The sequence below is a fragment of the Klebsiella sp. HMSC16C06 genome, from assembly GCF_001808325.1.
GTDB classification, from domain to species: domain Bacteria; phylum Pseudomonadota; class Gammaproteobacteria; order Enterobacterales; family Enterobacteriaceae; genus Klebsiella; species Klebsiella variicola.
The window spans coordinates 103,113-191,954 of sequence record NZ_KV793005.1; the positions used below are offsets into that span (position 1 = coordinate 103,113).

General features: G+C 58.0%; 87 protein-coding genes, 1 other RNA gene, 1 pseudogene and 1 other annotated feature. Of the genes and pseudogenes, 40 read left to right on the forward strand and 49 right to left on the reverse strand.

Annotated features, from left to right (window positions below; genetic code table 11):
- The first annotated feature begins 307 nt into the window (after positions 1 to 307).
- The 6 genes from HMPREF3142_RS15390 to HMPREF3142_RS15415 all read left to right on the forward strand — a co-directional run bounded on the left by HMPREF3142_RS15390 (position 308) and on the right by HMPREF3142_RS15415 (position 4,860).
- Positions 308 to 622 carry a BON domain-containing protein gene (locus tag HMPREF3142_RS15390; RefSeq protein WP_008806150.1) on the forward strand — a complete coding sequence of 105 codons (315 nt, stop codon included), beginning with the start codon at positions 308 to 310 and terminating at the stop codon, positions 620 to 622.
- A gap of 124 nt (positions 623 to 746) precedes the next feature.
- Positions 747 to 1,313, forward strand: a complete 567-nt coding sequence (gene yqaB, locus HMPREF3142_RS15395) for a fructose-1-phosphate/6-phosphogluconate phosphatase (RefSeq protein WP_004174701.1) — start codon at positions 747 to 749, stop codon at positions 1,311 to 1,313.
- Positions 1,310 to 1,738, forward strand: a complete 429-nt coding sequence (locus HMPREF3142_RS15400; protein WP_008806149.1) for a YqaA family protein — start codon at positions 1,310 to 1,312, stop codon at positions 1,736 to 1,738. The genes yqaB and HMPREF3142_RS15400 overlap by 4 nt, the downstream gene beginning before the upstream one ends.
- A gap of 66 nt (positions 1,739 to 1,804) precedes the next feature.
- Positions 1,805 to 3,361 (forward strand): glutamate--cysteine ligase, encoded by a 1,557-nt coding sequence (gene gshA, locus HMPREF3142_RS15405; protein ID WP_070612200.1) that lies wholly within the window; start codon positions 1,805 to 1,807, stop codon positions 3,359 to 3,361.
- A 163-nt stretch (positions 3,362 to 3,524) separates the two neighbouring features.
- Positions 3,525 to 4,040 carry an S-ribosylhomocysteine lyase gene (gene luxS / locus HMPREF3142_RS15410; RefSeq protein WP_002914351.1) on the forward strand — a complete coding sequence of 172 codons (516 nt, stop codon included), beginning with the start codon at positions 3,525 to 3,527 and terminating at the stop codon, positions 4,038 to 4,040.
- Positions 4,041 to 4,092: 52 nt separating this feature from the next.
- Positions 4,093 to 4,860: an AraC family transcriptional regulator gene (locus tag HMPREF3142_RS15415; RefSeq protein WP_070612201.1), complete on the forward strand. Its 768-nt coding sequence runs from the start codon at positions 4,093 to 4,095 to the stop codon at positions 4,858 to 4,860.
- On the opposite strand, the gene leuA is transcribed toward HMPREF3142_RS15415, so the two are convergent.
- The 14 genes from leuA to HMPREF3142_RS15485 form a co-directional block, all read right to left on the reverse strand.
- Positions 4,839 to 6,515 (reverse strand): 2-isopropylmalate synthase, encoded by a 1,677-nt coding sequence (gene leuA, locus HMPREF3142_RS15420; protein ID WP_012967376.1) that lies wholly within the window; start codon positions 6,513 to 6,515, stop codon positions 4,839 to 4,841. The genes HMPREF3142_RS15415 and leuA overlap by 22 nt on opposite strands.
- A gap of 136 nt (positions 6,516 to 6,651) precedes the next feature.
- Complete coding sequence (gene emrB, locus HMPREF3142_RS15425) at positions 6,652 to 8,190, reverse strand: multidrug efflux MFS transporter permease subunit EmrB (RefSeq protein WP_008806145.1); 1,539 nt, start codon at positions 8,188 to 8,190, stop codon at positions 6,652 to 6,654.
- Positions 8,191 to 8,205: 15 nt separating this feature from the next.
- The gene (gene emrA, locus HMPREF3142_RS15430; protein WP_008806144.1) at positions 8,206 to 9,378 is read right to left on the reverse strand and encodes a multidrug efflux MFS transporter periplasmic adaptor subunit EmrA; all 1,173 of its coding nucleotides are present in this window, start codon (positions 9,376 to 9,378) and stop codon (positions 8,206 to 8,208) included.
- Positions 9,379 to 9,503: 125 nt separating this feature from the next.
- The gene (gene mprA, locus HMPREF3142_RS15435) at positions 9,504 to 10,034 is read right to left on the reverse strand and encodes a transcriptional repressor MprA (protein WP_002914337.1); all 531 of its coding nucleotides are present in this window, start codon (positions 10,032 to 10,034) and stop codon (positions 9,504 to 9,506) included.
- Positions 10,035 to 10,124: 90 nt separating this feature from the next.
- Positions 10,125 to 10,460 carry an L-valine transporter subunit YgaH gene (ygaH, locus tag HMPREF3142_RS15440; protein ID WP_064171176.1) on the reverse strand — a complete coding sequence of 112 codons (336 nt, stop codon included), beginning with the start codon at positions 10,458 to 10,460 and terminating at the stop codon, positions 10,125 to 10,127.
- Complete coding sequence (locus HMPREF3142_RS15445) at positions 10,450 to 11,196, reverse strand: AzlC family ABC transporter permease (RefSeq protein ID WP_008806142.1); 747 nt, start codon at positions 11,194 to 11,196, stop codon at positions 10,450 to 10,452. The genes ygaH and HMPREF3142_RS15445 overlap by 11 nt, the downstream gene beginning before the upstream one ends.
- A gap of 183 nt (positions 11,197 to 11,379) precedes the next feature.
- Positions 11,380 to 12,378, reverse strand: coding sequence for a glycine betaine/L-proline ABC transporter substrate-binding protein ProX (proX, locus tag HMPREF3142_RS15450; RefSeq protein WP_008806141.1), 999 nt, complete (start codon positions 12,376 to 12,378; stop codon positions 11,380 to 11,382).
- Between the two features lie 78 nt (positions 12,379 to 12,456).
- A complete protein-coding gene (gene proW / locus HMPREF3142_RS15455) occupies positions 12,457 to 13,524 on the reverse strand; it encodes a glycine betaine/L-proline ABC transporter permease ProW (protein ID WP_008806140.1) in 1,068 nt (355 codons plus the stop codon).
- Positions 13,517 to 14,719 (reverse strand): glycine betaine/L-proline ABC transporter ATP-binding protein ProV, encoded by a 1,203-nt coding sequence (proV, locus tag HMPREF3142_RS15460; protein ID WP_008806139.1) that lies wholly within the window; start codon positions 14,717 to 14,719, stop codon positions 13,517 to 13,519. The genes proW and proV overlap by 8 nt, the downstream gene beginning before the upstream one ends.
- A 357-nt stretch (positions 14,720 to 15,076) precedes the next feature.
- A complete protein-coding gene (nrdF, locus tag HMPREF3142_RS15465; RefSeq protein ID WP_070612202.1) occupies positions 15,077 to 16,039 on the reverse strand; it encodes a class 1b ribonucleoside-diphosphate reductase subunit beta in 963 nt (320 codons plus the stop codon).
- A gap of 10 nt (positions 16,040 to 16,049) precedes the next feature.
- Positions 16,050 to 18,191, reverse strand: coding sequence for a class 1b ribonucleoside-diphosphate reductase subunit alpha (nrdE, locus tag HMPREF3142_RS15470; protein ID WP_070612203.1), 2,142 nt, complete (start codon positions 18,189 to 18,191; stop codon positions 16,050 to 16,052).
- Complete coding sequence (nrdI, locus tag HMPREF3142_RS15475; RefSeq protein WP_008806136.1) at positions 18,164 to 18,574, reverse strand: class Ib ribonucleoside-diphosphate reductase assembly flavoprotein NrdI; 411 nt, start codon at positions 18,572 to 18,574, stop codon at positions 18,164 to 18,166. Before nrdI ends, nrdE begins: the two co-directional genes overlap by 28 nt.
- Positions 18,571 to 18,816, reverse strand: a complete 246-nt coding sequence (nrdH, locus tag HMPREF3142_RS15480) for a glutaredoxin-like protein NrdH (protein WP_012540796.1) — start codon at positions 18,814 to 18,816, stop codon at positions 18,571 to 18,573. The genes nrdI and nrdH overlap by 4 nt, the downstream gene beginning before the upstream one ends.
- A gap of 183 nt (positions 18,817 to 18,999) precedes the next feature.
- Positions 19,000 to 19,431 carry a carboxymuconolactone decarboxylase family protein gene (locus HMPREF3142_RS15485; protein ID WP_012540797.1) on the reverse strand — a complete coding sequence of 144 codons (432 nt, stop codon included), beginning with the start codon at positions 19,429 to 19,431 and terminating at the stop codon, positions 19,000 to 19,002.
- 88 nt (positions 19,432 to 19,519) lie between these two features.
- Between HMPREF3142_RS15485 and HMPREF3142_RS15490 the strand changes: the two genes are divergently transcribed.
- Positions 19,520 to 20,881 carry a MocR-like pyridoxine biosynthesis transcription factor PdxR gene (locus HMPREF3142_RS15490; protein ID WP_049163156.1) on the forward strand — a complete coding sequence of 454 codons (1,362 nt, stop codon included), beginning with the start codon at positions 19,520 to 19,522 and terminating at the stop codon, positions 20,879 to 20,881.
- Positions 20,882 to 20,999: 118 nt separating this feature from the next.
- On the opposite strand, the gene HMPREF3142_RS15495 is transcribed toward HMPREF3142_RS15490, so the two are convergent.
- Entirely contained in the window at positions 21,000 to 21,347 is a 348-nt protein-coding gene (locus HMPREF3142_RS15495; RefSeq protein WP_002914293.1) for an ElaB/YgaM/YqjD family protein, read from the reverse strand.
- 149 nt (positions 21,348 to 21,496) lie between these two features.
- On the opposite strand from HMPREF3142_RS15495, the gene HMPREF3142_RS15500 reads away from it, so the two are divergent.
- Positions 21,497 to 21,859 carry a DUF2002 family protein gene (locus tag HMPREF3142_RS15500; protein ID WP_008806132.1) on the forward strand — a complete coding sequence of 121 codons (363 nt, stop codon included), beginning with the start codon at positions 21,497 to 21,499 and terminating at the stop codon, positions 21,857 to 21,859.
- 76 nt (positions 21,860 to 21,935) lie between these two features.
- Here HMPREF3142_RS15500 and alaE read toward each other — a convergent pair whose 3' ends face one another.
- Positions 21,936 to 22,385 (reverse strand): L-alanine exporter AlaE, encoded by a 450-nt coding sequence (alaE, locus tag HMPREF3142_RS15505; protein ID WP_008806131.1) that lies wholly within the window; start codon positions 22,383 to 22,385, stop codon positions 21,936 to 21,938.
- 728 nt (positions 22,386 to 23,113) lie between these two features.
- Here alaE and stpA point away from each other — a divergent pair.
- Positions 23,114 to 23,515 carry a DNA-binding protein StpA gene (gene stpA, locus HMPREF3142_RS15510; RefSeq protein ID WP_008806130.1) on the forward strand — a complete coding sequence of 134 codons (402 nt, stop codon included), beginning with the start codon at positions 23,114 to 23,116 and terminating at the stop codon, positions 23,513 to 23,515.
- Positions 23,516 to 23,593: 78 nt separating this feature from the next.
- Here the strand turns inward: stpA and HMPREF3142_RS15515 are convergent, their stop codons facing one another.
- The gene (locus tag HMPREF3142_RS15515) at positions 23,594 to 23,773 is read right to left on the reverse strand and encodes a YodC family protein (protein ID WP_012540801.1); all 180 of its coding nucleotides are present in this window, start codon (positions 23,771 to 23,773) and stop codon (positions 23,594 to 23,596) included.
- 205 nt (positions 23,774 to 23,978) lie between these two features.
- Between HMPREF3142_RS15515 and lpxO the strand changes: the two genes are divergently transcribed.
- Positions 23,979 to 24,881, forward strand: a complete 903-nt coding sequence (gene lpxO / locus HMPREF3142_RS15520) for a lipid A hydroxylase LpxO (protein ID WP_012540802.1) — start codon at positions 23,979 to 23,981, stop codon at positions 24,879 to 24,881.
- Here lpxO and HMPREF3142_RS15525 read toward each other — a convergent pair.
- The 3 genes and pseudogenes from HMPREF3142_RS15525 to HMPREF3142_RS15535 all read right to left on the reverse strand — a co-directional run bounded on the left by HMPREF3142_RS15525 (position 24,862) and on the right by HMPREF3142_RS15535 (position 26,397).
- Positions 24,862 to 25,408, reverse strand: a pseudogene (locus tag HMPREF3142_RS15525) (rhodanese family protein). The gene lpxO and the pseudogene HMPREF3142_RS15525 overlap by 20 nt on opposite strands.
- A 7-nt stretch (positions 25,409 to 25,415) precedes the next feature.
- Positions 25,416 to 25,715, reverse strand: a complete 300-nt coding sequence (locus HMPREF3142_RS15530; protein WP_012540804.1) for an ArsR/SmtB family transcription factor — start codon at positions 25,713 to 25,715, stop codon at positions 25,416 to 25,418.
- A 76-nt stretch (positions 25,716 to 25,791) separates the two neighbouring features.
- Positions 25,792 to 26,397 (reverse strand): FMN-dependent NADH-azoreductase, encoded by a 606-nt coding sequence (locus HMPREF3142_RS15535; RefSeq protein ID WP_070612204.1) that lies wholly within the window; start codon positions 26,395 to 26,397, stop codon positions 25,792 to 25,794.
- Between the two features lie 103 nt (positions 26,398 to 26,500).
- Between HMPREF3142_RS15535 and HMPREF3142_RS15540 the strand changes: the two genes are divergently transcribed.
- Together HMPREF3142_RS15540 and HMPREF3142_RS15545 are read left to right on the forward strand one after the other, a co-directional pair.
- On the forward strand, positions 26,501 to 27,418 hold the full coding sequence (locus tag HMPREF3142_RS15540) for a LysR family transcriptional regulator (RefSeq protein ID WP_039102456.1): 918 nt from the start codon (positions 26,501 to 26,503) through the stop codon (positions 27,416 to 27,418).
- 59 nt (positions 27,419 to 27,477) lie between these two features.
- Positions 27,478 to 28,074, forward strand: coding sequence for an undecaprenyl-diphosphatase (locus HMPREF3142_RS15545; protein WP_023298107.1), 597 nt, complete (start codon positions 27,478 to 27,480; stop codon positions 28,072 to 28,074).
- Between the two features lie 2 nt (positions 28,075 to 28,076).
- Here the strand turns inward: HMPREF3142_RS15545 and HMPREF3142_RS15550 are convergent, their stop codons facing one another.
- Positions 28,077 to 29,864, reverse strand: a complete 1,788-nt coding sequence (locus HMPREF3142_RS15550) for a sigma-54-dependent Fis family transcriptional regulator (protein WP_016161670.1) — start codon at positions 29,862 to 29,864, stop codon at positions 28,077 to 28,079.
- A gap of 263 nt (positions 29,865 to 30,127) precedes the next feature.
- Between HMPREF3142_RS15550 and HMPREF3142_RS15555 the strand changes: the two genes are divergently transcribed.
- The 5 genes from HMPREF3142_RS15555 (at position 30,128) to HMPREF3142_RS15575 (ending at position 37,483) form a co-directional block, all read left to right on the forward strand.
- Positions 30,128 to 31,648, forward strand: coding sequence for an acetaldehyde dehydrogenase ExaC (locus HMPREF3142_RS15555; RefSeq protein WP_070612205.1), 1,521 nt, complete (start codon positions 30,128 to 30,130; stop codon positions 31,646 to 31,648).
- 699 nt (positions 31,649 to 32,347) lie between these two features.
- Positions 32,348 to 32,932, forward strand: a complete 585-nt coding sequence (locus tag HMPREF3142_RS15560; protein WP_016161669.1) for a fimbrial protein — start codon at positions 32,348 to 32,350, stop codon at positions 32,930 to 32,932.
- A 194-nt stretch (positions 32,933 to 33,126) separates the two neighbouring features.
- Positions 33,127 to 33,789 (forward strand): fimbrial biogenesis chaperone, encoded by a 663-nt coding sequence (locus HMPREF3142_RS15565; protein ID WP_016161668.1) that lies wholly within the window; start codon positions 33,127 to 33,129, stop codon positions 33,787 to 33,789.
- A 78-nt stretch (positions 33,790 to 33,867) separates the two neighbouring features.
- On the forward strand, positions 33,868 to 36,381 hold the full coding sequence (locus HMPREF3142_RS15570) for a fimbria/pilus outer membrane usher protein (protein ID WP_077270045.1): 2,514 nt from the start codon (positions 33,868 to 33,870) through the stop codon (positions 36,379 to 36,381).
- A 7-nt stretch (positions 36,382 to 36,388) separates the two neighbouring features.
- On the forward strand, positions 36,389 to 37,483 hold the full coding sequence (locus HMPREF3142_RS15575) for a fimbrial protein (RefSeq protein ID WP_008806119.1): 1,095 nt from the start codon (positions 36,389 to 36,391) through the stop codon (positions 37,481 to 37,483).
- Here the strand turns inward: HMPREF3142_RS15575 and HMPREF3142_RS15580 are convergent.
- Entirely contained in the window at positions 37,480 to 38,169 is a 690-nt protein-coding gene (locus HMPREF3142_RS15580) for a fimbrial biogenesis chaperone (protein ID WP_070612207.1), read from the reverse strand. The two genes, HMPREF3142_RS15575 and HMPREF3142_RS15580, sit on opposite strands and share 4 nt — an antisense overlap.
- A 36-nt stretch (positions 38,170 to 38,205) precedes the next feature.
- Positions 38,206 to 38,757 carry a fimbrial protein gene (locus HMPREF3142_RS15585; protein WP_023298103.1) on the reverse strand — a complete coding sequence of 184 codons (552 nt, stop codon included), beginning with the start codon at positions 38,755 to 38,757 and terminating at the stop codon, positions 38,206 to 38,208.
- Between the two features lie 466 nt (positions 38,758 to 39,223).
- Between HMPREF3142_RS15585 and HMPREF3142_RS15595 the strand changes: the two genes are divergently transcribed.
- The gene (locus HMPREF3142_RS15595; RefSeq protein WP_012967386.1) at positions 39,224 to 40,060 is read left to right on the forward strand and encodes a transporter substrate-binding domain-containing protein; all 837 of its coding nucleotides are present in this window, start codon (positions 39,224 to 39,226) and stop codon (positions 40,058 to 40,060) included.
- A 54-nt stretch (positions 40,061 to 40,114) separates the two neighbouring features.
- Here the strand turns inward: HMPREF3142_RS15595 and HMPREF3142_RS15600 are convergent, their stop codons facing one another.
- From HMPREF3142_RS15600 to speB, 9 genes are all read right to left on the reverse strand, one after another.
- On the reverse strand, positions 40,115 to 40,735 hold the full coding sequence (locus HMPREF3142_RS15600; RefSeq protein ID WP_046622092.1) for a hypothetical protein: 621 nt from the start codon (positions 40,733 to 40,735) through the stop codon (positions 40,115 to 40,117).
- Positions 40,736 to 40,892: 157 nt separating this feature from the next.
- A complete protein-coding gene (locus HMPREF3142_RS15605; protein ID WP_070612208.1) occupies positions 40,893 to 41,687 on the reverse strand; it encodes an SDR family NAD(P)-dependent oxidoreductase in 795 nt (264 codons plus the stop codon).
- 60 nt (positions 41,688 to 41,747) lie between these two features.
- Entirely contained in the window at positions 41,748 to 42,680 is a 933-nt protein-coding gene (locus HMPREF3142_RS15610) for a 2-hydroxyacid dehydrogenase (protein ID WP_070612209.1), read from the reverse strand.
- A gap of 5 nt (positions 42,681 to 42,685) precedes the next feature.
- Positions 42,686 to 43,414, reverse strand: coding sequence for a class II aldolase/adducin family protein (locus HMPREF3142_RS15615; protein ID WP_004899997.1), 729 nt, complete (start codon positions 43,412 to 43,414; stop codon positions 42,686 to 42,688).
- A complete protein-coding gene (locus HMPREF3142_RS15620) occupies positions 43,415 to 44,935 on the reverse strand; it encodes an amino acid ABC transporter permease/ATP-binding protein (RefSeq protein WP_012967389.1) in 1,521 nt (506 codons plus the stop codon).
- Between the two features lie 30 nt (positions 44,936 to 44,965).
- Positions 44,966 to 45,769, reverse strand: a complete 804-nt coding sequence (locus tag HMPREF3142_RS15625) for an ABC transporter substrate-binding protein (RefSeq protein WP_004899993.1) — start codon at positions 45,767 to 45,769, stop codon at positions 44,966 to 44,968.
- A 19-nt stretch (positions 45,770 to 45,788) separates the two neighbouring features.
- A complete protein-coding gene (locus tag HMPREF3142_RS15630; protein ID WP_070612210.1) occupies positions 45,789 to 46,856 on the reverse strand; it encodes an isopenicillin N synthase family dioxygenase in 1,068 nt (355 codons plus the stop codon).
- Positions 46,853 to 47,716 carry a sugar phosphate isomerase/epimerase family protein gene (locus HMPREF3142_RS15635; protein ID WP_012540818.1) on the reverse strand — a complete coding sequence of 288 codons (864 nt, stop codon included), beginning with the start codon at positions 47,714 to 47,716 and terminating at the stop codon, positions 46,853 to 46,855. Before HMPREF3142_RS15635 ends, HMPREF3142_RS15630 begins: the two co-directional genes overlap by 4 nt.
- Before the next feature lie 10 nt (positions 47,717 to 47,726).
- Positions 47,727 to 48,677: an agmatinase gene (gene speB, locus HMPREF3142_RS15640; RefSeq protein WP_004145693.1), complete on the reverse strand. Its 951-nt coding sequence runs from the start codon at positions 48,675 to 48,677 to the stop codon at positions 47,727 to 47,729.
- A gap of 115 nt (positions 48,678 to 48,792) precedes the next feature.
- On the opposite strand from speB, the gene HMPREF3142_RS15645 reads away from it, so the two are divergent.
- The 3 genes from HMPREF3142_RS15645 (at position 48,793) to HMPREF3142_RS15655 (ending at position 53,909) form a co-directional block, all read left to right on the forward strand.
- Positions 48,793 to 49,704, forward strand: coding sequence for a LysR family transcriptional regulator (locus tag HMPREF3142_RS15645; protein ID WP_002914199.1), 912 nt, complete (start codon positions 48,793 to 48,795; stop codon positions 49,702 to 49,704).
- A 648-nt stretch (positions 49,705 to 50,352) separates the two neighbouring features.
- A complete protein-coding gene (locus tag HMPREF3142_RS15650) occupies positions 50,353 to 53,241 on the forward strand; it encodes a C1 family peptidase (RefSeq protein ID WP_070612211.1) in 2,889 nt (962 codons plus the stop codon).
- Between the two features lie 188 nt (positions 53,242 to 53,429).
- Positions 53,430 to 53,909: an RrF2 family transcriptional regulator gene (locus HMPREF3142_RS15655; protein WP_032736298.1), complete on the forward strand. Its 480-nt coding sequence runs from the start codon at positions 53,430 to 53,432 to the stop codon at positions 53,907 to 53,909.
- 66 nt (positions 53,910 to 53,975) lie between these two features.
- Here the strand turns inward: HMPREF3142_RS15655 and oqxB are convergent, their stop codons facing one another.
- The gene (gene oqxB, locus HMPREF3142_RS15660) at positions 53,976 to 57,128 is read right to left on the reverse strand and encodes a multidrug efflux RND transporter permease subunit OqxB (protein ID WP_023298090.1); all 3,153 of its coding nucleotides are present in this window, start codon (positions 57,126 to 57,128) and stop codon (positions 53,976 to 53,978) included.
- Positions 57,129 to 57,151: 23 nt separating this feature from the next.
- Positions 57,152 to 58,327, reverse strand: coding sequence for a multidrug efflux RND transporter periplasmic adaptor subunit OqxA (oqxA, locus tag HMPREF3142_RS15665; RefSeq protein WP_008806106.1), 1,176 nt, complete (start codon positions 58,325 to 58,327; stop codon positions 57,152 to 57,154).
- A gap of 333 nt (positions 58,328 to 58,660) precedes the next feature.
- Here oqxA and HMPREF3142_RS15670 point away from each other — a divergent pair, with 333 nt between their 5' ends.
- Positions 58,661 to 59,014, forward strand: a complete 354-nt coding sequence (locus HMPREF3142_RS15670) for a helix-turn-helix domain-containing protein (RefSeq protein ID WP_048268071.1) — start codon at positions 58,661 to 58,663, stop codon at positions 59,012 to 59,014.
- Between the two features lie 19 nt (positions 59,015 to 59,033).
- Here HMPREF3142_RS15670 and HMPREF3142_RS15675 read toward each other — a convergent pair whose 3' ends face one another.
- On the reverse strand, positions 59,034 to 59,606 hold the full coding sequence (locus tag HMPREF3142_RS15675) for a flavin reductase family protein (protein WP_012540824.1): 573 nt from the start codon (positions 59,604 to 59,606) through the stop codon (positions 59,034 to 59,036).
- A gap of 210 nt (positions 59,607 to 59,816) precedes the next feature.
- On the opposite strand from HMPREF3142_RS15675, the gene HMPREF3142_RS15680 reads away from it, so the two are divergent.
- Positions 59,817 to 60,701, forward strand: a complete 885-nt coding sequence (locus HMPREF3142_RS15680; protein ID WP_070612212.1) for a LysR family transcriptional regulator — start codon at positions 59,817 to 59,819, stop codon at positions 60,699 to 60,701.
- Between the two features lie 124 nt (positions 60,702 to 60,825).
- Positions 60,826 to 61,626, forward strand: a complete 801-nt coding sequence (locus HMPREF3142_RS15685; RefSeq protein WP_070612213.1) for a hypothetical protein — start codon at positions 60,826 to 60,828, stop codon at positions 61,624 to 61,626.
- Positions 61,627 to 61,905: 279 nt separating this feature from the next.
- Here the strand turns inward: HMPREF3142_RS15685 and ssrA are convergent.
- Positions 61,906 to 62,268, reverse strand: a transfer-messenger RNA (tmRNA) gene (gene ssrA / locus HMPREF3142_RS15690).
- A 143-nt stretch (positions 62,269 to 62,411) separates the two neighbouring features.
- Positions 62,412 to 62,894, reverse strand: a complete 483-nt coding sequence (gene smpB, locus HMPREF3142_RS15695; protein ID WP_002914164.1) for an SsrA-binding protein SmpB — start codon at positions 62,892 to 62,894, stop codon at positions 62,412 to 62,414.
- A 149-nt stretch (positions 62,895 to 63,043) separates the two neighbouring features.
- Here smpB and HMPREF3142_RS15700 point away from each other — a divergent pair, with 149 nt between their 5' ends.
- Together HMPREF3142_RS15700 and HMPREF3142_RS15705 are read left to right on the forward strand one after the other, a co-directional pair.
- On the forward strand, positions 63,044 to 63,481 hold the full coding sequence (locus tag HMPREF3142_RS15700; protein ID WP_008806099.1) for a type II toxin-antitoxin system RatA family toxin: 438 nt from the start codon (positions 63,044 to 63,046) through the stop codon (positions 63,479 to 63,481).
- Positions 63,471 to 63,761: an RnfH family protein gene (locus HMPREF3142_RS15705; RefSeq protein ID WP_004145682.1), complete on the forward strand. Its 291-nt coding sequence runs from the start codon at positions 63,471 to 63,473 to the stop codon at positions 63,759 to 63,761. The genes HMPREF3142_RS15700 and HMPREF3142_RS15705 overlap by 11 nt, the downstream gene beginning before the upstream one ends.
- A 69-nt stretch (positions 63,762 to 63,830) precedes the next feature.
- On the opposite strand, the gene bamE is transcribed toward HMPREF3142_RS15705, so the two are convergent.
- The 3 genes from bamE to nadK form a co-directional block, all read right to left on the reverse strand.
- Positions 63,831 to 64,172 carry an outer membrane protein assembly factor BamE gene (gene bamE, locus HMPREF3142_RS15710; RefSeq protein ID WP_008806098.1) on the reverse strand — a complete coding sequence of 114 codons (342 nt, stop codon included), beginning with the start codon at positions 64,170 to 64,172 and terminating at the stop codon, positions 63,831 to 63,833.
- A gap of 147 nt (positions 64,173 to 64,319) precedes the next feature.
- Complete coding sequence (gene recN, locus HMPREF3142_RS15715; RefSeq protein WP_012540837.1) at positions 64,320 to 65,981, reverse strand: DNA repair protein RecN; 1,662 nt, start codon at positions 65,979 to 65,981, stop codon at positions 64,320 to 64,322.
- Positions 65,982 to 66,067: 86 nt separating this feature from the next.
- The gene (gene nadK, locus HMPREF3142_RS15720) at positions 66,068 to 66,946 is read right to left on the reverse strand and encodes an NAD(+) kinase (RefSeq protein WP_002914158.1); all 879 of its coding nucleotides are present in this window, start codon (positions 66,944 to 66,946) and stop codon (positions 66,068 to 66,070) included.
- Positions 66,947 to 67,070: 124 nt separating this feature from the next.
- Between nadK and grpE the strand changes: the two genes are divergently transcribed.
- A complete protein-coding gene (grpE, locus tag HMPREF3142_RS15725; RefSeq protein WP_008806096.1) occupies positions 67,071 to 67,661 on the forward strand; it encodes a nucleotide exchange factor GrpE in 591 nt (196 codons plus the stop codon).
- A 120-nt stretch (positions 67,662 to 67,781) separates the two neighbouring features.
- On the opposite strand, the gene HMPREF3142_RS15730 is transcribed toward grpE, so the two are convergent.
- Together HMPREF3142_RS15730 and HMPREF3142_RS15735 are read right to left on the reverse strand one after the other, a co-directional pair.
- Positions 67,782 to 69,068 (reverse strand): HlyC/CorC family transporter, encoded by a 1,287-nt coding sequence (locus tag HMPREF3142_RS15730; protein WP_070612214.1) that lies wholly within the window; start codon positions 69,066 to 69,068, stop codon positions 67,782 to 67,784.
- A 19-nt stretch (positions 69,069 to 69,087) separates the two neighbouring features.
- Entirely contained in the window at positions 69,088 to 69,879 is a 792-nt protein-coding gene (locus tag HMPREF3142_RS15735) for a cytochrome C assembly family protein (RefSeq protein WP_002914153.1), read from the reverse strand.
- 163 nt (positions 69,880 to 70,042) lie between these two features.
- On the opposite strand from HMPREF3142_RS15735, the gene ffh reads away from it, so the two are divergent.
- The 7 genes from ffh to HMPREF3142_RS15770 all read left to right on the forward strand — a co-directional run bounded on the left by ffh (position 70,043) and on the right by HMPREF3142_RS15770 (position 75,669).
- Complete coding sequence (gene ffh / locus HMPREF3142_RS15740; protein ID WP_002914152.1) at positions 70,043 to 71,407, forward strand: signal recognition particle protein; 1,365 nt, start codon at positions 70,043 to 70,045, stop codon at positions 71,405 to 71,407.
- 259 nt (positions 71,408 to 71,666) lie between these two features.
- Entirely contained in the window at positions 71,667 to 71,915 is a 249-nt protein-coding gene (gene rpsP / locus HMPREF3142_RS15745) for a 30S ribosomal protein S16 (RefSeq protein ID WP_012540839.1), read from the forward strand.
- Positions 71,916 to 71,933: 18 nt separating this feature from the next.
- Positions 71,934 to 72,482 (forward strand): ribosome maturation factor RimM, encoded by a 549-nt coding sequence (rimM, locus tag HMPREF3142_RS15750; protein WP_008806093.1) that lies wholly within the window; start codon positions 71,934 to 71,936, stop codon positions 72,480 to 72,482.
- Between the two features lie 31 nt (positions 72,483 to 72,513).
- Complete coding sequence (gene trmD / locus HMPREF3142_RS15755; RefSeq protein WP_008806092.1) at positions 72,514 to 73,281, forward strand: tRNA (guanosine(37)-N1)-methyltransferase TrmD; 768 nt, start codon at positions 72,514 to 72,516, stop codon at positions 73,279 to 73,281.
- Positions 73,282 to 73,320: 39 nt separating this feature from the next.
- A complete protein-coding gene (gene rplS / locus HMPREF3142_RS15760; RefSeq protein WP_002914145.1) occupies positions 73,321 to 73,668 on the forward strand; it encodes a 50S ribosomal protein L19 in 348 nt (115 codons plus the stop codon).
- Between the two features lie 118 nt (positions 73,669 to 73,786).
- Complete coding sequence (locus tag HMPREF3142_RS15765) at positions 73,787 to 74,245, forward strand: DUF2946 domain-containing protein (RefSeq protein WP_043876178.1); 459 nt, start codon at positions 73,787 to 73,789, stop codon at positions 74,243 to 74,245.
- 56 nt (positions 74,246 to 74,301) lie between these two features.
- Entirely contained in the window at positions 74,302 to 75,669 is a 1,368-nt protein-coding gene (locus HMPREF3142_RS15770) for a PepSY-associated TM helix domain-containing protein (RefSeq protein WP_043876179.1), read from the forward strand.
- A gap of 8 nt (positions 75,670 to 75,677) precedes the next feature.
- Here HMPREF3142_RS15770 and HMPREF3142_RS15775 read toward each other — a convergent pair whose 3' ends face one another.
- The 3 genes from HMPREF3142_RS15775 to HMPREF3142_RS15785 are packed head-to-tail and all read right to left on the reverse strand — an operon-like array spanning position 75,678 to position 77,899.
- The gene (locus tag HMPREF3142_RS15775) at positions 75,678 to 76,160 is read right to left on the reverse strand and encodes an OmpA family protein (RefSeq protein WP_008806089.1); all 483 of its coding nucleotides are present in this window, start codon (positions 76,158 to 76,160) and stop codon (positions 75,678 to 75,680) included.
- A 13-nt stretch (positions 76,161 to 76,173) separates the two neighbouring features.
- Positions 76,174 to 77,397 (reverse strand): diguanylate cyclase DgcN/YfiN, encoded by a 1,224-nt coding sequence (gene dgcN, locus HMPREF3142_RS15780; protein ID WP_008806088.1) that lies wholly within the window; start codon positions 77,395 to 77,397, stop codon positions 76,174 to 76,176.
- Positions 77,390 to 77,899: a regulatory sequestration protein YfiR gene (locus tag HMPREF3142_RS15785; protein ID WP_012540842.1), complete on the reverse strand. Its 510-nt coding sequence runs from the start codon at positions 77,897 to 77,899 to the stop codon at positions 77,390 to 77,392. Before HMPREF3142_RS15785 ends, dgcN begins: the two co-directional genes overlap by 8 nt.
- A gap of 342 nt (positions 77,900 to 78,241) precedes the next feature.
- Between HMPREF3142_RS15785 and aroF the strand changes: the two genes are divergently transcribed.
- The 3 genes from aroF (at position 78,242) to HMPREF3142_RS15800 (ending at position 81,378) form a co-directional block, all read left to right on the forward strand.
- Positions 78,242 to 79,312 (forward strand): 3-deoxy-7-phosphoheptulonate synthase AroF, encoded by a 1,071-nt coding sequence (gene aroF, locus HMPREF3142_RS15790; RefSeq protein ID WP_008806086.1) that lies wholly within the window; start codon positions 78,242 to 78,244, stop codon positions 79,310 to 79,312.
- Positions 79,313 to 79,321: 9 nt separating this feature from the next.
- The gene (gene tyrA, locus HMPREF3142_RS15795; protein WP_048267971.1) at positions 79,322 to 80,443 is read left to right on the forward strand and encodes a bifunctional chorismate mutase/prephenate dehydrogenase; all 1,122 of its coding nucleotides are present in this window, start codon (positions 79,322 to 79,324) and stop codon (positions 80,441 to 80,443) included.
- Between the two features lie 62 nt (positions 80,444 to 80,505).
- On the forward strand, positions 80,506 to 81,378 hold the full coding sequence (locus HMPREF3142_RS15800) for an SMP-30/gluconolactonase/LRE family protein (RefSeq protein ID WP_012540844.1): 873 nt from the start codon (positions 80,506 to 80,508) through the stop codon (positions 81,376 to 81,378).
- Here HMPREF3142_RS15800 and pheA read toward each other — a convergent pair.
- The 4 genes from pheA to bamD form a co-directional block, all read right to left on the reverse strand.
- Complete coding sequence (pheA, locus tag HMPREF3142_RS15805) at positions 81,375 to 82,535, reverse strand: bifunctional chorismate mutase/prephenate dehydratase (protein ID WP_070612215.1); 1,161 nt, start codon at positions 82,533 to 82,535, stop codon at positions 81,375 to 81,377. The genes HMPREF3142_RS15800 and pheA overlap by 4 nt on opposite strands.
- 24 nt (positions 82,536 to 82,559) lie before the next feature.
- Positions 82,560 to 82,684: a sequence feature (Phe leader region), on the reverse strand.
- On the reverse strand, positions 82,636 to 82,683 hold the full coding sequence (pheL, locus tag HMPREF3142_RS29070; RefSeq protein WP_100632159.1) for a pheA operon leader peptide PheL: 48 nt from the start codon (positions 82,681 to 82,683) through the stop codon (positions 82,636 to 82,638). (Overlaps the previous feature by 48 nt.)
- 105 nt (positions 82,685 to 82,789) lie before the next feature.
- Entirely contained in the window at positions 82,790 to 83,125 is a 336-nt protein-coding gene (gene raiA, locus HMPREF3142_RS15810) for a ribosome-associated translation inhibitor RaiA (RefSeq protein WP_002914111.1), read from the reverse strand.
- 271 nt (positions 83,126 to 83,396) lie between these two features.
- Positions 83,397 to 84,134, reverse strand: a complete 738-nt coding sequence (gene bamD, locus HMPREF3142_RS15815; RefSeq protein WP_004145664.1) for an outer membrane protein assembly factor BamD — start codon at positions 84,132 to 84,134, stop codon at positions 83,397 to 83,399.
- Positions 84,135 to 84,265: 131 nt separating this feature from the next.
- Between bamD and rluD the strand changes: the two genes are divergently transcribed.
- The 3 genes from rluD to clpB all read left to right on the forward strand — a co-directional run bounded on the left by rluD (position 84,266) and on the right by clpB (position 88,677).
- Positions 84,266 to 85,246, forward strand: coding sequence for a 23S rRNA pseudouridine(1911/1915/1917) synthase RluD (gene rluD, locus HMPREF3142_RS15820; protein ID WP_012967426.1), 981 nt, complete (start codon positions 84,266 to 84,268; stop codon positions 85,244 to 85,246).
- Positions 85,243 to 85,974, forward strand: a complete 732-nt coding sequence (gene yfiH, locus HMPREF3142_RS15825; RefSeq protein ID WP_008806081.1) for a purine nucleoside phosphorylase YfiH — start codon at positions 85,243 to 85,245, stop codon at positions 85,972 to 85,974. Before rluD ends, yfiH begins: the two co-directional genes overlap by 4 nt.
- 129 nt (positions 85,975 to 86,103) lie before the next feature.
- Positions 86,104 to 88,677: an ATP-dependent chaperone ClpB gene (gene clpB / locus HMPREF3142_RS15830; RefSeq protein ID WP_070612216.1), complete on the forward strand. Its 2,574-nt coding sequence runs from the start codon at positions 86,104 to 86,106 to the stop codon at positions 88,675 to 88,677.
- Positions 88,678 to 88,842: the final 165 nt, after the last annotated feature.

Here is an 88,842-nt window from a genome sequence, read left to right on the forward strand (position 1 = left end):
GAATCCTCCCGGATGCACCATATTCTCCTTAGTAGCAGCGACGATGTTGTTGCATGGTCTGCGAAATTATCGTCAGCACCAGGAAGGATAACGTTGCGTAAGCAACGGCCCGAAGGGCGAGGCTTAGCCGAGTCATCCTCCCGGATGCACCATCTTCACTCTTTACTCTCTCCTCACCATCCCTATAACCTCGTTTTCCATCACCGGTTTCATACTGACTTTTTTATTGGCAAGCCGCGCTTTCCACTATAATTTATCCTTGTATATCAGCGTTATCAGGCTGAGTTAAATGCAAGGAGAGAAATCCATGAAATGGTTCAAAGCAATACCTGCTTTTTGCGCGACGCTGCTGGTGGCGACGGCCCTTACTGGCTGTGCCGGTTCGTCCACCAAAGAAAGCACCGGCGGTTACATTGACGATACCGTGGTGACCACTAAGGTGAAAACGGCGCTCTTTAACGATAAAGATATCAAGTCCTCAGAAATCAGCGTCCAGACCTTTAAAGGCCGCGTGCAGTTGAGCGGGTTTGTCTCCTCTGCGGAAAGCGCTAAACGTGCGGTGGAAGTCACCCGTCGGGTGCAGGGCGTGCGTATGGTCGAGAACGATCTGCGTATTAAATAAGACCCACTACCCGGTTTATGCCTGAAGGCGCCTGAGGGCGCCTTTGTCGTTTGAGCCGCTGGCCGCGACAACGACGGGCTTTTGCGATAGAGTAACTATTCATTAACCGGTTGGTGAGAAGACAATGTACGAAGGTTACGCAGGACTGATCTTTGATATGGATGGCACCATTCTCGATACCGAGCCGACCCATCGGCAGGCATGGAACGAGGTGTTGGGCCGCTACGGTATGCGTTTCGACGAACAGGCGATGGTCGCGCTCAATGGCTCACCAACCTGGCGGATTGCCCAGGCGATTATTGAACTCAACCAGGCGGATCTCGATCCACATCGCCTGGCGCAGGAAAAAACCCAGGCGGTTAAGGCGATGCTGCTGGACAGCGTACGCCCGTTGCCGCTAATTGAGGTGGTCAAGGCGTGGCATGGTCGTCGCCCGATGTCGGTGGGTACCGGCAGCGAAAGCGCCGTCGCCGAGGCGCTGCTGGCGCACCTGGGCCTGCGTCATTACTTCTCTGCGGTGGTGGCGGCCGATCATGTGGTCAACCATAAACCCGCGCCCGATACCTTCCTGCTGTGCGCCGAGCGCATGGGCGTCGCGCCGGAAAAATGCGTGGTCTTCGAAGATGCCGACTTTGGTCTGCAAGCGGCGAAGCGTGCAGGCATGGACGCTGTTGACGTGCGTTTGCTGTGAGCGACGCGCTGTCACTCACCTCGCTGTTTGCCAGTAGCTTTTTAAGCGCCACGCTGCTTCCCGGTAATTCGGAGGTTGTGCTGGTGGCTATGCTACTTGCAGGGGTCAGTCATCCATGGTGGTTAGTATTAATAGCAACAATCGGCAATAGCCTTGGAGGGGTAACTAACGTTATTCTGGGGCGCTTGTTTCCCCTGCGCAAAACCTCGCGCTGGCAGGAGCGGGCGGCTGGCTGGCTTAAGCGCTACGGCGCGGTCACGCTCTTACTGAGCTGGGCGCCGGTTGTCGGCGATTTACTGTGTTTGCTGGCGGGATGGATGCGCATTTCCTGGGGACCGGTACTCTTTTTCTTATGCCTTGGTAAGGCGCTGCGCTATATCGTTATTGCAGCAGCGACGCTTCAGGGTATGACGTGGTGGCACTAATTGGACTGATAGTTCATCCATTACAATTATGCTTATTCAAACGATTTCGACAGGCGGGAGGTCAAATTGATCCCGGACGTATCACAGGCGCTGGCCTGGCTGGAAAAACATCCGCAGGCTCTGCAGGGTATTCAACGTGGTCTGGAGCGGGAAACGCTGCGCGTGAACGCAGACGGCACCCTTGCAACGACCGGTCACCCTCTGGCGTTAGGCTCAGCGCTGACGCATAAATGGATTACCACCGATTTTGCCGAAGCTTTACTCGAGTTCATTACGCCGGTGGATGGCGATATTGAGCATATGCTGACCTTTATGCGCGATGTCCATCGCTATACCGCGCGTCAGCTGGGCGACGAGCGAATGTGGCCGCTGAGTATGCCATGCTATATCGCTCCCGGTCAGGATATTGAGCTGGCGCAGTACGGCACCTCAAACGTGGGGCGTCTGAAAACGCTGTATCGCGAGGGGCTGAAGAACCGCTATGGCGCGTTGATGCAGACTATCTCCGGCGTGCACTATAACTTCTCGCTGCCGATGGCGTTCTGGCAGGCGAAGTGTGGCGTGGAAGACGTCGAAAGCGGTAAAGAAGCTATCTCGGCGGGCTATTTCCGCTCGATTCGTAACTACTATCGTTTTGGCTGGGTGATCCCTTATCTGTTCGGCGCCTCGCCGGCGATTTGCTCCTCGTTCCTGCAAGGGAAACCGACGACGCTGCCTTTTGAGGAAGCGGGTAACGGTATGTACTACCTGCCGTACGCCACCTCGCTGCGCCTCAGCGACCTCGGTTATACCAATAAGTCGCAAAGCAATCTCGGAATTACGTTTAACGATCTGCATGAGTATGTGGCAGGATTGAAGCGGGCGATTAAAACGCCGTCGGAAGAGTACGCTAAAATCGGGCTGCAGAAAGACGGCAAGTATCTGCAGATCAACAGCAATATCCTGCAGATTGAAAACGAACTCTATGCGCCGATCCGTCCGAAACGCGTGACCCGTCGGGGCGAAACCCCGTCCGATGCGCTGCTGCGCGGCGGCATTGAGTACATTGAAGTGCGTTCGCTGGATATCAACCCGTTCTCGCCGATCGGCGTTGACGCCCAGCAGGTGCGTTTCCTCGATCTGTTTATGGTCTGGTGCGCGCTGGCCGACGCGCCGGAGATGAGCAGCGATGAGCTGCTGTGCACTCGCACCAACTGGAATCGGGTGATTCTGGAAGGGCGTAAGCCGGGCTTAACGCTGGGGATTGGCTGCGAAAGCGCGCAGTTCCCGCTGGCTCAGGTGGGCAAAGATCTGTTCCGCGATTTACGCCGCGTGGCGCAGACCCTTGACAGTATCCATGGTGGCCTGGCATATCAGCAGGTCTGCGACGAGCTGCTGGCCTGCTTTGACGATCCGGAATTAACCTTCTCAGCCCGCATTCTGCGTTCTATGATTGAAGAAGGGATTGGCGGCACTGGCCGTGAATTGGCGGATCGCTATCGGACGCAGCTGCGGGAAGAGCCGCTGGAGATCCTGAGCGAAGCCGATTTCATCGCCGAGCGCGAGGCATCGGTGGCGCGGCAGAAGAAAGTGGAAGCGGAAGACAGTGAGCCGTTCGAAGCGCTGCTGGCACGACACGCGTAGCCGCTGACGATACAAAAGAAAAAGGCCACATCAATGTGGCCAAACTTTCATCTCTGATTCAGGGATGATGATGATAATAAATGCGCGTCTTTCATATACTGAGACTCGCGGCTGAACAAAGAGTTCATTTTATTTTAAAAAAAATCACTCCCGGAGGTGACGAATGCCGTTGTTAGATAGTTTCACAGTCGACCATACCCGAATGGAAGCCCCAGCGGTGCGTGTCGCGAAGAAAATGAACACGCCGCATGGCGATGAAATCACCGTTTTCGATCTGCGCTTCTGCGTGCCGAACCAGGAAGTGATGCCGGAACGCGGTATCCACACCCTGGAGCACCTGTTCGCGGGCTTTATGCGCGATCACCTGAACGGGAATGGCGTGGAAATTATCGACATTTCGCCGATGGGCTGCCGCACCGGGTTCTACATGAGCCTGATTGGTACGCCAGATGAGCAGCGCGTCGCTGACGCCTGGAAAGCGGCGATGGCCGATGTGCTGAAGGTGAAAGATCAGAACCAGATCCCGGAGCTCAACGTCTACCAGTGCGGAACCTATACCATGCACTCGCTGGAAGAGGCCCAGGACATCGCTCGTCATATCATTGAGCGCGATGTGCGCATCAACAGCAACGACGAACTGGCGCTGCCGAAAGAAAAACTGCAGGAACTGCACATCTAGTGCTTCCGCCACGGCCCGACGCCTGTCGCCGGGCCGCTCTCCTGACGCCGCCATGACGACCACCACGACTTTCTCCTTTCAGCACCGCCCGCTGGTGCCTTTTGCCCATGATTATGCCCACGGTGACCAGGAAGACTGGCATCAGCATGACTGCGCCCAGTTGCTGCATATTTTAAGCGGCGTGGTGCGGGTCGCGACACCGGCAGGTTACTGGGTGGTGCCGCCCGGGCGCGGCGTCTGGCTGCCGGCGGGAACGCCGCACGCGCTGCGTATGACCGGCAACGTGGCGGCGCGCACCCTGTTTATCGATCCGCTGGCGCGCGCCGATCTTCCGGCGGGTTGCCAGATCGTACAGATCACGCCGCTGCTGCGGGAACTGATCGTCTCATCCCTGGGACTGGCCGAGTGCTATGCCCCCGCCAGCCGTGACGAACGGATTTATGAGCTGATCCTCGATGAGATCCGCGGGATGGCGATCCTGCCGTTTGGCCTGCCGGAACCGCAAAGTGACACACTGCGTCGGCTGTGCCAGCAGGTACGCGAGGCGCCGGGTGAAACCTGGAGCAGCGGCCAGGCGGCAAAGGTGTGCAACATGAGTGAGCGAACCCTTAACCGCCATTTTCAGCAGCAGACTAGCCTGACGTGGAGCGAGTGGGTGCGCCGGGCGAAGCTAATGGAAGCGCTGATTCGCCTGGCGCAGGGTCACTCCGTGCTGCGGGTGGCGCTGGAGCTGGGCTACGGCAGCCACAGCGCCTTCAGCGCCATGTTTCGTCGGGTGATGGGCGTTGCTCCCAGCGACTATTTTCGCCCTCCGACCTGATCGGCGACGCTGATCGCATTGCACAATGCCTGCAGCGAAGCGCGCGCCACGTCATTATCAATACCCACTCCCCAGTAGCTTTCACCTTGTGGAAAAACGCAGCGGATATAGGCGACCGACCGACTGTCGCTGCGCGCGCCAAGGGTATGCTCATGGTAGTCCTTGATCATAAACGGTTGTCTGAGCAGCGCGCTGAGGCCGCTGGCGGCGGCCGACAGCAGGCCGTTGCCCTGGCCCTGCAGGCGTCGGGTTTCGCCGTGGTGTCGCAGCGTCGCCTGCAGCGAAAGCTGGCCATCCTGTTGGCTGGCGCTCTGATAATCAAGCAGCGTCAGCGCGGGCTGCGCCAGCAGGCCGTAGCGCGTGCGGAACAGCTGCCACAGCGCGTGGTGGGTCATCTCTTTGCCGTCGCTATCGGTCACCTGCTGTACATGCTGACTGAAGTCCTGCTGCAGCCCGCGGGGCAGCTTGAGACCATGGTTTTGTTCGATAAGCCAGGCGCTGCCGCTTTTTCCCGACTGGCTGTTGACGCGGATCACCGCCTCATAGCTACAGCCAATATCCTGTGGGTCAATGGGCAGGTAGGGCATCTGCCACGGATCGCCTGGCTGACGGGCATCAAACCCTTTTTTGATGGCATCCTGATGGGAGCCGGAGAAGGCGGTATAAGCCAGACTTCCCGCCCACGGGTGGCGTGGGTGAACGGGGATCTGGTTGCAGTTTTCCACCACCTCCACCACCCGGTTCATCTGCTCGAAGCGAAGCTCAGGGTCGATGCCCTGGCTGTAGAGATTCATGGCCAGCGTCACCAGGCAGACGTTGCCGGTGCGTTCGCCATTGCCAAACAGGCAGCCTTCCACCCGATCGGCGCCGGCCATCACCGCCAGCTCGGCGCTGGCGACACCGGTCCCGCGGTCGTTGTGCGGGTGCACGCTGATGCAGACCTCGCCGCGGCGGGAGAAGTGGCGGCAAAAATACTCGATCTGATCGGCATAGACGTTGGGGGTGTTCACTTCCACCGTCGCCGGCAGATTGACGATCATCGGCCGTTCGGCGCAGGGCTGCCAGACGTCCGCCACCGCCTCGCAAATCTCAAGGGCAAACTCGGGTTCGGTAAAGCAGAAGGTCTCTGGTGAGTATTCGTATTGCCAGCGGGTCTCCGGCTGTTGTTCGCACTGCTGGCGGATAAGTCGGGTGGCGCGGGTCGCCAGGGCGATCACTTCGGCTTTATCCATCCCGAAGACCAGCTCGCGAAACAGCGGCGCGGTGGCATTGTAGAGGTGGACGGTGGCCTGGCGGGCGCCGCGCAGTGCCTCAAAGGTGCGCAGGATCAGCGGATCCCGCGCCTGGGTCAGCACCTGGATGGTGACATCTTCCGGGATGCGCTGCTCGTCGATCAGCTGGCGGACGAAGTTGAAATCGGTTTGCGAAGCGGAAGGGAAGGCGACCTCAATCTCTTTAAAACCGCACTCCAGCAGCAGATCCCAGAACTGCAGTTTGCGGGCGCTGTCCATGGGCTCCGCCAGCGCCTGGTTGCCGTCGCGCAGGTCGGTCGACAGCCAGCGCGGGGCGTGGCTGATTTGCCGGTCGGGCCAGCGGCGGTCGGGCAGGGCAATCGGCGGATAGGGACGGTACTTTTCAGCAGGATGGCTCAGCATAGTGTTCTCCTTAATGGTCAGCCTTTATCCTGCCCGAGCACCGGGTGGCGAGCTTTCGCAAACGAGACAGAAACTAGCGAGAATTGGACAATCTGACGCCATAAAAAAGGGACCCGCAGGTCCCTTAGTCTGATGCTTAGTGTGCGCCCCCGCCGCCGCCGCCGGCACTGAATGGCGGCCTGGCGAACCACACCAGGCTGAGCAGAAGAATAAAGATCCCCGCCGAAACCCAGAAGATTTCGTTGGCGGAGATAATCAACCCCTGGTTGGTTATCTGCTGCGCTATCCAGCCGGAAGCCTGCTGCTGGGTCATTCCCATGCCCTGCAGCTGATCGTACATCTGCTGGGCGTTGGGGTTGAACGGCGTCACCGACTCGGTGAGCTGCGCATGGTGCAGCGCCTCACGGTTGGTCCACATGGTGGTGGTGATCGAGGTCCCGATGGAGCCGGCCAGAGTTCGGGTAAAGTTTGACAAGCTCGACGCCGCCGCCAGCCGCTCCGGCGGCAGGCCGGAGAGGGTGATGGTGGTCAATGGCATGAAGAAACAAGCCACCGCGAAGCCCTGGATAAACTGCGGCCACGCCGATGCACCAAAGTCCATACCCGGTTCAAAGGTCCACGCGCGCCAGTAGAAGCAGACGGCATACATAATAAAGCTGAAGGTGACCAGCCGACGCATATCGAGCTTATGGGCAAAGCGGCCAATAATCGGCGACAGAATGACCGGGATCACCCCCACCGGCGCCGACGCCAAACCGGCCCAGGTAGCGGTGTAGCCGTAGACCTCCTGCAACAGCTGCGGCAGCAGCACGATAGCGCCGAAGTAGAGCATATAGGCCAGGCTGATACACAAACAGCCGATGGTGAAGTTGCGCGACTTAAACAGCGACAGGTCGACTATCGGGTTATCGTCAGTCAGCTCCCAGACAATCAGGAAGCTTATCGCCACCACCGCCACGATGGTCAGGATGATAATCTCGTTGGAAGCGAACCAGTCGAGCTCTTTACCGCGGTCGAGCATCACCTGCAGGCTACCGATACCGATAATCAGCAACGCCAGCCCGACGCCGTCGATACGTCGCTGTTCGGTACGGGTTTCGCGCCCGCGCAGGGTTTGCAGCGTCATGATCACCACTGCGATACCAATCGGCACGTTGATGAAGAAGATCCAGCCCCAGTGGTAGTTATCGCTGATATAGCCGCCGAGAATCGGGCCACAGATCGGCGCGACGATCACGGTCATTGACCACAGCGCCAGCGCAATAGAACGCTTCGCCGGTGGGTAGTTGCTGAGCAACAGGCTCTGCGACAGCGGGATCAGCGGACCGGCGACGATCCCCTGAATGACGCGGAAGAAAATCAGCATCGTCAGGCTGTTCGACACCCCACAGGCCCAGGAGGCGATAGCGAATGCCACCGTCGACCAGACGAAGAGCTTCACCTCGCCGACGCGCTTCGCCAGCCAGCCGGTAATGGGGATGGAGATGGCGTTGGCCACCCCGAACGAGGTGATGACCCACGTCCCCTGGCTCAGCGACGAGCCAAGGTTACCGGCAATGGTTGGGATCGCCACGTTGGCGATCGTGGAGTCCAGCACCTGCATGAACGTCGCCAGCGACAGCGCAATGGTCATAATGACCAGTTGCGCGCCTTCGAGCGGTTTTTGCTGTTGCATTACGCTCACCCCGAATTATCCGGCGTTGGCCTGAATGATCTCGTCGATCAGTTTATTAACCGGCTCAAGCGCGATTTCGCGGGCATTGCTCTCGTAAACCGGGGAGCTTCGCACCTGGCTGGCCAGCATTTCGCCATCGCGATCGGTGGTGTTGACCTCCACCAGCGTGGAGAGGCCGATGCGCAGCGGGTGTTCCGCCAGCTGTTTTTCATCCAGCTCGATACGGACCGGCAGGCGCTGTACCACTTTGATCCAGTTACCGGTGGCGTTCTGCGCCGGCAGCAGGGAGAAGGCGCTGCCGGTGCCCATATCCAGGCCGACCACTTTGCCGGTGTATTTCACGTCATCGCCATAGATGTCGCTGATCACGGTGGCCGGCTGGCCGATGCGCATGTGCGCCAGCTGGGTCTCTTTAAAGTTGGCGTCGATCCACAGGTTGGTCGCCGGGACCACCGCCATCAGCGGCGTGGTGGTGCCGATCTGCGCCCCAGGCTGTACCGAGCGACGGGAAACGTAGCCGCTAATCGGGCTGACGATTTGCGTACGCTGCAGGGCCAGCCAGGCGTTACGCACTTCGGTGGCCGCCTGCAGCACCGCCGGCTGCTGTTCCAGTTTGGTGCCCAGCACGATCGCCTGGTTGGCGTTGTATTGCTGGATTGCCACGTCGAGTTCGGCCTGCGCGCTGGCGACGGTATCGCGGGCGTGCTGCAACTCTTCGCGGCCGATCAGGTTCGCGGCGCCCAGCGGGATGCGGCGATTCAGGTCAGCCTGCGCCTGGGCGAGGGCGGTCTTTTTGACGTCAATATTCGCCTGCAACTGCTTGCTGTTGATCATCTGCTGACGGGTTTGACGCACGCTGGCGGCCAGCTGCGTTTTGGCTTTCTCAAACGCCTGCTGGGCATCGGTCTGATCGAGCGTCACCAGCGGATCGCCTTTCTGCACGTAGTCCGTGTTGTCAGCCCAGACTTTGGTCACGCTGCCTGAGACCTGGGCCATAATTTGTACCTGGTTCCCTGCCACGTAGGCATCGTCGGTCTCTTCGTAATGACGCAGTACCAGAAACCAGTAAATCCCATATGCCACGGCAATAATAATAAAGAGCAATGTCAGCAACAGGAGTGCGCCTTTGCGCTTTCCTTTTTTGCTGCCTGGTTGCTGCGGGGTTTGGCTCTCCGCATTTGCGCTCATGTTATTCTCCACGATCTTATTATTTCACATCGGCTGAGCCGACCTGTTTATCAGAAAGGCCAGCAGAGATCTGCTGGCCTGGCTGTTTTCCTTGCAACGTAAAAATGGGCTGAGCGACGCCGCCCTTAGCGTAGAGAGTCCGCCAGCACGCCTTCTTCTTCCATCTGGTCAAGGCGGCTCAGGAGTTTGCGGGTGATATGTTCGAGCTGATCTTTTTCGCTGGTGCTGAGTGAAGACCACAGCTGATGCAGGCAGTTATGCTGCGGTGGCAGGACTTCACGCAAAAACTGATGGCCCTTTTCGGTCAGTTGCAGATGCAGACAGCGGCGATCGTTATCGCTCTCGCGACGTTCAATCCAGCCGCGTTTTTCCAGTTCATCAGCGATACGGGTGGCGTTGGTACGCGACGAGCCCAGCGCGCAACTCAGCTCGGACGGCTGGATGCTGTGGTTTTCCTGTGACTCCAGCGTAATCAGCGCCATAAATAATGTCTCGTTAATTCCCTGCGCTTTGAGCATTTTATTGCGATTTTCCAGCAGCTTACCTTGCATATGCATGCAAAGACGAGTTAACAGGATCTCCTGGAACGGGAAATCTTCATGGCGGCTGGCGCGGAATTTGAGCATTTGCTCAATGGGAGTAAACGAACTATCCATTTGGGTATGACCTCATTAATTACAGCCGATATAATAACTATTGTGACAAATAAATCAAATGAATTATTGACTAAAATTGATACGTAAAGCTTAGAGTCCGCTGGTGATTTTCCATGCCAGACCGTAGGCCAACGCCGACAGCAGCGTCGGGACAATAATGCTGCGGGTTTTCCTGAAGGCGGCCCCCAGCACCAGGAAGCCGATCAGCGTCGGCGCCAGGCGATGGGCATCGGCGAGGATCTCCGGCACGCTGGAGACCACCAGCAGCGCGCAAATCGAGGCGATGCCGATGGTATCCAGCAGCACGCTGACCGGGCCACGGCGGGCAGGCCGGGCATGGCCGGCGCGCAGGCGCAGGGGAAGATAGCGAAACAGATAATTCACGCTGCCGACTATCACCCCGAGCAGAAGGACTTCACTGTTCATCCGGCATCCCCTTAAGCATGGCCTGGACCAGCGCCGTCAGACACCCGCAGACAATCCCGGCGAGGATCGCCGCCGGAATGGAAAATAACAAAATGCCACCCAGCGCGCCCGCCAGGGCTGCCGTGACGCAGAGTGACTGCTGGCGCTGGAATGAGGCCAGCAGGAAGCTCATAAACAGCGCCGGCAGCATAAAGCCGAGCGCGGCCTCCACCGCGGGATAATCCACCAGCAGGCCGTTACCGGACCAGGCGCCGGCCAGCGTGCCGCACACCCACGATGCCCAGGAAGTAAAAGCGAGACCGAGCATCCAGTTTTCGCTCCAGCGGCGGTTATCGCGAACCAGCCTGGCGGTGGCCGCGGCGAAAACCTCATCGGTCAGGCCGAAGGCCCAGAGGGCGGTTTTCTTTTTATCCAGCGCTGAGCGAATGCGGCTGCGCAATGAGGGACCATACAGCACGTGGCGGACATCCATCGCCATCACCGTCAGGGCGGCGACCCACAGCGAACTGCCGGCGGCCAGCATGGCGGTGATCACAAACTGGCTGGCGCCGGCGTAAATAATGCAGGAGAAAAACAGGCTTTCCAGCGGGGTGAATCCCAGCCGGGTGGCGTTCAGTCCGAAGGCGAAAGCCACCGGCAGGTAGCTGATAACGATGGGGAGACTGTCTTTGATGCCTTCGCCGACGGTGGCGACACGTTCAGGTAAGGCACAGGTTAAGGGCGCGGGGTTTTCCATATGAATAACTTATCGCTGGATCCATGTGAAGGTGACAAATTGACCGATGGGTCCACCTTAACAGAGCGCGACGCGCCTTAACACTATGGAAATTCCTGGAATCCGCTTTTCCATACTCTGTGCTGCGAGCAACGAGGGAAAGGGAGCCCGGATAAGACGGAGCGCCTTATCCGGGAGGCAGGGTTACTGCTGCGCGGCGAGCGCCGCTTTCACCCAGCTGTCGAACAGCGGCTGGTGGGCTTTGATCCAGCCATCGACATGACCGTTAATGTCGGCTTCGGAAGCATGGCCTTCGTGCATCATCGCATTCTCGGCGTTGATGTCGGCGATCGGCAGCTTCATGACGCTAAACAGGGTGGCGGCGGCCGGATTTTTCTCGGCCCAGGCTTTGTTGGCGACGATGTGCATCGTGTTCACCGGGAAGCCATAGTTGGCGCCGTTGGCCAGTTTGGTGTCGATGTTTTTCTGCTCGCCCGGCAGGGAGGAGAACGGCACCTGCAGCCAGACGACGTCTTTGCCAGGTTTCAGCACGTCGCTGACCCAGTACGGCGTCCAGGTGTAGTAGAGCACCGGTTTACCCTCTTTATAGCGGGCGATGGTGTCAGCCATCATCGCCGCGTAGTTGCCCTGGTTATGGGTGACGGTTTTGCTCAGGCCATAGGCGTCAATCTGGTGGTTAATCACCGCTTCGCAGCCCCAGCCTGGCGTACAGCCGGTGAGATCCGCTTTACCGTCGTTATTGGTATCAAACAGTTTGGCGATCTGCGGATCTTTAAGCTGATCGATGGAGGTGATGTGGTACTGCTCGGCGGTTTTTTTATCGATCAGATAGCCCTGGGCGGCACCTGAGACATACACCCCTTTACGATAGAATTTGTTATCACCGCCCGCCGCGGCGTACATGTCATCGTGCAGCGGCTGCCAGTTGGTGGCGATAAAGGTGGTATCCCCGGCGGCAATCGAGGTATAGGCAACGTTATAGTCCACTTCGCTCGGTTTCTCGACGGTGTAGCCAAGCTTCTCCAGCGCGCGACTGACCAGCAGGGTCTGGAAGGTCTCTTCCGAAATAGTGCTCTGGGCAGGCTTCACGGTAATCCCTTTGCCCGGCAGGTCGGCGGCGAAGGTGCTGGTGGCGATCAGGGTGGCAAAGGCGGCGGTGGCCATCATCGTACGATGTCGCATGGTGGTTCCTCTTATTGTTTAACGGGAAGAGCGACCCCCCGGCCTCGGCTGGTGCCGGGGAGCGGCGCTGTTATCGACTTATCGACAGAAAGGGCGAGTGATAAGCCCCAGTGGGCCGGTGGTGTACCAGCGGCGGTTGCCGCGACTGCGGGCGTCGCGACCGACGGCCTGGGTGAGGCGGTCAAGAATAATCGCGAGGATCACGATCCCTACGCCGCCGACGGTGGCGAGACCCATATCCAGGCGGCCGATGCCGCGCAGCACCATCTGGCCAAGACCGCCGACGGCAATCATCGAGGCGATCACCACCATCGACAGGGCCAGCATCAGCGTCTGGTTTACCCCGGCCATGATGGTGGGCATCGCCAGCGGCAGCTGAACCTTAAACAACAGCTGGCGCGGGCTGGCGCCAAACGAGCGCGACGCTTCGATCAGATCCGCGGGCACCTGGTTTATCCCGAGAATTGTCAGGCGGACGATCGGCGGCAAGGCGAAGATAATCGTCACTACCACGCCGGGCACGTTGCCGATGCCGAACAGCATCACGATCGGCACCAGGTAGACGAAGGCCGGCGTGGTCTGCATGGCATCGAGCAGCGGGCGGATAATTTTTGCCGCCCGCGGGCTGCGCGCCAGCCAAATACCCAGCGGCAGGCCGATAACCATGCAGAACAGCAGGGCGGTGAGGACCAGCGCCAGGGTGACCATCGCCTGCGACCAGGCGCCGATAGCGCCGATGGCAATCAGCGAAACCAGGGTGGCGACCCCCATGCCGAGGCTGGAGATCTGCCAGGCGATCAGCGCGAAGACGATAATCGCCACCGGCGCTGGCATCCCCAACAACAGCTGCTGGAAGGCGCTGAGGATGTAGTCGATCGGCACGCGGATCCCCTGGAATAGCGGACGGAAGTGCAGCACGATCCAGTCGATAGCGTGGGTGACCCAGCTGTCGAGCGGGATCAGCGTTTTATGGAACGGGTCCATGATGTTGAACGATTCCGGCTGCGGCGCGGGCGCGCTGTGCAGCCAGTCGGCGCCGCCGCCGTTGGCCGGCGCGGCAGTAGAGGCGCCACCCCAGGCATCGGCGGCCTGCGCAGCGCTGTCGGTTGCCGGGGCGCTGTCCCACGGATTAGTTTGATCAGCCATGATTCACCCCCTCGCGATCTAAAGCCTGGAGCAGCATTCGTTTGGAAATGATGCCAATGTATTGTTGTTCTTCATCCACCACCGGGACGGCGCACGGGGCGTGGCCGACGTGGGAGAGCAGATCGCTGAGCGGCGTTTGCGCCTCCACCGCCAGCGGGGCGTCAATCAGCGCCGCCTCGATCCCCTGGCCGACGCTGAGCGCGGTTTTCAGAGAATCGATCGAGACAATCCCGACAAAGCGATTTCCGCGTTCGATGACATAGCCATATTCCCGGTCTTCATCCTGTAATAATTTCAGCGCGGAGCGGGGGCCAAAACCTGGGGTTTTACGAATCAATCCAACCGGGCTGCGGCGGGCAATATCTTTGGCGCTGAAGACCTGGCTAATATCCACGCCGCGGAAGAAGGTGCGCACATAATCATTGGCCGGATTATTCAGTATTTCATCCGGCGTACCGACCTGGACCACTTCGCCATTTTGCATAATGGCAATGCGATCGCCAATTCGCATGGCTTCATCAAGGTCATGGGAAATAAAGACGATAGTGCGTTGATGCTTAGCCTGTAATTTGATGAGCTCATCCTGCATTTCGGTGCGAATGAGCGGGTCGAGCGCGGAGAAGGCTTCATCCATTAACAGAATATCGGGATTAATCGCCAGCGCGCGAGCTAAACCGACGCGCTGACGCATCCCGCCGGAGAGTTCATCCGGCCAGGCGTGGGCATAATTCTCCAGCCCCACCTGCCGCAGCGCCTCCCGCGCTTTTTGTTCTCGTTCGGCGGTCGGGACGCCGGCCAGCGCCATGCCAAACGCCGTGTTGTCGAGCACGCTCATGTGTGGCATCAGCGCAAAGGACTGAAATACCATCGCAATTTTCTTGCGACGCACCTCGCGCAGCTCGGCGTCCGACATTTTGGCGATATCGACTCCGTCAATCAGCACCTGGCCGCGGGTGGGTTCAATCAGGCGATTGAGAAGGCGAACCATGGTGGATTTCCCCGAGCCGGAGAGCCCCATGATGACGAATATCTCGCCTTCTTCAATGGCCAGACTGGCGTCTTTGACGCCAAGCGACAGCCCCGTTTTTTCCAGTATTTGCGCTTTGTTGAGTCCTTTCTCAATATATTTGAAAGCCCGGTTTGGGTGCTCGCCAAATATCTTATAAAGATTTTTAATTTCTAATTTAATTGCCATGCAATAGAGAAGTTCCTGTTATTTGTTTATTGCGATACGATACCCGATGGTGATTATGATCTTTTTACACCCTAACATACTCAGATTCTGTGACAACCCTCAATGGCAAACTCTCGGCAAAAGGGCGTGAGGGACAGAGCGGCGCAGCCCCCGTGATATAAGGGCTGAGCGTCAATTTGTTGTGGGTAATATTTTTTGATTATCTCTGGATAATTCGACTGAAATGGACCAGTTTTCTGTTAAATATGACGGAGTGATGACGGTTATGCGATGGAGAGAATATTTGGCAGATGAACCCACTTTTCTGCGAAATAGATCACCAGGAACCAGTCCGCCATATTCCTGGTGAAAGTACGGTTAAAAGTCCCAATCGTCGTCGGCGGTTTCTTCCGTTTTGCCTATCACGTACGAGGAGCCGGAGCCGGAGAAAAAGTCGTGGTTTTCATCGGCGTTAGGCGACAGCGCGGCGAGGATCGCCGGGTTAACCGCTGCCATCTCCGCCGGAAACAGCGCTTCATAACCGAGGTTCATCAGCGCTTTGTTGGCGTTGTAGCACAGGAAAGCGCTGACGTCGTCAAACCAGCCGCTCTCGCCGTACAGTTCCCGACTGTAGGCCAGCTCGTTGTTGTAAAGATCCATCAGCAGATCGAGGGCGAAATTTTTCAGTTCTTCGCGCTTTCCGGGGCTGACGATCTCCAGTCCTTTCTGATACTTGTAGCCAATGTAATAGCCATGTACCGCTTCATCGCGAATGATCAGACGGATCAGATCCGCGGTATTGGTCAGTTTTCCCCGGCTGGAGAAGTGCATTGGCAGCCAGAAGCCGGAGTAGAAGAGAAAGGATTCGAGGAACACGCTGGCGATTTTTTTCTTCAGCGGCTCGTCGGCCTGATAGTAGCCCAGCATCAGTTGCGCCTTGCGCTGCAGGGGTTCGCAGCTTTCACTCCAGGCGAAGGCGGCATCCACCTCTTTGCTGTGGCACAGCGTGGAAAAAATGGAGCTGTAAGAGCGGGCATGAACCGCTTCCATAAAGCTGATGTTCGACAGCACCGCCTCCTCATGCGGGGTCAGCGCGTCCGCCATCAGCGCCGGCGCGCCGACCGTGTTCTGAATGGTGTCGAGCAGCGTCAGCCCGGTGAAGACGCGAATGGTCAACTGCTGCTCCGCCGCGCTGAGGGTTTGCCAGGCGGGAATGTCGTTTGACAGCGGCACTTTCTCCGGTAGCCAGAAGTTGCTGGTGAGACGATTCCAGACCTCAAGATCTTTGTCGTCATCAATGCGGTTCCAGTTGATAGCGCTGATGCGCGTTAAATGGGTCATCCTGTTCTCCTTACAGTGCGCAGGACACGCAGCCTTCAATTTCAGTGCCTTCCAGCGCCAGCTGGCGCAGACGGATGTAGTAGAGGGTCTTAATGCCTTTCTTCCAGGCGTAGATTTGCGCCTTGTTGATATCGCGGGTGGTGGCGGTATCCGGGAAGAACAGCGTCAACGACAGCCCCTGATCGACGTGGCGCGTCGCCTCGGCGTAGGTGTCAATGATCTTCTGGGGCCCTATCTCGTACGCATCCTGATAAAGGGCCAGATTGTCGTTATTCATAAACGGCGCGGGGTAGTACACCCGCCCGGTCTTCCCCTCTTTGCGGATCTCAATCTTCGAGACGATCGGATGAATGCTGGAGGTGGCATGGTTGATGTACGAGATCGACCCGGTGGGCGGCACCGCCTGCAGATAACGGTTATAGATGCCATAGCGCATGACATCGTCGCGCAGCTGGCGCCAGCTTTCCCGGTCGGGCAGGGGGATACCGGCGCGGGCGAACAGTGCGCGCACCCGTTCGGTTTTCGGCTGCCACTCCTCCTGCAGATATTTGTCGAAGTACGCCCCGCTGGCGTAGCGTGACTGTTCGAAGCCAGCGAAGCGCTGGCCGCGCTCGCGGGCCAGCAGCATCGAGGTGTGCAGGGCATGCCAGGTCACGGTGTAAAAATAGATATTGGTGAAGTCCAGCCCCTCCGGACTGCCGTAGGCAATCCCTTCTCGCGCCAGGTAGCCGTGCAGATTCATCTGCCCCAGGCCGATGGCGTGGGAGGCCGCATTGCCGGCCGCCACCGAGGGAACCGACTGTATGTCGCTCATATCGGATACCGCGGTCAGGGCGCGCACCGCGGTGGCGATAGTGCGGGCAAAATCCGGCGAGTCCATGGTATGGGCGATGTTCAGCGAGCCGAGGTTGCAGGAGATATCCTCGCCGATATGGGCGTAACTGAGGTTCTCATCATAGGTGGATGGCGTACTGACCTGCAGAATTTCCGAACACAGATTGCTCATGGTGATCCGTCCGGCCACCGGATTGGCGCGATTGACGGTATCTTCAAACATGATGTACGGATAGCCGGACTCAAACTGGATCTCCGCCAGGCGCTGGAAAAGGTCGCGGGCGCGGATCCAGCGCTTGCGGACCCGTTCGTCGGCCACCAGCTGCGGATAGAGATCGCCGATGGCGCAGTCGGCGAAGGGTTTACCGTACAGCCGCTCGACGTCATACGGCGAGAACAGGGCCATCTGCGCGTCTTCTTTTGCCAGCTGGAAGGTGATATCGGGGATCACCACTCCCAGCGACAAGGTTTTGATGCGGATTTTCTCATCGGCATTCTCACGCCGGGTATCGAGGAAGCGCAAAATATCGGGATGGTGCGCATGCAGCCAGACCGCTCCCGCCCCCTGGCGGGCGCCAAGCTGGTTGGCATAGGAGAAGGCGTCCTCCAGCATCTTCATCACCGGCACCACCCCGGAGGACTGGTTTTCGATACGCTTGATCGGCGCCCCGGCCTCGCGCAGGTTGGAGAGTAAAAAGGCCACGCCGCCGCCGCGCTTCGACAGCTGCAGCGCCGAGTTAACCGCTCGGCCGATGGACTCCATATTATCTTCAATGCGCAACAGGAAGCAGGAGATCAGCTCCCCGCGCTGCTGCTTGCCGGCGTTGAGGAAGGTGGGGGTCGCGGGCTGGAAGCGGCCGCTGAGCATCTCTTCCATTAGCTGCCGCGCCTGCTGCTCATCCCTCTGGGCCAGCGTCAGCGCCACCATTACGCAGCGATCGGCAAAATCCTCGAGGTAGTGCTTGCCGTCAAAGGTCTTCAGCGCGTAGCTGGTATAGAACTTCCAGGCGCCGAGGAAGGTCTGAAAGCGAAACGCGGCGCGCCGGGCATGGGCGAACAACGCCAGCACAAACCCGCGGTCATAGCCGGCCAGCACCTGCGGATCGTAATAGCCCTCGCGGACGAGCCAGGTGAGTTTATCCTCCTGGCTGGCAAAGGTGAGGGTGTTGGGCTGTATCTGGGCGGTCATAAAGACCTCCACCGCCTGGCGATCTTTCTCAAACGGTATGCGACCCTCGCTGTCGTACAAATTCAGCATCGCGTTGAGGGCGTGAAAATCCGCCGCGGCGGTTATACGTTCTGCGGTTGTCGTTGCCAAAATTCGCTGACTCCTTTACGCACGTTGTCGATATCGTCGGGGGTTCCCATCAGCTCGAAGCGGTAGAGATAGGGCACGGCGCATTTTTGCGCGATGACCTCCCCGGCACGCCCCCAGGCGTCGCCAAAGTTGCGATTGCCAGCGGCAATCACCCCGCGGATCAGCTGGCGGTTATGCACGTCGTTTAAAAAGCGGATCGCCTGACGCGGTACCGCGCCGGCCGTACCGCCGCCGCCATAGCTGGGAACGATGAGAATATAGGGTTCGTCTACCTGGAGATGTTCGCGCTCGTTCAGCGGAATGCGCACCGCCGGCAGCCCCAGGCGCTGCACAAAGCGATGGGTATTCTCCGAACGGCTGGAGAAGTAGACGATGAGGCTCATGCGCTGGCCGCCGTGACGGAGGGGCGCAGGCGATTGATCATATCCGGGCGGAAGCCGCTCCAGCGTAGCTCACCGGCGATCACCACCGGCAGCTGGCGAAATCCCTGCTCGCGCAGGGTGTCAGCTGCATCCGGCTGCTGGTCGACGTTCACCATTTCAAAGGCCAGTCCTCGGCTCTCCATGGCTCGCCGTGTGGCATGGCACTGCACGCAGTCATTTCGAGTGTAAATAATAATGCGCATGATTCGTATTTCCATTTAAGATAACAGCACGGCGCTAAACGCAGCGTCGAACGTTGTGGGTTATTCGATAAGGAAATACTAGATGTAGTTGTTTGAAAGTTCAACCACTCAATATATAGCGTTTTTAGCAAGGAAATCCCCCGCCGGGACAATTCGGCGGAGGAGGGGGAAGGCTGTGCGGAACTACAGACGCATGGCGACGGCGAGTCGGTTGAAAGCGTTCATCAGGCTGATGGCTAAGGTCAGATCGCTTATCTGACGCGGGGTAAAATGTTCGCGCAGCGGCAGGTAAACGTCATCTTCCGCATGGCTGGCGGCAATGTCGGTGACCGACTCGGCCCACGCCAGCGCTGCGCGTTCGCCAGGTGTGAAGTGGGCGCTTACCCGCCAGCCCGCCAGGGCATCCAGTTTGCTTTGCGCCATACCGCCCTTGCGCAGCGCCTGGCTGTGCTTCTCAAGGCAGAAGGCGCAGCCGTTGATCTGCGAGACGCGTAAATAAACCAGCTCTACCAGGGCGCTGCCCAGCTCGCTTTTCTCCAGCGCGATGCTGGCCTGTACCAGCCCTTTATAGACTTCCGGGCTCAGTTCACTGAATGGCTGACGTAATTGGCTCATGGTGTTCTCCTCTCTAAGACGGCAGCCAAAATAGCACTATAATGGACTGCAAAAGATAGCCATATTGTGATGAAAAAAGCAGACCATAATGGAAGCGATCCACCTCCCTCTTTATCAGCGTATTGCCCGCCAGCTGAAATCGGCAATTGAACGGGGCGAACTGACCCCGGGCAGCCGTCTGCCCGCCAGCCGGGTGTTTGCCCAGGAGCAGGGTGTCTCCCGGGCGACTATCGAAAACGCCTGGGGTGAACTGGTCGCCCAGGGGTGGCTTGAGCGGCGTGGGCAGGCGGGGACCTTTGTCAGCGAGCGGCTCAGTCCGCGCCAGCTGGCGCCGGTAACGCCAGCGCAATCAGCCGCCTCGACGGACCCGTTGCCCTTTCAGATGGGGCTGCCGGCGCTGGATCTCTTTCCGCGCGGGCTGTGGGCGCGAGTGATGGGTCGTCGGCTGCGGACGCAGTCGCGGTTCGACCTTGCCCCCGGCGATCCCGGCGGCGACCCGCTTCTGCGCCAGGCGATCGTGGAGTATCTGCGCCTGTCGCGCAGTATTGACTGCCAGCCGGAGCAGGTGCTGATTACCGGCAACTATGCTACCTCCATGGATCTTATCCTGCGTACGCTGGCGCAGCCGGGGCAGCATATGTGGATGGAGGATCCGGGGTATCCCTTTATCCGCCCGGTCGTTGAGGCCAGGCAGCTGGTGGTGGATGCGATCCCGGTGGACGACGAAGGAATGGACGTTGGCTGGGGCTTGCGGCATCACCCTCAAGCGCGGTTTGCCCTGCTCACCCCGGCACACCAGAGCCCGCTGGGGGTCGCGCTGTCGCTGCCCCGGCGTCGCCAGCTGCTGGCGTGGGCGACAGCGCGCGACGCGTGGATTATTGAGGACGATTACGATAGTGAGTTTCGCTATCACGGCAAACCGCTGCCGCCAGTGAAAAGCCTCGATGCGCCGCAGCGGGTTATCTACGCCGGCACTTTCAGTAAGTCGATGTTTCCGGCGCTGCGCACCGCCTGGCTTGTGGTGCCGACCCCGCTGGCGGCGCGTTTTCATCAGACGGCGGAGCGCCAGCCCTGCACCGTTCCTACTCTGTGGCAGCAGACGCTGGCGGATTTTATCCAGCAGGGCCATTTCTGGCGTCATCTGAAAAAAATGCGCGCCAGCTATAGCCAGCGCCGACAGTGGCTGGAGTCGGCCCTGCAGGCGCAGGGCTTTCAGGTCACGCCGCAGCAGGGGGGCATTCAGCTGGTCATGCCGGTCAGCGGCAACGATCGCCTGCTGGCCCGGCAGGCGGTTGAGGCCGGGCTGGCGGTGCAGGCGCTGAGCGACTGGCGTCTTCGCCATGCAGGCGAGGGGGGATTACTGATGAGTTTTACCAATATTCGCTCAGCGGCGATGGCCGATGCGCTGGCCCGGCGGCTCAGAGAGGCGATCGAGAACGATGGCGCATAAAAAACCCCTGCGGCCAGAGGCGCGCAGGGGCTGACGCGTATTTGTTATCTTCATTAGATTCCGTGAAGCTCGCGGGCTTCCGCTCGCCAGGCGCGCGCGGAAGCTGACGCTGTCTCTATTATCGACGTAAATTGAGCAATACGCCAATAAATACCCCGACGGCGGCTGCGGCGCCGACGCTGTGCCAGGGTTTATTGCGCACGTAGGTATCGGCGCAGCCCAGCGCATCACAGGCTGCCTGACGGGCATCCAGCGCCGCCTGCTGCACCCGGTTGTGACCATTGAGGCGGGCACGGGTCTCTTTCAGCAGCGACTGAGCTTTAACGCGCGCCGCTTCGGCTTCCTCTTTCGCGTCACTGCCCCACGATTTCAGCACCTCTTCCAGCGTATCCGCTAATTGACTGACATCGTTATGGATATCCTCAGCATTCTCGTCAAAATTGTTGCGGTTCACATGGTTAGCCATCGTTATCTCCCTTAATTCCATCGAGTGAGTAAGTGTAGGACAAGATTTTGAATTATGCTTACTGCTGTGGTTTCTGGAATATTCCGAAAGCACTGCGCTTAACGAATAAGGTAAGGTCAATGTGCGGTAAAAGATAACGAGGAATCAGTATGTATTTAAGACCCGATGAGGTGGCGCGTGTTCTTGAAAAAGCCGGCTTCACCATGGATGTTGTGACGCAAAAAGCGTACGGCTATCGCCGAGGCGATAATTATGTTTATGTGAACCGCGAAGCGCGCATGGGGCGGACAGCGTTAATTATTCATCCAGCGCTAAAAGAGCGTAGCAATATGTTGGCCGAACCGGCCTCAGATATCAAAACCTGCGACCATTATGAACAATTTCCGCTGTATTTAGCCGGAGATGCGCAGCAGCATTATGGTATTCCGCACGGATTTAGCTCACGGATGGCGCTTGAGCGTTTTCTGAATGGACTATTTGGCGAAGCCCAGCCGGCGATGTCGACAAATTAATACGGTGGTTGAGGACCGGGGCGGAGCAGGCTGATGAGAGAGCGACTGGCAGGGCCAGTCGCTGGAATAGCGTCGGTCAGGCTTTCGCCTGCTGGTAGGGGGCCACGCGGAACAGGCGGCGGCAATAGTCGAGGAAGTAGCCGTAAGCAGCGCCCATCATCATCGATACCGCCAGGTTTGAGCTCACTGCAGCGACAATCTGGTGCCAGTCTGCACCTACGCTCCACAATATTGCGACATACACTGGCGACTGGAAAGTGACGTAGGCCAGCACGTCGGCCATATTTTTCATCCAGCCTGCCGGGCTAATGCGCCGGGCCTGACGCATCGCAAAGTCGCGATAAAAACCATAGGGCACGGCAATAATAATGTTGACCGGGATCGCCACCAGGCGCGACGATAACGACTGCTCAAACGTCATACCAGAGAGAAAAATTTCGATCATCATGTTGACGACGGTGCAGTAAACCACCATCGCAAAGGTGTCTGCAACCGCATGCCGCAAGCGGGAGTGCGCAGAGAACATCGGAGTGCTCCTCGAAAATGAAGTCAATAACGCCGAAAAATGCGCGTTGGTATAGCGTTTTTGGGCTGCCTGTTTTGATATGCGTAGAGTATATCTCTGCATTAAAAGTGGCAACTAGCTATAAATTTTTATTTATTGCCTTTTTGTCGATAAAATACTCTGCGACAGTTGGTTTTCTGCCCGTTACGCTACTTTTATTGCTGGTTTTGTGAAATGTGTTTAATTTCAGTTGGTTACTTGACGTTTTTGCATGATATCTGACCAGGGAGACGGCGTCTGACCGCCCGCTGTGGCGCAAAATCGCGTGAGCCTGTGATGAAGGTCTCGTTTAGATGTTTTTATGCCATTATGCCGGTTTTTGTGGTGAAAAATTCTAAAATGACGTGTGGCGTTTTATTCTGATTGGCTGGGTAACTATTCATTAGGCCGTGTGGAGAGGGCCTGCGCATCCGCCGACGATAAGAGGATAAACCGCTGACCATAAAGGTAATATCGCCTGCTGAATATATTTTCATATCTTACCATCCGCCGCTTTTATTTATTCATGGTCTTGTTGGCCTGCGCTGGCGAAAAAGAACCGGGGATTTGCCGATATAGGGCAGGCGGAAAAGGTTTACTCTTTGCATAATATATTTATCTGGACAACCGAAGGCTGGAAATAAATAAGTGTTTCCATTACACTTGCCGCGTTGTATCTTTTAATTGGTTATCTGGGATTTCTTAATTTTATGTCTTTAATGTTACACAAACTGAATAATATCCGTTCACTGCGTACCCTGTCCCGTGAATTCTCCATTGACGTGCTTGAAGAGATGCTGGAAAAGCTCAGGATCGTCACTGAAGAAAAACGTACGCAACAGCAGCTGGCGGCGCAGCAGCAGGCGGAATATCAGGAAAAAGTGAATACCTGGCTTGAGCTGATGCGCGCCGACGGTATTTCTCCTGACGACCTCGTGGCCGATATTCAGCCGTCGATGGCGGTAGGGAAAAAGCGGCAACCGCGCCCGGCGAAATATCGTTATACCGATCATACTGGCGCAGAAAAAACCTGGACCGGTCAGGGAAGAATGCCGAAGCCGATTGCTCAGGCGGTTGCTCAGGGCAAATCGCTGGACAGTTTCCTCATTTAAAGCCGATCCGGCCGGTATCAGGACAGTGGGGGAGACCCGCCGTTCCGTCCGGCCTTATCACTCTCCGGGAGAGGGGCTTTAGCAGACGCCAAAGTCGCCCTCTTCCTGGTATGGCGTCACCTCTTCTGAGTTCAGCGTATAGCGCTCGCCCTGCTCTTGCGCGGCCTGAACCACCACCAGCTGTTCTCCCTGTACTTCAACCACTTTCAGTTTTGGTCCACCCGCACGCGGTTGTACCAGATCGCCGACAGAAAACATCATTCACTCCTCACGGTTAACATCCTGGATGAACCTCAACCATAGCTCAACGACTGGCCAGTGAACACTGGCTGTGCTGTTTTTTGTTAAAACAATTTGGGGGTATATGTATTAATGTTGTTAATGTTTTGCTGGCGCCATACCGCTGCTGAGAAGGGGGGACGGCGAGGGTAGGGTTACCATCAATCAGGTCAGGAAAGACACCATGAAGTATATCGTTCTATTGATCATTGTTATTGCTGTTCTGTATGTCCATTATCGCGGGCGGGTGCGCTATCGTTTCTGGCGACAGCTCTCCGATCATTCAACATTTACTGCTCCGCTGAATGGATTTATGTATTTATTTTCCCGCGTGCCGAATACGCCATATCTGCGCCCGGAGATGTTTCCCGAGCTGGCGATATTGCAGCAGAACTGGCAGGTAATTCGCGATGAAGGTCTCCACCTTCAGCAGCTGGAGCAGATTAAAGCGGCCGATAAATATAACGATGCCGGATTTAACTCATTTTTTAAAACCGGCTGGAAACGTTTTTATCTGAAATGGTATGAGGAGGCCCATCCCTCCGCCAGCCAGCTCTGCCCACACACCACCGCGCTACTGCGCGATATCCCGTCGGTGAAAGCGGCCATGTTCGCCACCCTGCCAGACGGCAGCCGTCTGCCGCGCCACCGCGATCCCTACGCCGGTTCGCTGCGCTTTCATCTCGGCCTGGCGACGCCGAACGATGACCGCTGCTTTATCGAGGTGGATGGCCAGCGCTACAGCTGGCGCGATGGGGAAGGGGTGCTGTTTGATGAGACCTATATTCACTATGCGGAAAATACCAGCGGTGAGAATCGGCTGATTCTGTTCTGTGATATTGAACGGCCCATGCGCTACCGCTGGGCGCAGCAGGTGAACCACTGGCTGGGACGTCATCTGATGAGCGCCGCCTCGGCGCCCAATGATACCGGCGATCGCATTGGCGGGATTAACCGGGCATTTCGCTATATCTACCAGATCCGCATTGTCGGCAAGCGGCTGAAAAAATGGAATAAGACGGTCTATTACATCGTTAAATGGCTGCTGTTCGGCGGCATTGCCTGGCTTATCTGGAGTGCGTTTTAACCCTCATGACGCCGGTTCCAGGGCATGATCGCCAGCAGACGCGCCATGCCGCAAAAGCCGGTCACCCCGGCGAAGGTGAGCCCGGCGCCGACCGCGCCGCTGAGCAGGAAGAAGCCGCTGCTCACGGTATAGCCCAGCAGTACACCGAGTAAAATCAGGACGCCAGCGGCAATTTGTACCTGGCGCATCAGCGGCAGCGGCTGGGATTTATCCTCCTCAACCGGGAACCCCGCGGCCCTCCAGCCCTGAATCCCCCCGGCCAGCAGGCTTGCCTGCGCCGGTGCGGCGGCGGCGGCCAGGCGAATCGCGTTATTCTGCGTCCGGGAACCCGCCTGGCAGTGAAAGATGACTGTCTCTCCGGCCCGGGCATTGAGGGTCGCACCGTTGGTCAGGCTGGCCAGCGGCACCAGTTCGGCATCGGGAATATGTTCGCGCGCGTATTCATCCGCATCACGGATATCAATCAGTCTGGCGCCCTGGGCAATCAGCGCCCGGGCTTCGGCCGGGGTTAAAGTAGCGATGGTCATAGGATCCTCACGGGCAATAGAGCGTTTTCAGCGTGTTGATCACCTGCTGTACCGCAGGGTGGGTGATGAAATAGTGGATACGCTGGGCATCGCGCTCGCTGTCGATCAGCCCCTCGTCACGCATCCGCGCAAGGTGCTGCGAGGTGGCGGAAGGGCTCAGGCCGGTAGCGCGCGATAGTTCACCGGCGCTGGCCCGCGGCGCATCGCACAGTATGCACAGGATCAGCAATCGGTGAGGATTGCTCATGGCTTTCATCAGCGCGGCGGCTTCTCCGGCGCGGGCCTGCAGGTCTTCAGGTGTGGTCATGTATTTTAGATTTTTCTAAATTTAGATAACTCTAAAATAAAAACATCCCCTGCGCCAGCATTTTTTTATCTGTGACTCAGGCCGGAACGGCGAGCTGGGCAATCTGCGCTCGCGCGCTGGCGATCCCTGCGTCGCGACCATGCGGACGATTGTCCAGCCCTTCGGCATAGATAAATTCCACCTCATGGATCCCCATCAGCCCCAGTACCGCGCGCAGATAGGGGGTGATGGCGTCGGTGGTCTCTCCCTGGTGAATACCGCCGCGGCTGCTGACGACCACCGCCCGAACGCCCTCGACCAGCCCCTGCGGCCAGCTGTCGGTGTAGCGAAAGGTTTCCCGCGCCCGCGCCACGAGGTCGAACCATTTCTTCAGGTCGGTCGGGACGTTGAGGTTATACATCGGGGCGCCGATCACCAGCAGATCGCTGGCTTTTAATTCGGCGATAAACTGGTCGGAGAGCGCAACCGCCGCGCGGATGGCTGGCTGCGGATCCACCGCCCCGCGCAGGGCGGCGAACAGGGGGCGATCCAGCGTTGGCAGCGCCATGGCGCTGAGATCGTGTTCCGTGAGCCGATCGCGGTGTCCTGCTGCCCGGCGCGCCGCGAGAAATTCGTTAATCAGCTGATTGGTCAGGGATGTTTCGCCATTAATGCTGGATTTTAATACCAGAACGTTAGCCATGATGAGTGCCTCAAGTGAAGGGGAGAGGCAGAGACTAACACTGTCTTTTTTCTCTCTGGAGTGACATTATTTTCCTCTATTGTATCCCGTAAGGAACCAATCTGTGCGTGACGATCTGAACGCGATCCCGGTGTTTGTTACCGTGGTCGAGAGCGGTAACTTTGCCAGCGCGGCGGCGATCCTCCACGTGACGCGTTCGGCGGTGGGTAAAACCATTGCCCGGCTGGAAGCGCGCCTCGGCGTGGCGTTATTCCAGCGCACTACCCGTCGGCAACTGCTGACGGAAGAGGGGGAGCAATTTTACCACCAGTGCCGGGAAGCGCTGGCGCGCATCCGCGAGGCCGAAGAGGCGCTCCAGCGCGGGAAGGGCGAGGTGCAGGGGCGGCTGCGGATCTCGCTACCAGTGCTCTTTGGTCAGCGCTGCGTGGCGCCGGTGCTATTCCGCCTGAGCCAGCGCTATCCGTTACTGAAGCTCGAGCTCCACTACAGCGACCGGCAGGTCAATCTGCTGGAGGAGGGGTTTGATCTTGCGGTGCGTATCGGAAACCTGGCCGATACCGGGTCGCTACGGGCGCGGGCGCTGGGGGAGCACGGCATGGTGCTGTGCGCGGCGGTAGAGTACCTGCGCCGCCAGCCGGCGCCGCAGACCATCGCCGGGCTGAGCGAGCACCGCACCCTCGGCTATCTGCACAACGGCCAACTGCAAAAATGGCAACTGTACGACCCGCAGCAGGGCGAAGTGCGCTTCAGTCCGCAGACGGGGCTGGTACAGGATGATTTTGCCGCCATCGCGGCGGCGGTGCAGCAGGGGATGGGCATCGCCTGGTTGCCGGACTGGCTGGTGGCGCAGGCGCTCGCCGACGGGACGCTGCAGCAGGTGCTGGCGCCCAGCGCTCAGGTGCGTTTCGCTATCCACGCGGTGTGGCCGGAGGGGCCGTGGCTGCCGCAAAAAACGCGGGTGGCGATCGATGCCCTGCGGGAAGGACTGCGCCTTGCTAAAAGCACACCGCCCAGCGGTTAAGGGTATCTTAAGGCGACCGGGCGATAATGACAGAAAGATGACGACTGAGAGCTATCGCCATGAACGCCCTGGAAACCCTGAATCAATCTGTTTTTTTCGCGCTTAACGCGCAGCCTGGCGCCGCGGAGGGCCTGCTGTCGCTGGCCCGTTTTTGCGCCAGCGGCATCGTGTTTATGATGCCGGCGATCGCGCTCGGCCAGTGGTTTCTCGGTGGCCGTGAGGGACACCGCCAGGCGCTGTTTATGACCCTGGCCGTGATGATTTCCCTCGGGCTGGGGATGGTGTGCGGGACGCTCTGGTTTCATCCGCGGCCGTTTATGATCCCCCTCGGCCATACCTGGATAAGTCATCCGGCGGATAACAGCTTCCCCAGCGATCACGCTACGGTGATGTTCAGCGCCGCGTTTGCGCTGCTGTCGCTGCGCCTGCGGGCGCCTGGTCTGCTGATGCTGCTGGCTGCGCTGCCGGTGGCCTGGTCGCGGATCTATCTTGGGGTGCATTTTCCGCTGGATATGGTGGGCGCAGCCCTGGTCTCCATTGGCGGGGTCATCGTGGCGAAGCGGGTCTGGCAGGCGGTCGGCCCACGGCTGGTGCTGCTGTGCGAGGCCGTCAGCCGGCGGATGTTCTCCTGGCTGCCGGCGCGCTTTACGCCATAGCCTCAGCGACGAGGCCGTCCGGTACGGGCGGCGCGGCGGTATAGCGTGCTGCGGGCGATACCCAGTATCTGTGCCGCCCGGCTGACGTTGCCGTTAACGCTGGCCAGGGTATCGACAATCAACTGCTCGTCATGGGCCTGCAATCCTCCGCGCGGCAGCGGCGCAGGCGCGGTGCGATACGCCTCCGGCAGCGCGTCGGGCGTCAGCGTGTCGCCCTCATCGGCCAGAGCCAGCATCACCTTCAGGACGCTCTGCAGCTGGCGCACGTTTCCCGGCCACGGCAGCTGGCTGAGGTGGACCAGCAGTGCATTTGAAAGCGTCACCCGGCGTGAAACACCGCCCAGGTCGCGCCACAGCGTGGCGATAAAGGTTTCCAGCGCCGGCCACTCGCGCAGCGGGGGCAGCGCCAGGGCATACTCCCGCAGGCGCCACAGCAGATCTTCACGGAATTCGCCGGCGCTGACCCGTTGCGTCAGATTGCGGTGGGTGGCGCAGATCAAGGCGAAATTCACCGGCACGCTGCGGCTGGCGCCCAGCGGGGCCACCTCTTTTTCCTGCAACACCCGCAGGAGCCGCGTCTGCAGCGCCAGCGGCATATCGCCGATCTCATCGAGAAACAGTACCCCGCCCTCAGCCTCGCGGATTTTACCGATATAGCCGTTTTTGCTGGCGCCGGTAAATGCCCCCGGCTGGTAGCCGAAGAGCTCGGATTCGATCAGCGATTCCGGGATGGCCGCGCAGTTGATGGCGACAAATTTGCCACTGCGCCAGCGGCTGTGCTGATGCAGCGTACGGCTGACATACTCCTTGCCGCTGCCGGTTTCTCCCTCAATGCATAGCGCAATGCCGGCGTTGAGCAGCCGCAGCAGCTTTTCGCCTTCGCGCGGGCTGGTGAAGGGGAGATGCATGACCGGCGGGGCGCTTACCGCCACCCGGCGGCGGGTGGGCTCCCGCAGGCGATAGTGATAGCGGCCCTGAGGGGTGGTCAGCGGCAGCGGGACGCTGACCGCCCTTTGCGCCAGCGTCGGAAAAAGCGACGCAAAGGTGAGCTGGCCAAACTGCGCCGCGCTCAGGCCGAACTCGCGCATCGCCAGTCGGTTGCCGGCGGTGAGGACGTTGTCAGAAAAGACCAGCAGCAGCTCCTCGACGCTGTCGAGCTTGTCCACCTGCCGGTGCAGGCTCATCAGCCACTGCTCCGGATGCAGGCTCTGTTTCACCCACAGATACTCAATCTGCTTTGCCGCCGCCTTCACCCAGCCGAAGGTATGCTGGTGGGGAAAATCCGCCGGGCCGGAGATATCCAGCACCCCGGCAATACTTCCGTCCGGCCGCTGGAGCGGCATCGCCGCACAGTACAGATTCTGATTGCGGGTAAGAAAATGCTGGCGGCCATCGATTTCGCAGCCGTCATCAATGACCAGCGCGGTGCCAATGGCGTTGGTCCCGCGCCCGCTTTCGCTCCACAGATTGCCGGGGGCCAGCGCCACGCGCTGAGCCTTCTGCATCGCCTGGGTATCGCCGACGGTGTGCAGCACCAGGCCACTGGGGTCGGAGAGGACCACCACCGACTGCAGGTCCGCCACCTGGCGCGACAGGGCATCCACCACCGGCTGCGCCAGCTGCTGCAGGCTGCGGTGGCTGGCGAGCCGGTCTGCCAGCTCCCCGGCGCGCAGACGGGGAAAATCCTCGGTAGCGGGATCCAGACCATAGCGCTGGCAGCGAGACCACGAGTCGCTGAGCAGGGGGTTAGCGTTAACCTCTGGTGCGAGAAGATAGGGATTACCTGGCACAGGGCACCTCAGGGTCGATGTTGCTGTGTTGCAATATTGTAGCCATTTGGTTTATTTGGTGTTGCGATTTGCAACACAGAAGTGGACATCTGTGCGACAGCGCCTGCCAGCCTGGTAAATAAATAATCCTAACTCATTAATAAATAATATAAATTGTTGGCAATAAAAAACTGGCATAACCCCTGCAAAGTGAGAAGCGTTCGGCGGCAAGTTTAAAAAATCAATATGCCGCTGCGTCTCAACCCTACAGAAGGAGATTTGCGATGCGTTATGCACATCCTGGCCAGCCCGGCGCCCTGGTTTCATTTAAATCCGCTTACGGCAACTTCATTGACGGTAAATTTGTCGAGCCGCTGAGCGGTGAATTCTTTATGAATACCTCCCCGGTCGACGGCAGCAACATTGCGCAGTTTCCCCGCTCGGACGCCAAAGACATTGAGTTCGCCCTCGATGCCGCTCACCGTGCGGCGCCGGCGTGGGGTAAAACGTCAGTGCAGCAGCGCTCCAGGCTGCTGCTACAGGTCGCCGATCGTATTGAACAGCACCTGGAGTATCTGGCCGTCGCGGAGAGCTGGGACAACGGGAAACCGATCCGCGAAACCCTGAATGCCGACCTGCCGCTGGCGGTGGACCATTTCCGCTACTTCGCCGGCTGCCTGCGCGCCCAGGAGGGAAGCACCGCCGAGATTGACGAAACGACGGTGGCCTATCATTTCCATGAACCGCTGGGGGTGGTCGGGCAGATTATCCCGTGGAACTTTCCGCTGCTGATGGCCGCGTGGAAGCTGGCCCCGGCCCTGGCGGCGGGTAACTGCGTGGTGCTCAAGCCGGCTGAACAGACGCCGCTGAGCATTACCCTGCTACTGGAGCTGATCGGCGATCTGTTCCCGGCCGGGGTGCTTAACGTGGTACAGGGATTCGGCAAAGAGGCGGGCGAGGCGCTGGCCACCAGCAAGCGTATCGCCAAGCTGGCGTTCACTGGCTCCACGCCGGTCGGGCGGCATATTCTCGCCTGCGCGGCGGAAAATATTATCCCCTGCACTGTCGAGCTGGGGGGCAAATCGCCCAACATCTACTTCGCCGACGTAATGGAGGGAGAAGAGGAGTTTATTGAGAAGGCGGTGGAGGGACTGGTGCTTGGCTTCTTCAACCAGGGGGAGGTCTGTACCTGCCCGTCGCGGGCGCTGATCCATGAATCCATTTATGAACCCTTTATGGCGCGGGTGATGGATAAAGTGGCGCAGATCCGTCGCGGCGACCCGTTAGATACCGATACCATGATCGGCGCGCAGGCTTCCCGCCAGCAGTTCGATAAGATCCTCTCCTACATTCAGATTGCCCGGGAAGAGGGCGGGCAAATTCTGACCGGCGGCGAGCGGGCGGCTATCGCACCGGCGCTGGATAACGGTTTTTATATTCAGCCCACGCTGATTAAAGGCCGCAACGATATGCGCAGCTTCCAGGAGGAGATCTTTGGGCCCGTGATCGGGGTGACCACCTTTAAGGACGAAGCGGAAGCGCTGACCATCGCCAATGAGACCCAGTTTGGCCTTGGCGCCGGGGTCTGGACGCGGGATACCAACCTCGCCTATCGCATGGGCCGCGGGATTAAAGCCGGCCGCGTATGGACCAACTGCTATCATGTCTACCCGGCGCATGCGGCGTTCGGTGGCTATAAACAGTCTGGCGTTGGCCGGGAAACGCACAAGATGGCGCTGGATGCCTATCAGCAAACCAAAAATCTGCTGGTGAGCTACGGCACCGCGCCGCTGGGCCTGTTCTGAAGTCTATCTCATTTCTGATTGATCCCCAGTCCGCAATCCGTCCGGGTTGCGGATTTTTTTTAACTGCAAAATAACCCTGCTATTTAGCCGGCTTTATTGAGCGGCATGACCAACACATTCACACGGCTGATGTAATATCTTTCACTTGAAAATAAAAAGGGTTCCACAACAAGAAATTATGCGCAGTGAGGCGGACACTTGTGCTTCATTTATGTAGAAATGATGAATATTAATACCAGGAAAATTCCTAATTTTCCTGTGCTGTCGATCGGAAGCACAATAAAACAAGACAACTTTTTGAGTAATTATCTTTAAATTTGTTAATGGTTTTGATCTGTTGTTGTTTGAAAGTGTTTTATTGCCGTTTGTATAGATATGTAAATTAACATTGAAAAGGCATTTCAAAAATAAATTTTATGCCTCTGATAATCATTAACTTATTCGTAACATTGTGCCGGGTTGCCTTTTGGTAGGTGCGGTAATATATTTATTTCGCACACCAAAATAACTTTTTTAGCTTCTGTTTTTTATTAATGGTCACCTTTTGACGGAATAAAGCAGAGCGAGAGGGCGTGTGCCTACTATCCTGCGGAAGGAACGCAATGAACATTTACAAGGAGGAACTGATGAGCAGCTTCGCGATAGCCAAGCGCTATTGCCGATGACTGTGCGATATATTCGTTAACGATGAGATAAATAATGAAAACCCAACTTCGTATTATGGCAATTCTCATGGGCGCGCTGGTTTCGGGCGTAACCTTCCAGGCGACTGCGGCAAACACGATTAATCCAAACTCAGGAACCAGTGCGCAAGGCGCCGGCGGGCAGGTCAACTTCAATGGGTCAATCACCGACAGCTCCTGCAACGTCGACAGCGGTTCAACCGGCCAGACGGTGGATTTGGGCAAATGGGCCAGCAACTATTTTACCAGTACCGGCTCCGAAACCACCAAAACATCCTTCCATATCAAAGTCAAAGATTGCCCGGCCAGCGTGACGACGGTCGCTGTGCTGTTTGATGGCGCGCGCGAACAGACGGATACCTCCCTGTTGGCCATCAACAGCGGCGGCGCCAGCGGCGTAGCGATTAAGCTGTATGAGCATGATCAGACGACGGCGGTTAGCCTCGGTAAAACGACCGCCAAACAAGCGGTCACTCCGGGTTCCAGCGGCAGCACCGGTTCTGCCGACCTCGAGTTTTACGCCGATTATGTCTCTACCGGGGCGACCGTGACGGCAGGTGACGCCAACGGTACGGCTAATTTCAATATGATTTATAACTAAGCATATTGCGCGTTATTCAGAGCCAGTCCATTGCGTCTGGATCCCTAGCAGTCTGTTGAAAAATTAATGGCGAAGCCGTCGCGATATATATTCGTGACGATATTGTTGTTCCTGCTAATTATCTCGATGGTGACTGGCTCTGTTATTCACAGCTTTATTTTATTGTCTGTTCAACCTTTACCTGATGGTTATTAATGATGAAGAAAATAATTGCCGTTGCGGCTTTTCTGCTGTGCTCCACGGCAGCGCAGGCCGGTATTGTCATGGGTGGAACCCGTGTGATTTATCAGGAAGGGAAGCGTGAAGCCGCTATTTCAGTCACCAATGCCGATACCCATACGCCCTATCTGGTGCAGTCGTGGGTGGAAAATTACGCGGAAAACGATAAGGCCAAGGTGCCCTTTATTGTCACGCCGCCCTTGTTCCGTCTCGATCCGGAGCAAAATAACGTTCTGCGCATTAACTTTATTGGCGCCTCGCTGCCCAGCGACCGTGAATCGGTCTACTGGCTGAACGTCAAAAGTATCGCCCCAACGCCCCAGGGCGAGGTGAACAAGCTGCAGGTCAATATTAAGTCGAAATTCAAAATCTTCTATCGGCCCAACGGCCTGGCGGGCGACCCGGCAAAAGCCTGGCAGCAGCTGAAGTTTACCCAGTCCGGCGGTCATCTGACGGTGGCAAACCCCACCCCTTATTTTGTCTCATTTTACTCCGTCGCGGTGGGTGGGCAGAGCATCGACGAACCTGGCATGGTGGCCCCTTTCGGCCAGAAAACGTGGCCGGTGAGCGGGCACGGCGCCGTCAAATGGCGGGCGATTAACGACTACGGCGGCGTCAGCGACTTCGCCCAGCAGTAATTCCCTTTTGCGATGACATGACCGGACGGCGCCAGCATGAAAAGAACAACAACAGCGAAGGTGCGGGAGTATGCCGCAATGCCATTGACCGCAGGACGGGCGCTGGCGCTGGCGACGGTGCCGACGATGGTGTTTTGTCTCAGTCCGCTGAACCGGGCGCTGGCCGACGACTATTTTGATCCGGCGGCGCTGGAGTTTGCCGACCCGCAGCAGCAAACCTCCGACCTGCACTACTTCGCCAAACCCGGCGGGCAGCAGCCGGGCACTTACTCTGTCACCGTGGTGGTTAACGATCAGGAGCTGGGTCAGGCCGATATTACGTTTGTTGACGATGGCGGGAAGCTGCAGCCGGTGCTAACGCCCGCTCAACTGGCGGATTATGGGGTCAACGTCAGCGCCTTTCCCGCCTTTCAAACGCTGCATGAAGGAGAGACCTTCACCCGGATCGAGAAGTTTATTCCCGACGCCAGCAGCCGGTTCACCTTTGCTAACCAGCGCCTGACGCTGAGTATTCCCCAGGCGGCGATGAACGTGCAAAGTCGCGGCTATGTCGATCCCTCGCGCTGGGACGATGGCGTGCCGGCCGCGTTTGTCGATTACTATTTTTCCGGCGCGCAAATAAAGAACGCCGATGATGGGGAGAGCAGCCGCTCAAACTATCTCAATTTACGCAGCGGCATGAACCTGGGTGCCTGGCGTCTGCGCAACGTCTCCTCGATGCAGTACGACCAGCAGCGTCGGCACTGGGATTCACAGAGTACCTGGCTGCAGCGCGACGTCCGCTCGCTGAAGAGTCTGCTGCGGATCGGCGATACCTATACCACCGGCGATGTCTTTGACAGCATCCCCTTTCGCGGCGTCCAGCTGATGTCTGACGATGAGATGCTCCCGGACAGCCAGCGCGGTTTTGCCCCCACCATCCGCGGCGTGGCGCACAGCAATGCCAAAGTGACCGTCTCTCAGCACGGGTATGTGATCTACGAAACCTTCGTGTCGCCGGGGGCATTTGCCATCAGCGATCTTTACCCCACCTCGCAGAGCGGCGATCTGGAGGTGAAGGTGACCGAGAGCAATGGTTCGGTGCGCACTTTTACTCAGCCCTATTCCGCAGTTCCTTTTATGCTGCGCGAAGGGCGCGGCAAATTCAGCCTTAGCGCCGGGCGCTACCATTCGGGGGCGGATACCGTCCGCTCGCCGGAATTCCTGCAGGGAACCCTGTTCTACGGTCTGTCGGCGGGATTTACTCTCTACGGCGGTACGCAACTGGCCCAGGACTATCAGTCCTGGGCGCTGGGCCTGGGTCGCGGCTTCGGCGAGTTCGGATCGCTGGGAGGCGACGTGACCCAGGCCGTCACCCGCACGCCGTCGGGCAAGCGCTACGCGGGCCATTCGCTGCGCGCCCAGTATCAGAAAGATTTTGTCAGCTCGGGGACCTCATTCAGCCTCGCCAGCTACCGCTACTCCTCCAGCGGCTATTACGATTTTGCCGAAGCCAGCTCGCTGGAAAGCGCGCAGGGGCAGGTGGACAACCGGCGTCGCCGGGAAGAGCTGTCGGTGACACAAAGCCTTGGCGGCCTCGGCAGTCTGGCGATCTCCGCCTGGTCGCAGGATTACTGGCACCGGCAGAGCCGGGATGAGACGGTACACCTCGGGTTCTACAGCGCCTGGAAGGGGATCTCCTGGGGCGTGGGCTATTACTACACCCGCGCCAGCAATCAGGAAAAAAATGACCGTTCCTGGTCATTTAATATCAACATCCCGCTGGGCGGCCCGCTGTCCGACAGCGCGGTAAGCTATAACACCACCTCGGACAGCAATGGCTATACCTCGCAGCAGGTCTCGCTGTATGGCGCGGTGCCGACGCGGCCAAATCTGTTCTATTCGGTCCAGCAGGGCTATGGCAACCAGGGGCGAGGCAGCAACAGCAGCGTCGCGCTGGATTACCATGGCGGCTTCGGCAACGCCCAGCTCGGCTATCGTCATGACGCCGCCAGCAACCAGCTGACCTGGGGAGGCGCCGGCTCGGTGGTCGCGCATCCGCACGGCGTCACCTTCGGCCAGACGGTGGGCGAGAGCTTCGCTATCGTCCGCGCGCCGGGGGCCGCTGGGGTGGCGGTACAAAACGGCAACAATGTGCACACCGACTGGCGCGGCTATGCCGTGGTGCCATCCCTGACCGCCTACCGGAAAAATGTCATTACCCTTGATACGGAGTCGATGGCCGACGATACCGACGTCGATCAGGAGGGGCAGACCGTGATCCCCGGCGGCGGCGCGGTGGTGATGGCCAACTACCGGACCCACATTGGCAACCGGGTGCTGTTTACCCTGCGCAATGCCCAGGGGCCGTTGCCGTTTGGCGCCAGCGCGCGGCTGGTCACGGCGGAGGAGAGCGGCAATGCGCCGGGCGGCATGGTGGCTGACGGTGGGCAGGTGTACCTCAGCGGCGTGCCGCAGGAGGGGACCCTGGCGGTGAGCTGGGTCGTTAACAACCAGTCGCAGAGCTGCACGCTGCATTTTCAACTTCCGGATAACCCACAGCAGAGTCTGAATACGGTGAAAACCGTCTCCGGACTGTGCCAGACACGCTGAGGCGGCTATGAAATCTGTTTTTCGTCTACTTCCTGTTCTCTTTCTGCTGGCGCTGAGTGGTTACCTCCCCGGCGTGCGGGCTGAAACCTGCCGCGCGAATATCGGCCAGACCACGGTCAATATTCCCAATATCAAATACTTACCCACGCTGCCGGTCAATACCCAGATGACCAGCGCGATGGCGGATAACGGCAGCGGGATCCCCTTTTCCTGCGACCTGCAGCTGCCGACGGCGAGCGCCAAACGCATCGTCTATAAGCAACTGAAAACCGGCGGCTCGCCGGTGGTGATTAACGGACAGCACGTCTACCCCAGCGCCATCGACGGCATCGGTTACTCGCTCAGCTTTCAGTGCGCGGGCGGCCCGATGCGCGCTATCGACGGCAGCCACTCCGCGGGCGGCGAGTCGGTGGTGGTGTGCGACAGCGCAATGCTTCCGGCGCTGATGACGCAGCAGCAAACCACGGTCAGGATCGCGGTGACCTTCTATAAAACCGGGACGGTGCAGCTGGCGGACGGGACGCACACCAACTCGCCGTCGCTGCCGCAGGTGGGGGAGATGACCATTGAGCAGCAGGCCAGCGGGAGCGCCAGCTATGTCGCCAGCGCGCCGGTCAGTATCGATATGGCGGCCCTGAACGTGGACATCGGCAGCAGCGGCAGCTGTCAGGTAGCGACGTCGACGATCCAGGTCACTCTGGGCACGGTAAACCGGGCGGAGTTTCACGGTAAAGGGAGCACCGGCGGCCAGGCGAAGCGCTTTTCGATCCCGGTGTTCTGCCCGTCGCCGACCGACGTGCGCATCGGCTTTTTCGGCGTCAGCGTGGAGAGCGATACCCTGGCCCTGAGCAAGGCCAGCAACAGCGCCAGCGGCGTCGGCGTGAAGCTGACCTACGGTAATAACCCCGGCGCGGCGGTCTCTGATGGCACCAGCGTTAAGATCAATGAGGCCAGCAACTTGCCGATCCTGAAAAGGGTGACCGGCACAAACGCCGGTACCGCCGAGGCGATCAATTTTAACGCCCAGTATGTGCAAACTGACGCCACGGTGGGGGCGGGCACGGCCAACAGCATGGTGACCTTCGCCCTGGAGTATAACTAGCCTGACGCTGGCGCATGGGCATTCTGCAGAGGGATGGGCACCACCGCGCCGTAGTCGTCGATATAGTTCAGCTGGTACAGGCGAGTGCTGTCGGTGGTCATCACGGTATGGCTGCTGTATGGCCGGAGCATCACGTTTCTCATCGGCGAGAGGTGGCCTTTATTATCGATCAGCGTCCCGTTGACCAGGGTGATATGCAGTGGGCCTGAGTTGGTAAAGCGCAGGTGATTCCCGCTCTGCTGCCACTGCAGCTTTTGCACCTCTCTGGCGAGGGTGGTGGTGATGGCGGGCGGACGATAAAAGAGCTTCAGGCGGGTACGGACGACAAATTGCAGCGTATGCGTGCCGACGGCTGCGGGAGGCGTCTCCTGGATATTGACCCAGTACACGCTTTCCCGATCGCCGGGCAGCCCGCCGCCGAAATAGATAAAGCGCAGCTGGGTGGATTGTTGCGGCGATAAATAGACCTGCGGCGGCGTCGCCACTATCGGCAGGCCGACGCGCGAGGTATTGAGTCCGGCGTCCAGCCAGATCTGCACTTTATAAGGCGTGCTGCTGCGATTGTGAATGTTCAGGCTGGCGACCTTTTCTTTCCCGGAATAGACCACCCGCGTGGCATTAATGGTGATCCCGGCGCAGGCCTGAAAGGTCACTGCGCAGAGCAGAACCGCCAGCTGTGTTTTCATGAGCACTCCCTTGACGTCTCATCCCTGACCGGCAAGCTATTCCTGCATAATGGTAAATCGGGCCGTCGCATTGCCGTCGCCGGGATCGGCGTGGGTTTTGTCCCAGGTGTAATAGAAGGCGTTCAGCCTGAAGGTTCCGGAGCCGCCGTCCACCGGGATCTCTATGCGGGGATCGTGTTGCGGATCAAGGCGTTCATCGAGGCTGAGCGGGGTGCCCGTGCGGTCAGTGAGCAGAATACCTACCTTGCTGGCCGGCTTACCGCTGCCGTCGAGCGCCAGCACGCGATTTTCAGGTGTGCCGGCAGGCGAGGGGCCGTCAACCACAATGTAGTAAGTGCCTTTCTCACAATCTTTAACGCGAATGTCGATGCCGACTGCCGGCCCGGTCCCAGACTGACTGTTTTTCAGTCTCGACAGCGGAATAGCGCCCATACTGACGTCGATGACCCCGCTGTCGCTCACCCCTTCGAGCTTGCAGGAGGCGTTCACGACCTTGCCGATGAAATTCAGCTTGCCCTCTGCCGCGAGTGCAGGGACAGCGGCCAGCCCGGCAAAGACCGTCGCCAGACACAGCGTGATTATTTTCATTTTCTTTCCTTCTCTATTGCCCGTAAAGCTGGCGCCAGGGCCGTTATTTTGATGAGTCTTATTTACGCCAGGTATGTTTTTTATTAATTCATCTGACTGACAAATTTATTAATACCAGGAAATAAACTGGCTTGTTATTTAGGGGCTGCTTTTGTCGGGATAGTAGCGTGGGGGAATTGCGACGTAAATAAGACGGTTATTAACGCGAGTTGAATGCCAAATATCGCTCGATAAAATAAATTGCTATTTTAATTCAATGCATTAGAAATAGCTTATTGCTCTTTTTTGCCAGGTGTTCGAACCCACTTCATGGTGGAAAATACGATCGTTCACGTAAGGCTACGCCCGGCAGATGAGGGATCATTCACCGGAGGGGGGCTGTTTTTTATCGCCAGATTTGCGATCGGCAACCGTGCTGCCGGGTTGTATGTCACGATGATTAAAAATAGGATGAATGCCCTGGCGTATGCTGCGGATGGTGTTGACTGATAAGCGGCCGATCACCCCGGCGCGAAAAATCGATAACGATAAGGATGGCGAGATGAAACTGACGGTGGGGCTGGCGCTGACGCTGGCGATAATGACCTGCGGCGCCCAGGCGCGCGATATGCAAACCATCGAGCACAGCGGTGAGCTGAAAGTGGGCGTGCCGGGCGATTACGCCCCGCTGGCGTTTCGCAATGCCGCCGGCGAGCTGCAGGGCTATGACGTGGACATGGCCCGCGATCTCGGGCGCACGCTGGGGCTGAAGGTGAGCTTCGTCTACACCAGCTGGCCAGCGCTCGCCGCCGATCTGCGGGCGGACAAGTTTGATATTGCGATGGGCGGCGTGACGCAGACTCCGGCGCGGGCGAAGGACTTCGCCCTCAGCCATCCGGTAGTGGCGAACGGTAAAATCGCCTTAGCCAACTGCCAGGCCGCCCCGCGGCTCGGCTCGCTGGCGAAGATTGACCGCCCGGAGGTGAAGGTGGTCGTCAACCCTGGCGGCACAAACCAGAGCTTTGTCGATGAGCATATTAAGCAGGCGCAGATCATTCGCGTACAGAACAACGTCGACAATCTGGAGGCGCTGCGGCAGAAAACAGCCGATATGATGGTGACAGACCTGATCGAAGGCGACTATTACCAAAGCAAAGAGCCCGGCGTGTTCTGCGTTGCTAACGAAACACCGTTCGCCGGCACCGCCAGCGACAAGGTGTATATGATGAATAAGGATAACCCGGCGCTGCTGGAGAAAGTGAACCAGTGGCTGGATAGCCAGGACAAAGAGGTTCTCAAACGGAAGTGGAAAATTCGCGGTTAACGCGGCGGCGCGCCACCGCCGGCAGACGCGTCCGGCGGTGGTTATCGTCCACGGTTAGCGCTGCGGCGACAGGGTCTGTCGCGCGAGGCCGCGGAAGTAGCAGGCGTAGCCGAGGGTGGCGGTCAGGCACAGCATATAGCCAAACGACTCGCTGCCTTCCTCGACCGTGTTTTTCACCACCCGGGCGTAGTTCTCATCCAGCACGGCGTACCACAGGCCGTGCATACCAAACAGCCGAGAGAAGACCAGAATCGCCAGCAGGCCGCTGATCATCATCCCGTAATAGGGCGTGCGGGTATACTCCGCCAGCTGCGACAGGGTCTGAGGCAGATGGCGCAGCGGCGCCAGCAGCGACCCTACGGTGGTCAGCAGGGCAAACCACACCCAGCTGCCGTGGGAGAGCAAATCAAACAGGCCATCCAGTTCACGGATCAGCATGGCGAGGAAGAAGCCGCCGATGAGGATATTGCTATAGCGCAGGTGGGTATATTTTCGCGCCAGCAGGAAGTGAACCAGTACGATGACGGCCAGCACGCTCTCCTGCACCACTTCAGTGAGCGACACCTCCGGGATGTCGTTACCAAACACCCGAATATCCACCCACAGACAGAGTACCGCGAGGGCGGCTGCGACCGCCGCGCCGAGAAAGAATAGCAAGCTTCGTAACAGAGACATTAACACCACAACTTATACTTAAAAGAAATATCATAAGTTTTGGGAATGCATGTTCCTGTTCACTTTGTGCGACTTTGCCGCGTTTTTTTAACATTTTGCGCGGTTTAGCGCCGGCGAAGGCGACAGGGGAGGGTGACTCCCCTGAATGAGGTGGGCGTCAGAGAATATCATCCACCACGCCGCCGTCGACGCGCAGTGCGGCGCCGGAGGTGGCCGATGCCTGCGGCGAGCAGACGTAGACCACCATATTGGCGACCTCTTCCACCGAGGCCGCCCGCTGGATCACCGAGCTCGGACGATGGGTCATGACAAACGTTTTCGCCAGTTCCTCCAGCGACTTGCCGGTTTTCGCCACGTCGTCTTTCAGCATCTCGGCAAAGCCGTCGGAAATCGTCGGCCCTGGCAGTACGCTGTTAACGGTCACTCCGCTGCCGGCGACATATTTCGCCAGGCCGCGGGCCAGCGACAGCTGCGCGGTCTTGGTCACGCCATAATGGATCATGTCCGCCGGGATATTGCGCGCCGATTCTGAGGAGATAAACCCCACCCGCCCCCAGCCTTTACTGACCATCGCCGGGAGCAGCCCCCGTGACAGGCGTACGCCGGACATGACGTTGGTCTGCCAGTAGTTGTCCCATGTCGCGTCGTCGGTGGCGTAGAAATCCTGCGGGCCATAGATCCCGGCGTTATTGACCAGAATATCGACGCCGGTCACCGCCCGCAGCAGCTGGGCTGCGCCGTCGGCGTCGCTGAGGTCGGCGATGGCGGGTCGCGCCTTCGCGCCCGACACCTCATTTTGCAGACGAGCGATGGCGGCGTTCACGCTCTGCTCGCTGCGCCCGTTAATGATGATCTCTGCGCCGCTCTCCGCCAGGCCTTTGGCGATGGCGAAGCCAATACCCGCCGTGGAGGCGGTGACCAGCGCGACTTTCCCCGATAAATCAATCTTCATGTTCCTGCCTTCTGGTTGTGGATCTCCCATTAAGCGTAGCAGCGGCAGTATGGCTGGGGATCAGTAACCGGCGTGCTTATTGACCAGGTTCTTCAGCGGCAGCCCGCGGCGCTGGCGCTGAATGTTCTCCAGCAACTGGCGGGCGATCACCTCGGCAGGGGCCGCAGAGGCCATATGCGGGGTGATGACCACCTGCGGATGGCGCCACAGCGGATCGTCCGCCGGCAATGGCTCCTGCGGGAAGACGTCGAGCACCGCCCCGGCGAGCTGGCCGCTCTCCAGCGCCGCCAGCACATCGTCATTGACCATATGCTCCCCGCGGCCGCAATTGATCAACACCGCCCCGGCGGGTAGCCGGTTGAACAGCGGCGCGGCGAGGATACCTCGGGTCTGCGCGGTGAGCGGTAGGAGGTTAATCAGCCCGTCAAGCGACCCAAGAAAGTGGTCGAGCGCCTCCTCGCCGCGATAGCAGGTGAAACCAGCCAGCTGCTTTTCACTGCGCGACCAGCCGGAGACCCGATAGCCGAGGCGGGCCAGCTGGTCTGCGATATAGCCGCCAATTTCGCCCAGACCCATAATGCCGATATGGAAGTCGGCGGCGGCGCGCTGGGGATAGAGCCTCCAGGTTTGGGTTCGCTGGTGGGCCAGCGCCCGGTCGAAATGGCGCTGAAACCACAGGACGCTCCACAGAGCATATTCGAACATGCCGTGGCGAAAATCTTCATCGATCACCCGGCACAGCGGGATCTCGCTGGCGAACAGCGCGGGCGGCAGATGATCGACCCCGGCGGACGCGGCCTGGATCAGCTTCAGCCCCGGCGAGCGGCTCAGCAGCTGCGGGTCCGGGAACCAGCAACTGGCGTACTGGGCGTCGCGTGCCGCCTGGTGATGGGGCAGAAGCGCCGTGACGTCGGGAAACTGCTGCAGGGCGGCGCAAATATCGCGGGCGAAATCCGCGTCGTTACAATCCACAACGATAGTGATATCAGACATAGGCGTTAGTCTTTGTAAGAGGTATCGAGACGGTCAAGACGGCGCAGCCACGCCTGCCAGACCTGTTGACGTTCATGCTCCACGCCCATCAGCTGCTCGCAGGCGTGCTGGCTGAGGTGCGGAGCGATGGTGTGGATCGGGCTGAGGGCCGCCAGCTGGGCGGTGGCCATCTGGATCTCGCAGGCGCGGTTCAGGTAGTACATGATATAAAAGGCGTCAGCCACGGTGCGGCCCACCGACAGCAGGCCGTGGCTCTGCAGGATCATGGCGATATTATTCCCCAGCGAGCGCTGGATGCGCGCCCGTTCGTCGAGGTCAAAGGCCACCCCTTCATAGGGATGGTAGCCGACGCGCTGGTAAAACTCGGTGCTGATCTGGTTGAGCTGCAGCAGGCCGTCCTCGCAGGCGGCCACCGCCATTCCCGGCAGCGTATGGGTGTGGATCACGCAGTGGGCATCTTCCCGGGCCATATGCACCGCGCTGTGGATGGTAAAGCCCGCCGAGTTAGCCGGTGCGTCGCCCTCTACGACCTTACCCTGCATATCCACCACGATCAGGTTGCTGGCGGTGACTTCGTCAAACATCATGCCGAAGGGATTAATTAAAAAACGCGGCTCGCCGTCGCCGGGCAGGCGCACGGAGAAGTGGGTGTAGAGGGTATCCTCCCAGCCGAACAGCGCCGCCAGCCGGTAGGCGGCGGCCAACTGCTGGCGCAGGTGTTGCTCAGTTGCCATTTAGCGTACTCCCATAAATTCACGGATTCGTTGCAGAGAAGGGGCCTCCAGCGGGCTGCGGATCACCTGCGGGGCGATATCGGCCTGCACCACGCCGTTCTCCATTAGCACCACGCGGTCGGAAATCGACAGGGCGAACTCCATCTCGTGAGTGACAATCAGCATGGTCATGCCTTCGCGGGCCAGCGACTGAATGACCTTCAACACTTCGCCTACCAGCTCCGGATCCAGCGCCGAGGTTGGCTCGTCAAACAGCATAATGTCCGGCTTCAGAGCCAGCGCCCGGGCGATCGCCACGCGCTGCTGCTGGCCGCCTGAGAGCTGCCAGGGGTATTTGTGGGCATGGGCCAGCAGGCCGACGCGGTCGAGCAGCGCCAGGGCCTGCTCGCGGGCGACCGGCTGGTCAAGCAGCTGGTGATAGCGCGGGGCCAGCATCACGTTGTCGAGCACCGTGCGGTGGGGGAACAGGTTGAAGCTCTGGAAGACCATGCCGATGCGCCGCACCCCGGCGCGCATCTGGCGTTTGTCGACGATGGCTCCGCCCTTCAGATAGTCCTCGCCGTAGAGAATGATCTCCCCGCCATCAAGGCTTTCGAGGGCGTTGATGGTGCGGATCAGGGTGGTTTTGCCGGAGCCGGACGGGCCGATGATGCTGATCACCTCCCCGTTCTCCACCTGCAGATCGATGCCTTTCAGCACCTCATGCTGACCCCAGGATTTGCGGATGCCCCGCAGATCGAGCGCTGGCGGCGCGCCGTTGACGGCCGGCGTTTTGATCTCCTCCGTCAGCGCCGGCAGGCTCTGGCGCAGCGCCTGGCATTCCGCCTCGCTGAGGGTTTGCGGACGCTTGCGCTGAATATCGAGACGATTTTCCAGCGCCCGGAACAGCCAGGTGAAGACGGTAACCACCATCACGTAGTACACCGCCACCGCCAGCAGGGTCTCCATCACGAGGAAATTTTGCGCATACAAGCGCTGGCCGGTGAGCAGCAGCTCGGGTAAGGAGACCACCGACAGAATCGAGCTCAGCTTAATGATGGTGATGTATTCATTGATCAGCGTCGGCAGCGAGATGCGAAACGCCTGAGGAATAACAATCAGCCGCTGGATGCCGATAAAGCTGAAGCTCAGCGCATGGCCCGCCTCGCTCTGCCCCTTGGCCACCGACAGCAGGCCGCCGCGGTGGATCTCCGCCATATAGGCCGCTTCGGTGACGGTCATCGACACCAGCCCGGCGATAAACGGCACCCCGAGTAGCGGCTGGGTCACCGGAAACAGCTGCGGCAGGTTGTAGACAAACACCAGCAGCACCATCAGCGGCACGCTGCGAAAAAACCAGATATAGAGTTCGACGGGGATCTTGACCCAGCGCGGCGCGGAGAGCTTCGCGCAGGCTAACAGAAAACCGACCACCAGGCCGATCCCCCAGGACAAGGTGCTGACCACGATCACGGTCACGCACGCCTGCCAGAATGCTCCAATGCTAAACAGTGAAAAAAAGTATCCCCAATCGAACGCCATACCGACTCCTGTTGCGCAGTGCTTATTGTCTTAATCGATGCTTTCTAAGTTGTATTTTTTGATCAGCGCGGCATATTGGCCGTTGGCTTTCAGCGCGGCCAGGGTAGCCTTAATCGCCTCCGCCAGCTCGGTGTTGCCTTTGGCGACGTAGATCCCCAACGGCAGCGGGTAGACCAGGCGCGTAGAGCTTATCCCCAGGCGGCCGCGGCTCTTGTCGACGATGATCTGCGCCGCCGGGGCAATCTCAAGCTGGGCGCCGATGTTCTTCGACAGCAGCGCCTGCGAGGCTTCCGGCGCCGTCGGGAACTCCTGAATGGTGATGGCCGGTTTGCCGTTTTTCAGGCACCACTCATCGGAGTGTTTTTTCAGGCTGGTCACCCAGGTGGTGCCTGCCTGCAGGCCGACCTTCACGCCGCACAGCTCATCTTCGGTTTTCGGCTGCACCGCGCCGCCCTTCAGGGCGATGATCGACGCGCCGGAGAGGGCGTAAGGGATGGCGTCGGCCTGTTTCTGGCGTTCCGGCGTCACGTACATCCCGGAGATCACCGCATCATATTTCTTGCCGATGCCGAGGATCAGGCTGGTGAACTTGGTGTCGATCAGCTGCGGTTTGGCCTGCAGATGTTGGGCGATCAGCGCGGCGAAATCCGGGTCGAGACCGACGATGTTGTTATTGCTGTCATAGGACTCAAACGGCGGGTAGGTGACCTCCATCCCCACCTTAAAGACGCCCTCGGTCAGCAGTTCCGCCGCCTGGGTGACAGGGGAAAAACAGGCGCTGACGGCGAGGGTAAGCGCGACACGGCGCGAGATTTTTTTCAGGGTGCTAGTCATCATGGTTCCTCACGGGTGGTTAGGGGTTTTTTTGCTGTGCCTGTTTTTTCAAATGGCCAAAGGTATTGGTGCCGCGCGCGCGCTCCGGTAGCTGAAGTTCACCGCGATTGACCTTCTCGCGCAGGTAGCGATAGGTTTGCAGCGCCTGGCTCCACATATGCTCCCCGATGCTGAGCGCCTGATATTCACCGGCTTCGCCGGCGGCGAGGAAGGTCGGCAGCGGGCGGATCAGCGTGTGGTAATCGCAGGCGAAAAACAGCGGGAAGGAGTGCCGCTCCTGCGGCACTTTGCGCACCCGGTGGGCTGTAGCAACAAATGTGCCAGCGCTGAGCACTTCCAGCATGTCGCCGATATTGATCACGAACGCCTCTTCTCCGGCGGCGTTCTTGACGGGAGGTGCATCGATCCACACGCTTTCTTCATTGAGGACTTCAAGGCCGGGCTGGTCGGCGAGCAGCAGGGTGAAGCACTCATAGTCGGTGTGTGCACCAATTCCGGGAACATCTTCGACGCTGGCGTCGAACGGGTAATGGATCAGCCGCAGCTTGGCCGGCGGGCAGGTCACCATCGGTTTGAAATACCCTTCCGGCAGGCCGAGCGCGAGGGCGAAAGCGTCGAACAGACGGTGGCCGAGGGCGAAGACTGCGTCGTAGTAGGCCAGCACCCGCGCGCGGAAATCCGGCAGATCGGGCCACTCATTGGCGCCGATCAGCGGCGTGCCGGCGAGCACCAGCGGATGGTCATCCGCTGCCTGGAAGCCGATATCGAAAGCCTCTTTATGGTCCGGCTTGCCGGAGCCGTAGATCTCTTCTCCTTCCGGAACGTAGCCCTTATGGCTTTTGGAGTGGCCGATGTAATAGTTCATCTTCTCCTCCATCGGCAGGGCGAAGATCTGCTTCGCCGCCTCGCGGACGCCGGCGATCAGCGCCGGGTCGATGCCGTGGCCAGTGATGTAGAAAAAGCCCACCTCGCGCGCCGCGCGGCCGATGGCGTCGGCCACCGCCTGGCGCCTGGCGAGATCGTCGCCGGCCAGATCGCGGATATCGATGGTCGGGAGTTCAGTAAAAGCGTGCTTCACGGCGGTCATGGCTGCGGTTCCTGTTCAGTGAGCGTTAAAAACTGCTGAAAGTGGGCCTGCTGGCGCGCGGCCATCCAGGCGTTGAGCGACCAGAGGTCGGCCACCGGAACGTTGGTGAACGGCAGATGGTGCAGATAGCCGTCGGCGCCAAACTCCGGGGTCAGCGTGGTCTGCGGGTAGCCGCGCTGGCGCTGTGAATGCCAGACCTGCTGCCAGAAGCGCTCGGCAAAAGCCAGCGCCGGCTGATACTCCGGCGCCGCCGGGTGCGGCACCTGCGGCCCCTGGTCGTAGCCCACCCGGGCCTGCACGTGATGCACGCGGTCGATAAAGGCGCTGAAGTCATCGCAGGGGTCATCCAGCAGGCGCTCGCTGACCACCACCCAGTGGCTGATGTCGGCGGTAAAGCGCAACTGGGGGAGCTGCTGAATAATCTCCAGCGTGAGCCACGGGCTGTACAGCGAGGTGGCGCGATGGGTTTCAAAGCTGCAGGTCAAACCAAACCCGGCGGCCAGCTCGTGCGCCTTGCCGAGAAAATCGACCTGCTGCGCCAGCGGCCAGCGATCGTTGCCCGCCAGCAGATTGACAAAGCGCGGGTTGAGGCTGCTGGCCTCGGCGAAGCGGGTCTGCAGGCGCGCCAGATGCTGCTCCGGCGTTTCATGCTGGGCGGGGAGCACTCCGCCGCCGCTGAAAAGAATGGCGATATACTCCAGCCCCGACGCCTGCAGGCGGTCGGCGAGCTCCCGCCGTTCGGCCACCGTTAACGGCACGCGGGCTTCGATACCGCAGCAGCCGACGCGCTGCAGTTCATCCAGCGTTTGCGACCAGGGGGTGGTGACTCCCCAGAGGGTGCGAAAGCATTTCAGCTCCATGGCGGCTTCCTCAGGCGTACTTCACGCCGGGCAGGACGCAGAGCATCTCGTACAGCAGGTTGGCCGCCAGCTGGGAGGTATTACCGCTCACGTCGTAGGGGGGCGAGACCTCGACCAGATCGGCGCCAATCAGGTTCAGGCCGCGGCAGCCGCGGACGATCTCCAGCGCCTGAATGGAGGTCAGGCCGCCGACTTCCGGCGTCCCGGTTCCCGGGGCCCAGATGGGATCGAGGCTGTCGATATCAAAGCTGAGATACACCGGCCCGTCGCCCATCTGCTGGCGGACTTCGGCCATCAGCGGCGCCAGCGAGGTATGCCAGCACTGCTCCGCCTGCACCAGGCGAAAGCCCTGGTCAACGCCCCACTGGAAGTCGCCGGCGGCATAGCCCTGGGCGCGCTGGCCAATCTGCACCACCCGTTTGAGGTCGAGCAGTCCCTCCTCAACGGCGCGGCGGAAGGTGGTGCCGTGGGCGATTTTCTCTCCGAACATCTCATCATTGGTATCGGTATGGGCGTCGACGTGGATGAGCCCCACCGGACCATGTTTTTTGGTCAGCGCCCGCAGGATCGGCAGGGTAATGGTGTGGTCCCCGCCGAGGGTCAGCGGGATCAGCGGATAACTATTCAAACCGGTGTAGTAATCTTCGATAATTTGCACCGATTTGAGCAGGCTGTAGGTATTGATCGGCACATCGCCGATGTCGGCCACCGACAGCGAGTCGAACGGCGCGGCGCCGGTTGCCATATTGTACGGACGGATCATCACCGATTCGGCGCGAATATAGCGCGGTCCGTAGCGCGTTCCCGAGCGCTGCGAGGTGCCGATATCCAGCGGAATGCCGACAAATGCCGCATCAAGTCCCTGTAAATCTTCGATAAACGGCAGGCGCATCATTGTGGCGCGACCGGCGAAGCGTGGCATCTCATTGCCACCCTGCGGTTGGTGAAAGAGGTTATCCATGTCTGCTCCTGAATCTGACGGATGAAACGTAACAGGAGAGATAGTGCGCAACCCGCGCTGGACTTTACATCGTCTGACGTAAATACTCAGTTCATTTATTGGTGAACTAAATACGATGCATCACGACGCCAGCCTTAATATTCGACAGCTGCAGGTTTTCGAGGCGGTGGCCCGCCTGGAGAGCTACAGCCGGGCCCAGCAGGAGCTGGGCATTTCGGTCTCCGCCATCAGCAATGCCATGTCGCAGCTGGAGGGACAGCTTGGCTTTACCCTCTGCCAGCGCGGGCGCGGCGGTTTTTCCCTGACTGAGAAAGGTCAGCAGTTTTTACAGCAGGCGATCCGCGTGCTGAGTGAACTCAATGAGCTGGAGCGGCAGTCGGCGCTGCTCAAAGGGGAGCACAGCGGCACCTTGTGCATCTCGACGCTCGACTCCATCGAGACCGAAACGGCGCTCTCGCTGCCGGTGGTTCTGCGCAGCTTCAGCGACAAATTTCCCCATGTGCATATCAAACTGATTATTCGCACCCCGGCGGAGCAACTGAACGGCGTGCTGAACAACCATATCGACCTGGCCATCGGCAGCTACAACTCGCAGGTGCATAACATCATCAGCGAGCCGCTGTACCGCGAACAGCACTGGCTCTACTGCAGCGATCTGCACCCGATGTTCTTCAGCCGCCAGCTGGATAAAGAGCAGATCAGCCAGTGCCCGCTGGTGACCCGCAGCTACTGGAACACCAGCGATTTGCGCCGCCGGGGCTTCAGCAAAGGCAGCGCCACCGTCGAGACCGTCGACGCCCAGCTGTTGCTGATCCTCTCGGGGAAATATATTGGCTATCTGCCGGAGCATTACGCCTGGCCGTGGATCAAAGAGAACCGCCTGCGGGTGCTGCTGCCCAACGAGTTTGGCTTTCAGTCGCCGTTCTCGGCCATTTGTAAGCGCGGGCGCAGCAATGAGCCCTACCTGAAAGCGTTCCGCGACCTGCTGAAGAAAAACACGGTGGCGCGGCCGAAGTGGAATTACTGAGTGGGGTAGAGGCTTCCCTCCGCTGCGGTGGTGGCTCTGGCGCTCAGCGCGCAGCCCGGCGGTGGCATTTCTCCTGTTCAAAAAACGAACGGCAGCCGGGAGCCCGCCCGGGCTGCGGCTGCCAGGCAACTGCCTCCAGGTTATCCACAGGGTTAGGCGCCGCTGGTGTGGACAGGTCGCCGGGCAGCGCAGTCGTTAGCGATTCGCTTTAATGGTTTTTTCCGCCATCGCGATGGTGGAGAGTTTGTGCAGGCAGATCAGCGCCAGACAAATCCCGCAGGATCCGCTGCCGTTATGGCAGCGGATAGTTGGCGAACGGGGAGAGAATGATGTCTCCTGAACCGCCCGTCAACGGCTGACCCGTGCCAGATTTCAGCCAGTAATAAATCCTCGGGTGCCGTTACGCTTCTCCTATACTCATACGAGCATGCCGGAACGCCTGCCCAGACGAAGTTTGCCCGCCTCAAACGAGAGAGCGACACGCGCCATCTTTGTCGAAGGATATCATCCGCGGCCGCCGGGTCGCTTTGCAGCCTGAAGCAATACCACTTGTCAGCCTCATTTCACAAGGACAGCTCAACGTTATGTTGCGTACTGCGGCCTATATCAATATCGCCGCACGGTCATCGCTTTTCGAGGATTATTGTCATGGTTAAATTGCTGTTGCAGGGCTCATCCGGCCCGGAGGTTGTCGAGTTACGCAAACGTCTGGCGAAAACGCTGGGAGCAGATGCGAAGATGTTTGCATTGCCGTCGAATAGTGACACGTTCGATGCCACGCTCGCCTCGGCGGTCCGACACTGGCAGTCGAATATCGGCATCATCGCCGATGGCGTCGTCGGTCCCTATTGCCAGAGCCTGTTGGCGCTTATCAAGCTGCCTGCGTTTGCGCTGCGGGCAGATGAGGTGCAGCATTTATTCCCCGCCACCAAACCATCCAATGTGCTGCGCTATCTGCCGTACGTCGCGGCAGCGTTAACCAGCGAAGGGCTCACGACGATCCCGTTGATCCTGGCCGCCCTGGGGACCATCCGCGCGGAGACCGAAGGCTTCGTGCCGATTTCCGAATATCCCTCGCAGTTCAACACGCTGCCAGGGCTGCCGGCGTTCAGCGCCTACGACGTAGGGACCGACAAAGGCAAGAATCTTGGTAACATCAACCCTGGCGATGGCGCCAGGTTTCGCGGACGTGGTTTCGTACAGCTTACGGGGCGGTCGAACTACCAGAAATATGCTTCCCGCATAGGTGTGGACATTATCGGCTCTCCCGATTTAGCTAATGCACCCGAGGTGGCGGCGGTACTGTTGGCGATGTTCCTCGGCGATCGTCGAGAGGCGTTAACCTCGGCCCTGACAGCCACGCCCCCCGACTATCGGAAAGCGCGCAGGCTGGTGAATGGCGGGGCGCACGGGTTGGATAGTTTCAAAAAAGTCTTCACGCTTGCAGCGGTCTTGCCAGCGGTTATGCAGCAGACCAGCCAGATACAGGGCGCGGGAGCTGGCAGAGGGAGCAGACAGCAGGCGGGCGCCGCCGCGATCGCGGCCCCGGCAGAGGGACCGGTTCTCAATGCGTCGAAGGATCCGCTTGATCTGCGCGATCGTACCTATACGCCGCCGCCGGTGAGCCTACCGGACCGCTTTCCGGTTGATAAGGATATCGCCACGCTACTGACCGTCTACACCCAGGCGCAGCTGATCCTCGATCAGGGGCGGGAAGGCGCCTGCACGGGTTTTGGCTTAGCCTGCGTGGTGAACTATTTGCGCTGGCGTAAAGCCGGTTTCCCGAAAAAACTCGATTCAGTGAGCCCCCGCATGCTTTACAACTTTGCCCGGCGATACGACGAATACGCCGGGGAAGATTATGACGGTTCGAGCTGCCGTGGTGCGCTTAAAGGGTGGTTCCATCACGGCGTGTGTCTGGAGTCTGACTGGCCTTACCGGGAGCAGGAAAATATCCCGCCGCAATACGGATACGCGGAGCGTGCGGTGAATACGACGCTGGGGGTCTACTATCGTATTGATATCAAAAATATTACCGATATGCAGGCCGCCATCCATGACGTGGGGGCTATCTACGTTTCCGCCTTTACCCATGAGGGCTGGCAGACGGTACCGACAGCGAAAAAGGCGCCCACCAATCATGACTCGCTGGCGGTCATCGCGTTCAATGGCAAGCCTACTAAAACAGGCGGTCATGCGTTTGCGCTGGTTGGGTTTAACCGCGACGGGTTTATCGTACAAAACTCCTGGGGTACAGAGTGGGGATGCGGTGGCTTCGCGGTACTGAGTTATGCCGACTGGCTGACCAACGCGATGGATGCCTGGGTGGCGGCGCTGGGCGTGCCCGGCGTGGTGCCAGGGCAGCTTGCAACGGGTTCGCCAGCCCTTGCCACACCGGCCGCCGCGGGTAATCACCCGCAGTGGTGGGACGAAACCACGGCCTATCAGCACAGTATTGTTATCGGCAACGATGGTCGGGTGGACCGCTACCTGACCCAGGACGAGATGACGCGTACGCTGATGTATCAGGGATGCGTATTGCCCGATCGTTGGTTTCGCTTACAACACGCAGAGACTAAACGCTTAGTCATTTATGCGCATGGCGGGCTCAACAATGAGGCGGGGTCGATTGCGCGGGCGCGGGCGATGGGACGTTACTTCACTGGCAACGATTGCTATCCACTCTTTCTGGTGTGGAAAACAGGGATCCTGGAGTCCATTGGCGATATCTTCTCCGACCATTTTCGCCGTGAACCCTCGCGCGCGGGTGGCGTGCGTGAGGCATTGACTGAGGCTTCCGATCTGCTGATTGAGGAAACTATTGGTCGGCCGGCCGCGAAGCCTCTGTGGAGCGAAATGAAGGAGAACGCTGAATTTAGTTGCGTTTCAGGACGCGCAGGCGATCTGCTGGTGACGGCCCTGCAAAAGTTAGTGGAAACCTGGGGCAAGGCGCTTGAAATTCATATAATTGGTCACTCGGCGGGCAGTATTATTCTCGGCCATTTCGTCGATCTGTTGTCATCCCGCGGCCTGGGTGACGCTCTCAAGTCTGCGCATCTCTATGCGCCGGCATGTACGGTACAGTTTGCCAACCGACACTATGCCCCGCATGAATTGCTGATGAAACGTATGTATCTCCATATCCTGTCCGATCGCATTGAACGAGCCGACAATGTGGCAGCTATTTATCGCAAGTCGCTCCTCTATTTCGTCTCCAACGCGTTAGAAGGGGATCGGCGAACACCGCTGCTGGGAATGGACAAGATACGCGACAAAAACTACTCGGGCTGGGACGGTTCGTCGAGCACCGGGGAAGCATTGCGTAACTGGCGTCATGCTGCGGCTGAGGCGGGGCTGGAAAAGCGCGGCCGAACCAACATCATTGATACCGACAAGGTCAATAGTGGCCCAGGCGTGATGATCGATGCTTCCCACGGCAGTTTCGATAACAACATTGATGTGATCAGCCTGACCCTGCAACGCATTGTTGAGAATAGCCAGCTGAACTTACCGGTGGATGATCTTCGCGGTTTTTAGATGGCACGGTATGCGGTTGCCGGGTTTGTCATCCGGCAGCCTTTGCCCGTGAAATCAGAAAATTTACTTCGCAGGCTAACCGCAGATTGCTTCAAAAAAATTCCCGTATTTGTTATATTGTTGTTCATTGATTATTCACCTCTGCGGTGCCAAAAAGAACAAGATTCACCGCAACCCAGGACAATACCATGTTAGATTACCGCTTCCCGACAGCTTTGCAGATGGTTCTCAGCGTAGCAATGGCGGAGCAGATGGGTGAACGTTCGACGAGTGCGATTCTGGCCTACGGCCTGGAAGCGAACCCGAGCTTTATCCGTAAACTAATGGTTCCGCTTACTCGTGACGGCATCATCGTCTCCACGCTTGGCCGCAACGGCTCTATTCATCTTGGCCGCCCGGCGGACAAGATCACCCTGCGTGATATCTATCTTTCGGTTATTGAAGATAAAAAGCTGTGGGCGTCGCGTCCTGAAGTTCCGGCTCGCTGCGTGGTCAGCGCCAACGCCTGTTGGTACTTCAAATCGATTGCCGATGAAGCAGAGCAGGCTTCGCTAAACGTCCTCGCTCGTCACACCGTGGCCAGCGCGCTGGAGGCGGTCAAAAACGCCGATACCAGCGGCTGCGATCCGGTGCCGGAAATGATCGCCCGCTTTAAGAAAGCGCTTTAATTCCTATCTGATGACGAAAAAAAACCGCCTTCATTGTGAAGGCGGTTTTTTGTTATCTGCTGCAGGCTAGGCGGGCAGATCCTCCTGGACCGGCTTCCTGCGGGTCACCAGTTTCCGCAGCGTCACGTAAAACACCGGCGTCAGGAACAGACCAAACAGCGTCACGCCCAGCATCCCGGAGAACACCGTGATCCCGGTGACACCGCGGACTTCCGCCCCCGCGCCATGGCCGAGGATCAGCGGAATGGTCCCGGCGATAAAAGCGATGGAGGTCATCACGATCGGGCGCAGACGCAGGCGGCATGCCTCCAGCGCCGCTTCCATGATGCCTTTCCCCTGGATCTCCAGTTCGCGGGCAAACTCGACGATCAGAATGGCGTTTTTACAGGCCAGGCCCATCAGGACCACCAGACCCACCTGCACGAAGACGTTGTTATCGCCGCCGGTCAGCCAGACGCCAAACAGCGCGGAGAGCATCGTCATCGGTACGATAAGGATCACCGCCAGCGGCAGGGTCCAGCTTTCATACAGCGCCGCCAGCACGAGGAACGCCAGCAGCACCGCCACCGGGAAGACGATCAGCGCCGTGTTGCCCTGGGTGGCCTGCTGGAAGCTCAGATCCGTCCACTCAATATTCATCCCATTCGGCAGGATCTGCTTCGACAGCTCCTCCAGATGCGTCATCGCCTGCGAAGAAGAGAGGATCCGCGGATCGGCATCGCCAATCAGGTCCGCCGCCGGATAACCGTTGTAGCGGATCACCGGATCCGGCCCGTAGGTGGTACTGATATTCACCATACTGCCGATCGGCACCATTTCGCCCTGATTATTGCGGGTGCGCAGATTAGCAATATCTTCCACGCTCTCGCGGAATGGCCCATCGGCCTGGGCCATCACGCGCCAGGTACGCCCGAACTGGTTAAAATCATTGACATAAGACGAGCCGAGATAGGTCTGCAGCGTGCCGAACAGATCGGTTAGCGACACCCCCTGCGCTTTCGCCTTATCGCGATCGACCTGCACGTCCAGCTGCGGCACGTTAGCCTGGTAAGTCGAGATCGGGAAGTGCATCCCTGGCGTCTGCATAATCGCCCCGGACATCGCATTCACCGCGCTTTGCAGCGCGCCATAGCCCAGCCCACCGCGATCCTGGATGTACAGGGAGTAGCCGGAACCCTGACCCAGTCCTAAAATCGGCGGCGGCAGGATGGAGAAGCCAAAGCCCTGCTGGATTTGCGCGATTTTGGCGTTGATCTCCGCATTAATTTCCGCCGCCGTGTGTTTGCGCTGGTCGAACGGTTTCAGGCCAAAAAAGACCGTCCCGGTATTCGGCGTGTTGGTGAACTGCAGCGCATTAAGCCCCGGGAAAGCGACCGCATAATCGACCCCTTCGGTATTCATCCCGATCTCGCTCATTTTGCGGATCACCGCGTCGGTGCGCGCCAGCGACGACCCTTCCGGCATCTTCACGCCGCCAATGAGATACAGCTTATCCTGGGTGGGAATAAACCCGCCGGGGACGACTTTAAACATCACCCCAGCGGCGCAGAGCAGCAGCAGATACACCACAAACACCGCGCCACGGCGTCCGAGGGTTTTGCTCACCAGCCCCTGATAGCCGTTCGAGCTGCGCAGGAAAAAGCGGTTAAACGGACGGAAAATCCAGCCAAACAGACGATCGATCAGCCGGGTAGGGAGGTCTTTCTTCGCGCCGTGCGGCTTTAACAGCAGGGCCGCCAGCGCCGGGGAGAGCGTCAGCGAGTTGATGGCCGAGATCACCGTCGAGATGGCGATGGTCACCGCAAACTGTTTGTAGAACTGGCCGGTGACCCCGGAGAGAAACGCCATCGGCACGAACACCGCACACAGCACCAGCGCAATGGCGATAATCGGCCCGGAGACCTCACGCATCGCCTGATGCGCCGCGGCAAGCGGCGCAAGCCCCTCTTCGATATTACGCTCGACGTTCTCCACCACTACGATGGCGTCGTCCACCACGATACCGATAGCCAGTACCAGCCCGAACAGGCTCAGGGTATTCAGCGAGAAGCCCAGCAGATAGAGAATGCTGAAGGTCCCTACCACCGATACCGGCACCGCGATCAGTGGGATAATCGACGCGCGCCAGGTCTGCAGGAACAGGATCACCACCAGCACCACCAGCACCACTGCTTCCAGCAGCGTCTGCACCACCGCGCGGATGGAGTCGCGCACGAAAACCGTCGGGTCGTACGGCGCCGCCCATTTCATATCTTCCGGGAAGCGGGTGGCCAGCTCGGCCATTTTGGCGCGTACCGCGTTCGACAGATCGATGGCGTTAGCCCCCGGCGACTGGAAGATACCGATCCCGACCGCATCCTTATTGTTGAGCTGGGAGCGCAGCGCATAGCTGCCGGAACCCATCTCGATGCGCGCCACGTCGCGCAGGCGGACCAGCGAGCCGTCCTGCGCCGTTTTCAGAATGATATTGCCAAACTCTTCTTCGGTATGCAGACGGCCCTGGGCGTTAATGGAGATCAGGAAATCGCTCTCCTGCGGCAGCGGCTCGGCACCAAGCTGTCCGGCAGACACCTGGACGTTTTGCTCCTGCATCGCCGTCACCACATCCGAGGCTGTCAGACCGCGGGCCGCGACCTTATTGGGATCCAGCCAGACGCGCATCGCATATTCACCGGAGCCAAAAATCTGGATCTGGCCGACGCCGGGCAGGCGCGCCAGCTCATCCTTCACTTTCAGCGTGGCGTAGTTGCGCATATACAGCGAGTCGTACTTACCGTTTGGCGAAAACAGATGCACCACCAGGGTCAGCGTCGGAGACTGTTTCTGGGTGGTGATGCCCAGACGGCGTACATCCTCCGGCAGACGCGCTTCCGCCTGCGCGACCCGGTTCTGCACCTGAACCTGCGCCTGATCCGGGTCGGTACCCGGGCGGAAGGTGACGGTGGTGACCAGCACACCGTCGGAGCCAGCGACCGATTTCATGTACATCATGTTTTCAACGCCGTTGATCGCTTCCTCCAGCGGCGTCGCCACGGTCTCGGCAATCACTTTCGGGTTGGCGCCGGGATACTCCGCGCGCACCTGGACGCTCGGCGGGACGACGTCCGGATATTCGCTCACCGGCAGCAGCGGGATAGCGATTAACCCGGTGATAAAAATTAAAATCGACAGCACCGCGGCGAAAATCGGCCTGTCGATAAAAAAGCGGGAAAAGTCCATGTGTTGGATTCTCTGATTAGGGATCAGTTGAGGGCGGCGCTGGTGGTCATGGCAACGGTTTTGGCATTCACCGGCATACCCGGCATAAATACTTTTTGTAACCCGTCGACGATGACGCTATCCCCAGGGTTCAGCCCCTTCTGAACGATGCGTAAACCGTCTGCCAGACGCCCCGGGGTAATATCACGTCGCTGCGCTTTACCATCTTTATCAACGATATAAACGTATTTACGGTCCTGATCGGTCAGTACCGCTTTGTCGTCGATCAGCGTGGCTTTGAACTCGGCGCTGCCCGGCAGACGCACGCGGGCAAACAGCCCCGGTGTGAACAGACGCTGCGAGTTATCCAGCAGCGCGCGCATGCGGATGGTGCCGGTACTCGGCGTTAACTGATTATCGAGAAAATCCACTTTGCCCTGATGGGGGTAACCCTCCTCGCCAACCAGGCCAATCTCCACCGGGAGCGCCTGATTATCGCTGGACGCCCCTTGCCCACGGCGGGCGAGGTTTTGATAGTGAAGGTAGGTTGACTCGTCGACATCAAAGTAAACGTATACCGTCTTCTGCGAGACCAGGGTGGTGAGCACGCTGGCGGTGTCGCCCGCGGTGACCAGGTTACCGCTGGTGATCAGCGCCCGGCTGGCGCGGCCGTCAATAGGGGCGGTCACTTTGGTGAAGTCGAGGTTAAGCTGCGCGGCATCCACCGCCGCCTGCGCGGCGCGAATATCAGCCTGCGCCTGAACCGCGGCTGACCGGCGCTGCTCCCACTCTTCACGGGAGACAAGATTGGTATGGACTAATTTATCGGTGCGGTTCGCCTCACTTTGCGCCAGGCTGGCCTGCGTTTTGGCTCTCGCCAGCGTCGCCTGCGCCTGCTCCAGCGCGGCGCGATAGGTTCTGTCATCTATCGTGAACAGCACCTGGCCCTTTTTCACCTCCTGACCGTCGGTGTAATTCACTTTATCAATGTATCCCGAGACGCGAGGGCGAAGCTGAACGCTCTCCACCGCTTCAATGCGACCGTTAAAACTATCCCACTGACTGATCGACTTCACCAGCACCTTAGCGGCGCTGACCGTCGGGGCGGGAGGCGCGGCATTTTGCGCGACGCTGTCGTCGCAGCCGACGAGCAGAAAGGAGAGCATCATCGCGCCGAGCGCGGTCAGGTGAATGTTTCCCCAGGTTTTTTGCAGGCTCATTATTTTTATTCCGGTAATTGTAGCCGCCGGGCAAGACGCAGCGTGAGAGGCCGCGCCACTTCCTTTGTCCGGGCTGGCTTAAGGCCATTTGTGTCGATCATCGCCACAAAACTGTAACAATTTCGAATACACTATCGCGGCGATTGTAGGAAGGCGCTTAACTAAGTGCAAGAATAATTGTTGCACTTTATGTGCGGTCCTGGCTGGAGACAAAAACCGCGATCCCGGCGTGGATTTAAATGTAACAATAAAACTTGCATTTTGTGTAAAAACAGGCCACCTTTAAATGCAACTGACAAAGATGCTTTTAACCGGCTGCGCGGAGGTAACATGATGAACACTGGCGCCATCATTCAGGATCTGATCGACTGGATCGACAACCATCTTGATAGCCGTCTGGATATTGACACCGTTGCCCGACGATCCGGCTATTCGAAGTGGCACCTGCAGCGGATCTTCAAAGAACATACCGGGCAGCCCCTCGGAGAATATATTCGGGCGCAAAAGCTGCAAAAGTCGGTCGAACGCTTAGCCCACAGCAACGAGCCGATCCTGAACGTGGCGATCGCCCTCGGCTTTGACTCCCAGCAGTCCTTCAACCGCAGCTTCAAGCGCCAGTATGGCCAGGCGCCCGGCGTCTGGCGCCGGAGTATCAGCCGCTCTGCAGGGCAAGCATCTCGTCAGTGATCTTCATGACCGGGGAGGATCAGTCCTGACCCGGTCCATGATCGAATTTGCTGCCTTTGCCGATGGCATAGAACTGCCCGCCTGCGACATAGTGAACGGTCCGCAGCTCGTCCGGCGCATCATCAAAAATCCAGTGTCCGTTACGGAATACCCGATCATCGCTCCAGGCGGCGACGATATCGCCCAGAAACAGATTGTGTTGCTGCTGAATGTCCGGGTAGGGCATCACTTTGCACACCAGCCAGCCCGCGCAGCCTGCCACGAGGGGGATGTCGAACCCCGGCTGATAAATGAAGGGGATGGAGTCATTTTTATCCGGCGCGTCGGCATAGCTGCGCCCGCCAGCGTAGAGGACGGTTGCCATCTGGCTGACTACGGGGATCTGCACCACGTAATAGCCGCTCTTTTCCACCAGCTGACGTGTGAAGGCCTGGGGGCCGATATAGGCCACCACTTTTCGCTCGCCTGCCAGCCCAACCCAGGCGGCTGACATGACATTTTCGACACCATCATATTTTGCGGAAATCATGGTGGTGGACCCGACCTGCAATAAACGATAGGCCTTACTTAATTCGACAGGCTGAACGGACATGGTTTTTCCTTTGTGCATGCTATTTAACGTAATGATTATCTGGATATTTATTGAGGGCATGTTCATTTTCGGGCCCCCTTCGTAATCCACCGTGCAACGATACGCCAGTCGATTAAGCGCAAAAAGGTGCGTAAATTGTTTTCATTATTCATAATTAACGAATAATCATGCCGTCTGTCGGTAAGTTGCTTGCTTCAGGAGAGAAAGAAGGTGGATCGTATCCAGGCTATGCAGATGTTTATGCGCGTCGCGGAGGCAGCGAGCTTCGTGCGTGCCGCGGAAACCCTTTCCCTGCCTGCCTCCACTGTCACCAGTACCATTAAAAACCTTGAGAAATACCTGAAGGTGCGGCTGCTGAACCGGACCACAAGGCGGGTGAGCCTTACCCCGGAAGGGATGCAGTATCTGGCGCAGTGCCGGGAAATTCTCGCCCTCATCGAACATAGTGAATCCACCCTGAGCGAGTCTGTCGCGCGGCCTCAGGGGCGCCTGCGGGTTGATATGCCCGCGGGCATCGCGCATTTCATCGTCATGCCGCATCTGCCGGACTTTTACCGGCGCTATCCCGATATCTACCTGATGATCGGCGTCAGCGATCGCCAGGTCGATCTCATTCAGGAAGGCGTCGACTGCGTGATACGCATGGGAGAGCTGAACAACTCCAGCCTGGTGGCCCGCCCTCTGGGCCGCTTTCGCTGGGTAACCTGCGCGTCGCCGGACTATCTCAGGGAATATGGCGTGCCGTCGTCACCGGAGGCGCTCTCTCAGCACCGGACTGTGCATTATTTCTCCGGTCAGGCGAGGCGGGCCGATGAGTTCCGCTTCGTTCGCCACGGGGAGACCTTTTCTGTACCCGTCAGCGGCAACGCCGCGGTGAATGAAACGGGACTCTATATAAAAATGTGCCTGGCGGGCTTCGGGCTGGCGCAGCTGGCGGAGAATATCGTTGCTGACCATCTGCAGGAGGGGAGGCTGGTGGAAGTGCTGACGGACTGGCAGCCGTCCCCGGTACCCGTCACATTGCTCTATCCGCACCAGCGCTTTCTCTCTCCCGCCGTGCGGGCGTTTGCTGAGTGGATGAGCGAGGTGGTCTGAGGGAGGTATTGCTTGCATTTAGCGCTTCGCGATGGAGCGTAGGGTTCCAGCAGAAATATCTGGTCTGCTGATGAATCGCTCGATATTCTGTAATGCTTTGTCTTTTTTGTGAACAGGAAAAAGTATGCTTAATACGCTACCCGATTTACACAGAAGTTTTGCAGAGCAACTGAAGCTTAAATTACAGTCTGATTCGCGGATCCACTCCCTTCTCGCCGGCGGCTCGTTTATCCATGGCGGGTTTGATCAATACTCCGATCTGGATTTCGTGGTGGTGGTCGACCCTCTCTATTATGACGAAATCATGGCTCAGCGTATGGCGTTCGCCGGAACGCTCGGCCATCTGCTACATGCTTTCACCGGGGAACACGTCGGTGAGCCTCGCCTGCTGATCTGCCTGTTTGGCCCGGAACTTCTGCATGTCGATCTGAAATTTATCACCCTGGACATGCTCACTCAGCGCGTTGAGGAGCCTGCCGTGCTATTTACCCGTGATAGCGATGCTCTCGAGCGACAGCTGGCAAAATTTAGCGCGCACTGGCCGAACATGACGCCGGAGTGGTTTGAGTCCCGAGCCTGGATCTGGCTGCATTATGCCGTGGTTAAACTGGGCAGGGGCGAACTCTTCGAAGCGCTGGGGATGCTGTCTTTCTTCCGGGAACAAGTGCTGGGGCCGATGCTGTTCCGTCGCGCCAATCTACCGCAACGCGGCGTTCGCCGAATAGAAGCCCTCGGCATTGATCCCGATGGCCTGCTGACTTCCACCCTGGCAACACACGATCGTCACTCCGTCGGGATTGCCATTCGAAGAGCTGCTGACGCTTATGTCACTCTGCGGGCTGATGCGCTGCCTGACAATATCGCAGACGATGCGGCGCGTCGGGCGGTCCTTGCCATGCTGGACGCGTATTCTGACAAGGGGTAAATCTATCCCTCCGGCCGCGGACGCGGCCGGAGTGTGAAAAGGTTGTGCGAGTGTCGTGGGAGGTCTAGTTCTGAGAGGGGGGGTTGGCGGGTAATTGGTAGCGCGAAAACAACAGAGCTTTTCGTTTGGTCTATCAATGGGCCTAAAAGGTTCGGATTTAATGAGTTCTCTTCGGAGGTCGTGGGAAAAATTGCAGACACAAAAAAGCCCGCAGGGCTTACGCCGTGCGGGCTCTTAGGACTTCATCGGATGACTCTGGTAATCACCGATGGAGAATTTTGGTGGAGCTGGCGGGAGTTGAACCCGCGTCCGAAATTCCTACATCCTCGGCACTACATGCTTAGTCAGTCTTTACATTCGCTTGCCAGCTGCGGACAGACACGCCACTAACAAACTAGCCTGATTAGATTTAACGCTTCAACCCCAGGCAGGGCATCCACGCGATCTCTTTTGGGTTTGACCTCTCTTTGATCCCCGTCTTAAGAGCGGAAGCTAGGGAGAGAGGGCTCAGAGCAGGTTATTAAGCTGCTAAAGCGTAGTTTTCGTCGTTTGCGACTATTTTTTGCGGCTTTTTACGAGGCCAACCGCCCCTCGGCATGCACCTTGGGTTTCGCAAATCCCGTCGAATCCAGAATCAGCCCCAATGTGTAGGTCAAGTATAACAGATTTGTGAATGTCGTTACCAGCCCCATCACGCAGGATTATTTCAGCAGGGTGGACGAAAAAGCAGCATCAACAAGGATATAGCGTAAGGGCCAGCGAGAGCTGGCCCTCAGGGGAGGGGGTTAGCGTCCGGCGTGCTTCATAATACGCGCCTTATCCAGCGCCCATTCACGATCCTTCAGGTCGGTACGCTTGTCGTGCTGTTTCTTACCTTTGGCGACGCCGATTTTCACTTTGCACCAGGCGTTCTTCCAGTACAGTGACAGGGCGACGACAGTGTAACCTTCGCGGTTAATGCGGCCGTACAGCGTGTCCAGCTCACGCTGGTTAAGCAGCAGCTTACGAGTGCGCGTCGGGTCGCACACATAGTGGGTGGAAGCCACGGCCATGGGCGTAAAGTTGGCGCCGAACAGGAAGGCTTCGCCATCCTTCAGGATGACATAGCTATCGCCGATGTTGGCTTTGCCTGCACGCAGGGATTTGACTTCCCAGCCCTGCAGGGCGAGACCAGCCTCGTATTCATCTTCGATAAAGTATTCGTGACGGGCGCGTTTATTCAGCGCAATGGTGGCTGATCCAGGTTTGTGGGCTTTTTTCTTAGTCATAATGTCCTGAAGTCATCGTCTTATACACAGTTACCTCGATCGCATCCTGCGAGGTGTACTGCGCATCTTAGCACGAGTTGCGGCACAGCGTTTTTTTTAGCAGCAGATAAATGATATTATTTGCACTGTGTTTAAATGTGGAACCTGCTATGCCTCAGATTAGCCGTACTGCGCTGGTGCCTTTCAGCGCGGAACAGATGTATCAACTGGTAAACGATGTGAAGTCCTATCCTGATTTTCTGCCAGGCTGCACCGGTAGCCGCGTGCTGGAATTCGGGCCGACGCAAATGACGGCGGCGGTTGATGTGTCCAAAGCCGGCATCAGTAAGACCTTCACGACCCGGAATACACTGACCAGCAACCAGAGCATTTTGATGAGCCTGGTGGATGGCCCGTTCAAGAAGCTGATTGGCGGCTGGAAGTTTATTCCGCTGAGCCCCGAGGCGTGCAAAATCGAGTTCCATCTCGATTTTGAGTTTACCAATAAGCTGATTGAGATGGCCTTTGGCCGGGTCTTCAAAGAGCTGGCCGCCAACATGGTGCAGGCGTTCACTTCGCGCGCCAAAGAGGTCTACAGTGCCAGCTAATATTCGTGTTGAAGTCGCCTACGCGCTGCCTGAAAAGCAGTATTTGCAGCGAGTCACCCTGGATGAGGGAGCGACGGTCGAGCAGGCGATTATCGCCAGCGGGCTATTGGCCTTGCGTGATGATATCGATCTGGCGAAGAACAAGCTGGGTATCTACAGTCGTCCGGTTAAGCTGCATGACGAAGTTCACGACGGCGACCGGGTCGAAATCTATCGCCCGCTGATCGCAGACCCGAAAGAACTGCGTCGCCAGCGGGCAGAGAAAAGCGCTGCGAAGTAACCCACAGCAGCAGACCGGCTATCAGCCATAAAAAAAGCGCTCACTGAGCGCTTTTTGCTTTTCCGGGCCTTACTGACTGGTCAGCGCGGGCTTGTTATCAATGTTGGTTAACACGCCGCCGCTGTTGAAGGTCAGGGTCAGGGTCTGCTGAGTCACTTTCTCGTGGCCCGGCTCCTGACGGAATACATAGAACCAGGTGTTGGTGCCGAACGGATCCGACATCATTGGCGTTCCGAGAGCATAAGCAACCTGCTGTTGCGTCATACCGACACGAATTTTTGCTACATCGTTAGGTGCCAGATAGTTACCCTGGTTGATGTCAGGACGGTAAACCACTCGTTCCAGAGTGGAACAGCCTGCGGTCAACATAAGAAGAACCGCTGCGGCAGCAGTCAGCGTTTTACAGCGCATAGTGATTTGATTCCTTTTTGGGCCCGAGCAGTACGTGGCTCATCTGTAATATGCCGATAATAATAGACCTTCGCGCCGATGGAAACCTCCGGCTGCAGGTCAGCAGGCAATTTGCTGTTCACTATGACCCTGTGAAAATCAAAAAGTTTACGCCGCAAGCAACTCTTTCGCGTTCGCCAGGGTGTTGCGCGTGACCTCGCTGCCGCCCAGCAGGCGAGCCAGCTCCTGCAGACGAGCGCGCTTATCCAGCGGCTGCATATGGGTTTCGGTCATCTCGCCATCGGTCTCTTTGCAGACAAAGAAATGATGGTGGCCGCAGCCCGCAACCTGCGGCAGGTGGGTCACGCACATCACCTGCGTGGACTCGCCCAGCTGGCGCAGCAGCTTGCCGACCACGGCGGCGGTCGGGCCGCTGATGCCGACGTCCACTTCGTCGAAGATCAGCGCCGGGGTTTCCATTTTACGCGCGGTGATCACCTGAATCGCCAGCGCAATACGCGACAGTTCGCCGCCGGAGGCTACTTTCGCGATCGGCTGCAGCGGCTGACCGGGGTTAGTGGTGACGCGGAACTCAATATGATCGGCGCCGTCGGCGGTGAGATGGCGTTCATCGAAAGCGACCTCAATCGCGAAGATTCCGTGCGGCATCGAAAGTGAGTGCATACTCTCGGTGATAAGCTGGGTCAGCTCGTCGGCGCTGGCCTGGCGCAGGGCGTGCAGCTGACGCGCGGTCTCCAGCGCCAGCTGATGATGTTCGACCACCTGCTGGCTGAGGGATTCCAGCGAGCCGGCGCTATCGTCCAGCAGACGCTGCTCTTCCAGCATCGCCTGATAAACCGCCGGCAGCTCTTCCGGCATTACCTGGTGTTTACGCGCCAGCGCGATTTGCCGGGAAATCCGCTGCTCAAGTTCGAACAGACGGTTCGGATCGAGATCCAGACGGTCGTGATAGTGGCGCAGCTCGTCGCTGGCCTCGCTGAGCTGAATGGCCGCCTCTTCCAGCATATCCAGCACGCCGGAAAGCTTGCTGTCCATACCCACCAGCTCGCTGACCAGCTGCTTCGCGGTATAAAGCAGGCTCTGCAGATTGGCCTCTTCGCCGTCCGCTAGTACCGTCAGGGCGTGCTGGCAGGTGCTGAGCAGCTGGCCGCTGTTGGCCAGACGCTTGTACTCTTCGTCAATCTGCTCGAATTCTCCCGGCAGCGGGTTAAATTCGTTCAGCTCTTTAAGCTGGTACTGCAGCAGATCGGCGCGGGCGGCGCGCTCCTGGCTCTGCTGCTGGTGCAGGGCCAGCTCGCGGCAACTCTGGTGCCACTGGCGGTAATGCTCGGCCATGCGCTGAGTGAGCGCATACTCACCGGTATAGCCGTCGAGCAGCGTTTTCTGGTGTTCGGGTTTGGTCAACAGCTGGTGCGCATGCTGGCCGTGGATCTGGATCAGCAGCTGGCCCAGCTCGCGCAGCTGCGAGAGCGGGACGGCGGTGCCGTTGATAAAGCCGCGCGAACGGCCGTCGGCGCTGATCACCCGGCGAAGTAAACACTCACGCCCGCTCTCCAGCTGGTTCTCTTCCAGCCAGCGCTGGGCGGCCGGGGTATCTTTCAGCGCGAAGCGCGCGCACAGGTCGGCGCGGGTGGCGCCGCGACGCACCATGTCGGCTTCCGCTCTGCCGCCGAGGCACAGCCCCAGCGCATCGATGGCAATGGATTTCCCGGCGCCGGTTTCCCCGGTGATGGCGGTCATACCGCTGTGGAAATCAATTTCCAGTTCACGAACGATAGCAAAATTACTGATGGTGAGTTGCGCCAACATAGCTGCCTTCCTGTATGAAAAACCAATACTGTGTTTTCGTACAGTATAGACTGGTTTTTTATCCAGTAAAGAGGCAGCGATGTAAATCAGAACAATTTTTTCGACCAGCCGAGCTTGGTGCTTAATGTATTGAAATAGCTGTAATCTTTAGGGTGAATTAGATTGAGGTGATAATCACAGCGGCGAATGAGAACGTCTTCGCCATCCTGAATCGGCAGGGCAATCTGGCTGTCGCAGCTGATCTCCAGATCGCTGCAGCGATGAGAGAAGCGCAGGCGGATGGTGCTGTCGCCGTTGATCACCAGCGGTCGCGCTGAAAGGGTGTGCGGGAACATCGGCACCAGGGTGATAGCGTCCAGCGACGGCGTGAGGATCGGGCCGCCGGCCGACAATGAATAAGCGGTGGAGCCGGTCGGGGTGGAGATTATCAGGCCATCAGAGCGCTGAGAGAACGCAAAGACTTCGTCGATATAGACTTCAAACTCAATCATATGCGCCACTTTGCCGGGGTGCAGCACTACTTCGTTGATGGCGGTGCTGATGCGTTTCTGGCAATCCTGCTGGCACACCTGGGCCTCCAGCAGAAAGCGTTTCTCGGCGATGTAGTGGCCTTCCAGCACGTCGGCGAGCTGCTGCAGGGCGTTGTCCGGGTCAAGGTCGGTGAGAAAGCCGAGGTTGCCGCGGTTAATGCCGATGACGTTAATGTCGTAACGGGCCAGGGTCCGCGCCGCGCCGAGCATATTGCCGTCGCCGCCCACCACCACCGCGAGGTCGGCCTGTTGGCCAATCTCCGCCAGCGTGCCGGTTTTCACGTTGCTGAGCTGAAGTTCATGGGCGATCTGCTGTTCAACCAGCACTTCATACCCTTTGCTGCACAGCCAGCGCCAGAGCATTTCATGTGTGGTCAGGGCGGTGGGGTGACGAGGATGTCCCACAATGCCGATACACTTGAAATGGTTCTTCATGATCTGGATGTCCTTGCGTTAAATGAAATAGTGACAATCTGTCCGCTTCCCTTGAAACCCGGAAACTGATCCCCATAATAAGCGAAGTTAGCGAGATGAATGCGAAAAAAACGCGGAGAAATTCATGAGTAGTAAAGAACAGAAAACGCCTGAGGGGCAAGCCCCGGAAGAAATTATCACGGAGCAGCACGACGACGTTGAGGCAGTAGAGCCTGAAGTTTCGGCTGAGCAGGTGGATCCGCGCGATGAAAAAATTGCGAATCTGGAAGCCCAGCTGGCTGAAGCGCAGAAACGTGAACGTGAAGTGATGCTGCGTGCCAAAGCCGACGAAGATAACCTGCGTCGCCGTACCGAGCAGGATATCGAGAAAGCGCACAAATTCGCGCTGGAAAAATTCGTCAATGAACTGCTGCCGGTGATCGACAGCCTGGACCGCGCGCTGGAAGTGGCCGACAAGGCTAACCCGGACCTGGCGCCGATGGTGGAAGGGATCGAACTGACCCTGAAATCCATGCTGGACGTGGTGCGTAAGTTCGGCGTGGAAGTGATCGCCGACACCAACGTTCCGCTGGATCCGAACGTCCACCAGGCCATTGCGATGGTCGAATCTGAAGACGTGGCGGCGGGCAACGTGCTGGCCGTGATGCAGAAAGGTTATACCCTGAACGGCCGTACTATTCGCGCCGCGATGGTGACGGTAGCGAAAGCGAAATAACGTCTGCTGCATTGCTCAACGGCTGCCCGCGGGCGGCCGTTTTTTTATGCCACCGCTCCCGGCGCGAGATAAAAAAACGGCGGGCCGCAGCCCACCGTGATGTTAATTCCTTCGCTCGCGCTACTCCGCGACGCTCTCGCGTAATGATTTCACCGGCATCACTTTCACCTGTTTGATCATGTTGTCCTGCACGTCGAGGATATCTATATCGTACTGCTCAATGCGCACGCGGGTGCCCGGGACCGGGATCTCTTCCAGCGCTTCGAGGATGATACCGTTGACGGTGCGCGCTTCATCTTCCGGCAGGTGCCAGTTAAACGCTTTGTTGATTTCGCGAACGTTGGCGCTGCCGTCGATAATCACCGTGCCGTCGTTAAGCGGGGTCACTTCCTCCGCCAGGGTGGGTGACATGGAGGTGGTGAAGTCGCCGACAATCTCTTCAAGAATATCTTCGACGGTGACCAGCCCCTGAATATCGCCGTATTCATCGACCACCAGACCGACTTTCTTTTTATTGCGCTGAAATTTCACCAGCTGGGTGCTGAGCGGCGTCCCTTCCGGAACAAAGTAGATCTCATCTGCCGCCCGCAGCATGATCTCTTTTGTGAACTCTTTCTTCTCCGTCATCAGACGGTAGGCTTCGCGAACGCGCAGCATGCTGATGGCATCGTCCAGTGAATCGCGGTAGAGCACGATGCGGCCATGCGGCGAGTGGGTCAGCTGGCGGACGATAGATTTCCAGTCATCATTGATGTCGATGCCGACAATCTCATTGCGCGGCACCATAATGTCGTTAACGCTGACTTTTTCCAGATCCAGGACCGACAGCAGCATATCCTGGTTGCGCCGTGAGATTTGTGAACGGGATTCATTCACAATCGTGCGCAGTTCATCTTTGCTCAAAGCGCTGCTGATGACGGTATCGGTGCGGATGCCCATCATGCGCATCAGCATGCGGGTGATGGTATTCAGCAGCCACACCAGCGGCATCATCAGCACCTGCAGGGGCGCCAGCAGGAAGCTGCTGGGGTAGGCGACCTTTTCCGGATAGAGCGCGGCGATGGTCCTCGGCAGCACCTCGGCAAATACCAGTACCACAAAGGTGAGCACGCCAGTGGCGATCGCGACGCCGGCGTCGCCGTACAGGCGCATGCCGACGATGGTGCCCAGCGCCGAGGCGAGAATGTTGACGAGGTTATTGCCGATGAGCACGAGGCTAATCAGGCGGTCCGGCTTGCGCAGCAGCTTCTCCACGCGCTTGGCGGGGCGGTTGCCTTGTTTCGCCATATGACGCAGCCGATAGCGGTTCAGCGTCATCATGCCGGTTTCGGAGCCGGAGAAATAGGCAGAGATAATCACCATGACGATCAGCGTTATGATCAGCGTGGTGGTGGAGATATGTTCCACGTAGGATTCCTTAAAAGACTTAGCTCACGAACTGCTGCAGCACGCGGCTACCAAAATAGGCCAGCGTCAGCAGACCGGCGCCAGCGACGCTGAACCAGACCACGCGACGTCCGCGCCACCCTTCATGATAGTGGCCCCACAGCAGAACGATATAGACGAACCACGCAATAATCGACAGCACCGCTTTATCAATGTTTTCGCTGCTGAACAGATTGTGCATATAGAACAGGCCGCTGCACAGCGTCAGAGTCAGCAGCACCACGCCGACCTGGGTGATGTGGAACATTTTGCGCTCGATGCTCATCAGCGGCGGCATTTCGCTGCTGAAGGCCAGCTTTTTATTCTTTAACTGGTAGTCGATCCACGCCAGCTGCAGCGCATACAGCGCGGCGATGATCAGCGTGGCGTACGAGAAGAGCGACAGGCCGATATGCACCAGCATCCCCGGGGTGGTTTCAAGGTGGGTGATATATTCGTTAGGCACGAAAGTGGCGAAGGCCAGATTGATCAGCGCGAAGGCATAGACGATAGGCAGCAGCAGCCAGCCGCGATTGCGCGAGGCCACGATAGTCATCACCGTACAGATCATCAGGCTGACCAGCGACCCGACGTTCAGTAAGCTGAGGTTTTGCCCGCTCTCGCCGCCGGGGAATATCCGTGCTTCCAGCGCAAAAGCATGGCAGATCAACGCGATAGTCGCAGATAAAATCGCCATTCGCCGCCAGCTGCTGTTTTTTTGCAGCAAGCCGGGGATAATCAGCGCGAGGCTGACGGAGTAGGCGACAAGGGCGAGTAGAGCAAAAACAGGCATAGGTGTCGGCTGTTGGCTAAATAAGAAAGAGAAGCAGTATAACGTCAGCAGGCCTCTGCTCCAACCGTTGCAGCACATTCAGATTGATGTCGTGTTATACTCCGCCACATTCGTTTTGTGTGTCGCTGCGGCGACCGACCGTTTCCACCTCAGGCGAGAGACAATGTTTGATAATTTAACCGATCGTTTGTCGCGTACGCTGCGCAACATTAGCGGCCGCGGACGCCTTACAGAAGACAATATTAAAGACACCCTGCGCGAAGTGCGCATGGCGCTGCTGGAAGCGGACGTTGCGCTTCCGGTGGTTCGTGATTTCATCAGCCGCGTGAAAGAGAGCGCGGTCGGCCATGAAGTCAATAAAAGCCTGACCCCGGGTCAGGAGTTCGTCAAAATCGTCCGCAACGAGCTGGTGGCGGCGATGGGCGAAGAGAACCAGACGCTCGACCTGGCCGCGCAGCCGCCGGCCGTGGTGCTGATGGCGGGTCTGCAGGGTGCCGGTAAAACCACCAGCGTCGGTAAGCTGGGGAAATTCCTGCGCGAGAAGCACAAGAAGAAAGTGCTGGTCGTTTCCGCGGACGTTTACCGCCCGGCGGCGATCAAACAGCTGGAAACCCTGGCCGAGCAGGTCGGCGTCGATTTCTTCCCGTCTGACGTCGGCCAGAAGCCGGTGGATATCGTCAATGCGGCGCTGAAAGAAGCGAAACTCAAATTCTACGACGTGCTGCTGGTGGATACCGCCGGTCGTCTGCACGTTGACGAAGCGATGATGGACGAAATCAAGCACGTCCACGCCGCCATTAACCCGGTTGAAACCCTGTTCGTCGTCGATGCGATGACCGGTCAGGATGCGGCGAATACCGCGAAGGCCTTTAACGAAGCGCTGCCGCTGACCGGCGTGGTGCTGACTAAAGTGGACGGCGACGCCCGCGGCGGCGCGGCGCTGTCGATTCGCCATATTACCGGCAAACCGATTAAATTCCTCGGCGTCGGCGAGAAAACCGAAGCGCTGGAGCCGTTCCATCCGGACCGCGTCGCTTCCCGCATCCTCGGCATGGGCGACGTGCTGTCGCTGATCGAAGATATCGAGAGCAAAGTTGACCGCGCGCAGGCCGAGAAGCTGGCCTCCAAACTGAAGAAAGGCGACGGTTTCGATCTGACGGACTTCCTTGAGCAGCTGCGTCAGATGAAAAACATGGGCGGCATGGCCAGCCTGATGGGCAAGCTGCCGGGTATGGGCCAGATCCCGGACAACGTGAAAGCGCAGATGGACGACAAAGTGCTGGTGCGTATGGAAGCCATCATCAACTCGATGACCCTGAAAGAGCGCGCCAAACCGGAAATCATCAAAGGTTCACGTAAGCGCCGTATCGCCGCCGGCTGCGGGATGCAGGTGCAGGATGTGAACCGTCTGCTCAAGCAGTTCGACGACATGCAGCGCATGATGAAGAAGATGAAGTCGAAAGGCGGCATGATGAAGATGATGCGCGGGATGAAAGGGATGATGCCGCCAGGCTTCCCGGGCCGTTAAAAACAAGGGTATAAGGCTATCTTGTTTGCCATTTTAGCGCCGGGGTGTGCTCGCCATCCTCACGTACTACCTGTACGTTCCAGTGGTTGCGCGCACGCCGGTACTAAACAGGCTGCACCGCCGACGGCCTTTTACAGCAGACTTATCAACTGCTGATTGCATTTTCCCCAGAAATCAGTAAAATTTTCGGGCTTTTAATATGACACCGGGCTCCGTTCCTCGATGGGGCCCGGTTGTTTTATTCACACAAGAGGATGTTATGGTAACTATTCGTTTAGCACGTCACGGCGCTAAAAAGCGTCCGTTCTACCAGGTTGTTGTCACCGACAGCCGTAATGCACGCAACGGTCGCTTCATCGAGCGCGTTGGTTTCTTCAACCCGATCGCTAGCGGCGCGGAAGAAGAAACTCGCCTGGATCTGGATCGTATCGCTCACTGGGTTGGCCTGGGCGCTACTGTTTCCGATCGCGTTGCCGCGCTGATCAAAGCCGCTAACAAAGCAGCTTAATCTGTCACGGTGGTCATGATGAGCAAGCAACACACCGCACAAGCACCTGTTGATCCGATCGTATTGGGGAAAATGGGTTCTTCCTACGGTATCCGTGGTTGGCTCAGAGTGTTTTCCTCCACCGAAGACGCCGAAAGCATTTTTGACTATCAGCCCTGGTTAATCCAGAAGGCGGGTCAGTGGCAGGTTGTTGAGCTGGAAGGCTGGCGCCACCACAATCAGGACATCATCATCAAGCTGAAAGGCGTTGACGATCGTGATGCCGCGAATCTACTGACTAATTGCGAAATTATCGTGGATTCATCGCAGTTGCCGGAGCTGGAAGAGGGTGACTACTACTGGAAAGACCTGATGGGCTGCCAGGTAGTTACGACGGAAGGCTATAGCCTCGGTAAAGTCATTGATATGATGGAAACCGGGTCTAATGACGTACTCGTCATCAAGGCAAACCTGAAAGATGCATTTGGCATCAAGGAGCGGTTGGTTCCGTTCCTCGATGGGCAGGTTATCAAGAAAGTCGATCTCACTACGCGTACTATCGAAGTAGATTGGGATCCTGGTTTTTAAATTCTCCGGATAAACGGTAAAAGACGGCGCTATGTGGATTGGCATAATTAGCCTGTTTCCTGAAATGTTCCGCGCAATTACCGATTACGGGGTAACTGGCCGGGCAGTAAAAAATGGCCTGCTGAGCATCGAAAGCTGGAGTCCTCGCGACTTCGCTCATGACCGGCACCGTACCGTGGACGATCGTCCTTACGGCGGCGGACCGGGGATGCTAATGATGGTGCAACCTTTACGGGATGCTATTCATGCAGCAAAAGCCGCGGCAGGTGAAGGCGCGAAGGTGATTTATCTGTCACCTCAGGGACGCAAGCTTGATCAAGCGGGCGTCAGCGAACTGGCAACGAATCAGAAACTGATTCTGGTGTGCGGTCGCTACGAAGGGATAGACGAGCGCGTAATCCAAACCGAAATTGACGAAGAATGGTCAATCGGCGATTACGTTCTCAGCGGTGGTGAGTTACCGGCAATGACGCTGATTGACTCCGTTTCCCGGTTCATTCCGGGAGTACTGGGCCATGAAGCTTCGGCAACGGAAGATTCCTTTGCTGATGGGTTGCTGGATTGCCCGCACTATACCCGTCCTGAAGTGTTAGAAGAGATGGAAGTACCGCCAGTATTGCTGTCGGGAAACCATGCTGAGATACGTCGCTGGCGTCTGAAGCAGTCGCTGGGCCGCACCTGGCTTAGAAGACCTGAACTTCTGGAAAACCTGGCTCTGACTGAAGAGCAAGCAAAGTTGCTGGCGCAGTTCAAAAGCGAACACGCGCAACAGCAGCATAAACATGATGGGCAGGCGTGAGCCCCCAATATCAGTTTACCCAGGATAAGAGATTAAATTATGAGCAACATTATTAAGCAACTTGAACAAGAACAGATGAAGCAGGACGTACCTTCCTTCCGTCCGGGTGATACCGTGGAAGTGAAAGTATGGGTTGTTGAAGGTTCCAAAAAACGTCTGCAGGCATTCGAGGGCGTGGTTATCGCTATTCGTAACCGCGGTCTGCACTCTGCATTCACTGTTCGCAAAATTTCCAACGGCGAAGGCGTTGAGCGTGTCTTCCAGACTCACTCTCCGGTAGTTGACAGCATTGCTGTTAAACGTCGTGGTGCTGTACGTAAAGCTAAACTGTACTACCTGCGTGAGCGTACTGGTAAGTCTGCTCGTATCAAAGAGCGTCTTAACTAAGATTCGCTTTCGCGACATCCTGACAGAAGGGCTGGCCAGATGGCTGGCCCTTTTTTTATCTTTGTTGTAACCATCGTGATGTAAATCATTTACAATACGCCCTCTATTCGGAGGGGCGGTGGTCAGCAACAGTTTCCAGCAAACGACACCTAAACGGCGAGCCGCCTGGCTGGCACTGTTGGCGATCCTGTTGATCGTCGTGGCCCCCCTGATCTCCATCTCCCTGCAAAAAGACCCCATGAGCGCGATGCCCGGCATGCATCACGCCATGATGATGGACAGCTCGTCCGCGAGCATGGCGCAAATGCCCGACCACGAGATGGCGATGATGCATAGCACAGACGGCGCCACGCATACCGGACACGAACTGCCGCTGGACCATGCCGAAGCGTGTGGCTATTGCGTGCTGTTAGCCCATGTCCCGGGGCTGCTTTTCGCGCTGGCGCTGTTCGTCGCCATGCTCCTGCGGCGTATTCGCCTGCCGGCTTCTCGCCCGGTATTAAAACACTGGCACTACTTCCCCTGGCTCTACCCTGAAACCCGCGCCCCGCCGCGGCTGTCTGCTTTTTCCCTTTAATAAAAATCAATCTGCGCACGGCGCAATAACCTCTTTTGCTTTAAAAAAGGAAGAGTATGACAACCTGCACCTCGCGCGCGGCATGGTTAAACCTGCTGCGTCGCCTCCATTTCTACATCGGACTGTTTATCGGACCGTTTATCTTTGTCGCTGCCCTGACCGGCACGCTGTACGTGGCGACGCCGCAGCTGGAAAACTGGCTCTATCACGACGCGCTGCATGGCCTTGCCGACGGGACCCCGCAGCCGCTCAGCGCCCAGATTGCAGTGGCGGAAGAAGCGACCCAGGGTAATCTTCGGCTACTGGCGGTGCGGCCGGCCCTCGCGATGGGGGAGACCACCCGGATTATGTTTGTTGACCCGAGCCTGGGCGAGTCAGAATCCCGGGCCATTTTCGTCGATCCGATCTCGCTACGGGTGAAGGGCGATATGACGGTCTACGGTACCAGCGGCATCCTGCCGCTGCGCCAGTGGATTGATTATGCGCATCGTTCGCTGCTGCTGGGCGACAGCGGGCGGTTATACAGCGAACTGGCTGCCTCATGGATGTGGGTTGCAGCACTGGGTGGCATTGCCCTGTGGGCGATGACACGTCCAAAACGGCGGATCAATAACGCCCTGCAGAATCATCGTCGGTTGCACGTGACGCTGGGCTGGGGCTTACTGCTGGGCATGCTGCTCTTCTCCGCCACCGGCCTGACCTGGTCGCAATGGGCTGGCGGTAATGTGGATAAAATGCGGGCGGCTTTCGGCTGGTGGACGCCGCAGGTGAATACCCTGCTGCACGGTGAGGCGCCGATGGCGCACGATCCTCATGCCGGGCATCATATGGACGGGATGGCCATGCAGCATCAGTCAGTGCTGCAGCCAGCGCAGTTTGACCTGGTGCTGGCGGTGGCCCGTCAGGCGGGGCTGAACGCCAGCCGGCTGGAGATCCGTCCGCCGGTTTCGAAGGAACGTGCCTGGACGGTAAATGAGATCGACCGCCGCTGGCCGACGCAGGTGGACGCGGTGGCGATCGATGGCGCCACGATGCAGGTGGTGGATCGCACCCGGTTCGCCGACTTCCCGCTGATGGCGAAGCTCACCCGCTGGGGCGTCGATTTCCACATGGGCGTCCTCTTTGGTCTGGTGAATCAGTTGCTGCTGGTAGGGTTCGGCTGCGCGCTGTGCGTCACCATCGGCGTGGGCTACCGGCTGTGGTGGATCCGCCGTCCGCCTCAGGCGGTCTGGGATCCGGCGCATTCGCTGCTGCAGGCATGGCTGTCGCTCGCCTGGCCTGCCCGTGGGCTGGTACTGGGGATAGCGTTAGCCCTGGGTCTGGCCATGCCATTGATGGGGGCAAGTCTGGTGCTGTTCATTGCCGTTGACTACCTGCGCTGGCGCGCGGCAACGGCAATGAGGATGGCGAAGTCCAGCGATTAAGCGAAGGCTTACGGCGTGCTGATGACCACCGTGACCCGGCGGTTTTCAGCGCGCCCGGCCGCCGTGTCGTTGCTGGCGATCGGGTATTTCTTGCCAAGGCCGCGGGTGACTAAATGACTGCGCGGGACATGGGCGCCTTCCGCCCAGGCATCGGCTACGCTATTGGCGCGCTTAAGCGACAGGGCTTCGTTATAGCTATCCTCACCGTAATTATCGGTGTGGCCTTCAAGGCGGCTATGGGTGATCCCGGTCGCCGCCAGCCGCGAGGCCATCGTGGTGATCTGCTGGCGGCTGTCGGGACGTAGTCGGTAGTCATTCTTGTCAAACAGGATGCTATCGGATAAGCCCAGGGACCAATCGCCATTGCTTTCAGTGAAGCCGTAAGATTTCATCGCCGCCACCTGCTCGGGGGTAAATTTTCCCTGAGGAGCCTGGCAACCTGTCAAAAGCGCCGCCGCCATCAGGGCGGGGACGAAATATTTTCTGAGCATAATGAGTCCTTTATTATTTCAGCGTCTGCTGGATACGTTGGTTTTTCATGCGATACATATTCTGATCGGCAAGTTCTTGCAGTGATTCCGCGGTGGCGTGCTCCCACGCCAGGGCATAACCGACGCTCAGCGAGAGCGTGGCGCTATGGCCATTGTGCAGGTTGAATGGCGGAAGAAATTGTTCCGACAGCGCCTGGCACAGAGCCTGCACTTCGGCTTCCGAGCGCACCTCACGCAGCAGAACGGCAAACTCATCGCCGCCGAGACGCCACGCCAGATGGCGTTTTCCGGCGAAGGCCATCAGGCGGCTGGCGACCTCCGTCAGCACTTTATCGCCTGCCGCGTGCCCCCAGTTGTCATTGATCAGCTTGAAGTTATCGCCATCAAGAAACAGTAATGCCGAGGTCTGGTGATCCACCTCGTTCTTCATCAGTTCGGCGAGCGCGTTGCGAAAGGCGGCGCGGTTAGCCAGGCCGGTCAGCGGGTCATGAAGCGAGCTACGCAACAGCTGGGCATTCTTGGCCTGCAGCTGGCGCTGCCAGTCCTCCATCTCCCCCAGCAGGCTGTTAAAGTCCTGGGCGAAAAGATGGAATTCCTCAATACGCTCCTCGGGCACCCGACGTGAGAAATGACGGTTTTCACGAATATCGTGCACAACCTCGGTAATGCTCTGCAGGGCGGTGACGATCCCCCGGTGCAGGGAGTGGGTCAGCAGCAGGGCGATGAATGAGGCGAGCAGAATGCTGCCGGTCAGTACCAGAATCGAGATACCGAGAAAGTGGCTGATCAGTTCATCAAGCGCGGTCAGTCGCAGCTCGCCGATTTGTTTGCCCTGGTGCCAGATGGGCTGCACCGTGGGCTCCGGAAACAGCCATTGACTGATAAGGCCGCTCACTTGTTCTTTGTTGGCCAGCGGTTCATGGCGCCATGCGGCGAAGTGCTGCTTCTGGCCGTTGAGCACAATCGCCTGGGAAATCTGCCCTTGCTTCCCCAGTGAAGCAAGGGTCTCCTCCGCCGCCGCGCTATCGCCAAACACCAGGGCGGCTTCGAGGCTGCGACCCATGGTCGCGGCAGTGAGCTCTAGATTTTTCTGCGCGTACTGCTTGAGCGTGAAGATTGAGGCTGTGCTTAGCAGCAGCCAGACCAGCGTCATGGAGATCACCACGCTTATCACGCTAATTCGACGAAGCGCGCGTTTAAATGTCGGGCGCGCGGTCTGTGAAAAGTCCTTATTCATGTGGTTTTTTCCGGGCAAGCATCAGGACGTCCGGGTTAACCCGGACCCCGCTGTGCGTCAGAACGTCCAGATTAACGGAGAAGCGGACCCTGTCGTCGTTGATGATCAGGCAAAACGCGCTACCAATGGAGCAATCCGTATTTTGTTCTGCGATGAGTAAAAGCGGCTTCGGGCCATAGCGGCGAGTTAATTCCGACTGTTGGGTCGGCGATTCGCTACCAAAATAAAAACCATCGCAGGTTGTTTTTAACGCTTCTTCACTATTACGTACTATCACCGGTTGATAGGGCAAGGCATCCGGATCTTCATGAGCCAGGCTATGGGTGAAGCGTGATGAGGCAAAAATGCACAGCTTCGGCGCCCCTGTTAATGCCGGCCAACGGGTGTAGGTCACGATCCCGGAAACAATAGCGCGAACATGTTCTGAAGGTCCGGCAGCAAAAACAGGAGATACCGCGATGAGAAAAAATACAGTCAATAAAAGACGGTGTAATACTGTCATTAACGCTTCCGTCAAATTCGCCATAGCGCGGGAAAAGCCGCTGCCGATGCCCGGCGCAGAATACCACTGTTAACAAAACCCGTCATTACATGCGCCCTTTGCTTTGGGACAAATCTCACCAGGATTTTTCGTAATCGCGATCGCGATAGCGCGCAAGTTTGCTGTGAATTTTGGCTTTGTAAACATTTTTGTACATATTTTGTCGAGTTAAGTGGCAATTAATTTGTTGGTGTAAATTAAAATTTACGGAATATGGATTGAATTCTTTACTTTGTGTGGTATCGTTACGCCATGCCCGCTGAGGCACCCTTTATCGCAAACGAGCTACACAGGATCGCAATCATGCAAAAAGACGCGCTGAATAACGTACATATTACCGACGAACATGTGTTAATGACCCCGGAGCAACTGAAGGCGGAATTCCCGCTAAGCGTTGAACAGGAAGCGCAGATTGCGCATGCCCGTGAGACTATCTCCGATATTATCGCCGGCCGCGATCCGCGCCTGCTGGTGGTTTGCGGCCCTTGCTCGATCCACGATCCGGAAGCCGCGATTGAATATGCTCGTCGATTTAAAGCTCTTGCCGCAGAGGTCAGCGATAGCCTCTACCTGGTGATGCGCGTCTACTTTGAAAAACCCCGTACCACTGTCGGCTGGAAGGGGCTGATTAACGATCCGCACATGGATGGTTCGTTTGATGTTGAAGGCGGCCTGAAGATTGCGCGTCGTCTGCTGGTCGAGCTCGTCAATATGGGACTGCCGCTGGCGACGGAAGCACTGGATCCGAACAGCCCGCAATACCTTGGCGATCTGTTCAGCTGGTCTGCTATCGGCGCACGTACCACGGAATCACAAACGCACCGCGAAATGGCCTCTGGCCTGTCGATGCCGGTCGGCTTTAAAAACGGTACCGACGGTAGTCTGGCGACGGCCATCAACGCCATGCGCGCCGCGGCAATGCCGCACCGTTTCGTCGGCATCAACCAGGCCGGGCAGGTCTGCCTGCTGCAAACGCAGGGTAATCCGAACGGCCATGTGATCCTGCGCGGCGGTAAGGCGCCGAACTACGGTCCGGAAGATGTGGCGAAATGCGAAAAAGAGATGGCGCAGGCGGGACTGAAACCGTCGCTGATGGTAGATTGCAGTCATGGGAACTCCAATAAAGATTTCCGCCGCCAGCCAGCCGTGGCTGAATCCGTTGTCGCACAGATCAAAGATGGCAACCGCTCCATTATCGGCCTGATGATCGAGAGTAATATCCACGAAGGCAATCAGTCCTCTGAACAGCCGCGTGAGACGATGAAATACGGCGTTTCGGTGACGGATGCCTGCATCAGCTGGGAAACCACCGATGCGCTGCTGCGTGAACTGGATAAGGATCTCCGCGGCCATCTGGCGGCCCGTTTGGTGTAAGAGGAAAGTATGGTTGCTGAACTGACCGCGTTACGCGATCAAATTGATGAAGTGGATAAAGCGTTGCTTAGCCTGCTGGCTAAGCGTCTGGAACTGGTGGCCGAAGTCGGCGAGGTGAAGAGCCAGTATGGTCTGCCGATTTACGTCCCGGAGCGCGAGGCGGCGATGCTCGCCTCCCGGCGTGAAGAGGCGGCTGCGCTCGGCGTACCGCCGGATCTGATCGAGGATGTTCTGCGTCGCGTGATGCGGGAATCCTATTCCAGCGAAAACGACAAAGGCTTCAAAACCCTGCACCCGAATCTGCGGCCGGTGGTCATCGTCGGCGGCGGCGGGCAGATGGGGCGTCTGTTCGAGAAGATGTTAACGCTGTCCGGCTACCAGGTGCGTATTCTGGAAAAAGAGGATTGGGCGCGGGCGGCGGATATCGTCGCCGATGCCGGCATGGTCATCGTCAGCGTACCGATTCACACCACCGTGGAGACGATCGGCAGGCTGCCGCCGCTGCCGGCGGATTGCATTCTGGTAGACCTTGCCTCGGTGAAAGCGGAGCCGCTGCAGGCGATGCTGGCAGCGCATCAGGGCCCGGTTCTTGGCCTGCACCCGATGTTCGGTCCGGACAGCGGCAGCCTGGCGAAGCAGGTGGTGGTCTATTGTGATGGCCGCCAGCCGGAGGCCTATCAGTGGTTCCTCGAACAAATTCAGGTCTGGGGAGCGCGGCTGCACCGCATCAGCGCCGTTGAGCACGATCAGAACATGGCGTTTATTCAGGCGCTGCGCCACTTTGCCACCTTCGCCTATGGCCTGCACCTGGCAGAAGAGAATGTACGTCTTGAGCAACTGCTGGCGCTTTCGTCACCTATTTACCGGCTGGAGCTGGCGATGGTGGGGCGCCTGTTTGCCCAGGATCCGCAGCTGTACGCCGACATTATTATGTCATCGGAAAATAACCTGGCGCTGATTAAGCGCTATTACCAGCGTTTCGGCGAAGCGATTGGCTTGCTGGAGCAGGGCGATAAGCAGGCGTTTATCGACAGCTTCCGTAAAGTCGAACATTGGTTTGGCGATTACGCTCAGCGTTTCCAGAGCGAGAGCCGCACGCTGCTGCGTCAGGCGAACGATAATCGGCAGTAAAGCGAAAAAGATGTATACAATAAAGCCAGCGACCGCTGGCTTTTTTTATAGGGATGACAACGATGGCTGAACCACAACCGCTGTTTGACTACACCGGATACCTGCCGGAATGCCCGACCTGGAGCGAGGCTGAACAGGCCCTCTACTGGGCCGATATCATGGAGTGTGAAATCCACCGCTACGATACCCGCAGCGGCGAACACCAGGTGCTGCAGTTTCCGGAGGAGGTCGGCTGTTTCTCCCTGCGTGAGAAGGGCGGATTTATCGTTGCATTACGCAGTGGCATCTGGCTGACCGACGCCCACGGCCTGCTGCGGCGGAAAGTCTGTGATAATCCGAGCAATCCGGAGCTGGCGCGGTTTAACGATGGTGGGACCGATCGCGAGGGGCGTTTTTATGCCGGCACCTTCTGGGGGCCGGGGGATTACAACGGCGCGCTGCTGATGCGAGTCGATAATGACCTGAAGCCGAAAGTGATCCAGTGTGATATCCATGGCGCCAACGGTCTGGCGTTTAGCGCCGACCAGCGCTGGATGTATACCTCTGATACGCCGAACGCCGTGATCTACCGTACGCCGCTGGATGAACAGGGTGAGCCTGGACGACGCGAGGTGTTTCGCCGTTTCCAGCCGGGCGAAGGCATCCCTGACGGGGCGGCGATCGATGTGGAGGGCTGTTACTGGAGCGCGATGTTTGACGGCTGGCGGATTGCTCGTTTCTCGCCGCAGGGCGAGGAGCTGGAGACTTACCCGATGCCGGTTCGTTGTCCGACAATGGTCTGCTTCGGTGGGGCGGATATGAAAACGCTCTATATCACCACAACCCGGGAAAACATGGAGGACGATGAGCTGGCGAAGTACCCGCTGTCAGGCGCCATCTTCACCCTGCCGGTTGCGGTGGCAGGGATGAAGAAATTACCGTTCCGCGAACGTTAAACCGGATCCACTGGCACCACGTTTTCGCTGGGGTAGCAACCGAGGACCTTCATGGAGCGGGTGATTTCCGCCAGCTCCTTTAATGCCTTGCGCATGGGCAGCGAGTCCAGGTTGGCCTGAATATCGAGATAAAACATCTCTTCCCAGGGATTGCCGTGGATCGGGCGAGATTCCAGTTTGGTCATGATCAGATTGTGGTTGCGCAGCACCAGCAGGGCTTCCACCAGGGCGCCCGCCTGCTGACCGGTCGCCATTAACAGCGTGGTCTTGGCCGGAACCTGATCGGAGACGTTCACCGCTTTGCGCGCCAGGACGAGGAAGCGCGTGATGTTCTGCGTCTGGTTGGCCTGGCAGTGCTCCAGCACCTGCAGGCTATACAGGGCGCCACCCGCTTCGCTGCCTAGTGCCGCAACGGTCGGGGAGTTCGCCTGCGCCACTTTTTCCATTGCCGCCGAGGTGCTCTCGGTATATTCAATCTTCCAGTGCGGGTAGCGGCTCAGATACTGGCTGCACTGCTGGAACGGCTGCGGATGGCTGTAGACGGTCTGAATTTTATCGGCATCCGTCGAGGTGCTAACCAGCACGCAATGATCGATAGGGATCGTCAGCTCGCCAACGATCGACAGGCTGGTGTGCTGCAGCAGATCGTAGACGTCGTTGATCCCGCCAGAGCTGGTGTTTTCAATCGGCACCACGGCGTAATCGGCCTGGCCGGTCTCTACCTGATTAAAAATATCGGCGAACTTCGCGCAGCCGCTCTCAATAAACTGCTCAAAATGGCGAGCGGCGTACTGACGCGCCGCCAGATGCGAATAAGAGCCTTTAGGGCCAAGGAAGGCCACGCGGGCCGAATGCGGATTAATTTTATTCAGATGCTGCTGCAGCAGGGTTTGTTGGGTCAGGACGGAGTCTTCGATGATCAGCTGGAACAGGCGGGTGATGTAGTGCGCATCCAGATTATGGCGCTTGCCGATGGTCATCAGACGCTCCAGCAGATCGCGTTCGCGGTCAATATCACGCACTGGACGGTGGGAGGCCAGTTTGGCTTTACCAACCTCAACAGCCAGCCCGCGGCGCTCCGCCAGCAGAGCAAGCAGTTTCTCGTCCAGGGCGCTTATCTTATCGCGCAGCGCCAGTAATGGGTTTTCCTCGGTCATAGATGTTGCCTTTGTTGTTATCAAATAAAAAAGGCCTCCCGGGTGGGAGGCCTTATTGTTCGTCTTCGCATTCTTTCTTATACGACGAATTGCCTCCCGGTCAGGGGAAGGTAAAAAAGAATGCGAAGAAGAACGGGACACGTTTCATGGTAAATTCCTTGAGGTAGTGGGGATTACAGTACCTGTACTGTTTTCACTCTGTCAATAAAAAACGCGCCCGAAGGCGCGTGGCATGACACAACTTAAGTTAAGGATTACTCTTCTTCTTCCACAAAGCCTGCCTCTTTCACCGATGTTGCGGCGCGGCGGGCTTCCCCTTTGTGTTGCACTTTATTCAGCTGCCGTTCCAGCTTGTTGATCAATTCGTTAATGGCGGCGTACATATCTTCATGACGCGCACTGGCAACCAGATGACCGTTTGGCGTATTGATGGTTGCATCAGCGATAAAACCCTGCGGCTCCTTAGACAGAATGATGTGCGGGTTGATTAAATGAGTTTGCCACTTATCCAGTTTGGCGAGACGGTCTGCGACATGCTGGCGGATTGCCGGAGTAATTTCCATTTGTTTACTGGTAATGTTCATTGTCATAAATTTTACCTCTTGTCTTTCCCGTCTTGGTGAATCCAGCATACCTTTCCCAATGTCAAAAAGCGTGATCTAAATCACATTTTATTGTCACTTTTTGTCAACGAATTCATTTTGTGAGACAGGGCAGGAAGAAGTGAGATTTTACTTGTCGAACCCGGTAAAGCAGGCCATATTTGATGAGTTAACCCGGCGCTAAACCGCTTCAGCTTGACGGGATAAAGTATAAAAAAACGGCAGCCACTGGCTGCCGTTTGCGATCCATGAATCAGACTCAGGTGTTCTTGCTGTTCGCGGCGATTATCTTCGCGACTTTGTCCGCCTGGGCGTTCATTTGCATCTGACGATAGGCGTTTTCCATCTTCGGCAGGGCATCGCGGGTGGCCTGGGTATCCGGATAGTTACGCATCATACCTTCCACGCGGTTCACGACGGCAACCCATGCGCCACGGTCGGTGTAGTAATCCACGACCGACAGCTCATATTTGGCCAGGCGATCTTTCAGGAACACCATACGTTTATAGGCGTCAGTGGCGTACTGGCTGTTCGGGTAACCACGCACCAGTTTGGAGAAGTCATTGAAGGCATCGCGCGCGTGCTGTGGATCGCGGTCAGAGCGATCGACACCAAAGAAGCCCTGCAGGGCGCTGTCATCCAGGGCCATGTTGGTCAGGCCGCGCATATAGATGACGTAATCGATATTCGGGTGGGTGGGGTTCAAACGCATGAAGCGATCGATGGCCGCCTGAGCCAGCGGCAGATCGGCGTTTTTGTAATACGCATAAATCAGATCCAGCTGTACCTGTTGGGAATAAGGGCCGAATGGATAACGGTTATCCAACGCTTCCAGTTGCGTTATCGCCTGTTTCCAGTTACCGTCCTGCAGTTTTTGCTGGGCGGTCGCGTAGATTTCATTCGGCGGATTATCAGGCACCTCTTCCTTAGAGCCGGAGCAACCCACCAAAGCCAGGCTCAGTGTGGCGGCTGCCACCAGGTATTTCATGCGCGTCATGACGTTTTGACTTCCTCAAAATGTTTATGCGGGAGAATCTCTGTTCCTGCTCCCGATTAAGACCAGCTACAATAGCACACTATATTAAACGGCAAAGCCGTAAAACCCAACGTTAAACGAAGAAGCTGTATATGGCACAACGAGTACAACTCACCGCAACGGTGACCGAAAATCAACTCGGTCAACGCTTAGATCAGGCTTTGGCCGAATTGTTCCCTGATTATTCGCGATCGCGGATAAAAGAATGGATCCTGGACCAACGCGTATTAGTCAATGGCAGCATTGGCGATAAGCCGAAAGAAAAAGTGCTGGGGGGAGAGCACATCGCTATCGATGTCGAAATCGAAGAAGAGGCGCGCTTCCAGCCGCAGGATATTCCGCTCAATATCGTTTACGAAGATGATGACATCCTCGTGATTAACAAACCGCGCGATCTGGTTGTGCATCCTGGCGCGGGCAACCCTGACGGTACTGTGCTGAATGCGCTGCTGCACTACTATCCGCCGATCGCCGATGTGCCGCGCGCGGGGATCGTGCACCGTCTGGATAAGGACACCACCGGTCTGATGGTGGTGGCGAAAACCATTCCGGCACAAACCCGGCTGGTGGAGTCGTTGCAGCTGCGCGAGATCACTCGCGAGTATGAAGCGGTGGCCATCGGTCATATGACTTCCGGTGGCACAGTGGAAGAGCCGATCAGTCGTCACCCGACGAAACGTACCCATATGGCGGTGCATCCGATGGGCAAACCGGCGGTGACCCACTACCGCATTATGGAACATTTCCGCATCCATACCCGCCTGCGCCTGCGCCTGGAAACCGGTCGTACGCACCAGATCCGTGTGCATATGTCGCATATCACCCATCCGCTGGTGGGTGACCAGGTATATGGCGGCCGGCCGCGTCCGCCGAAGGGCGCGTCGGAGGAGTTCATCACCGCGCTGCGTAAATTCGACCGTCAGGCGCTGCACGCCACCATGCTGCGTCTGTACCACCCGATCACTGGCATTGAAATGGAGTGGCACGCGCCCATCCCACAGGATATGGTCGAGCTCATCGAGGCGATGCGTGCCGATTTTGAAGCCCATAAGGACGATATTGACTGGTTATGACTAAACTGATTGTACCGCAGTGGCCGATGCCCCGCAGCGTGGCGGCCTGTAGTTCGACCCGCATTGGCGGCGTGAGTCTGCCGCCCTATGACTCGCTCAACCTGGGCGCCCATTGCGGAGACAATCTGCAGCATGTTGAAGAAAACCGGCGGCGGATGTTTGCTGCCGGTGGCTTGCCGTCTTACCCGGTTTGGCTGGAGCAGGTTCATGGCACCGATGTTCTGACGCTGGACGGCGGACCCTATCCATCGAAACGCGCAGATGCTTCTTATAGTCGTACGCCAGGCACCGTCTGTGCGGTGATGACCGCCGACTGCCTGCCGGTCCTGTTCTGTAACCGCGACGGCACCGAAGTCGCCGCGGCGCATGCGGGATGGCGCGGCTTATGCGAAGGGGTTCTGGAAGAGACGGTTGCCCGTTTCGCCGATAAAGCCGAAAACATGATGGCGTGGCTGGGCCCGGCCATTGGTCCGCAGGCATTTGAGGTGGGGCCGGAAGTCCGGGATGCCTTTATGGCGAAAGACGAGAATGCGCACCGGGCTTTTCGTCCGGCAGGCGAGAAATATTTTGCTGATATCTATCAACTGGCTCGGCAGCGTCTGGCAAACGTCGGCGTTGAGCAGATTTTCGGCGGCGATCGCTGCACGCTAAGCGAAAAGGATGATTTTTTCTCTTACCGGCGCGACAAGACCACCGGTCGTATGGCAAGTTTCATTTGGCTGATATAACCTAGAGAATCAAGACGATCCAGAAGGCAAACTTATTTTTCGCATAGTTCAGGTCTTTAACCTTGAATAATTGAGGGATGACCTCATTTAATCTCCAGTAGCAAATTTGACCTGTTTATGGGAGGAGTTATGCGTCTGGATCGTCTTACCAATAAATTCCAGCTTGCTCTTGCCGATGCCCAGTCACTCGCACTCGGGCACGACAACCAATTCATCGAACCTCTTCATTTAATGAGCGCCTTACTGAATCAGGAAGGGGGATCGGTACGTCCTTTATTAACCTCGGCGGGCGTCAATGCCGGGAAACTACGCACTGACATCGAGCAGGCCTTGAGCCGTTTACCGCAGGTGGAAGGCACCGGCGGCGATGTACAACCTTCTCAGGATTTAGTGCGGATCCTGAACCTTTGCGACAAGCTGGCGCAAAAGAAAAAGGACAACTTTATTTCGTCGGAACTGTTCGTTCTGGCGGCGCTTGAATCGCGCGGTACGCTGACCGACCTTTTAAAATCCGCCGGAGCAACAACCGCCAACGTGACTCAGGCGATTGAACAAATGCGCGGAGGTGAAAGCGTGAACGATCAGGGTGCCGAAGACCAACGTCAGGCATTGAAGAAATTTACCGTCGATCTGACCGAGCGAGCCGAGCAGGGCAAGCTGGATCCGGTGATCGGCCGTGATGAAGAGATTCGCCGTACCATCCAGGTACTGCAGCGTCGTACCAAAAACAACCCGGTACTGATTGGTGAACCCGGGGTGGGTAAAACGGCAATCGTCGAAGGACTGGCGCAGCGTATCGTCAACGGCGAAGTACCAGAAGGGTTGAAAGGCCGTCGGGTATTGGCGCTGGATATGGGGGCGCTGGTGGCCGGGGCGAAATACCGCGGTGAGTTTGAAGAGCGTCTGAAAGGCGTGCTGACTGACCTGTCAAAACAGGAAGGCAACGTCATTCTGTTTATCGACGAACTGCATACCATGGTGGGCGCTGGTAAAGCCGACGGTGCGATGGATGCGGGTAACATGCTGAAGCCGGCGCTGGCGCGTGGTGAACTACACTGCGTCGGGGCGACGACGCTTGATGAATACCGTCAGTACATCGAAAAAGACGCCGCGCTGGAACGTCGCTTCCAGAAAGTGTTCGTCGCCGAGCCGACGGTAGAAGATACCATCGCTATTCTGCGTGGCCTGAAAGAACGTTACGAGCTGCACCACCACGTGCAGATCACTGACCCGGCGATTGTCGCGGCGGCGACCTTGTCGCATCGCTATATTGCCGACCGTCAGCTGCCGGATAAAGCCATCGACCTTATCGATGAGGCGGCGTCCAGCATTCGTATGCAGATCGACTCCAAGCCGGAAGAGCTGGACCGTCTCGATAGACGTATTATCCAGCTGAAACTGGAACAGCAGGCGCTGAAGAAAGAGTCTGATGAAGCGAGCCTGAAACGTCTCGATATCCTCAACGAGGAGCTGGCGGATAAAGAGCGTCAGTACTCGGTACTGGAAGAAGAGTGGAAAGCGGAAAAAGCCTCTCTCTCCGGCACCCAGACTATTAAAGCCGAGCTGGAACAGGCGAAAATCGCTATCGAACAGGCGCGTCGCGTCGGCGATCTGGCGCGGATGTCCGAGCTGCAGTACGGCAAAATTCCGGAACTGGAGAAACAGCTGACGGCTGCCACTCAGTCCGAAGGGAAAACCATGCGTCTGCTGCGTAATAAAGTGACGGATGCTGAGATCGCCGAAGTGCTGGCCCGCTGGACCGGTATCCCGGTCTCCCGGATGATGGAAAGCGAGCGCGACAAACTGCTGCGTATGGAGCAGGAGCTGCATCATCGGGTGATTGGCCAGGATGAGGCGGTTGAAGCGGTATCGAACGCCATTCGCCGTAGCCGCGCTGGGCTATCCGATCCGAACCGGCCGATTGGTTCGTTCCTGTTCCTCGGTCCAACCGGGGTCGGTAAAACCGAGCTGTGTAAAACGCTGGCTAACTTTATGTTCGACAGCGACGACGCGATGGTGCGTATCGATATGTCCGAGTTTATGGAGAAACACTCCGTCTCGCGTCTGGTCGGTGCGCCTCCGGGATACGTCGGCTATGAAGAGGGTGGTTACCTGACCGAGGCGGTGCGTCGTCGTCCTTATTCCGTCATTCTGCTGGATGAAGTGGAAAAAGCGCACCCGGATGTGTTCAACATTCTGCTGCAGGTACTCGACGACGGGCGTCTGACCGACGGGCAGGGGAGAACGGTCGACTTCCGTAATACGGTGGTCATCATGACCTCGAACCTCGGTTCCGATCTGATTCAGGAACGGTTTGGCGAACTGGACTACGGTCATATGAAGGATCTGGTACTGGGAGTGGTAAGCCAGAACTTCCGTCCGGAGTTTATTAACCGTATCGACGAAGTGGTGGTCTTCCATCCTCTGGGTGAGAAACACATTGCTTCTATTGCCCAGATCCAGCTGCAGCGTTTGTATAAACGCCTGGAAGAGCGTGGGTATGAAGTGCGGATGTCCGATGAGGCGCTGAAGTTGCTGAGCGCCAACGGTTACGATCCGGTATACGGCGCGCGGCCACTGAAACGCGCTATTCAGCAGCAGATTGAGAACCCGTTAGCCCAGCAGATCCTTTCCGGTGAGCTGGTTCCGGGGAAAGCTGTCGAGCTGGTGGTGAAAGACGACCGTATTGTGGCAGTGCAGTAAATCACAAAACGACAAAAACGGGCCCAACGGGCTCGTTTTTGTTTAAAAACCAGGCAAGAATTAAAGCTCAACACCTGGTTTGGTTGAAAAGTGAGCGGTTGAATTCTTTTTTTGAATTTATCCTTGTCACTTCAGAATTACTCCCTATAATGCGCCTCCACTGAC

Coding starts and splice junctions, on each gene's coding strand:
- bamD (WP_004145664.1), bottom strand. CDS start 84,134: ATGACGCGCATGAAATACCTGGTGGCAGCCGCCACACTGAGCCTGGCT.
- HMPREF3142_RS15575 (WP_008806119.1), top strand. CDS start 36,389: ATGAAATCTGTTTTTCGTCTACTTCCTGTTCTCTTTCTGCTGGCGCTG.
- HMPREF3142_RS15610 (WP_070612209.1), bottom strand. CDS start 42,680: ATGTCTGATATCACTATCGTTGTGGATTGTAACGACGCGGATTTCGCC.
- speB (WP_004145693.1), bottom strand. CDS start 48,677: ATGGATAACCTCTTTCACCAACCGCAGGGTGGCAATGAGATGCCACGC.
- rplS (WP_002914145.1), top strand. CDS start 73,321: ATGAGCAACATTATTAAGCAACTTGAACAAGAACAGATGAAGCAGGAC.
- ygaH (WP_064171176.1), bottom strand. CDS start 10,460: ATGAACAGTGAAGTCCTTCTGCTCGGGGTGATAGTCGGCAGCGTGAAT.
- HMPREF3142_RS15555 (WP_070612205.1), top strand. CDS start 30,128: ATGCGTTATGCACATCCTGGCCAGCCCGGCGCCCTGGTTTCATTTAAA.
- HMPREF3142_RS15490 (WP_049163156.1), top strand. CDS start 19,520: ATGGAAGCGATCCACCTCCCTCTTTATCAGCGTATTGCCCGCCAGCTG.
- HMPREF3142_RS15635 (WP_012540818.1), bottom strand. CDS start 47,716: ATGGAGCTGAAATGCTTTCGCACCCTCTGGGGAGTCACCACCCCCTGG.
- HMPREF3142_RS15620 (WP_012967389.1), bottom strand. CDS start 44,935: ATGGCGTTCGATTGGGGATACTTTTTTTCACTGTTTAGCATTGGAGCA.
- HMPREF3142_RS15445 (WP_008806142.1), bottom strand. CDS start 11,196: ATGGAAAACCCCGCGCCCTTAACCTGTGCCTTACCTGAACGTGTCGCC.
- rpsP (WP_012540839.1), top strand. CDS start 71,667: ATGGTAACTATTCGTTTAGCACGTCACGGCGCTAAAAAGCGTCCGTTC.
- trmD (WP_008806092.1), top strand. CDS start 72,514: ATGTGGATTGGCATAATTAGCCTGTTTCCTGAAATGTTCCGCGCAATT.
- HMPREF3142_RS15600 (WP_046622092.1), bottom strand. CDS start 40,735: ATGTCTCTGTTACGAAGCTTGCTATTCTTTCTCGGCGCGGCGGTCGCA.
- HMPREF3142_RS15675 (WP_012540824.1), bottom strand. CDS start 59,606: ATGTCCGTTCAGCCTGTCGAATTAAGTAAGGCCTATCGTTTATTGCAG.
- HMPREF3142_RS15580 (WP_070612207.1), bottom strand. CDS start 38,169: ATGAAAACACAGCTGGCGGTTCTGCTCTGCGCAGTGACCTTTCAGGCC.
- HMPREF3142_RS15605 (WP_070612208.1), bottom strand. CDS start 41,687: ATGAAGATTGATTTATCGGGGAAAGTCGCGCTGGTCACCGCCTCCACG.
- HMPREF3142_RS15585 (WP_023298103.1), bottom strand. CDS start 38,757: ATGAAAATAATCACGCTGTGTCTGGCGACGGTCTTTGCCGGGCTGGCC.
- yfiH (WP_008806081.1), top strand. CDS start 85,243: ATGACTAAACTGATTGTACCGCAGTGGCCGATGCCCCGCAGCGTGGCG.
- aroF (WP_008806086.1), top strand. CDS start 78,242: ATGCAAAAAGACGCGCTGAATAACGTACATATTACCGACGAACATGTG.
- HMPREF3142_RS15630 (WP_070612210.1), bottom strand. CDS start 46,856: ATGACCGCCGTGAAGCACGCTTTTACTGAACTCCCGACCATCGATATC.
- smpB (WP_002914164.1), bottom strand. CDS start 62,894: ATGACTAAGAAAAAAGCCCACAAACCTGGATCAGCCACCATTGCGCTG.
- rimM (WP_008806093.1), top strand. CDS start 71,934: ATGAGCAAGCAACACACCGCACAAGCACCTGTTGATCCGATCGTATTG.
- HMPREF3142_RS15545 (WP_023298107.1), top strand. CDS start 27,478: ATGAACGCCCTGGAAACCCTGAATCAATCTGTTTTTTTCGCGCTTAAC.
- HMPREF3142_RS15615 (WP_004899997.1), bottom strand. CDS start 43,414: ATGGCAACTGAGCAACACCTGCGCCAGCAGTTGGCCGCCGCCTACCGG.
- emrB (WP_008806145.1), bottom strand. CDS start 8,190: ATGCAACAGCAAAAACCGCTCGAAGGCGCGCAACTGGTCATTATGACC.
- tyrA (WP_048267971.1), top strand. CDS start 79,322: ATGGTTGCTGAACTGACCGCGTTACGCGATCAAATTGATGAAGTGGAT.
- HMPREF3142_RS15560 (WP_016161669.1), top strand. CDS start 32,348: ATGAAAACCCAACTTCGTATTATGGCAATTCTCATGGGCGCGCTGGTT.
- HMPREF3142_RS15625 (WP_004899993.1), bottom strand. CDS start 45,769: ATGACTAGCACCCTGAAAAAAATCTCGCGCCGTGTCGCGCTTACCCTC.
- nrdF (WP_070612202.1), bottom strand. CDS start 16,039: ATGACCCATTTAACGCGCATCAGCGCTATCAACTGGAACCGCATTGAT.
- HMPREF3142_RS15500 (WP_008806132.1), top strand. CDS start 21,497: ATGTATTTAAGACCCGATGAGGTGGCGCGTGTTCTTGAAAAAGCCGGC.
- HMPREF3142_RS15485 (WP_012540797.1), bottom strand. CDS start 19,431: ATGAGCCAATTACGTCAGCCATTCAGTGAACTGAGCCCGGAAGTCTAT.
- oqxA (WP_008806106.1), bottom strand. CDS start 58,327: ATGAGCCTGCAAAAAACCTGGGGAAACATTCACCTGACCGCGCTCGGC.
- pheA (WP_070612215.1), bottom strand. CDS start 82,535: ATGACCGAGGAAAACCCATTACTGGCGCTGCGCGATAAGATAAGCGCC.
- HMPREF3142_RS15775 (WP_008806089.1), bottom strand. CDS start 76,160: ATGCTCAGAAAATATTTCGTCCCCGCCCTGATGGCGGCGGCGCTTTTG.
- oqxB (WP_023298090.1), bottom strand. CDS start 57,128: ATGGACTTTTCCCGCTTTTTTATCGACAGGCCGATTTTCGCCGCGGTG.
- emrA (WP_008806144.1), bottom strand. CDS start 9,378: ATGAGCGCAAATGCGGAGAGCCAAACCCCGCAGCAACCAGGCAGCAAA.
- HMPREF3142_RS15570 (WP_077270045.1), top strand. CDS start 33,868: ATGCCATTGACCGCAGGACGGGCGCTGGCGCTGGCGACGGTGCCGACG.
- lpxO (WP_012540802.1), top strand. CDS start 23,979: ATGAAGTATATCGTTCTATTGATCATTGTTATTGCTGTTCTGTATGTC.
- recN (WP_012540837.1), bottom strand. CDS start 65,981: ATGTTGGCGCAACTCACCATCAGTAATTTTGCTATCGTTCGTGAACTG.
- nrdI (WP_008806136.1), bottom strand. CDS start 18,574: ATGAGCCTCATCGTCTACTTCTCCAGCCGTTCGGAGAATACCCATCGC.
- dgcN (WP_008806088.1), bottom strand. CDS start 77,397: ATGAATAAGGACTTTTCACAGACCGCGCGCCCGACATTTAAACGCGCG.
- HMPREF3142_RS15595 (WP_012967386.1), top strand. CDS start 39,224: ATGCTGCGGATGGTGTTGACTGATAAGCGGCCGATCACCCCGGCGCGA.
- proW (WP_008806140.1), bottom strand. CDS start 13,524: ATGGCTGATCAAACTAATCCGTGGGACAGCGCCCCGGCAACCGACAGC.
- HMPREF3142_RS15800 (WP_012540844.1), top strand. CDS start 80,506: ATGGCTGAACCACAACCGCTGTTTGACTACACCGGATACCTGCCGGAA.
- HMPREF3142_RS15650 (WP_070612211.1), top strand. CDS start 50,353: ATGGTTAAATTGCTGTTGCAGGGCTCATCCGGCCCGGAGGTTGTCGAG.
- HMPREF3142_RS15515 (WP_012540801.1), bottom strand. CDS start 23,773: ATGTTTTCTGTCGGCGATCTGGTACAACCGCGTGCGGGTGGACCAAAA.
- raiA (WP_002914111.1), bottom strand. CDS start 83,125: ATGACAATGAACATTACCAGTAAACAAATGGAAATTACTCCGGCAATC.
- mprA (WP_002914337.1), bottom strand. CDS start 10,034: ATGGATAGTTCGTTTACTCCCATTGAGCAAATGCTCAAATTCCGCGCC.
- alaE (WP_008806131.1), bottom strand. CDS start 22,385: ATGTTCTCTGCGCACTCCCGCTTGCGGCATGCGGTTGCAGACACCTTT.
- HMPREF3142_RS15770 (WP_043876179.1), top strand. CDS start 74,302: ATGACAACCTGCACCTCGCGCGCGGCATGGTTAAACCTGCTGCGTCGC.
- nrdH (WP_012540796.1), bottom strand. CDS start 18,816: ATGCGCATTATTATTTACACTCGAAATGACTGCGTGCAGTGCCATGCC.
- HMPREF3142_RS15685 (WP_070612213.1), top strand. CDS start 60,826: ATGCTTAATACGCTACCCGATTTACACAGAAGTTTTGCAGAGCAACTG.
- HMPREF3142_RS15530 (WP_012540804.1), bottom strand. CDS start 25,715: ATGACCACACCTGAAGACCTGCAGGCCCGCGCCGGAGAAGCCGCCGCG.
- ffh (WP_002914152.1), top strand. CDS start 70,043: ATGTTTGATAATTTAACCGATCGTTTGTCGCGTACGCTGCGCAACATT.
- luxS (WP_002914351.1), top strand. CDS start 3,525: ATGCCGTTGTTAGATAGTTTCACAGTCGACCATACCCGAATGGAAGCC.
- HMPREF3142_RS15535 (WP_070612204.1), bottom strand. CDS start 26,397: ATGGCTAACGTTCTGGTATTAAAATCCAGCATTAATGGCGAAACATCC.
- HMPREF3142_RS15645 (WP_002914199.1), top strand. CDS start 48,793: ATGCATCACGACGCCAGCCTTAATATTCGACAGCTGCAGGTTTTCGAG.
- nadK (WP_002914158.1), bottom strand. CDS start 66,946: ATGAAGAACCATTTCAAGTGTATCGGCATTGTGGGACATCCTCGTCAC.
- HMPREF3142_RS15700 (WP_008806099.1), top strand. CDS start 63,044: ATGCCTCAGATTAGCCGTACTGCGCTGGTGCCTTTCAGCGCGGAACAG.
- HMPREF3142_RS15565 (WP_016161668.1), top strand. CDS start 33,127: ATGATGAAGAAAATAATTGCCGTTGCGGCTTTTCTGCTGTGCTCCACG.
- rluD (WP_012967426.1), top strand. CDS start 84,266: ATGGCACAACGAGTACAACTCACCGCAACGGTGACCGAAAATCAACTC.
- grpE (WP_008806096.1), top strand. CDS start 67,071: ATGAGTAGTAAAGAACAGAAAACGCCTGAGGGGCAAGCCCCGGAAGAA.
- clpB (WP_070612216.1), top strand. CDS start 86,104: ATGCGTCTGGATCGTCTTACCAATAAATTCCAGCTTGCTCTTGCCGAT.
- bamE (WP_008806098.1), bottom strand. CDS start 64,172: ATGCGCTGTAAAACGCTGACTGCTGCCGCAGCGGTTCTTCTTATGTTG.
- HMPREF3142_RS15495 (WP_002914293.1), bottom strand. CDS start 21,347: ATGGCTAACCATGTGAACCGCAACAATTTTGACGAGAATGCTGAGGAT.
- HMPREF3142_RS15670 (WP_048268071.1), top strand. CDS start 58,661: ATGAACACTGGCGCCATCATTCAGGATCTGATCGACTGGATCGACAAC.
- HMPREF3142_RS15785 (WP_012540842.1), bottom strand. CDS start 77,899: ATGACAGTATTACACCGTCTTTTATTGACTGTATTTTTTCTCATCGCG.
- HMPREF3142_RS15655 (WP_032736298.1), top strand. CDS start 53,430: ATGTTAGATTACCGCTTCCCGACAGCTTTGCAGATGGTTCTCAGCGTA.
- HMPREF3142_RS15415 (WP_070612201.1), top strand. CDS start 4,093: ATGACGACCACCACGACTTTCTCCTTTCAGCACCGCCCGCTGGTGCCT.
- proV (WP_008806139.1), bottom strand. CDS start 14,719: ATGGCAATTAAATTAGAAATTAAAAATCTTTATAAGATATTTGGCGAG.
- HMPREF3142_RS15735 (WP_002914153.1), bottom strand. CDS start 69,879: ATGCCTGTTTTTGCTCTACTCGCCCTTGTCGCCTACTCCGTCAGCCTC.
- proX (WP_008806141.1), bottom strand. CDS start 12,378: ATGCGACATCGTACGATGATGGCCACCGCCGCCTTTGCCACCCTGATC.
- yqaB (WP_004174701.1), top strand. CDS start 747: ATGTACGAAGGTTACGCAGGACTGATCTTTGATATGGATGGCACCATT.
- stpA (WP_008806130.1), top strand. CDS start 23,114: ATGTCTTTAATGTTACACAAACTGAATAATATCCGTTCACTGCGTACC.
- leuA (WP_012967376.1), bottom strand. CDS start 6,515: ATGCTGAGCCATCCTGCTGAAAAGTACCGTCCCTATCCGCCGATTGCC.
- HMPREF3142_RS15390 (WP_008806150.1), top strand. CDS start 308: ATGAAATGGTTCAAAGCAATACCTGCTTTTTGCGCGACGCTGCTGGTG.